This window comes from Arthrobacter sp. C2 (assembly GCA_024207135.1).
GTDB lineage: Bacteria > Actinomycetota > Actinomycetes > Actinomycetales > Micrococcaceae > Paeniglutamicibacter.
This window is the reverse complement of sequence record CP042428.1, coordinates 4331289-4446631: the sequence shown is the minus strand read 5'-3', so window position 1 is coordinate 4446631 and position 115343 is coordinate 4331289. Positions and strand designations below refer to the sequence as shown.

General features: G+C 65.2%; 99 protein-coding genes, 5 pseudogenes and 1 riboswitch (1 of these 105 only partly in view). Of the genes and pseudogenes, 39 read left to right on the top strand and 65 right to left on the bottom strand.

Going from position 1 to position 115343, the window contains the following annotated elements:
• Window positions 1–88: 88 nt before the first annotated feature.
• Window positions 89–469: pseudogene (locus tag FPY90_RS20300) on the top strand (APC family permease); the annotation flags it as partial.
• Window positions 470–579: 110 nt separating this feature from the next.
• On the opposite strand, the gene FPY90_RS20295 reads toward FPY90_RS20300, so the two are convergent.
• Entirely contained in the window at window positions 580–1617 is a 1038-nt protein-coding gene (locus tag FPY90_RS20295) for a M23 family metallopeptidase (protein WP_498683019.1), read from the bottom strand.
• Window positions 1618–1620: 3 nt separating this feature from the next.
• A riboswitch (cyclic di-AMP (ydaO/yuaA leader) is annotated at window positions 1621–1794 on the bottom strand.
• A gap of 434 nt (window positions 1795–2228) precedes the next feature.
• Here FPY90_RS20295 and FPY90_RS20290 point away from each other — a divergent pair.
• The 3 genes and pseudogenes from FPY90_RS20290 to FPY90_RS20280 all read left to right on the top strand — a co-directional run bounded on the left by FPY90_RS20290 (window position 2229) and on the right by FPY90_RS20280 (window position 4509).
• Window positions 2229–2375, top strand: a complete 147-nt coding sequence (locus FPY90_RS20290; protein WP_175475500.1) for a hypothetical protein — start codon at window positions 2229–2231, stop codon at window positions 2373–2375.
• A 395-nt stretch (window positions 2376–2770) separates the two neighbouring features.
• Window positions 2771–3677 (top strand): annotated as a pseudogene (locus FPY90_RS20285) (IS982 family transposase).
• Between the two features lie 52 nt (window positions 3678–3729).
• Window positions 3730–4509, top strand: coding sequence for a type 1 glutamine amidotransferase domain-containing protein (locus tag FPY90_RS20280; RefSeq protein ID WP_498683017.1), 780 nt, complete (start codon window positions 3730–3732; stop codon window positions 4507–4509).
• A 292-nt stretch (window positions 4510–4801) separates the two neighbouring features.
• On the opposite strand, the gene FPY90_RS20275 is transcribed toward FPY90_RS20280, so the two are convergent.
• Genes FPY90_RS20275 through FPY90_RS20260 form a run of 4 tightly spaced genes read right to left on the bottom strand, consistent with a single transcriptional unit; the run spans window position 4802 to window position 11344 of the window.
• Window positions 4802–6214: an NAD(P)/FAD-dependent oxidoreductase gene (locus tag FPY90_RS20275; RefSeq protein WP_071215705.1), complete on the bottom strand. Its 1413-nt coding sequence runs from the start codon at window positions 6212–6214 to the stop codon at window positions 4802–4804.
• Window positions 6211–7887, bottom strand: coding sequence for a hydantoinase B/oxoprolinase family protein (locus FPY90_RS20270; protein ID WP_071215704.1), 1677 nt, complete (start codon window positions 7885–7887; stop codon window positions 6211–6213). Before FPY90_RS20270 ends, FPY90_RS20275 begins: the two co-directional genes overlap by 4 nt.
• A 2-nt stretch (window positions 7888–7889) precedes the next feature.
• Window positions 7890–9941, bottom strand: a complete 2052-nt coding sequence (locus tag FPY90_RS20265; RefSeq protein WP_071215703.1) for a hydantoinase/oxoprolinase family protein — start codon at window positions 9939–9941, stop codon at window positions 7890–7892.
• 56 nt (window positions 9942–9997) lie between these two features.
• Complete coding sequence (locus FPY90_RS20260; protein ID WP_498683014.1) at window positions 9998–11344, bottom strand: APC family permease; 1347 nt, start codon at window positions 11342–11344, stop codon at window positions 9998–10000.
• Between the two features lie 137 nt (window positions 11345–11481).
• Between FPY90_RS20260 and FPY90_RS20255 the strand changes: the two genes are divergently transcribed.
• Window positions 11482–13245: an ABC transporter substrate-binding protein gene (locus tag FPY90_RS20255; RefSeq protein WP_071215701.1), complete on the top strand. Its 1764-nt coding sequence runs from the start codon at window positions 11482–11484 to the stop codon at window positions 13243–13245.
• Here the strand turns inward: FPY90_RS20255 and FPY90_RS20250 are convergent.
• Both FPY90_RS20250 and FPY90_RS20245 read right to left on the bottom strand, forming a co-directional pair.
• Complete coding sequence (locus tag FPY90_RS20250) at window positions 13242–13982, bottom strand: SDR family NAD(P)-dependent oxidoreductase (RefSeq protein WP_071215700.1); 741 nt, start codon at window positions 13980–13982, stop codon at window positions 13242–13244. The two genes, FPY90_RS20255 and FPY90_RS20250, sit on opposite strands and share 4 nt — an antisense overlap.
• A gap of 135 nt (window positions 13983–14117) precedes the next feature.
• Window positions 14118–14897, bottom strand: a complete 780-nt coding sequence (locus FPY90_RS20245) for an SDR family NAD(P)-dependent oxidoreductase (protein WP_071215699.1) — start codon at window positions 14895–14897, stop codon at window positions 14118–14120.
• A gap of 323 nt (window positions 14898–15220) precedes the next feature.
• On the opposite strand from FPY90_RS20245, the gene FPY90_RS20240 reads away from it, so the two are divergent.
• From FPY90_RS20240 to FPY90_RS20220, 5 genes are all read left to right on the top strand, one after another.
• Entirely contained in the window at window positions 15221–16213 is a 993-nt protein-coding gene (locus FPY90_RS20240) for a sugar ABC transporter substrate-binding protein (RefSeq protein ID WP_498683011.1), read from the top strand.
• A gap of 60 nt (window positions 16214–16273) precedes the next feature.
• The gene (locus tag FPY90_RS20235) at window positions 16274–17728 is read left to right on the top strand and encodes a sugar ABC transporter ATP-binding protein (protein WP_498683009.1); all 1455 of its coding nucleotides are present in this window, start codon (window positions 16274–16276) and stop codon (window positions 17726–17728) included.
• The gene (locus tag FPY90_RS20230) at window positions 17725–18801 is read left to right on the top strand and encodes an ABC transporter permease (RefSeq protein ID WP_498683007.1); all 1077 of its coding nucleotides are present in this window, start codon (window positions 17725–17727) and stop codon (window positions 18799–18801) included. Before FPY90_RS20235 ends, FPY90_RS20230 begins: the two co-directional genes overlap by 4 nt.
• 70 nt (window positions 18802–18871) lie before the next feature.
• Window positions 18872–19981: a class II histone deacetylase gene (locus tag FPY90_RS20225; protein WP_071215695.1), complete on the top strand. Its 1110-nt coding sequence runs from the start codon at window positions 18872–18874 to the stop codon at window positions 19979–19981.
• Between the two features lie 77 nt (window positions 19982–20058).
• Window positions 20059–21717: an ABC transporter substrate-binding protein gene (locus tag FPY90_RS20220; RefSeq protein ID WP_498683003.1), complete on the top strand. Its 1659-nt coding sequence runs from the start codon at window positions 20059–20061 to the stop codon at window positions 21715–21717.
• A 283-nt stretch (window positions 21718–22000) separates the two neighbouring features.
• On the opposite strand, the gene FPY90_RS20215 is transcribed toward FPY90_RS20220, so the two are convergent.
• Window positions 22001–23158: a C45 family autoproteolytic acyltransferase/hydrolase gene (locus FPY90_RS20215; RefSeq protein ID WP_071215693.1), complete on the bottom strand. Its 1158-nt coding sequence runs from the start codon at window positions 23156–23158 to the stop codon at window positions 22001–22003.
• Complete coding sequence (locus tag FPY90_RS20210) at window positions 23155–24078, bottom strand: polysaccharide deacetylase family protein (RefSeq protein WP_498683002.1); 924 nt, start codon at window positions 24076–24078, stop codon at window positions 23155–23157. The genes FPY90_RS20215 and FPY90_RS20210 overlap by 4 nt, the downstream gene beginning before the upstream one ends.
• A 387-nt stretch (window positions 24079–24465) precedes the next feature.
• Here FPY90_RS20210 and FPY90_RS20205 point away from each other — a divergent pair.
• Window positions 24466–24850, top strand: a pseudogene (locus FPY90_RS20205) (type 1 glutamine amidotransferase family protein); the annotation flags it as partial.
• Between the two features lie 135 nt (window positions 24851–24985).
• Here the strand turns inward: FPY90_RS20205 and FPY90_RS20200 are convergent.
• The gene (locus FPY90_RS20200; RefSeq protein WP_071215691.1) at window positions 24986–26224 is read right to left on the bottom strand and encodes a serine hydrolase domain-containing protein; all 1239 of its coding nucleotides are present in this window, start codon (window positions 26222–26224) and stop codon (window positions 24986–24988) included.
• A gap of 437 nt (window positions 26225–26661) precedes the next feature.
• Here FPY90_RS20200 and FPY90_RS20195 point away from each other — a divergent pair, with 437 nt between their 5' ends.
• Window positions 26662–27966 carry a cation:proton antiporter gene (locus FPY90_RS20195; RefSeq protein ID WP_498683001.1) on the top strand — a complete coding sequence of 435 codons (1305 nt, stop codon included), beginning with the start codon at window positions 26662–26664 and terminating at the stop codon, window positions 27964–27966.
• Here the strand turns inward: FPY90_RS20195 and FPY90_RS20190 are convergent.
• The 3 genes from FPY90_RS20190 to FPY90_RS20180 all read right to left on the bottom strand — a co-directional run bounded on the left by FPY90_RS20190 (window position 27963) and on the right by FPY90_RS20180 (window position 30731).
• Window positions 27963–29054 (bottom strand): glucose 1-dehydrogenase, encoded by a 1092-nt coding sequence (locus FPY90_RS20190; RefSeq protein ID WP_071215690.1) that lies wholly within the window; start codon window positions 29052–29054, stop codon window positions 27963–27965. The genes FPY90_RS20195 and FPY90_RS20190 overlap by 4 nt on opposite strands.
• 108 nt (window positions 29055–29162) lie before the next feature.
• Window positions 29163–30404, bottom strand: a complete 1242-nt coding sequence (locus FPY90_RS20185) for an NAD(P)/FAD-dependent oxidoreductase (protein ID WP_498682999.1) — start codon at window positions 30402–30404, stop codon at window positions 29163–29165.
• 141 nt (window positions 30405–30545) lie between these two features.
• Window positions 30546–30731, bottom strand: a complete 186-nt coding sequence (locus FPY90_RS20180) for a CsbD family protein (protein ID WP_071215688.1) — start codon at window positions 30729–30731, stop codon at window positions 30546–30548.
• Between the two features lie 343 nt (window positions 30732–31074).
• Here FPY90_RS20180 and FPY90_RS20175 point away from each other — a divergent pair, with 343 nt between their 5' ends.
• Complete coding sequence (locus tag FPY90_RS20175) at window positions 31075–31737, top strand: cyclodeaminase/cyclohydrolase family protein (RefSeq protein ID WP_071215687.1); 663 nt, start codon at window positions 31075–31077, stop codon at window positions 31735–31737.
• Between the two features lie 74 nt (window positions 31738–31811).
• Here FPY90_RS20175 and FPY90_RS20170 read toward each other — a convergent pair whose 3' ends face one another.
• On the bottom strand, window positions 31812–32009 hold the full coding sequence (locus FPY90_RS20170; RefSeq protein ID WP_498682997.1) for a hypothetical protein: 198 nt from the start codon (window positions 32007–32009) through the stop codon (window positions 31812–31814).
• A 311-nt stretch (window positions 32010–32320) separates the two neighbouring features.
• On the opposite strand from FPY90_RS20170, the gene FPY90_RS20165 reads away from it, so the two are divergent.
• From FPY90_RS20165 to FPY90_RS20145, 5 genes are all read left to right on the top strand, one after another.
• Window positions 32321–32596 carry a hypothetical protein gene (locus FPY90_RS20165; protein ID WP_498682995.1) on the top strand — a complete coding sequence of 92 codons (276 nt, stop codon included), beginning with the start codon at window positions 32321–32323 and terminating at the stop codon, window positions 32594–32596.
• Between the two features lie 420 nt (window positions 32597–33016).
• Window positions 33017–33724 (top strand): HpcH/HpaI aldolase family protein, encoded by a 708-nt coding sequence (locus FPY90_RS20160; RefSeq protein WP_083411358.1) that lies wholly within the window; start codon window positions 33017–33019, stop codon window positions 33722–33724.
• Between the two features lie 293 nt (window positions 33725–34017).
• Window positions 34018–34725, top strand: coding sequence for an MSMEG_4193 family putative phosphomutase (locus FPY90_RS20155; RefSeq protein WP_071215684.1), 708 nt, complete (start codon window positions 34018–34020; stop codon window positions 34723–34725).
• A 9-nt stretch (window positions 34726–34734) separates the two neighbouring features.
• On the top strand, window positions 34735–35295 hold the full coding sequence (locus tag FPY90_RS20150; RefSeq protein WP_071215683.1) for a DUF3090 domain-containing protein: 561 nt from the start codon (window positions 34735–34737) through the stop codon (window positions 35293–35295).
• Entirely contained in the window at window positions 35295–36062 is a 768-nt protein-coding gene (locus FPY90_RS20145) for an SCO1664 family protein (protein WP_071215682.1), read from the top strand. Before FPY90_RS20150 ends, FPY90_RS20145 begins: the two co-directional genes overlap by 1 nt.
• Before the next feature lie 204 nt (window positions 36063–36266).
• Here FPY90_RS20145 and FPY90_RS20140 read toward each other — a convergent pair whose 3' ends face one another.
• Together FPY90_RS20140 and FPY90_RS20135 are read right to left on the bottom strand one after the other, a co-directional pair.
• Window positions 36267–37289 carry a DUF808 domain-containing protein gene (locus tag FPY90_RS20140; RefSeq protein ID WP_071215681.1) on the bottom strand — a complete coding sequence of 341 codons (1023 nt, stop codon included), beginning with the start codon at window positions 37287–37289 and terminating at the stop codon, window positions 36267–36269.
• A 127-nt stretch (window positions 37290–37416) separates the two neighbouring features.
• Window positions 37417–37617 (bottom strand): annotated as a pseudogene (locus FPY90_RS20135) (protein adenylyltransferase SelO family protein); the annotation flags it as partial.
• A gap of 121 nt (window positions 37618–37738) precedes the next feature.
• Between FPY90_RS20135 and FPY90_RS20130 the strand changes: the two are divergent.
• Window positions 37739–38848 (top strand): annotated as a pseudogene (locus tag FPY90_RS20130) (IS1380 family transposase); the annotation flags it as partial.
• Between the two features lie 537 nt (window positions 38849–39385).
• Complete coding sequence (locus FPY90_RS20125) at window positions 39386–40498, top strand: ImmA/IrrE family metallo-endopeptidase (RefSeq protein WP_498682993.1); 1113 nt, start codon at window positions 39386–39388, stop codon at window positions 40496–40498.
• Between the two features lie 456 nt (window positions 40499–40954).
• On the opposite strand, the gene FPY90_RS20120 is transcribed toward FPY90_RS20125, so the two are convergent.
• A complete protein-coding gene (locus FPY90_RS20120) occupies window positions 40955–42217 on the bottom strand; it encodes an alpha/beta fold hydrolase (protein WP_498682991.1) in 1263 nt (420 codons plus the stop codon).
• Window positions 42218–42547: 330 nt separating this feature from the next.
• Between FPY90_RS20120 and FPY90_RS20115 the strand changes: the two genes are divergently transcribed.
• Window positions 42548–43537: a GlxA family transcriptional regulator gene (locus tag FPY90_RS20115; protein WP_498682990.1), complete on the top strand. Its 990-nt coding sequence runs from the start codon at window positions 42548–42550 to the stop codon at window positions 43535–43537.
• A gap of 52 nt (window positions 43538–43589) precedes the next feature.
• Here FPY90_RS20115 and FPY90_RS20110 read toward each other — a convergent pair whose 3' ends face one another.
• Window positions 43590–44339: a YceI family protein gene (locus tag FPY90_RS20110; RefSeq protein WP_071215676.1), complete on the bottom strand. Its 750-nt coding sequence runs from the start codon at window positions 44337–44339 to the stop codon at window positions 43590–43592.
• Between the two features lie 823 nt (window positions 44340–45162).
• Window positions 45163–45432: a 30S ribosomal protein S15 gene (gene rpsO, locus FPY90_RS20105; protein ID WP_071215675.1), complete on the bottom strand. Its 270-nt coding sequence runs from the start codon at window positions 45430–45432 to the stop codon at window positions 45163–45165.
• A 350-nt stretch (window positions 45433–45782) separates the two neighbouring features.
• On the opposite strand from rpsO, the gene FPY90_RS20100 reads away from it, so the two are divergent.
• Complete coding sequence (locus FPY90_RS20100; RefSeq protein ID WP_083411356.1) at window positions 45783–46943, top strand: tellurite resistance/C4-dicarboxylate transporter family protein; 1161 nt, start codon at window positions 45783–45785, stop codon at window positions 46941–46943.
• 49 nt (window positions 46944–46992) lie between these two features.
• Here FPY90_RS20100 and narI read toward each other — a convergent pair whose 3' ends face one another.
• From narI to FPY90_RS20065, 7 genes are all read right to left on the bottom strand, one after another.
• On the bottom strand, window positions 46993–47739 hold the full coding sequence (narI, locus tag FPY90_RS20095) for a respiratory nitrate reductase subunit gamma (RefSeq protein ID WP_071215674.1): 747 nt from the start codon (window positions 47737–47739) through the stop codon (window positions 46993–46995).
• Window positions 47739–48395 carry a nitrate reductase molybdenum cofactor assembly chaperone gene (gene narJ, locus FPY90_RS20090; RefSeq protein ID WP_498682986.1) on the bottom strand — a complete coding sequence of 219 codons (657 nt, stop codon included), beginning with the start codon at window positions 48393–48395 and terminating at the stop codon, window positions 47739–47741. Before narJ ends, narI begins: the two co-directional genes overlap by 1 nt.
• Complete coding sequence (gene narH / locus FPY90_RS20085; RefSeq protein WP_498682984.1) at window positions 48392–50023, bottom strand: nitrate reductase subunit beta; 1632 nt, start codon at window positions 50021–50023, stop codon at window positions 48392–48394. Before narH ends, narJ begins: the two co-directional genes overlap by 4 nt.
• A complete protein-coding gene (locus FPY90_RS20080) occupies window positions 50023–53727 on the bottom strand; it encodes a nitrate reductase subunit alpha (RefSeq protein ID WP_498682982.1) in 3705 nt (1234 codons plus the stop codon). Before FPY90_RS20080 ends, narH begins: the two co-directional genes overlap by 1 nt.
• A gap of 431 nt (window positions 53728–54158) precedes the next feature.
• Entirely contained in the window at window positions 54159–54368 is a 210-nt protein-coding gene (locus FPY90_RS20075; protein ID WP_071215670.1) for a hypothetical protein, read from the bottom strand.
• A 97-nt stretch (window positions 54369–54465) separates the two neighbouring features.
• The gene (locus FPY90_RS20070; RefSeq protein ID WP_083411355.1) at window positions 54466–55281 is read right to left on the bottom strand and encodes a class I SAM-dependent methyltransferase; all 816 of its coding nucleotides are present in this window, start codon (window positions 55279–55281) and stop codon (window positions 54466–54468) included.
• Complete coding sequence (locus tag FPY90_RS20065; RefSeq protein ID WP_071215669.1) at window positions 55274–56221, bottom strand: bifunctional riboflavin kinase/FAD synthetase; 948 nt, start codon at window positions 56219–56221, stop codon at window positions 55274–55276. Before FPY90_RS20065 ends, FPY90_RS20070 begins: the two co-directional genes overlap by 8 nt.
• Before the next feature lie 177 nt (window positions 56222–56398).
• Between FPY90_RS20065 and FPY90_RS20060 the strand changes: the two genes are divergently transcribed.
• Entirely contained in the window at window positions 56399–57010 is a 612-nt protein-coding gene (locus FPY90_RS20060; protein ID WP_498682979.1) for a DUF937 domain-containing protein, read from the top strand.
• Window positions 57011–57119: 109 nt separating this feature from the next.
• Here the strand turns inward: FPY90_RS20060 and FPY90_RS20055 are convergent, their stop codons facing one another.
• From FPY90_RS20055 to truB, 3 genes are read right to left on the bottom strand one after another with little or no spacing between them, the layout of a single operon-like run.
• On the bottom strand, window positions 57120–57623 hold the full coding sequence (locus FPY90_RS20055; protein WP_071215667.1) for a hypothetical protein: 504 nt from the start codon (window positions 57621–57623) through the stop codon (window positions 57120–57122).
• Window positions 57620–57994: a hypothetical protein gene (locus FPY90_RS20050; protein WP_071215666.1), complete on the bottom strand. Its 375-nt coding sequence runs from the start codon at window positions 57992–57994 to the stop codon at window positions 57620–57622. The genes FPY90_RS20055 and FPY90_RS20050 overlap by 4 nt, the downstream gene beginning before the upstream one ends.
• A 53-nt stretch (window positions 57995–58047) precedes the next feature.
• Complete coding sequence (truB, locus tag FPY90_RS20045) at window positions 58048–58926, bottom strand: tRNA pseudouridine(55) synthase TruB (protein WP_071215767.1); 879 nt, start codon at window positions 58924–58926, stop codon at window positions 58048–58050.
• Between the two features lie 234 nt (window positions 58927–59160).
• Here truB and FPY90_RS20040 point away from each other — a divergent pair, with 234 nt between their 5' ends.
• Together FPY90_RS20040 and FPY90_RS20035 are read left to right on the top strand one after the other, a co-directional pair.
• Window positions 59161–60612 carry an MFS transporter gene (locus tag FPY90_RS20040; protein WP_071215665.1) on the top strand — a complete coding sequence of 484 codons (1452 nt, stop codon included), beginning with the start codon at window positions 59161–59163 and terminating at the stop codon, window positions 60610–60612.
• A 424-nt stretch (window positions 60613–61036) separates the two neighbouring features.
• Window positions 61037–62134, top strand: a complete 1098-nt coding sequence (locus FPY90_RS20035) for a ScyD/ScyE family protein (protein WP_071215664.1) — start codon at window positions 61037–61039, stop codon at window positions 62132–62134.
• Between the two features lie 118 nt (window positions 62135–62252).
• On the opposite strand, the gene rbfA is transcribed toward FPY90_RS20035, so the two are convergent.
• The 5 genes from rbfA to rimP all read right to left on the bottom strand — a co-directional run bounded on the left by rbfA (window position 62253) and on the right by rimP (window position 67969).
• The gene (gene rbfA / locus FPY90_RS20030) at window positions 62253–62690 is read right to left on the bottom strand and encodes a 30S ribosome-binding factor RbfA (RefSeq protein ID WP_071215663.1); all 438 of its coding nucleotides are present in this window, start codon (window positions 62688–62690) and stop codon (window positions 62253–62255) included.
• 114 nt (window positions 62691–62804) lie between these two features.
• Window positions 62805–65687 carry a translation initiation factor IF-2 gene (infB, locus tag FPY90_RS20025; protein WP_498682976.1) on the bottom strand — a complete coding sequence of 961 codons (2883 nt, stop codon included), beginning with the start codon at window positions 65685–65687 and terminating at the stop codon, window positions 62805–62807.
• Between the two features lie 165 nt (window positions 65688–65852).
• Window positions 65853–66131: a YlxR family protein gene (locus FPY90_RS20020; RefSeq protein ID WP_498685637.1), complete on the bottom strand. Its 279-nt coding sequence runs from the start codon at window positions 66129–66131 to the stop codon at window positions 65853–65855.
• 283 nt (window positions 66132–66414) lie between these two features.
• A complete protein-coding gene (nusA, locus tag FPY90_RS20015) occupies window positions 66415–67389 on the bottom strand; it encodes a transcription termination factor NusA (RefSeq protein WP_071215661.1) in 975 nt (324 codons plus the stop codon).
• Window position 67390: 1 nt separating this feature from the next.
• Entirely contained in the window at window positions 67391–67969 is a 579-nt protein-coding gene (gene rimP / locus FPY90_RS20010) for a ribosome maturation factor RimP (protein WP_071215660.1), read from the bottom strand.
• Between the two features lie 119 nt (window positions 67970–68088).
• Between rimP and FPY90_RS20005 the strand changes: the two genes are divergently transcribed.
• Window positions 68089–69333, top strand: a complete 1245-nt coding sequence (locus FPY90_RS20005) for a hypothetical protein (protein ID WP_498682975.1) — start codon at window positions 68089–68091, stop codon at window positions 69331–69333.
• Window positions 69334–69567: 234 nt separating this feature from the next.
• The gene (locus tag FPY90_RS20000) at window positions 69568–69666 is read left to right on the top strand and encodes an Ltp family lipoprotein (RefSeq protein ID WP_286135454.1); all 99 of its coding nucleotides are present in this window, start codon (window positions 69568–69570) and stop codon (window positions 69664–69666) included.
• 259 nt (window positions 69667–69925) lie between these two features.
• Here FPY90_RS20000 and FPY90_RS19995 read toward each other — a convergent pair whose 3' ends face one another.
• The 9 genes from FPY90_RS19995 to FPY90_RS19955 form a co-directional block, all read right to left on the bottom strand.
• Complete coding sequence (locus tag FPY90_RS19995; protein ID WP_139194904.1) at window positions 69926–70399, bottom strand: hypothetical protein; 474 nt, start codon at window positions 70397–70399, stop codon at window positions 69926–69928.
• 68 nt (window positions 70400–70467) lie between these two features.
• On the bottom strand, window positions 70468–71283 hold the full coding sequence (locus FPY90_RS19990) for a sulfite exporter TauE/SafE family protein (RefSeq protein WP_071215656.1): 816 nt from the start codon (window positions 71281–71283) through the stop codon (window positions 70468–70470).
• Window positions 71284–71285: 2 nt separating this feature from the next.
• Window positions 71286–73085 carry a proline--tRNA ligase gene (locus tag FPY90_RS19985; protein ID WP_498682972.1) on the bottom strand — a complete coding sequence of 600 codons (1800 nt, stop codon included), beginning with the start codon at window positions 73083–73085 and terminating at the stop codon, window positions 71286–71288.
• A gap of 294 nt (window positions 73086–73379) precedes the next feature.
• Window positions 73380–74228 (bottom strand): hypothetical protein, encoded by an 849-nt coding sequence (locus FPY90_RS19980; RefSeq protein WP_498682970.1) that lies wholly within the window; start codon window positions 74226–74228, stop codon window positions 73380–73382.
• Between the two features lie 133 nt (window positions 74229–74361).
• On the bottom strand, window positions 74362–75048 hold the full coding sequence (locus tag FPY90_RS19975) for a sensor domain-containing protein (protein WP_498682967.1): 687 nt from the start codon (window positions 75046–75048) through the stop codon (window positions 74362–74364).
• Between the two features lie 166 nt (window positions 75049–75214).
• Window positions 75215–76024: a hypothetical protein gene (locus tag FPY90_RS19970; protein WP_498682966.1), complete on the bottom strand. Its 810-nt coding sequence runs from the start codon at window positions 76022–76024 to the stop codon at window positions 75215–75217.
• Between the two features lie 76 nt (window positions 76025–76100).
• Complete coding sequence (locus FPY90_RS19965; protein WP_353615484.1) at window positions 76101–76850, bottom strand: GNAT family N-acetyltransferase; 750 nt, start codon at window positions 76848–76850, stop codon at window positions 76101–76103.
• Window positions 76851–76962: 112 nt separating this feature from the next.
• Complete coding sequence (gene ispG, locus FPY90_RS19960) at window positions 76963–78108, bottom strand: flavodoxin-dependent (E)-4-hydroxy-3-methylbut-2-enyl-diphosphate synthase (RefSeq protein WP_373457933.1); 1146 nt, start codon at window positions 78106–78108, stop codon at window positions 76963–76965.
• Window positions 78109–78275: 167 nt separating this feature from the next.
• On the bottom strand, window positions 78276–78575 hold the full coding sequence (locus FPY90_RS19955) for a YciI family protein (RefSeq protein ID WP_071215651.1): 300 nt from the start codon (window positions 78573–78575) through the stop codon (window positions 78276–78278).
• 176 nt (window positions 78576–78751) lie between these two features.
• Between FPY90_RS19955 and FPY90_RS19950 the strand changes: the two genes are divergently transcribed.
• The 5 genes from FPY90_RS19950 to FPY90_RS19930 all read left to right on the top strand — a co-directional run bounded on the left by FPY90_RS19950 (window position 78752) and on the right by FPY90_RS19930 (window position 82333).
• Window positions 78752–79225 carry a DUF1801 domain-containing protein gene (locus FPY90_RS19950; protein ID WP_498682965.1) on the top strand — a complete coding sequence of 158 codons (474 nt, stop codon included), beginning with the start codon at window positions 78752–78754 and terminating at the stop codon, window positions 79223–79225.
• Window positions 79226–79234: 9 nt separating this feature from the next.
• Entirely contained in the window at window positions 79235–80029 is a 795-nt protein-coding gene (locus FPY90_RS19945; RefSeq protein ID WP_498682964.1) for a VOC family protein, read from the top strand.
• Window positions 80030–80073: 44 nt separating this feature from the next.
• The gene (locus FPY90_RS19940; protein WP_498682962.1) at window positions 80074–80694 is read left to right on the top strand and encodes a GyrI-like domain-containing protein; all 621 of its coding nucleotides are present in this window, start codon (window positions 80074–80076) and stop codon (window positions 80692–80694) included.
• Window positions 80695–80999: 305 nt separating this feature from the next.
• Window positions 81000–81125, top strand: a complete 126-nt coding sequence (locus FPY90_RS19935; RefSeq protein ID WP_498682961.1) for a hypothetical protein — start codon at window positions 81000–81002, stop codon at window positions 81123–81125.
• 167 nt (window positions 81126–81292) lie between these two features.
• On the top strand, window positions 81293–82333 hold the full coding sequence (locus FPY90_RS19930; RefSeq protein WP_498682960.1) for a PDDEXK nuclease domain-containing protein: 1041 nt from the start codon (window positions 81293–81295) through the stop codon (window positions 82331–82333).
• 354 nt (window positions 82334–82687) lie between these two features.
• Here FPY90_RS19930 and FPY90_RS19925 read toward each other — a convergent pair whose 3' ends face one another.
• The 4 genes from FPY90_RS19925 to dxr all read right to left on the bottom strand — a co-directional run bounded on the left by FPY90_RS19925 (window position 82688) and on the right by dxr (window position 87604).
• Window positions 82688–84085: a pyridoxal phosphate-dependent decarboxylase family protein gene (locus tag FPY90_RS19925; RefSeq protein WP_498685635.1), complete on the bottom strand. Its 1398-nt coding sequence runs from the start codon at window positions 84083–84085 to the stop codon at window positions 82688–82690.
• Window positions 84086–84305: 220 nt separating this feature from the next.
• Complete coding sequence (locus FPY90_RS19920; RefSeq protein ID WP_498682959.1) at window positions 84306–84755, bottom strand: hypothetical protein; 450 nt, start codon at window positions 84753–84755, stop codon at window positions 84306–84308.
• A 297-nt stretch (window positions 84756–85052) separates the two neighbouring features.
• A complete protein-coding gene (locus FPY90_RS19915; RefSeq protein WP_175475498.1) occupies window positions 85053–86432 on the bottom strand; it encodes a M50 family metallopeptidase in 1380 nt (459 codons plus the stop codon).
• The gene (dxr, locus tag FPY90_RS19910; RefSeq protein WP_071215764.1) at window positions 86429–87604 is read right to left on the bottom strand and encodes a 1-deoxy-D-xylulose-5-phosphate reductoisomerase; all 1176 of its coding nucleotides are present in this window, start codon (window positions 87602–87604) and stop codon (window positions 86429–86431) included. The genes FPY90_RS19915 and dxr overlap by 4 nt, the downstream gene beginning before the upstream one ends.
• Window positions 87605–87909: 305 nt before the next feature.
• On the opposite strand from dxr, the gene FPY90_RS19905 reads away from it, so the two are divergent.
• A complete protein-coding gene (locus FPY90_RS19905) occupies window positions 87910–88335 on the top strand; it encodes a hypothetical protein (RefSeq protein WP_139194900.1) in 426 nt (141 codons plus the stop codon).
• A gap of 397 nt (window positions 88336–88732) precedes the next feature.
• On the opposite strand, the gene FPY90_RS19900 is transcribed toward FPY90_RS19905, so the two are convergent.
• From FPY90_RS19900 to FPY90_RS19880, 5 genes are all read right to left on the bottom strand, one after another.
• Entirely contained in the window at window positions 88733–88921 is a 189-nt protein-coding gene (locus tag FPY90_RS19900) for a hypothetical protein (RefSeq protein WP_498682957.1), read from the bottom strand.
• A 76-nt stretch (window positions 88922–88997) separates the two neighbouring features.
• Window positions 88998–89408 carry a universal stress protein gene (locus FPY90_RS19895; RefSeq protein WP_498682956.1) on the bottom strand — a complete coding sequence of 137 codons (411 nt, stop codon included), beginning with the start codon at window positions 89406–89408 and terminating at the stop codon, window positions 88998–89000.
• Window positions 89405–90952 carry a tripartite tricarboxylate transporter permease gene (locus FPY90_RS19890; RefSeq protein WP_498682955.1) on the bottom strand — a complete coding sequence of 516 codons (1548 nt, stop codon included), beginning with the start codon at window positions 90950–90952 and terminating at the stop codon, window positions 89405–89407. Before FPY90_RS19890 ends, FPY90_RS19895 begins: the two co-directional genes overlap by 4 nt.
• Window positions 90945–91451, bottom strand: coding sequence for a tripartite tricarboxylate transporter TctB family protein (locus FPY90_RS19885; protein WP_071215643.1), 507 nt, complete (start codon window positions 91449–91451; stop codon window positions 90945–90947). Before FPY90_RS19885 ends, FPY90_RS19890 begins: the two co-directional genes overlap by 8 nt.
• A 2-nt stretch (window positions 91452–91453) precedes the next feature.
• Window positions 91454–92458, bottom strand: coding sequence for a Bug family tripartite tricarboxylate transporter substrate binding protein (locus tag FPY90_RS19880; RefSeq protein WP_498682953.1), 1005 nt, complete (start codon window positions 92456–92458; stop codon window positions 91454–91456).
• Between the two features lie 186 nt (window positions 92459–92644).
• Here FPY90_RS19880 and FPY90_RS19875 point away from each other — a divergent pair, with 186 nt between their 5' ends.
• Both FPY90_RS19875 and FPY90_RS19870 read left to right on the top strand, forming a co-directional pair.
• Window positions 92645–94258 (top strand): ATP-binding protein, encoded by a 1614-nt coding sequence (locus FPY90_RS19875; protein WP_498682951.1) that lies wholly within the window; start codon window positions 92645–92647, stop codon window positions 94256–94258.
• Window positions 94255–95016, top strand: a complete 762-nt coding sequence (locus FPY90_RS19870; protein WP_498682949.1) for a response regulator — start codon at window positions 94255–94257, stop codon at window positions 95014–95016. Before FPY90_RS19875 ends, FPY90_RS19870 begins: the two co-directional genes overlap by 4 nt.
• Before the next feature lie 32 nt (window positions 95017–95048).
• Here FPY90_RS19870 and FPY90_RS19865 read toward each other — a convergent pair whose 3' ends face one another.
• Together FPY90_RS19865 and FPY90_RS19860 are read right to left on the bottom strand one after the other, a co-directional pair.
• The gene (locus tag FPY90_RS19865) at window positions 95049–95597 is read right to left on the bottom strand and encodes a MaoC family dehydratase (RefSeq protein ID WP_498682947.1); all 549 of its coding nucleotides are present in this window, start codon (window positions 95595–95597) and stop codon (window positions 95049–95051) included.
• Between the two features lie 122 nt (window positions 95598–95719).
• Window positions 95720–96883, bottom strand: a complete 1164-nt coding sequence (locus FPY90_RS19860; protein ID WP_071215640.1) for an acyl-CoA dehydrogenase family protein — start codon at window positions 96881–96883, stop codon at window positions 95720–95722.
• 280 nt (window positions 96884–97163) lie between these two features.
• Between FPY90_RS19860 and FPY90_RS19855 the strand changes: the two genes are divergently transcribed.
• Together FPY90_RS19855 and FPY90_RS19850 are read left to right on the top strand one after the other, a co-directional pair.
• Window positions 97164–97778, top strand: coding sequence for a TetR/AcrR family transcriptional regulator (locus FPY90_RS19855; protein WP_498682945.1), 615 nt, complete (start codon window positions 97164–97166; stop codon window positions 97776–97778).
• Window positions 97779–97815: 37 nt separating this feature from the next.
• On the top strand, window positions 97816–98280 hold the full coding sequence (locus tag FPY90_RS19850; protein WP_071215760.1) for a GNAT family N-acetyltransferase: 465 nt from the start codon (window positions 97816–97818) through the stop codon (window positions 98278–98280).
• Window positions 98281–98375: 95 nt separating this feature from the next.
• Here the strand turns inward: FPY90_RS19850 and FPY90_RS19845 are convergent, their stop codons facing one another.
• From FPY90_RS19845 to pdhA, 11 genes are all read right to left on the bottom strand, one after another.
• Window positions 98376–100079, bottom strand: coding sequence for an ABC transporter ATP-binding protein (locus tag FPY90_RS19845; RefSeq protein WP_498682944.1), 1704 nt, complete (start codon window positions 100077–100079; stop codon window positions 98376–98378).
• On the bottom strand, window positions 100076–101119 hold the full coding sequence (locus tag FPY90_RS19840; protein WP_139194913.1) for an ABC transporter permease: 1044 nt from the start codon (window positions 101117–101119) through the stop codon (window positions 100076–100078). Before FPY90_RS19840 ends, FPY90_RS19845 begins: the two co-directional genes overlap by 4 nt.
• Before the next feature lie 41 nt (window positions 101120–101160).
• Entirely contained in the window at window positions 101161–102678 is a 1518-nt protein-coding gene (locus FPY90_RS19835; protein WP_498682942.1) for an ABC transporter permease, read from the bottom strand.
• A gap of 117 nt (window positions 102679–102795) precedes the next feature.
• Window positions 102796–104604 carry an ABC transporter family substrate-binding protein gene (locus FPY90_RS19830; RefSeq protein WP_071215635.1) on the bottom strand — a complete coding sequence of 603 codons (1809 nt, stop codon included), beginning with the start codon at window positions 104602–104604 and terminating at the stop codon, window positions 102796–102798.
• Between the two features lie 449 nt (window positions 104605–105053).
• Window positions 105054–106754, bottom strand: a complete 1701-nt coding sequence (locus FPY90_RS19825; protein ID WP_071215634.1) for a dipeptide ABC transporter ATP-binding protein — start codon at window positions 106752–106754, stop codon at window positions 105054–105056.
• A 4-nt stretch (window positions 106755–106758) separates the two neighbouring features.
• Complete coding sequence (locus tag FPY90_RS19820; RefSeq protein ID WP_498685630.1) at window positions 106759–107745, bottom strand: ABC transporter permease; 987 nt, start codon at window positions 107743–107745, stop codon at window positions 106759–106761.
• A gap of 19 nt (window positions 107746–107764) precedes the next feature.
• On the bottom strand, window positions 107765–108691 hold the full coding sequence (locus FPY90_RS19815; protein WP_071215633.1) for an ABC transporter permease: 927 nt from the start codon (window positions 108689–108691) through the stop codon (window positions 107765–107767).
• 169 nt (window positions 108692–108860) lie between these two features.
• Entirely contained in the window at window positions 108861–110501 is a 1641-nt protein-coding gene (locus FPY90_RS19810; RefSeq protein WP_071215632.1) for a peptide ABC transporter substrate-binding protein, read from the bottom strand.
• A 234-nt stretch (window positions 110502–110735) separates the two neighbouring features.
• Window positions 110736–112160, bottom strand: a complete 1425-nt coding sequence (locus FPY90_RS19805; protein WP_498682940.1) for a dihydrolipoamide acetyltransferase family protein — start codon at window positions 112158–112160, stop codon at window positions 110736–110738.
• Window positions 112157–113164: an alpha-ketoacid dehydrogenase subunit beta gene (locus FPY90_RS19800; RefSeq protein WP_498682938.1), complete on the bottom strand. Its 1008-nt coding sequence runs from the start codon at window positions 113162–113164 to the stop codon at window positions 112157–112159. The genes FPY90_RS19805 and FPY90_RS19800 overlap by 4 nt, the downstream gene beginning before the upstream one ends.
• Window positions 113161–114291, bottom strand: coding sequence for a pyruvate dehydrogenase (acetyl-transferring) E1 component subunit alpha (pdhA, locus tag FPY90_RS19795; RefSeq protein WP_498682937.1), 1131 nt, complete (start codon window positions 114289–114291; stop codon window positions 113161–113163). The genes FPY90_RS19800 and pdhA overlap by 4 nt, the downstream gene beginning before the upstream one ends.
• A gap of 184 nt (window positions 114292–114475) precedes the next feature.
• Between pdhA and FPY90_RS19790 the strand changes: the two genes are divergently transcribed.
• Entirely contained in the window at window positions 114476–115003 is a 528-nt protein-coding gene (locus tag FPY90_RS19790) for an Lrp/AsnC family transcriptional regulator (RefSeq protein WP_071215629.1), read from the top strand.
• Between the two features lie 282 nt (window positions 115004–115285).
• On the top strand, window positions 115286–115343 hold the 5' portion of the coding sequence (locus FPY90_RS19785; RefSeq protein WP_498682936.1) for a GNAT family N-acetyltransferase. 938 nt of this gene lie beyond the right edge of the window; only the first 58 of its 996 coding nucleotides appear in the window; it begins with the start codon at window positions 115286–115288; the stop codon falls past the right edge of the window.

The following is a 115343-nucleotide window of genomic DNA, read 5'->3' as shown; positions in this document are numbered from 1 at the left end:
CGCATCGTCTTGCGAACTAGGTGCTGACTGCGGCAACATACCGTCGAATTCACGAAAGTGGCCCGCTTATCTGAACAAGATGAATCGGTTCTGCAAGAACGACAACCACGGAACCCCGCAGCGTCTGACTTGGATTACCGGCATCCCTTCCGCGTTGCTGGCGGGAGTCTTCCCGATCAAGGCCGTCGCGGACCTGACCAACATCAGTATTCTTGCCGCCTTCGTGGTGGTCTGCCTTTCGGTGATCATCTTCCGCTACAAGAAGCCCGACACCCCGCGCACCTTCCGGCTGCCCTTCATGCCGGTGGTCCCGGCATTCGGCATGCTGGCCTCAGGGTTCCTGATGCTGGAGCTGCACTGGGAAACCTGGCTGAGGTTCGTCATCTGGCTGCTGGTCGACCTGGCCATCTACTTCATCTGCGGACGCAAGCACTCGCTCATGAACCCGGACAGCCCCCGGCACGACGAGTGCGTGGTGCTGCCACACTCGGAAACCTATGAGTCAACCGATGCAGGGACCGCGGCATACCAAGGTCGGGCAAATGCCGCGTTCCGGTCACGGAACGGCGACAATTGCCGTTAGAGCCAGCCCTCGGGGTTGACCCACTCGCCGTTGACGATGACCTCGAGGTGCAAGTGCGGCCCGGTGGAATTGCCCGTGCTGCCCGCAAGGGAGACGGTCTCGCCGCGCTGGACCTTCTGGCCCACGGACACCTTCAATGCCGAGTTGTGGTTGTAGCTGGTCTCCAACCCGTTGCCGTGGTCGATCTTCACACGGAAACCGGAGTGGCCGGCCCACTCGGCCTGGACGACGGTCCCGGCTGCGGCGGCCTTGATCGGGGTTCCCGTGGGCACCGCGTAATCCAGGCCATTGTGGTTCATGTAGCCGGGACCCGTCGGGTTCTTGCGGAAACCGAAGCGGGAGGTCAGGCGGATGCTGTCCACCGGCTGGGAGAGCTTGGTGACTTTTCCGGTGTCGGCGGTGGTGGCGGGCGTCGGTTTGGCTTTCGTGGCGACCTTGCCGGCGGCAGCGGTGGTGACGGGTGCCGGCTTGACGACCTTGACGTACTTGCTGGTCACCGAGGCGCGTTCGACCGTGAGCTTGTCGTGGGCCGGGGCCTTGACATCTGCGACAGACGTTTGGGAGACGCGCTGGGGAGCAGCTACGACTTCTTCGCCTTCCTGCGCGGGGGCGGCAGCGAAGGCCAGGCCGGTCACGGCGGCTACCGCGGCGAGCTTGTGCGCAAATCCAAGTCGAGGGCGCCGGGTCCGGGGTGCGGACTTCAGGACGTGGTCCAGCTTGTCGCCTTCGGCGGGCGTCGCCAGCGAGACCGGCCGTGCAACAGGCGCGGCAGGAATTTCGGTGGCGGCGATGGATGCCGCGTCCGGGGAGGCGGAGTAGCGCGGGCTGGCCACAAAGCGGCGGCCACCGTAGTTCCGGGTTTCAGGATTCTCGAGGGAGTCCGGGACCGCGCTTGATGCGCGTCGGCCGGGGCGCCGGGAAGTGCTTTCGCCATTCATCGCGGTGTCCACGATCTGCTCCAGGGAACCGTCGGCAGGCGAAGCATCAACAGGGCTGGACGCGCGGCGGCGCCCGGAATTTTGCTGCTGGGTCAAATGATTACCTCTCATGTGTCGCCTGCGAAGTTAGCTGTCGGATTCGAGTCATGAGATCAACTCGGCCGAGCCCGCCAGGCGGACTCAGCTTCACCCCGAGATCCATGGTCCAAGACCAGGAACGGTTGAATGGGTCCTCCGCCCCTACCGGGAATTCTTGTTCCGCGATCCGCCGGTAGGGTTGTGCGATCCGGATCGGGACTGGGTTGCGCGAGTGCAACCAGATGTAAAACCCTACGAGGTTCAAGTAAAAGTTACAATTCCGTTATCAATCCATGCGCCTGACAAACACGTGGGTGCCGCCGGCGGTCGGAAGCCCCAATGCGTCCTCGATCCCCGCACCCGCACCAGGAGGTCCCACCGGCCCTCTTTGGGGTGACTAGGACCCCGGGCAGAAGCCAACATCGTCGAGCTGCACCGGCGGCTCCAGTTCCAACTGGATGATTTGGGCCCGGCGCTCTCCCGGGACGCCAGCGTAAACGTGATCAAGGAGACTGTCAGCCCGGGTCTGCACCGGTGCGGCTGCTCCCGTCCGCGTTGGCCAACCGGCTAGAATCGCCACCCGTGGTTCGCCACGTTCCCAACGCCTGTGGGTGAGGCACCGGCTTCATATGTCAAAGATCCGCAACACCTTCCAGGACTCGGGATCCCTTCTCAACGGAATCACCATGGCAAGCGGGCATCCCCCGTTGCTGGACACGAACATCACCGGCCGGCCCATCGGTTTGGGATCCAAGGCACGCTCGTACCTCATTTAGAAGGACCCTGACGCGTGCGTCAACGCGTCAGGGTCCTTCTGTGGGCGCTGGGAAACCTGAAGTGTCACGAAACAGCAAAGTGCGGCCATTTCCTTCATGAAGGTTGGTCGCTATTCCGCATGACAGGGCTTCTCTTGGGGGCGGCTCTGTCGGGGCCCGTCCCCAAGCCGATGGCCCAACGCGACATCCTGGAGCTAGGAACCCGACCATTGAACGCCGTTGGTGCTCACCGTTCGCAACTGCGAAATTCAGGATGGTAGACCGCACATGGGGGTAGGCAGGTCTCGGGTGCTCGCCTAGATGAATAAGTCCTAATCGGTCCCAAGGACAAAAAGACCCCAGTTCATATGAACTGGGGTCTTTTAATCGCTGGCGGAGAGTGTTAAGCCTCGTATGTGAACCCAAAACTCAACACCCTCCTGACCACACTCTACGTCCTACTGACCGATCGTGTCCTGCCGGATTTGGGATACGACCGCTCGAGCAAACCCGGCCGCAAGGCCGCGCTTAGCGACGCCGAGCTGCTGTGCCTGGTCGTGGCCCAACACCTCTTGCACGGGCATTCCTCCGAATCGCGATGGGTCCGCTATGCGCGCACCCACCTGAGCGGGCTATTCCCCGGGATCCCGCAGCAATCGGGATACAACAAGCGCGTGCGCGCCGCCGGAACACTGATCAGTGCGGTGATCACCGCCCTGGCCCGGGGACACCGAATCCTGGCACGAGATCCTCCGCCTGCTCGATTCGACCCCGGTCCCGTGCGGCACCAGCCGCGAAACCGTCAAGCGCTCCGACCTGGCCGAGCACGCCGGCTACGGATACTGCGCCTCGCACTCGCGCTACTTCTGGGGCTTCCGCCTGTACCTGATCAGCACCCCGGAAGGCATGCCGGTGATCTGGGGACTGGCCAACCCGAAACTCGGGGAACGCGAGGTCACCGAGGCCCTGCTGCGCCACGACCACCACCTGGTCCGCGACGGGCAGGTCATCCTCGCCGACAAGGGCTTCGCCGGCAGGGACTTCGAGCGGTTCATCGCCGAGGACCTCGGTGCCAACCTGGTGCGGCCGGACCGCAAGGACGAAAAACCCCGCTTCGGGAAGTTCGGGGGCATCCGCCAGTGGATCGAGTCCGTCTTCGACAGCCTCAAGGGCCAGCTCGGGCTCGAGCACCACGGCGCCCGGACCCTCGGCGGACTTTACGCCCGCGTCGCCTCAAAGCTTCTGGCCCTCGCGGCCGGGATCTGGCACAACTGGAAGACCAACGCACCCCGAAAGCGCTCCCTGACCGCCTACGACCACTGACTTCATTAGGACTTAATCATCTAGGGTGGGAAGTGGACGAAAGGAGCACTACATGAAGAAAATCCTCATGGTTCTGACCAGCGTTTCCGAGATCGCCGATACGGGAGAGAAGACCGGCTACAACGTGGCCGAGGCCGCACACCCCTGGAAGGTCTTCAAGGATTCCGGGCATTTCGTCGACTTCGCCTCCATCCAGGGAGGCCAGCCCCCGCGCGACACAGTGGATCCTGAAGATCCCATCCAGGTCGCCTTCACCGAAGACGAAACCACGCGCGCCGGCCTCTACAACACCGCCCGCGTCGCCGTGGTTGACCCCGAACAATACGACGCCGTGTACCTCGTGGGAGGCCACGGCGCCATGTGGGACTTCCCCGAAAGCGAAGGCCTGCAGAACCTGGTGGCCAGCGTCTACGACAAGGGCGGCGTGGTCGGCGCGGTCTGCCACGGACCTGCAGGCCTGGTGAACGTGGAACTGGACAACGGGTTCCGACTCGTCGAGGGCCGGAGGGTTGCTGCCTTCACCAACGAGGAGGAAGTTGCCGTGGGTAAGGAGAAGGTCGTCCCGTTCCTCCTGGCGGACCGGCTCGAGGAGCAGGGCGCCACCCACGTGCCGGCGGAGAACTTCACGGAGAACGTCGTGGTGGACGAACGACTGGTGACCGGCCAGAACCCCGCGTCCGCGGCCCGCGTGGCCAAGGAAATGGAGAAGCTACTGGCCGAGGTCATCCACCAGGAGAAGGTCGAGGAACACGACGAGGCCGCGGCACTTCGCGCCGAGAAGGACGCCGAAAAGGCTGCCAAGAAGGCGGCCGAGGCGCACACCGAGCACTGATGCCGCTGGAGCACTGAGACTTGCGACCGCCCCAAGAGGGGCGGCCGCGGGTCGTCGTTTCGAACATCACCGAGCGTCGCCGCTCCGAGTGCGTTAGCCGTCGATACCGCGCCTACGCCCCAAGCCCATGATTCCCAATCAAAGTTCCGTCATTGGACCGCCCATTGGTCGTCCAGCATCACGGGCGGGGCTTCGCTGTCCTGCGGCACGAACCGATCCAGCGCACGGACTTCCTGACCCGCGCAGGCAGCAGCTCCCGGGGAAGCCTCCGGCCGATGGGAAATCCGGGAGGTCAGGAATCGAATCCCAGCCCCAACGCGTCCATGGCCTTGAGCCAGAGCCCACGCCGACCCTCGTTCCGGTCCGAACGGGCAAGCTCGTACCGGGTAAGGTTGATCCCCGCCGCGCACACCGGTTCGGGCGGAAACGGGACCGCCCGACGCCTCACCATGTCAAGCCTGGTCCGCTCCGTATCCAGGCCATCAAGCAGGTCCAACATGGTGTCGGCGGCAAAACGGCTCGCCCCCATGCCAAGCCCCGTATGCCCCAGGACATAGGCGACGCGCTTCCCGAAAGCGGTTCCGTACTCCGCGCTGAACCGGGTCGAGGTATCGATGACTCCGCCCCAGGCATGGCTGAAAGACACCTCGAGCTGCGGGAAGGTCTCGAAGAACTGCTCCGCGAGTTTCCGGAAAGTCCCGGGGCGGTTCTCCAACTCGGTGGAGATGCGCCGGCCGTAGTGGTAGATCGCGTCGTAGCCGCCCCAGAGGATCCTCCCGTCCTCGGTCACCCGCGAATAGTGGAACTGGTTCGCGGAGTCGGTCAACCCCTCACGCGAGCGCCAGCCGATCGACTCGAATTGCCCGTCGGTCAGCGGCTCGGTGGCCAGGGCGTAGTCGTAGACCGGCACCGTGGTCATCCTGTTGCGGAGCAGCAGCGCGGGGAACGCGCTGGTGGCCAGCACGACCTTGCCTGCCACGATGTTCCCGGCCGGGGTGCGCACGCGCATCCCCGCTCCGTCGGCCTCTAGTTTCTGCGCCGGCGTGTGTTCGAAGAACACCACCCCCTGCCGGGCCAGCGCGTCGCGCATCTCCATCGCCAACTTGTACGGCTCCACCAGGCAGGTACCCACCGGATCCAATACACCGCCGATGAACGTCGGCGAATCGATGCGGGCCCGGGTTTGTTCCGCATCGAGCAATTCCAGCGGCCGACCATATTCCTTGGCCTTGGACACCGACGCAGCGAGTTCCTCCAGTTGGTGCGGTGCCGTGGCAACCTGGAGCTTGCCCGCCGCGCGGAAGCCCCCGTCGATGCAGGCGGTCCGGAGGTCGTCGGCGAACCCCTGCAGGTTCTCCAAACCCAGGCGTTCGAGATGGCTGGCTTCCTTGGGCCATCGTGCCAGGGCGTTGGCCAGGCCGTGGGTCACGCTGTAGGACACGAACCCTCCGTTGCGTCCGGAGGCCGCGCGGCCGATTTCCTGTGCATCCACGACGGTGATCGACCAGTCCGGGTGGCGTGCCCGGGCACGCATAGCCGCCCAGAGCCCCCCGAAGCCGGCCCCGACGATGAGCAGGTCGCATTCGTGGCTGCCGACGAGGACGTCGGCGGGTTTGCGTTCGAATCCGTCGAACCACACCGCGGAGTTCACGGCGCCGGCCAGCGCGTCCTCGACCGCGCTGCCGGTCATGTTCGTGCCGGTCATGGGAAGACCACCAATCCATTGCGCTCGTCCGACTCGCGCGCCGACTCGCTGCGCTCCGCTGCCGGCCCGAAGCCGCCGCCGCCTGCGGTCTCGACGCGCACGATGGTGCCGGGCTGCAGCGTGGTGGAGGTCTTGGTTTTCACCATGGTTTCGGTGCCGTCCGGGGAGATGAGCGTGATTTTGGTCGGCTGGCCGGAGCTTCCCCCGGAGGCGCCCTCCGGGGCAAATCCCGCCTTGGTTTGTTCCGCGTAAAAGGTGGCCCGCTGCGGGTGCTCAAGGATCTCGTATTCCCGGCGCAGCCCCAGGCCGCCGTTGAACCTGCCGGTTCCCTGGGAGCCGGGAACGAATTCGTTGCGCAGGATCCGGATGCGGTAGTTCGTTTCCACGACCTCGGCCGGCATCACGCCCACGTTGGACATGTAGGTGTCCACCCCATCGAGTCCGTCGCCCTCGCCGGTGGCGCCGGTGCCGCCGCCCACCACGTCGGCCATGACGGCCGGACGTCCGGTGACCGGGGAGGTGCTGCCCACGTTCATGCAGAAGAAGCTGACGGTGCTGCTGCCCACGGCGGCCTCGGGCCACATGTCGGTCAGCGCACGGATCAACGTGTCGGCAAAGCGCTGGCAGGTATTGTGGCGGATCGACACGGCCGCCGGGGCCATCGGGTTGAGCACCGAGCCCAGCGGGGCGTTGATTTCCACGGCGCGCAGCAGTCCGTCGTTGGACCCCAGGTCGGGGGCGACCACGGCCCGCACCGCATAGACGATGCCGGCGCGGGCGCTGGCCCAGGGCACGTTCATGGCGCCACGGACCTGGGCGCTGGAGCCGGAGAGGTCGAGGTGAAGGGTGTCGCCGACCTTGCTGACCTTGGCATGGATACGGGTGGGCGGGCCGTCGAGGCCGTCGTCGTCGAGGAAGCCCTCGGCCTCGCCCTCGCCGTCGGGCAGATCCAGCAGGGCGTTGCGGACCGCGAGCTCGACCACGTCGAGGTTTCGGCGCATCACGGAGCCGACCACGTCCAGGCCGTACTGCCCGGCAAGTTCGTTCAGTCGCTGGTATCCCAGCACACAGGCGGCGCGCTGGGCGCGCAGGTCGCTGACGGTGCTCAGCGGGTCGCGGATGTTGTCGGTGATGATCGAGATGACGTCGGGGTTCTCGACCCCTGCGATGGACAAGCGGACCGGCGGCAGGATCAGGCCCTCGGCGAAGATGTCTTCCAGTTCGGGGCCCTCGCTGCCCGGGTTCACGCCGCCGACGTCGATGTGGTGGGCGGCTGTGCCGCTCCATCCCGAAAGGATCCCCTCAACGTAGATCGGGGTCACCACGTTGACGTCCGGAAGGTGCATGGCGCCGAGGAACGGGTGGTTGCAGATGAAGGCGTCGCCGTCGCTGATGTGTCCGTCCCAGCGCTCGATGATGGCCTTGACCACCAGGGACATGGCGCCAAGCTGTGCGGGGATGTAATCGGCCTGGGCGACCAGGTCGCCGTCGGCGGTGAACAGGGCACAGGAGAAGTCGTCCATGTCGCGGATGATCGGGCTGTAGCTGGAGCGCTTGAGGACGACGCCCATTTCCTCGGCGATGGAGGTCAGCGCGGAGGAAAGCACCTCGAAGGTCACGGTGTCCACCTCCGGTTCGAGGGCGGTGGCGGTGTGCTCGGTCAGTGTGGTCATGGCTAGTTGTCCTCCGTGATGATGATGTCTCCGTTGGCCGTGACGCGGCCAGTCTGCCCGCCCAGCAGGACGGTGGTCGCGTCCATCTGCTGGACGATGGCTGGTCCGGCCAGCGTGTTGCCCGGCTGGAGTTTGGTGCGGTCGTAGATGGCGGTGGTGGTTTCACCGGTGCCGGGCAGGTGGACGGTGCGACGGCCGACGATGGCGGCATCCGCGGGTCCCGTGGTGCCGGCGGCTCGGGCCGGCTGCGCCACGCGGTCGAAGCCTCCGGTGACGGCCAGGCGCACCGTGACGATTTCCACAGTTTCGCGCTCCGAGCTGTGCCCGTAGAGCTCGCGGTGCAGCGGGTGGAACCGCTCGGCGATCAGCTCCAGGTCCTCCACCGAAGCGCCGTCAAGCGGCACGCTGAGCTCGTAGCCCTGTCCCAGGTAGCGGCAGTCGACGGTGACCGAGGTCCGCACGCTGCCGGCGGCCGCGCCGTCCTCGATGACCTGCCGGACCAGCTCGTCCCGGCGTTCGACAAGCCACCGGGAAACGGGCGGGAGGGCGTCCGCACCGAAGGGGCGCAGCACGGTCTGCGAGTCGTCGATACGCAGGCCCGCTGCCAACAGGCCGTCGGCGGAATAGAGCCCCGGCTGGTGGGGAACCACGACGCTGGACAGCCCCAGGTGGCGCAGCAGCAGGCCGGCGTGCAGCGGTCCTGCCCCGCCGAAGGGGAAGAGCGAGAATTCGCGCGGATCCAGGCCGCGCTCGACGCTGACCTTGCGGACGGCCCGAACCATGTGGGCCATGGCGATCGCCAGGATGGCCTCCGCGGCCTCGATGACACCCATGCCCAGCTGCTCGCCGATCTCCCGCACGGCCTTTTCGGCCGCGGCGTAGTCGAGTCGCAGGTCCCCGGCCAGCGCGCCGGACCCCAGCGTTCCCAGCACCACGTGCGCGTCGGTCAGCGTTGCCTCGGTGCCGCCGCGGCCGTAGCTTGCCGGCCCCGGGACGGCCTTGGCCGACTGCGGACCCACGCGCAGGCGCTTGGTGCGGTCCACCCAGGCGATCGATCCACCGCCGGCGCCGATGGTGTGGATGTCCACCGTCGGGGCGATCAGCGTGTGGTCCTGGACTACCTGCATGCTCGTGTACGGGGCCAGCGAACCCCGCACCAGGCACACATCGACGCTTGTTCCGCCCATGTCGAGACTGATGACGTTGGGCAACCCGTGCTCGGCGGCGCCGCGCAACAGACCGGAGACTCCCCCGGCGGGTCCGGACAGGATCAGGCGGTGCGCCTGGCCGGCGGCGCGCCCGGCCGGGACGCAGCCGCCGTTGGACTGCATGACCTGGAACGGTGCCAGGACCCCGCCGGCGGCCAGTGATCCGGCGGCCCGCTCGAGGTAGGCCCCGACCACGGGACGAAGAGCCGCATTGATGACCGTGGTGGCGGTGCGCGGGTATTCGCGGAACTCGCGGGCCACCTGGCTCGAGATGGTGATAGGGGTGTCCGGGAAGCGCTTTTCGAGGGCCGCCAGCAGCATGTCCTCGTGGACCGGGTTTAGGTAGCTAAAGAGGAGGCTGACGGCGATGGCTTCGGGTTCCAGGGCCGCGATCTTCTCCAGCACGGCGTCGATGTCCTCCTGCTGCAGGGCGGTCACCACCGAGCCATTGCTTGCGATGCGTTCGTTGACTTCGAAGCGCGCGTGCCGTTCGACCAGTTCGTTGGGGCGTTCCGGTTTCAGGCTGTAGACCTGCGGGCGGCTGCCCTGGCGGTACGCCATGACATCCCGAAAACCGCGAGTGGTGATCAGTGCGATGCGTGCCAGGTTTCCGGTCAGTGTGGCGTTGGTGGCCACGGTGGTGCCGTGGCAGACCAGTTTGACCTCGTTCAGGTCCATGCCCTGGGCGGCGAGTTCGGCAACGGCGTTGGTCAGTCCGCGGGACGGGTCATCCGGGGTTGAGGCCGTCTTGGTGACCAGCGTTCGGCCGTCGTTGGCATGGGCAATGGCGTCCGTGAATGTTCCGCCGGCGTCGATGCTGACGATCCATTGGGCGAGCGAAGTCATGGTGTTCCTTTGGTTGTGCGTGGAGCGGGGTGCGGCTGATGGGGGTTGCATGGCGGCTAGTCGTCGGCGACGGGGAGTTCGGGCGGCGCCTTGCGGAATCCGCGGGTGAGCACCGCCAGATACACCATTCCGATCGCCAGCCAGGTGAACCCGACAACGAAGGCGCTCATGGAGAGGCTGGACCACAGCCAGAGGCAAAGGATGACGCCGATGGCCGGGGCCGCAAGGTACCGGACCGCGTCCAGCCCCGAGCGGCGCTTCTGGTCGATGTAGTAGTGCTTGATGACGGCGATGTTCACGAGCGTGAAGGCGGAGAGCGCTCCAAAGCTGATCAGCGAGGAGGCCAGGGTGAGGTCGATGACCAGGGCGAGCAGGCCGATGGCGCCGACGGCCAGGGTCGAGTAGACAGGGGTCCGGAACTTCGGGTGCAAGTGCCCGAAGACCCGGCGCGGCAGGACGCCGTCGCGGCCCATCGAGTAGAGGATGCGAGAGACGGTGGTCTGGGAGGCCAGCACCGCCCCGAAGCATCCGGCGATGTAGGCGGCGGTGAAGAACGCTTCGAGGAATGCGCCGCCTGCGGCATGGGTGACGTCCAGCGCCGCGGAGTCAACGCTGGTGTAGGCGCTCCAATCGGGGAACGCGAGGTTGGCGATCACCGAGATGATGACGAACAGCACGCCGCCGAGCAGGGTGACCAGGATGATTGCCTTGGGAATGACTTTCTTGGGGTCGATGGTCTCTTCGGCCAGCGAGGACACCGCGTCAAATCCGAGGAACGAGAGGCAGAGAATGGCGGAGCCCGCGAAGATGGCGGTGGTTCCCGGGCCCTGGCCGATCATCATGTCCACGATGGAGGGCATTGGGTTGTTCGTGGCGGCACGGATGCCCATCGCCGCAAACACCAAGAGGAAAACGGTCTGGAAGACGAGCAGGACGCTGCTGGCCTTGGACACCATCTTGATGCCGGCGACATTCAGGGCCGTCACGATGACCAGCGACAGCACGATCCACACTGGCTGCGGGACAGCGGGGAAGCTGGCCTGCATGTAGATGCCGATCACCAGGTACGTGATCATCGGCATGAGCAGGTAGTCCAGCAACAGGGCCCAGCCGCCAAGGAATCCGACGTTCCCGCCCAGGGTCTTTCGGGTGTACGTGTAAGCGGATCCCGCCATCGGGAAGGCCTTGACCATGCGTGCGTAGCTGGCGGCGGTGAACAGCATGGCAACCAGGGTCACCAGGTACGAGGTGACGATGTGCCCCTCGGTGATTTGGTTGACGATGCCGTAGGTCGTGAAGACCGTCAGCGGCAGCATGTAGGCCAGGCCGAACAGGACGGTGGCGGGCAGCCCGAGCACCCGCTTGAGGCGGGGGCTCTTCGTCGTTTGAGAGACAGTGCTCATTTCCACTCCAAGGTGCGACTTGTGATGTGACTCATATGGCTCATCCAGTGTGGGGGCAGCCGCGGGAATCTGTCATGCGTATTTATGCGTATGAAGATTTTCAATCTGTTAGTGTTCTCGCTGTGACTGGAATCCGATTGCCGCGTGCTTCCCATGCCGAGTTCACCACCGATCACCGCGGCCGCACCACGCTGCTTCGCGGGCTGGAACCTCCGGCACTGCTGGCGTTGTATGCGAGGGGGTTCCTGCTCACCAACCGCTCGGAGATCCAGTTTGTCTATCGCGCCGAGGGACTCCTGCTCGCGATCCGCATGGAGCGCCAACGCACGCGCGGCGAGCAACACGACCATGCCCTGGTCAACGCAAACCCCCTGATGTTGCCCCGGGGAGTCACCCCGCGGGAAATCGATGTGCTGACGCTCGTTGCGCTCGGGCTACCGAATGCGGAAATCGCCGGCCGGCTGGGTACCAGCCCGCGGACTGTGACTACGCAGATCGAGCGGCTGCTGCACAAGCTTGAACAGCGCGGCCGCGGCGGGCTGGCGGCGATCGCGGTAGACGCCAGTCTGCTGGCGCTCCCGGTACCCGGCGGTGTCGAGGGGGTGGCGCCGATCGCGGCGGTCGGGCTGGAGCAATTCGCCGCCGCCCTTCGTTCTGGCAGGGGCGCCTCCGCCGACCCGGAAACCACGCTGGCCAGCCGGCATCCCATCGTCATCGGCACGCTGGCCGCACTTTCGGGCATCGCGGCCGACGACGGGGAGGAGATGGTGCGCGGTGCGGCTCTGGCCATCGAGGAAATCAACGCCAACGGGGGCGTGGCCGGCCGCCGCCTGGAACACTTCGTCGCGGGTGCCGACCTCTTCGACCCATCAACCGTCGAGGCGGCCATGGCCCAGCTGGTGGGGGCGCAGGTCGATGCGATCACCACGAACTACATCAGCGCGGAAAACCCTTTCCTGTTGGAGACGGCGGCCGACTACGGCCGCCCCTTCCTGCATCTGGACACATTCCAACAGCACGTGGATCTGGTCGAGGCGCGCCCGGACCGCTTTTGGATGGTTTACCAAACCTGCCCTTCGGAAAAATACTACGCCCTTGCCTTCCTGCGCTTCCTGGGAGAACTCGAGGCGTCGCGCCGCTACGAGCCGGCCAACCGGCGGATCGCAATCGTGGAAACGGACTCAGCCAGCACCCGGATCGCCGGGGAGGGGTTCGATCAAGAACTCGCCGCTATCGGCTGGGGCGTCTTGGCCAGGTATGCGGCGCCGGTCCGGAGCACCGACTGGATAAAGATCGCACGCAGGATTTGCGAGGCGGCCCCGGACGTCGTCCTGGTGGCCCACTACGTCCCGGATGAAATCGCCACCTTGCACCGGCTGCTGGTCGAGGGCGGGTTCCGCGGGCTGGTTCACTACGTCTACGGGGCTTCGATCCCGCGCTTCCGGGACGTGCTCGGGCCGCTGGCCGACGGCGCGATCTGGAGTTCGGTGACCAGCCGCATGGATTCGGACTCGGCGACTCGGTTCCACCGCAACTACGTGATGCGCTACCGGGCGGAGCCCGGCCCGTCCCAGGCGAGCTCGGCGTACGACCAGATCCAGCTGCTGGCCTGGAGCTGGGCACGCAACGGCAGCACGGTCCCGCGCGGGACCTGCAAGGTGCTGCGCGAGGACGTGTACCACGGGCTCAACGGGATCTACTACTTCGGCGGGGGCGGGCAATCGCCGCTGAGCTACCCGGACGGAACCTCGGACCCGACCATCGGCCAGGTCCTGGTCACCTCGCAGATCCAGGGCGGAAAATCGGTGGTGCTCAGCCCGCCGCTCTTCGGATCGATGGCCAGGCTCCAGCTGCCCGGCCACCAGGACCAGGAGCCACAGCCCCGCTTAGATGCCGACTAGACGATGCACTGGCCACCATCCACGGGGATGACCGCGCCGTTGACGTAGCTGGACCCCGGGCCGACCAGGAACAGGCACACCCGTGCGACCTCCTCGGCAGTACCGAGCCGGCGCAGCGGGTGAGTTGCCAGAAGGTCCCCGTAGGCCCGTTCGTTGTCGACGATGGTGGTCATGGGGGTGTCGATGACGCCGGGGGCCACGACGTTGGTGCGGACCCCGCGCGGGCCCCACTCCGCGGCAAGCTGCCGGCCCATCGACACGACGGCCCCCTTGCTGGCGGCATAGGCGGCGCCGGGTTCGGCCTCGTCTCCCAGGGCGAAGGCGATCGAACTCAACAGCACCATGCTGCCCGCGCCGCGCTCGAGCATAGACCGGCCCAGGATCCCGGCGGTCAGGAAGGTCCCGGTCGTGTTGATGTTTTGCACCCGCGCAAACAGGTCGAGGTCCAGGTCCTCGGTGGCGCTTGTTTGGTAGACGCCTGCGCAGTGGACCACCGCATCCGGGCCCTGCCCCCACGTCTCCTCAATCAGGGCCAGCGCCGACTGCAGCGACTCGCGGGAGGTCACGTCGCACTTGGCGAAGATGGTGTTTTCATGCCGCAGCAGGGCCTCGTCCGCGGGCGCGGCTAGGTCCAGCATGGCGACCCGGTAATTGGCGGCCGTGGCCAGCCGGGCAGTGGCTGCGCCGATCCCCGAGGTGGCACCGGTGACGGCCAGCACCGGGAAATACTCAGCCACGGAGGGCCCCGGTTGAGCGCGCTGTTGCCCTCGTGTATGGCCGCCGTGCTGCGGCGGGCCTCGGAAATGCCGTGTTGTACATTGTGCTGCTTTCTTTCCTGGGATTGAAACTAAAGTCGGCGTTGGCCACTCGGCCTAGCCGAACGCCGCGGCGCCGTTGACCGGGATATCCTGCCCGCTGACGTAGCCAGCGGGTTCGCTGAGCAACCATGCCACGGTGGCCGCCACGTCCTCCCCCGTCCCGTGCCGACGCATCGGTATGGCGGAGCTGATGCGCTCCAGCTCTTCCGCGACGCCCACGCCCCGGAGGGCCGCCTGGAGCGCGGCTTCCTCGCGGTGCATGCCGGTGAGCATGTAGCCCGGGGAAACCGTGTTGACGGTGGTCCCGTACGGTCCCTCCTCCACGGCGAGGCTACGGGTGAGGGCGGCGAGTGCGCCTTTGGACATCGAGTAGGCCACTCCGTGCGATTGGGGGTGGTTCGCGAACAGCGATCCCACGTTGACGATGCGGCCGCGCCCGCCGCGGCGCAGGATGGGCAGGGCGGCACGGCACAGCCGTGCCGGTGAGAGCAGGTTGACCGCAAGCACCTGTTCAAGGTCTGCGTCGGTGGTGTGCTCCAGAAGGGTTCCGGGGCCGCCGACGCCGGCATTGTTGACCAGCGCGTCCAGACCGCCAAGGAGCTCGATGGCACCGCCAACCAACATACGGTCGGCGTCGGACTCCGTGAGATCCAGCTGCATCGTGCGGATCCTGCCGCCGCGTTCGCCCCCGAGCTCGGAGACCGCGGCGGACGCGTCGCATGCCAAGACCAGATGCCCTTGGTCCGCGAGCTTCAGGGCGATGTCCCTGCCGAGGCCGCGCGCCGCGCCGGTCACCAAGGTCCGCATCGGGGCCCGCTGGAAGGACCCGGTCATGCCCGGACCCGGTCCGGTGTGGCATTCCTGCCGCGGTCGATCATGCTGTGGCTGCCTTGGCGCCCGGCCCCATGGCTCATTGGCTTTTACCTCCCGATATTCGCGTGTTCCCATCCTTGAACTCCCTGCGGCAAGTTGCATGCGTCGAATGACGTACGGGAAGGGAAGCCATATTTCCAAACGGGTTCGAAATCCGGGCTTAATCGTTCATACGTCAGATGACGCATGTGCTGTATGTTCTGCTCTGGTGAGATGGCTTCTCAGAAGACACGGACACCAGCCGGGGAAGCCGCCGGGTATCCGTCGCAGCCATTGGAGGAACAATGAAATCTCGTAGGTTTGCACGACTCGCGTCGCTCGGTGCCGTGGCGGCACTCGTCCTTGCCGGATGCGCCTCCGGCGCCCCGGCCGAAGGGGATTCGTCCGGCGCTCCCGACAAGGGCGCGGTTGCGATGAGTTTCGCAGGGTTGGACATCCAGATCTGGGTCGATGAACTCGAATACATGAAGCCAATCGTGTCAGCGGCGGGCTACGAACTGGTCAGTGACGATCCACAGTGGAACATCCAGAACCAGGTTTCCAGCTGGCAGTCATGGATCCAGCGCGGCGACATCAAGGCCATCATGGGCTACCCCGTGCAATCGGACTCCATGGTTCCCGTCACCGCCGAGGCGACGGCCGCGAACATTCCCGTCGTCGGGTATGCCACCCAATGGGACGGCATCAAGGCCGCATTGGTCATCGACAACTACAACGACGGCCTGACCCTTGGCGAGGAGGCAGGCAAGTGGATCGTGAAGAAGTACGGTGCCGCCGAAGTCCCCGTCGGCCTTTTCAGCTACTACGAGACCGACCTGGGCATTGACCGTTCCAACGGCATCAAGGACGGCCTGAAGAAGGCGGGGGCGAAGGTCAAGATCTCGGACATGCCGTCACTGACCATCGAGGACGGACTGGAAAACACCAAGAACCAGCTGTCGGCGGATCCCAACACCAAGGTCTGGCTTTCAACCGGCTCCGATCAACTGATCGGTTCCTACCGGGCTCTCTTGGCCCACGGCGTGGACCCCAAGGACCCCGACTACCTACTTGGTGCCCTAGATGCCACGGACGAATCCCTGGATCTGATCCAGGAAAAGGACAGCATCTGGCGCCTCGGGTTCATCCTGCCGGCCAAGGAACTCGCCGAGAAGAACGCGCAGCTGCTCATCGACGCGGCCGAGGGAACTCTGAAGGGCAACATCGAGATTTCTTCCACCCGGGTAACCCCGGAAAACGCCGCCTCTTTCCACAGCGACCGCAAGAGCGGAAGCTGACCCAGGATGCATGCCACACAGTCCCGGCCGGAGTCGGGTGAAGACGATTTGCGACTGCAGTTGGACAACCTTTCCGTGGAATTCGGCGCCACCCGGGCGCTGGACGGGGTCTCGCTCTCGGTGGCGGCCGGTGAAATCGTCGGCCTGCTGGGCCACAACGGTGCCGGCAAGTCCACGTTGTTCAACGTACTCTCCGGGGTCTATGCCGCATCGAGCGGGGAGTTCATCGTCGACGGTGCGCCTGCACCCGGGAAGTTGACGCCGCAGGAAGCCTCGAAGCTGGGCATCACGGTGATCCACCAGGAGCCAGCATTGGCCCCGAACCTAAGCATCCTGGACAACATGTTCCTGGGACAGGGTCTTCGGCGCAGCACCGGACAACGCGAGCGTGCCCGGTGTGCCCTGACCGAGGTCGGATCCGACCTCGACCTGGATCTCATGGTCGATGCACTCTCGTTGGGTGAGCGCCAGCTCGTCGACTTGGCGCGCGGGTTCCTGACCGGCGACATGAAAATGCTGCTGCTCGATGAACCAACCGCCGCATTGGGCCGTGCCGAAACCGAATCATTGCATGCCTTGATCAGGCAGTTGGCCAAGCGCGGGGTGACGGTCATCTACGTCTCCCACCGGCTGCCAGACATCCTGGACGTATGCGAGCGCATTTTGGTGCTCAGGTCCGGGCAGCTGGTGGTAGACGGGGCCACAGATTCGTTCACGGGCCGGACGCTGGCCCAAGCCCTGGCCCCGGGAATGGCCGACGAGGAGTTCGTTCCGGCCCGGGTACAAGTGGGTGCAGGGTGCCTCGATTCAAACGGGATCAGCGTCGCCGCCGGCGAAGTGGTCGGCCTTTTCGGGATGGCGGCGGGCGAACAATTCAGCTTCCTGGCCGGGCTCTTCGGTCTGGACGGCCATGGGCGCTTTAGCTGGAATGGCGAGGACGTCGACATCGCCTCGCCGGAAGCCGCGGTGCGCTGGGGTATCCACTTGGTGCCCGCGGACCGTGAAAACGACGGACTGGTATCCGGCGCCTCGGCGTTGGACACGGTGTTCCTCCCGTGGCTCCGGCAACTGCCCGGCCGCGGATGGTGGGTGGGTCCTGCGGTAGGGAAGGGCACCTACGCGGAAGCCCGGAAACAGCTCAATATCCTGGGCCCCGGAGCCGACGCGCCAATTGACGAGTTCAGCGGCGGAAACCGGCAAAAACACCTGCTGTCGCGCTGGATGTTTCCGCGCCAACCGCGTGTCCTGCTGCTGGCCCAGCCGACCCAAGGCGTCGACGTCGGGGCCAAGCAGGACATCGCCACCGCCGTGCGCGGGCTCGCAACCCAAGGTGTGGCGGTGCTGGTCGCTTCCGCGGAATCGGACGAGATCGCCCAGCTCTGCGACCGTTCCTACGTCATGTACGGAGGCTCACGCAGTGAAGTCCCGCGCGGCCCCGAATTCAGCGGAGACCTTGTTTCCACGTTGCTCCAGTTATCAGATGCAGTACGACCCATGGAAGGGGTCTCCCGGTGAAGCTACCCTCAGTCAATCTCAAGAGCTTTCTGGCCAAGAACGGGATCTTCTTTGCACTCGTTCTCCTGATCGTGTTCTTCACGATCCTCAACCCGCGCTTCATGAGCACCAGCAATGCACTGAATGTGGTGCTGCAGGTCGCCGAGCTCGGCATCGTGGCGCTTCCCTTGGCACTGCTGATGATTTCCGGTTCGGTCGACCTGTCGGTCGGGTCCATCGCCTCGGCCGCCGCGGTTAACTCGGCGCTTGTCATGAGCGCCACCGGATCGACGGTCTTGGGCATCGCAGTGGGTCTGGCCTTTGGAATTGCGGCCGGCGCCCTTAACGGTTTCCTCGTCGCCTATCTCGGCTTGAATCCCATCGTGGTGACCTTGGGCTTCCTGAGCGTCTGGGGTGGTTACGCGATGATGGTGACGGGCGGACGCACCGTGACCAGACGGGAATTGCCCGAGACATTCCAAGGCTTCGGCACCGCCACCGTTGGTCCCTTCCCGGTCCGGATGCTGCTGCTGATACTGGTTGTTGCCGCCGTTTGGTACGTGCTGAACAGGCACCGGGTGGGTCGCGAGACATACGCCATCGGAGGCAGCGAACGCGCCGCGCGTCTGATGGGCGTCAACGTGCGCCGCGTCCGGTTCGGGTTGTTCGCGGCCACAGGCCTCGCCTCCGCCCTGGCGGGAATCATGCTGGGCGCCAAGGTCCAGTCGGTGAGCCCCGCCGTGGGCTTGAACCTGGAAATGAATGCCCTGACGGTTGCCCTGCTTGGCGGCGTGGCGTTTGCCGGCGGCGTCGGCCGCGTCGGCGGTGTCTTGGCCGGCCTGCTCTTCTTCGGCGTCATGCGCAACGGCTTGGTCTTCCTGCAGGCCTCCCCGTTCCTCCAGACGATCATCGTGGGCCTGACCTTGGTGGTGGCCGTGGCGCTCGACGAATCGATCCAAAAGATCGTCAAGCAATCCTGGGCAACCCGCGGCAAGGCGGTCCTCGATGCAAGCATCGAGGCAGGTGGTGATCCCGGGGATCCCAGCACGCCCCTGGCCGGGGAGCCCCAACGTCTGGGTGCCGGCAAACACTAGCCGTCTCAAATACCTCGAGGGCCGCATAGCCCCGAAACACAAGAATTCACGCAAAGAAGGGCACGCAATCATGAGCACCGGATGGATCTGGCACGAGGCCTTCAACTGGCACAACACCGGCAATGGATCGGGTTTCTTCCGGCCCGGGGGCTTCATCCAGCCCCACACGGCCTTCGACTCGCCCGACTCCAAGGGACGCTTTGCGGCGTTGGTGCAGGTCAGCGCGTTCGACAAGAAAATGGTCGCGTTGGATGCGGCCCCTGCGACGGACAAGGAGATCCTGGCGGTGCACACCCCCGGGTACCTGCAACGTCTCGAGGACATGAACGAGACCGGCGGAGACGCCGGGGAGAGCGCGGAATTCGGCCCGCAGGGCCTGTCGATCGCGAAGCTATCGGCAGGTGCCGCCGTAGGCGCGGTTCGGGCCGTGCTGCGCGGCGAGGTGGACAACGCCTACGCGTTGGTGCGCCCCGCCGGGCACCATGCGGAAGCCGACCGCGGCCGCGGTTTCTGCCTCTTTGCCAACACCTCGATCGCCGCGCGGGTCGCCCTGGACGAATTCGGGCTCACGCGGGTCGCGATCGTCGACTGGGACGTGCACCACGGAAACGGGACACAGAGTGTGTTTTGGAACGACCCGGCCGTCCTCACGATTTCCCTGCACCAAGACAGGCTCTACCCGACGGACTCCGGAATGCACGGCGAGAACGGCGGTGCGGACGCCGAGGGAACCGCCATCAACATCCCGCTGCCGGCGGGAACGGGAGACGGCGGTTACCTCGATGCCCTGGAGCGCGTCGTGGGTCCGGCTTTGGAACGTTTCCAGCCCGAACTCATCATCGTCGGCAGCGGCTTCGACGCCTCGGCCACGGATCCGCTTGGCCGCATGGTGGTCACCAGTGACGGGTTCAGGGCCATGTCCCGGCGGATGATCGACGCTGCTTCCGAACTTTGTGCCGGTCGCATAGCGTTCATCCACGAGGGAGGCTACTCGGCGCACTATGTCCCGTTCTGTGGCATGGCGGTCCTTGAGGAATTGACGGGCTTGGAATCGGGGGTCGAAGACCCCTACATGGCATTCTTTGCCGACTATCCGCAGCTTCAGTTGGAACCTTGGCAGAAGGAAGCCGTCGACATGGCCGGTGAGCTCGTGAAAAACGTGCCAGACCACCGCCGATGACCCAAATACTCGAGTTCCTCACCGACCACCGTGGACGGATCGAATCCGTCCACGGTGGTCCGCCGCCGCCAGACCTGGTGGCTTACGCCCGCGGGTTCCTCCTCCTGAACCGCCACCGTGTTCAGTTCCTGTACCGTGCCGCCGAACCGTGGCTGTCGGTTGTGGTTGAACGGACCCGCCGGCGCGGTGAGCAGTACGAACGGGCGCTGATCCGCGCCGTTCCGGCCGAACTGCCACAGGGCATCACCCGGCGCGAAATCGAAGTCCTGACGTTGTTGTCGCTCGGGCTGTCCAACCCGGAGATCGGGGACCGGCTCGGAACCAGCCGTCGGACCGTGTCCACCCAGGTGGAACGGCTGCTGCACAAGCTCGGCCAGGTGAGCAGGGCAGGGCTGGCCTCGCTCGTCGTGGACAGCCACCTGCTTGCGTTGCCGGTGCCGGGAGGCATCGACGGGGTGGCGCACATCTCCGTCGTGAGCGTCGAACGATTCGCCGGCATGGTCGATGACGTGACCCAGCGAATACCTTCAGGTTCAAAGACGGTCGACGGTCCGCGACCGATCTTGATCGGAACGCTCGCGTCCCTGACCGGCCAGGCCAACGACGAGGGCGAGGAGCTGGTTCGAGGAGCGGCGCTGGCCGTCGAGGAGATCAATGCCAACGGAGGAGTGGCAGGCCGTTCCCTTGAACACCTTGTTGCCGACGCGGACCTGTATGACCCCGACGCTGTCCGGGCCGCCATGCAGCGGCTCATCGATGCCGGAGTCGATGCCATTACCACGCACTACTCGAGCGCCGAAAATCCCTTCCTGCTGGAGATGGCCGCCAACTACGGCAGGCCTTTTCTCCACGTTGACACTTTCGAGCGCCACGTGGACCTGGTCCGGAGCAATCCCCGACGTTACGGAATGGTGTTCCAGACATGCCCGTCGGAAAAGTACTACGCGATGGCGTTTGTGCGGTTCCTGCGCGATCTCGGGACATTGCGGAACTATCACCCCAAGGAACGCCGGATGGCGCTGGTAGAGATGGATACGCCGAGTGCACACATCGGTGGAAACGGCTTCGAGCCCGCTGTCGCTTCAGTGGGCTGGAGCATTGTCAGCCGCGAAAGCGCACCCTTCCGGCAGTCGGATTGGGAAGAAGTGGCCCGGCGTTTGGTGGAGTCCCGCGCCGAGGTCATCCTCGTGGCGCATTTCATCACCGACGAGATCGCGGAATTGCAGCGGCAGCTGCATGCAGCGAATTTCACCGGACTGGTCCACTATGTCTATGCCGCCTCGAGCCCCCGGTTTGTGGAGCAGCTGGGGGACCTTGCCAACGGTGTGGTGTGGAGCTCGGTGACCAACCGAACCGATTCCGCCATCGCACGCACGTTCCAGCGCAACTACGCGGTCCGCTACGGGGTCGAACCCGGGCCCGCGCAATCCAGCTCGGCCTACGACCAAGTCCAGCTATTGGCCACCGCGTGGCGCCAAAATGGAGGGACCGATAGTGCTGGAGTGAGCGCGGCCCTGCGCGAGATCCTCTATCGCGGGCTCAACGGAACCTACTATCTGGGAGAGGACGGCCAGTCGCCACTCAGCTACCCAGACGGGACCATCGACCCTACGATCGGGATGCCGCTTTTGACCTGCCAAATCCAACCGGATGGACCGGTGGTGCTCAGCCCAGCGCCGTTTGGTTCCATGAGCCGGTTGCAGTTTCCGGGAATGCACGGTGCCGTTGACCGCTAGCCTGAAGCTGCATGGCCGGTTCCCCAGGATCCCCACTCCGTGGTGGAGTTCCTGGAGAGTGAGGGTTCGGAGAACACTGTCGTTTTCTGCGGCCTGCGAAGTTATCGCGGCACCGAAGACGGGAAACGAGGCTCACAGCGTGCACGCACCCAGTCAAAAGGGACCACCACTGCCTCAATGTTCAGCACCTTGGCCGGTCTAGACACCCCCGACGGAGACTAAACCTGAAGGATCTGCGACTCCCGCGGGCGTGAGTGGAAACGCGATACGGGAAGGCGAACGATTATGCCTTCACAAGGTTTGGCTGTAAAAACTCGGCATAATCGACAGCATTTCTAGGCGCCAGGCAGGGGTTGCCTTCTGCCAGATGCAGCACCCGGTTTTCCAGATCCATGACGACAGACATGACCGTCGACCACTGCGCCGCAGGATCCGATCGGCCATCGGGATGGCAGCAAATCGAACCCGGGGCGTCCGTGTGATCGCGCAGGGCCTGGTCCAGGGCAGCGACGGTGACAGCCTGTGCCTTGATGCCGACCAACTCGCGCAACCGGGACAGGCGCACATAGGAATCCGACATGGCCACGGGAGCCAGGTCGAAACCGCCCTGCACTGAATACAAAAAGTGGTTGGTGTGGAAGGTCTTGCCATGTTTGGCAATCTGGATGTTGATGTTACGTGCGTCCCCCGGCCCCGTCTCAATATTCAGAATTGCCCCGTCCGCGGCTCCCAGCACGTAGTTTCCGGAGGAAGCCCTAGGATGGGAGGCCAGCAATTCCACCGCATCAAAGACTCGTTCGCAATCTGCAAGCGCCCGCAGCAACACGTGGAACGGGACACCCGGTGTTGATCCGTCAGTGCTCGTCACAAGCGTGTTTACTGCCAGGCCGATGCCGTGCTCGTTCATCACCGTCTTGGCCAGCAACCCGGCTTCCACGATGGTGACGTAGTTCGGTCCATCCTCGCGTTCAACCTCCAGAAGGATAACCGAATCGAACCCATGCACAAGCCAATCCCAGTTCTGGCCCATCAGAGTGTGGCCCAGTGCCGTGTGCGTCGGGGCGATCGCAAAGGAGGAGCACTCCCCGACGCCGCGCAACGAGGCGGCCCGACCCGTCGCCATCTGGTGCGAGGAGACCAATGCTCGCCAGAGGATCTCGGTGCGGCAATTCATCGCCAGTATGTCTTCGAACGGCAGGTTCGCGCCCATGGCGATTCCGCGCATTTCTTCCCAGATATCCGGAAAGAAACGCTGGATGGATTCAGCGTACCCCTGGGCATGGATGACGGCTTCTGCCCAGGGCACGCCCTTGCTGGCGAAGGAGCGCTCGTAGCCGTTGCGGGCATGGTGCACCTGCGGGCGGGCCAGGGAACCGTATTGCTCGCCGCGCTCAAACGGGCCGCCACTGACCCGGATACGCGGGTAGCCTGCAGTTTTCATGCCTGGCCGCTCCGTCCTGCCAGAGCGACCTCCGCGATGCCCAAATGTGGTTCGTCCACCGGTGCCTGGAGCAAATGGGCGGGCAACGAAGTCGGGGCCTCGGCCGCGGACAGTGTCCCGGTCGGAGAGTCTTCATCCAGCAGCTCGGCGGTCTGCCGTACCGTGCCAATCCACGCGCCGGCCCCCTTTAGTCCCACGATGATCTTTTCGAGCATGGCCAGGCGCGAGGGGCGCCCGGAAATCATCGGGTGGAAAGTCAGCATGACGTGTCCGCCCAGTGCCGCAATGCCCTCAATCTCTGGCTGCCACACCTCGAGTACCTCGCGGGTGGAGCGAATGGTCTTTTCCCAGGTGTCATTGGCGAACCAAAAATGCGGGGCATCGTCCAGTATCCACGACACGGGGACCTCTACGATATCGTGGCTCTCGTAGCGGTAAGGGCGGATGTCGTTGAGCATGTTGGAACTGTATGTGAAGTTCGCTTCCTGAAGCAGATCAAGGGTCTGGTCCGTGAAATCCCATGAGGGGGACCGATATCCCGTCACCTCGGCACCTAAGTCCCGCAACACGGCCAGCCCGTCGTACAATTCCGCGCGCTCTGCCGCGGGACTGAGCTTAGTGGGGTTCGTGTGTGAGTGCCCGTGGTGAGCGACTTCGTGGCCCCTGGCCAAGATCGCCCTAACGGACTCGGGATGGCGCAGGGCATCCTTGCCGCAAATGAAAAAGGTTGCCTTCACGTCGTGCTTAGCCAACAGATCCAGGATCAACGGCACTCCCACACGCGGACCATAGGCTCCCTGCGAAAGCACTCCGGGACGGTTGGCATTCGCGGGGTTCTCTCCGATCCAAACCTCTTCGGCGTCAAAATCAAAGGTAATGCTTGCGCCGAAATCCTTGTCCTGCGGCCACAAAACCATCATGTATCCTCACTCGTGTGGCATCCCGCTGGGAATGGGAATGCCATGGTAGTTGCGTGAAGATACAGTCTGCCGGGCACATTGCCTTGTGTCATGGGTCAAATGACGTATCCCCCGGTTCACGTCGAGATTCCAAAGCGGGTAGCGGCGTGATGATGTGCGTCAAAACCACGACGGTTACTCAAAATGGCCGAGCCAATATATATCCTTCGCTCACATCCCGAATAGTGTGCCAATCATGCGACGTCATGCATGAATTCACAGGCAACAAACAGGGTGGCTGAGAATGCAGACTCGCCATGACATTTTCTCGCAGGGTCGAGGTCCGCCCTCTTCCAACCGGGCTCCGTCACGGCAACTTTCATCGAGTTGAAACCTACCAATACGCCGCCGTGCCAACGGGTGAACGTGGAACTGGACAACGGGTTCCGACTCGTCGAGGGCCGGAGGGTTGCTGCCTTCACCAACGAGGAGGAAGTTGCCGTGGGTAAGGAGAAGGTCGTCCCGTTCCTCCTGGCGGACCGGCTCGAGGAGCAGGGCGCCACCCACGTGCCGGCGGAGAACTTCACGGAGAACGTCGTGGTGGACGAACGACTGGTGGCCGGCCAGAACCCGGCTTCCGCGGCCCGCGTGGCCAAGGAAATGGAGAAGCTCCTGGCTGAGGTCATCCACCAGGAGAAGGCCGAGGAACACGACGAGGCCGACGCGCTGCGCGCCGAGCAAGGACGCCGAAAAGGCCGCCAAGAAGGCTGCCGACGAACACCACGAGCACTAACGACGGCAGCTCGCTGAAACCGGTGGCCGCCCCTGCGAGGGGCGGCCACCGGCCTTCGTTTCGAACATGCCAGTACGTCGCCGGGCTGAGTGCGGCGGCAAGGATTGCCGATGCTTCCAGCCGCGTCAGGTTTTGTCAGCCGGCTGCGGCGGGTTCCACCGCCGCCGGTGATGCACTGTTGGCCTCCACCAAGAGGGCCGCGGCGATGGCGTCGAAGGCGCGCAGTGTGGGGAAGAGCCTGGCGGGGTCCTGCGGCATCGGCCAGCTGGACATTTTCACCGCCACGACTTCGGCGGGACGGTTGATGTAGACCATCTGCCCGTGGATGCCCAGGCACAGCACAACATCGTCGCCGGGGTACGGGAACCACATCTGGTTCCGGTACATCCCGCCGGGCATCAGGTTGTCCACGGGGCTGTCGGCAAAGGCATCGCGGGAGTCCGGTGCCCCGGCCAGCGTCCGGGCGATCCATTCGGTGGAGAGCACCCGTTCGCCGTTCGGCGAGAGACCCTCGTTCAGGAAGAGGGACCCGAAACGGGCCATGTCGCGCATCGTGGCGTTGATCCCGCCATCAAATATCCCTGTGCCGAACTGGTCGATGCCCATGGTGGCATCCGATTCGGCGCCCAGCTTGCCCCATACCAACTCGGTCATCAACGTGGCCATGGGCTTCTCGGACGCAGCCTCGCAGATCCAGCCGAGCATGTCGGTCTCGCAGGAGCGGTACTCGAATACCCCGCCGTGGGCGGTCTTGCGCACCAAGGTACGCAGGAACGGGTACACGCCCGTGGGCCCGGGAGCACTTAGGGAAGACCATCCGATGGCCTGCTCCATCATCCGCACCCCCGAGCTCGGGTCCAGATAGTTCTCGGAGAAATCTATGCCCGAGCGCATGTCGAGCAACTGGCGCACCGTGGCCCCGGCATAGCCCGTCTCGGCGAGCTCCGGCAGGTAATCGGTCAATTGCGCGCCGTCATCGAGCACCCCGGCATCGCACAGGGCCCCCGCCACCGTGCCGACCAACGACTTGCTCATGGACATCAGCAGGTGCGGGGTGCCGGCCGTCATCTCCCCGAAGTACTGTTCGGTCAGCACCGTGCCGCGATGCATGAACATCCACCCGTCGGTTTCGGTCGTGCCCATGACCGAACCCACGCTCACCGGCGTTTCCCCGGCGACGACCGGGGCCAACATCACCGAATCCAGGTCACGGTGGGCGGCCGGAAGCTGCGCCGCCGGCCCTTCACCCCGTGATATCACCGCGGTGGGCAGGAAGTCGGCCATGTGTTGGAAGGACCAGCGCAGGTTCTCGGGAAGCTTCCAGCTGGTCATGTCCACTCCTGCGGGAATGTGGTCCAGGTGTGTGTCGTCCATGAGGGTTCCTTGTCCGTTGCTGCGCCATTGAATATAGGGACATTACCACCCGGTAACCATCCCGTCCCGATTCATGCCCGTGGCGTTCACTGCGCGCCTCTTGCCGAGATCGGACCGGCCTCCTCCCCGGGCACCCATGCCCTCCGGCACACCAAGGGGCGGGGCTCCCGGGGCGCACGTCCTGATCGGTGTTCCATCCGCAGGGACTTCCTCGATCCCTGCCCATGTCGCTGCCCGCTTCGTGGGGCGGAAACACGGCTCCAGACGGATACTCCCTGTCCAGGTGATCCTTCGCGTACCGGGTCCAGTGTCGCCCCTGAGCGTGACACGGTGTTCCCCTCGGAAAATCCCGGGCGGCCCTACCGTTTGCGGCTGGGATTGAATGATACTTGTTCCAGTAACTGCCCCGAGGATGTGGCCAAGGCGAAGGGCCCGTGGTGTTTGAAGCTCCCAGCATTGTCTTTGCCGCCGCAGGCGTGGCCGTGTTCGCCGCGGCGGTGCTGCCGCGACTGTTGCGCAACGTCCCGGTGTCCATGCCGCTGGTCTTCCTGGGCGCGGGGATGGCCGCCTTCACCCTGCTGGTGGACCTGCCGGACCCCGATCCGGTCAGGTACGCGGACTTCACCACCCATCTGGCCGAGGTCTGCGTCATCGTCTCGCTGATGGGCGCGGGCCTGGCCATCGATCGTCCGCCGGGGTGGAAGCGGTGGGCCACGACCTGGCGGATGCTCGGTGTGGTGATGCCGCTGTCCATGGTGGGTCTGGCCCTTTTGGGGCTGTGGGGCCTGGGACTCGGGCTGGCCGCCGCCGTCTTGGTTGCCGCTGTTATTGCCCCCACCGATCCGGTCCTGGCGTCCGAGGTGCAGGTCGGGGAACCGGCGGACGACGAGGCCGGCGCCGAGCGGGAAGACGAGGTTCGTTTCGGGCTCACCTCCGAGGCAGGGCTGAATGACGGGCTGGCATTCCCCTTCGTGTATCTGGCCATTTCCCTCAGCGTCCTCGGTGCGTCGCCGGCGCAATGGTTTCCGCAGTGGTTTGCCGTGGACGTGCTGTGGCGGATCGGGATCGGGGTGATGCTGGGCTTCGGGACCGGGAAACTGCTGGCGCGGATCTTCTTCTCGGCCAAGCATGGAAGCATCCGGCTGGCCGAGCATTCCGAAGGGTTCGTGGCGCTGGCTGCCGTCTTCCTGGCCTACGGGGTGACCGGGATGGTTGAAGGCTACGGTTTCATTGCCGTCTTCATCTGTGCGGTCACCATCCGGGCCGTGGAGCACACCCACGGTTACCACCGGGTGTTGCACAACTACGTCGATCAGCTGGAACGGCTGCTGACGGTCATCGTCCTGGTGCTGCTCGGGGGCGCCATCGCGCGCGGGCTGCTGCACGGAATCGGTTGGAGGGAAGTGCTGGTGGCATTGGCCTTCCTCTTGGTGGTCCGGCCGGCGGCGGGCCTCATCGGCCTTGCCGGGGGCGGGACCGGTCCCCGGGACCGCATCGCGCTGTCATTTTTCGGGGTGCGCGGCATCGGCTCCCTGTACTACCTCGGATATGCGCTGGCCGAAGGGGACTTCGGTGGCCAGGCCGAGGAGCTGTGGGCCTTCATCGGGCTGGTCGTGGCGCTTTCCATTCTCGTGCACGGGGTTTCCGCCGGCCCGGCCATGAACCGGCTGGACCGGCTTCGCAACCGCCGCTTGCGCCAGCGCTTCGGGGACGAGGGCCAGGCTCCCACCCCAACCGTTTAGCGGTCCTGCCGCCCCGCGGCCCGGTCCTTGCCCGCGGCCCGTCCCGACCCGATCTCCAGCACGACCTTGACGTCGTCCGGGTGGCGCTTGAAGGCATCGGCAAAGTTTTCCAGCTGCACCCGGCGGGAAAACAGCCGGCCCCGCCAGGCGGGGTCGGCAGCGGCCAGCGCGCAAGCCGCGGCATCTAAGTGCCGGCGGTTGGCATTGACGCTTCCGAACGTGACCCCGTTGCCCAGCACTGCCTGCCGGTTCAGGGCACCGACCTCCACTTCCGTTTCCTTCCCGGTGCCCGACACCCCGGTCAGGCAGGTAATGGCATCGGGCGCCCGGCGGCCCAGGACGTCGAGTACCACGTCGGTGATCCCCGTGCATTCGACCAGGATCTCGGCACTGATCCCGGACTCGGGCAGGGTTCCGCTATGGTAGGTCGCACCCAAGCCACGAACCAATCCCGGTTTCGGTCCATCGGAAACGATGTCAAAGACATGGACCTCCAACCCCCGGCGGACCCCGAGCAATGCCGCGAGCAGGCCGACCGGGCCGGCTCCGGTGACCACCGCTACGTGGGGGTCGAAGAAAGCGCGCGCTCCGATGCGCATGATCTGTTCCCAGGCCTTGGCCACGATGGTGGTGAGTTCCAGCAGCACGCCGACAACCGCCAGCCCCGGCCCCAGCTTCACCATGTCCTTTGGCTCGCCCCGCCAGCGTCCCCGGGCAAAGCCGTCCAGTTGCTTGATCCCATGCTCGGTGTACTTGCCGTTGAGGCACATATCCCATTCACCGGCGGCACAAGCCGGGCAAGGGTGTGGGTCCGGCCGTCGCACGATGCCCACCACCAGGTCTCCGGGAGCCACGCCGGATCCCGGAGGCGCTTCCAGGACCCTGCCCAGGTTCTCGTGTCCCAGCACCAGCTGTTTGTGGCCCGGAGGCGGCTGGCCATAGTTGCCCGCGGTGATTTCCGCATCGGTCCCGCACAGCCCCACGGCCAGTGCTTCCACCAGCACGGAGCCTTGGTCCGGGCCCGGCTCCGGGATCTTGCGCAGCGCCAATGAATCCTTCACGCCCGGGATGAGAGTCAGGGCCTGCATGAGCACTCCTGAAGCAGACTTTTCTTCCTTGGCCAGCGTCGCGCGCAGCGGCGGGCAAGGCAATGGTGGTGCTTGCACCGGTCCGATGCCGCTCCCCCGGCGCTGCCGCTAGTCCGGCTTGGCCACGAACACCTGCGTCGGGCTGTGCGTCAGGTAGCCGGCGGCCCAGGACGACAATGCCCGGATCCTTTGGCGCACGCCCGGGAGCAGCGCCAGGTGCACAACCAGCCATGAGGCGAAGGCCGGCGGCCCCTGCACCTGGATGCGCTTGCGCCCGAGCTCGGCCACCGCCGCGCCGCGGCCCACCATCGCCATGTATCCCTTGTCGCTGTACCTGAACGGCTGGCGGGTGCCGCCGGTGAGGTCGGCATGGATGTTGAGAGCCGCCCACTTGCCCGATTGCTGGGCGACGGATCCGAGCTGGGGCAGCTTGGCTCCGGTGTCATCGGTGATGTTGGCCGAGTCCCCCAGCACGTAGATCCCCTCGACGCCCGGTGCCCGCAACTCGGGGGTGACGTCGATGCGCCCGCCCTTGCCCTGCGCCAGGCCCGACTCGGCAATGATCTTCCCGGCCTGCAGGCCACCGGCCCACACCGTGATCCGCGCGGGGATGTCGGTTCCGTCGGACAGCGCCACCCCGTCGGGACGGACCTCGCCCACGCTCTGGCCCATGTGCAGCTGCACCCCGAGCTTCCCAAGCCGGGCCCGGGCGTAGGCCTGGGATTTCGGGGAAAAGGCGTTGAGCACGTTGGGCACCATGTCCACGAGATGGACCCGGCACCGGTCGGCAAGGGCCGGCGAGAAATATTTCGGCACGATGTACTTGATGTTCTCGGCCAGCGCTCCTGCGGTCTCCACCCCCGTCGGCCCTCCACCGACGATGACGACGTCCGTGGCGCCGGAACCTTCCCGCTCGGCAGTTTCCAGCGTCCGGGTGAGAGCGGTGCTCAGGCGTACGGCATCGTCGAGCGAGTACAGCGGGTAGGCGTGCTCCTGGGCTCCGGGGGTGTTGAAGAAGTTCGGGACGGCGCCGGCGGCAATGACAAGGATCCGTCCCTGGTACCGGGTGCCGTCCGCGGTGGTGACGGTGTGGGCGGCAGCGTCGATCGACGTGGCTTCGGCGGTGAGCACCCGCACGTCCCTGATGCGGCGGAATACCGAACGCAGCGGCCGGGCCACTGCCGAGACCCCTATTTGCGATGCCGCCACCTGGTAGAGCAGCGGCTGAAACTGGTGGTAGTTGTTCGCGTCGACGAGGAGCACTGAAATCCGCTTGCGGCCCAGCTCCCGGGCCGCGGCCATGCCGGCAAATCCGCCGCCAACCACGATGACCTGGTAAATGTCGTCCATACGAGCACCATACCCTCGGACACGTCCGCGTAACAGGTACATTCCGGCCCAGCCCGGGAACGTAAATGCTCCCCGTCCAGAGGTTCCCGATGAGCGCGGAACCCGGAACGGGGAGCATTTTCGCCAGTGGCCGCAGCGGCCCTAGTGGCCGGTTACATCCTTGGCAGCATCCTTGAGGTGTTCCCCGGCCTGCTTGGCCTTGGCTGCTGCTTGGTCCTTGGCGCCTTCCGCCTGCAGCTTTTCGTTGTCGGTGGCGTCTCCGACGCCTTCCTTGACCTTGCCGGCGGCTTCCTGCGCTTTGTTGCCAATCTTGTCGTCGAGACCCATCGGGGTCCTCCTTCGGTAGACGAAACGGGAACAATCCCGGCAGCTGGCCCGCATGCGGGCCAGCGCTGGGAACATCCAAACTATTTGATCGAAAGCCCGGTGGCAACAGTTTTGCATGCGTGCCGCCGGTCGCCTCGCCCGTGCCATCGTCCGCCGGGGCGCCGGGCCGTCCCGGCGGACGATTGCACGGGCTTCCACGCGATGAATCCGGGGCAAACAGACGGACGCGATGCCTTCGGGGCGCCCGGAATGATGGAGGGCCTGCCGATGGCCGGCAACCACGTGGCTGTCCGGTTCAACTTCCCCTGCACAAAGTCGACCGCTTTGCGGCACACTGGGTGCCATGGATGAAACGGACTCGGTGACCACCCAGAACTCGACGGTTGAGGACTGGACCCGCGCGCTGGCGCAATCGACGGGTTCACCGGGCGGCGGGGCCGGGACGGGGCTGATGCTGGCAGTCGCCGCGTCCCTGGCGTCGATGGTTGCCGGCTACACGGAACCCGAGGAAGACCTGCGGGCGGAACTCTCCCGCGTGCGGGAGCGTGCCCAGGCACTCCGCGAGGAGGCCCTGCGGCTGGCCGACCAAGACGCATCCGCTTCCTTGGCCTTCGGTGCCGCGTTCCGGTTGGAACCGGGAGCCGAGCGTGATGAGGCCGTGACCCGAGCTTCCGTGGATGCCGCGAAGTCGTCGGCAGTGTTGGGCCAGCGGGCCATCGAGGCCATCGACGCATTGGCATGGCTCGCGGTTCACGGCAATCGGGCACTCATCGCCGATGTCGTGGTCGCGTTCGGCTCCCTCAGGGCGACGGTCGCTGGGGCGCGCACCAACGTCAGTTTCGACCTCGCCGCGCTCACCTCCCATGGCAGCACCATGGAAGAGATCCGCGAGCAACACCCGGATCTCTGGGCCACGGTCACGGACCTCAATGCCGCCCTGGAGCGCATAGACAGCCTCACGGCTGAGATCGACCATCGAGCCGCTCCCACCGACGCTGCCCCATAGGGCAGGGAGAAAAACGCGAGCGCCCCACGTGGGCGCGTGTGAAAATGGTTGGTGGTTCGGCCCTGGCATCGCCATCAGGCATACCGACCGCGGGCACGGTCGTAGTTCGCCTGCATGGCGGGCCCACCCCGCGTGGGCACCGCTGCGAGTTCCAAGCGCACCATCGGGGTCGGGCCGATGCCGGTTGGCTCACCGAAGAACAACGGGGTCTTCCACAGCAGGCCCCGGGCTGCACCCACCGGGTTCCGGAGCGGCAATAGGCGGGTACCCATGCCAACAAACGATCCCGTCTTTCCCGACACCTACACCCCATTCCTCTCCGATGTGAAGGACCATGTCCGCGGCCCGGGTACGGGCCCCACTGGTCCTGAACAGCGCCCTCATTGACTTGTACTGGAATACCGGACCCGGATCCTGAACGAACAGAAACGCGATGGCCTGCAAAGCACGGTCATCTCCCGGCTGGCGGCGGAGCTGCGCCGGGAATTCCTCGAAATGACCGGCCTGTCGCGCACCGAACCTGCATTGCCTGCGCACGTTCGCAGCCGCGTGGACCGCCCGGCGGCCAAATTCCCCACAGGCTGTGGGACATTTGCCGGGGCGCCACATCCAGGTCCTGCTGGACAAGAACCTCCCGCTGGATTCCCGGGAATGGCACGCCGGAGCAGCCGCGGAACACCGGTGGTCCAGCAACGTGCCAATGAACAAGTCGCTGGAACGAGCCGGAGCCGCACCGCCCAACTTCGCTCGGCATCTGGCGGCACCGGAATCGAAGCTGGTGCAACAAATGGTCAGGCTGCGCGGAACCCGTCTGCCGGCGGCAAGGCGCGTTGAACCGCTCTTGTCCTTTGTCATCTAAGTTGAAGCATTCTCAACTAAATTGACGCATTAGGCCGTCAGATGGCATTTCAGTTGACGCATCCTGCCTATTTTTGTCGCTACAGGTGAAGCATTGCGCTGATTCTTGTCACCACAGTTGACGCATCTTTGTTACTGGTGATGCATTCTCGCCCCATTGTCATTTACGGGACGCCAGAAATCTTGCGGTCACAAAGACACTGGTCAACGATTGGTTTGTCCGTTTGAGGACCGGCTTAAGGGACGGGGCCCTGCGATACGTCTTTGAATTTCAACCCAATGCAGGATCCTTGAAGATGCCCGACATGAATGCCGAAAGGATGAAGCGCGCAACCCCTGCTGAATCGTCTTGCCCACGGAAAAGATGTAAATTTTCCATGGACTGTCCGCTGTTCGATGGGCAGTATTCTAGGAGGACAACTTGGCAAGGTATTCAGGCCGTGGACTGTGGCATTTTCTTGACTCACCGGCAATTCTGGCAACAACCTCAAAGATGGGTTTCGGTTGGCACGGGTTGGACATGCAGCATGGCCTGTGGAGTGAACCCCAAATAATTTCCGCTCTTGCTGCCGCGCCAAGTGGCAACATCGCCGTGCGGCTTCGAAGCGGAAGCTACGCAGATATCGGGTTTGCTCTCGATGCAGGTGCCACCCACATCATGGTCCCCATGATCAATACGGCCGAAGAAGCCCAAGAGGTAGCCCACGCGGCAAGGTACGCTCCACAGGGCGGGAGAAGCTGGGGACCGATGAGTGCGCTGTTCGGGGCGCCCGTGATTAACCCCCAAGAAGCGAACTCTCGAATTCACCTGTCGGCGATGATTGAATCCGCCGAAGGACTGGAAAACCTGGACGCAATCGTTGGTACCTCGGGCATCGACTCCATATTCGTGGGCCCAGTCGACTTGGCAATGAGCCTTGGAACGGACGTGGATTCGTTGCTCGCCGCCAAGGACTCCCCCCTTGGATACATAGCAAAAGCGTGCCATGACCACCATATTGAAGTAGGCGCTTTCGCCGGCTCGTCAGTCAGGGCCAGCGCCTTCGAAGCACTCGGCTACGACTGGGTGGCCACCGATACGGATATGGGGCTCCTGAAGGCCGGTGCCGCACAAGCCCTGGATGGCTGATTCTGCCGTTGAGGGGCGGGATTCCGGTTCCGCTGACCCGCTCAGCGTTCGTCATGACGGGACAGTCGGATTCCAAAGATCGCAATTTGCGGTTTGAGCGCGAGGGCAGGCAAGATTTTAAGATTTGATTCAATTGAAGTGACCAAAGTGGCCAAAATCGTGTCATTACAGTTGAATCAAAACCCTAGATTTCGGGCTTTTCGTTGTTCAACTTAGATGACAACGGACCGCTCTCGACTGGTTCTCATGTCCCGGATGGACAAGGCCGTCGAGCGGATGGCTATGCTGGATGGATGGCGACAGTTATTCTCGTGCGGCACGGCCGCACCAATGCCAATGCCGCTGGGCTGCTGGCCGGTAGGGCAGCGGGCATCAGTCTGGACCAAATCGGGATCGACCAGGCAGCTCGGGCCGGAGACCGGCTCGCGGCCGTGCCCCTGGTCGCGGTGGTGTCCAGCCCCCTGGAGCGTTGCCGGGAGACCGCCCGGTTCCTCCTCGAACGCCAGGCCGGCATCCCGTACGCGCCGATCGAACCGGATCTCATCGAGTGCGATTACGGCCAGTGGCAGGGCCGCACGCTCGAAGATCTCGCGACCGAGAAGCTATGGTCCGTGGTGCAGTCGCAACCCTCGGCCGTCACCTTTCCCGGCGGTGAATCATTGGCCGCAATGCAGGCCCGGTCGGTGGCAGCGATTCGACGCCACGATGCAGCCTTCGAAGCGGAGCACGGGCCAGGGGCAGTATGGGCTGCGGTGACCCACGGGGACCTCATCAAGGCCATCCTCGCCGACGCACTTGGCATGCACCTCGACCTGTTCCAGCGCATCAATGTGGGCCCCGCCTCCGTGTCCATCGTGCGCTATGGCGCCACCCGGCCGACCGTCCACGCGACCAACACCGACGCCGGGGATCTTTCGTGGCTGGCGAACAGCACCCCACTCGGCGACGCACCGGTGGGCGGCGGGGCAGGGCAGGAGGCGCCACGAACCTCCGGAGCCTAAGATGGTTACATGCCTACACGTGTTCACGAATTCATCTGGCCTGATCGGGTCATTGTCGGCACCATGGGCCTGCCGGGGTCGCGCACGTTCTACCTGCAGGTGCGGGCGGGGCGGCAGATCGTCAGTATCGCCTTTGAGAAGCAGCAGGCGGCCCTGCTTGCCGAGAAGGTCGATGAAATCCTCGACCAGCTGATGGCCCTCGAGGGCAACCCCTTCAGCGTTCCCGGGAGCACTCCCATTGAACTGGTCGACAACGACCAGCTCGAGGCCGTCCAGGAACAGTTTCGCACCGGGGCCATGGGCCTGGGTTGGGACCCCACGACGGCCCAGGTCGTCATCAAGGCCTACCCGATCACCGATGTCGATGACAACGATGACGAAGACGTCGAATCGCCCGAGGGAATTGACCCCGACGCGGACGAAATGCTGCTGGTGAGCATGCCGGTGGGCTCCGCCCGGGCATTCGCCAAGCGCACCCGCGAGATCGTGGCTGCCGGGCGTCCGATGTGCCTGCTCTGCGGCTACCCCATGGACGCCGACGGACACACCTGCACACTTCCCGAGAACTGATGCCGGCACCCGACCTGACAACCGCCGAGCTGACGCTCACCGGCCGCATCACCACGGCTTCAAATGCCACCTTCCTGGGCAGCATCGGCGACGCGGTGGTCGTCTACAAGCCAATGGCAGGTGAACAGCCGCTGTGGGATTTTCCCCACGGCGCCCTGGCCCACCGGGAGCTGGCAGCCTACCTGGTCTCGCAGGCCCTGGGCTGGAACGTCGTGCCGCACACCTGGCTGCGCGACGGCCCGCTGGGTGAAGGAATGGTGCAGCTCTGGCAGGAGCAAGATCCCGCCCAGAATGCCGTGGACCTGGTGGTTGCGGACGACGTGCCGAACAGTGGCTGGAAACATGTCCTTGAGGGCCGGGACGAGGAGGGGCGGAGGGTCGCCCTCGTCCATGAAGACTCGCAGGCGCTCAGGCGCATGGCCGTCTTCGACGTGGTCATCAACAATGCCGACCGCAAAGGCAACCACGTTCTTGCCATGGGGGACGGACACCGATACGGCGTGGACCATGGGCTCACTTTTCACAGTGACCACAAGCTGCGGACGGTGCTGTGGGGTTGGAGTGGAGCCTCCCTGAGCGCCGGGGAACTCGACGGAGTGGACCGTATCATCCAAGGACTGGACGGCCAGCTTGGACGCGACCTGGCGCCCTTGCTCACCGCCGAGGAAATCTCCGCGCTCGGCGCACGTTGCACGCGGTTGAGCTTGGCCCGGCGGTTTCCGGCTCCGAGCGGTGGGATGCCGGCGGTGCCCTGGCCGCTGTTCTAGGGAAAGAACAGTTGCCGACGGGACCAAGCACCTGTCGTCCTACGGACGCCGCAGGTGGGAAGCATCTAGATCCCTACAGGCAGGGAAATCCGCCATCGAAGGCCACACCGACAGGCAGCGCAACTCCCCCGATGTGATCCCCTGCGGCGCAGGACACAGGAATGCGTCCCCTGTGCGGCCTGCAGACCATCCTTGGCACCCCGGTCACGGGGCGGGATCGACGTTGGCCTTCCCGGGCCGGTACCCGGCGATTTCCGCCCTGAGGTCGCCTTCCTCGTGTCCGCCCTTCGCCTTGCCGAACGGCAGCGCCTTGAGCAGCGGGTGCACAATGGCCATGACGACGCTGCCCCAGATGATTCCGAGGATGGCCGAGCACAGGGTGTTCACGAGCCAGGCCAGGAAGCCGCCCACCGCGGGGATCGAAGCGAAAGGCTTCTCCAGGACATGGACCAGGTCGTAGGGTGCATGCCACCCGAGGTCGTAGGCACCCTGCAGCATGATGTGGCCACCCACCCACAACATGGCGATCGTCCCGACAAAGGTGATTGCGGCCAGCACGGCGGGCATGCCCTTGACAAGCGCCTCGCCGAAGCGCTTTGCGCCCGCGGAGTCCTTGGTGGCCAGGTGCAGGCCGATGTCGTCCATCTTCACAATCAGCCCCACGGCCCCGTACACGAGCACCGTGATGGCGAGCGCCACGACGATAAGGATGATGGCCCGCGAGAGCAGTGACTCGGTGGCCACCTCGTTCATGGAGATCACCATGATCTCGCAGGAGAGGATGAAGTCGGTCGTGATGGCGCCCTTGATGACCTTGGCCTCCGCCAACGGGCCGCGGTCGACCGCCGGGGACTTTTCCGCCTCATGGTGTCCGCGGAGCTTGTGCCACACCTTTTCGGCGCCCTCGTAGCAGAGGTAGGTGCCACCGGCCATGAGGATGAACGGAATGATCCCCGGGAGGAATGCGCTGACCAGCAACAGCGCCGGCAGGATGACCAGCAGCTTGTTGCGCAGTGAACCCCAAAAGATCTTCTTGATCATGGGCAGTTCACGGGAGGGGTCGGCACCGGAAACGTACTGCGGGGTGACGGCGGCATCGTCGATGACCACCCCGGCGGCCTTGGCTCCCGCCTTCGCGGCTCCGGCGGCGACGTCGTCCACCGAGGCGGCCGCGATGCGGGCCAGGGCCGCGACATCGTCCAGCAGGGCGACGAGGCCGCCGCTCACAGAGCGCCCCGGTGCTGCTCGAGGGCGGACGACTGGTCGTGGAAGGCTCGGTCAAGGCGCATATTTGGCATGTTCCGAGTATATGCGGGCGAGTCGGGCAGCGACGGGGGAAACGGGTGCGGCACTGCAGGGAGCGCATGGTGGGAATGCCCAGGGCGTGCATCGCCTCGCTGACCAGGTATTGACGGAGCATCGGACCGACCGTGGCAAATCCGTCGCCGCCGCGGGCAAACGGCGTTCGCCCCGAGCCCTTGAGCTGGATGTCCCGAAGACGGCCCTCGGCATCGGCAATCTCGCCGAGCAGGAGCGCCCGGCCGTCACCCCGCCTAGCCCGGCCTTTTCATGAAGCGGGGCGTCATTAAGTGCCTATAACGTCGAAAAGGTGAGCTGATCTGGGAAAATAGAGGTACCACACCTTTTTATCCACCAGAACAGGGCTCACCTTTTCGATGCTTAACGATACCCGTGTTTTCCCGTCCCTCCCGGCAGCCCCGACCGGCCAGTCGCTGGTTTCCCACGCCGGCCTGAACGTGCTCACCTCCTTCCTGGACGCGACCGGCTTCGGCGCCCTGTGCGAAGAGCAACTGGCCGGGTTCGTTCCCGAGACGGCCACCCACCGCCCGGGACGGGTCCTCGGCTCCCTGGCGGTGATGCTCCCCGACGGCGGCGAACACGTCTCGGACCTCGACACCCTGCGCGACAGCCCGGACCTGTTCGGCCCCGTCGCCTCCAACGCGACGGTCTCCCGCTTCGTGGAACGAGCCACCGAGGAGCCCGAGGCCTTCACCTTGGGCTTCGCCGCGGTCGCCAAGGCCCTGCGCTCCAGGATCTGGGAGGCCGCCGGCCCACGGAACCCCGCCACCCTGGCCACCAGGCTGGACCCGCTGATCATCGACCTTGACGCCACCCTCGTGGACGCGCATTCCGAGAAGGAATTGGCCACCGGCCATTACAAGCGCGGTTTCGGGCATTCCCCGTTCGTTGCCAGCCTCGACTACGGCAGGGGAAACGGCACCGGAGAGGTCCTGGCCGCGGAACTGCGGGCCGGCAACCAGGGTGCCAACAGCGCCAAGGACCACATCCGTGTGCTCGACAAGGCCCTGGCCCAGCTGCCCGACTCGATGCGCGACGAGCACGGGAAACTGCATGCCGACAGGATCCTGGTGCGCACCGACAGCGCCGGGGCGTCTCGCGAGTTCCTGAACCACCTGCACTCCCTGGGACTGCAGTTCTCCACCTCCTACACCCTGCCGGTTCCCAACGAGCGCTTCGTCCACTGGATCAATGACAAGGACCTCTGGGAGCGGGTCATTGAGCAGGACGGGTACGAACGCCGCGACGCGTGGGTCATCGATGCAACGAAGGTCATCAAGCTGCATGGCTACCCGGCAGGAACCCGTCTGTATCTCCGGGCCGAACCCTTGCATCCCGGGGCCCAGGCCTCCATCTTCGACGTCGACGGGCACCGGGTGACCGCGTTCCTGACCAACGCCCCGCGCTGGAACGTCGCGTTCCTTGATGCCCGGCACCGCGCCCGGGGACGGTGCGAAAACCGCATCTGTGAGACGTGGCCAAGGTTCGCCTTCTGTCTGGTGCTCGACCTGACCAACCATTACTTCAACGTCCGCAAGCACTCGCTGACGAATCCGGATGAAGTTATGGAAGGGCAAAATTGCCAATGGGGTACCGGTGTCCAAGCATCCCATGTCAGCCTCATCACGCTTCAGCGAGGCCTCAGGGTATAGTGTGAACCAGAAAATTGTGCCATGCTATTACCTGATAGGTAACGAGGGATTATCTTGAAGTTGCTCTATCAGACGCCCGAAGTAGCGAAACTATGCACAAATAATCGAGAAGCAACCAAAGTGCTTGGCGATGTCTGCGTCAAATATCTCAGCGACGAATAAAGCAGGTCGAGTCCGCCATAGCCATCGATGACCTCTTTCAGGGACCCGGAAACTGGCATCCCCTCAAAGGAGACCGTAAGGGCGAGTTCGCAGCCAGCCTCCAGGGAGGTTGGCGGTTAATAGTGACCTTTGACAGCAGCAGCCCGAACGGACTGATTGCTCGGCTTGAAAGTATCGAGGATTACCACGATGGATAACAACGAGGAGGGCAAGGTGACTGACTATGTATCGGCCGATTCCGACTATGCCGTCCCAACCGGTGAATTCATCGAGGAATGGCTCGAAGAAAACAATATGTCGCAGGCCGAGCTGGCACGCCGACTAAATGTATCGCCAAAGCATGTAAGTAAGTTGATAGCTGGCGCGCGCCTCACTGAGACTGTCGCCATGAAATTGGAGCTTGTCACTGGCGTTCCGGCAAGGATCTGGCTCAGTTACGAAGCAACGTATCGCGCTGATATCGCGCGTCTTGGTCTTGAAGCCGAACTCGCGGCCGAGAAGGACGTAGCAGCACTATTTCCGGTCAAGGAACTCCGACAGATGGGCATCATCACGGAGACTATGCGTCGGCCAGGGATTCTACTCATGCAGCTCATGGGATTCTTCGCAGTTGGTTCTTTAGAAGGCTTAAAGTCGCGAGCCCAGCCACTAGCCGCATTTCGCCAAGACGCTGCACACCCTGTGGACCCCGCTGCCGTGCAGGTATGGCTTAGGCTCATTGAGCTCGAGCTCGCCAGCCTAGACGAGTTGGAGAGCCGTTACAACAGAGAAGCATTCCTCGAGTTGCTACCTGAAATTCGCGCACTGTCACTTAAATCTCCCGAAGAGTACGGTTCACTCATTCCGCAGATGCTGGGGGACGTTGGGATCCGTCTCATCTACAAGAGCGAAGTCAAAGGCATCCGCGCTTATGGGGCGACCCAGTGGATTGGCGGCCATCCAGTCATCACCCTGACCACGCGAGGAGCTGATGACGGGAAATTTTGGTTTACGCTGTTCCACGAGTTCGGCCATGTCTTACATCATCCTCACAACGAACTTTTCATTCAGAATCAGGACGGCGACGGCGGATCGATATTGGAGGCCGAAGCCGATGGCTTTGCTTCCGATTATTTGATCAAGCCGGGAATGGCCAAACGCCTCGGCAGTCTTCGTTCGCTTCAAGAAGTTAGAGAGTTTGCCGCTGCCATAGGTGTTTGCCCGGGCATCATTGTGGGTCGGATGCATCATGACGGAATATGGCCCTACCAAAATGGGCGCGGCCTCTATAAGCGCCTGGCAATCAACGACGGTGACGAATAGACGAGCATTCCGGCCAACCATCGTGCTGAGGGCCGTTCCAGACAGGAGGCCGTTCGTTCTTGCCCACACGGCCAAGGCGATGGAGAAGTTCCCGGCCGGAGTCATGCACCAGGAGAAGGCACTCGAGCTTGACGAGGTCGAGGCCCTGCGCGCCGAGAACGTTGCGGAAAAGGCCGCCGACACACACCGAACACTGACTCCAACAGCTCACCGATTCTGGCGGCCGCCCCATCGTTGGGGTGGCCGCCAGTTGCTGTCTCCCGCCAGATCGGGCATTCCGATGTCAACGGTACCGCCGGCGGTCCGTCAGTTTTCGTTGTCGTGCTTGGTGCGGAGCCATGTGTCGATATGTCTATCGTCACGGTTAAAAGCCGAGAGCTACCACGGATTGCCGGTTTGGGAGAAATCCCGGGACCACGCCCGCGACCCTTCGGCGAGCCGCTGGGCTCCTTCGTCCTACGGGATCAAGCGGCTTGCGGTCCGCACTGCGGAGACGACGTCGAGGATCCCGCGGGCGGTCGTGGCCGCGTCCTCCCGGTCCGAGAGCAGCGACGTATGGGTGGCCCCGTCGATGACACGGTGCCGGCTGTTGGTCGACAGCGAGGCAAGGGCTTCCTGCGAAGCGGCCCAAGTGGTCGCACTGCCTGTGCCTGCCGTCAGCACGACCAGCGGCTTGTCGGCGAAGTCCGTCAGGGCTGCGGCCTGCTGCGCCGAGGATCCCGCGCGGATGTATTCGTCGATCGTGCTTCGTGCCTGGCTCGCGGTTGCCCCGTCGGACAATCGGCCGAGGCCGAGTCTGGAAGCGCCCGCCACCAGCGCGGAGAGACGGTTCATGGTGGTCTCGGAGCCGGGGCGGGTAGCCTGCACCGATTCCTGTTTCGAGGCCGGTGCGGTCGAGTCCACCAGCACCAGTCCCGCCGTTTCGTGCGGGTAGCGGGCCGCGAAAGTCAGTGCATACAGGCCGCCGAACGAATGCCCGGCCAGCACGTACGGTCCCGGAACGTTCCCCCGCTGCAGCAGGGTGTGGAGGTCGGTCGCGACCTGCGCACCATCCTGCGGGGTGGCCGCCGGTTCGCTCCATCCCTTCCCGGCCCGGTCGTAGACGCACACCCGCGTCGCAGCGGCTACATGCGGTGCGACCAATGCGAGATCCGATGACATGAGGCCGGCGCCCGGTTCAAGCACGACGGTTGGACTGCCCGAGCCGGTGCAGTTCAAGTACAAGCGGTGTCCGCCCACGTCGACCAACTGTCCCTGGACCGGCGAAGCCCCTGCATCAACCACTGCGCGCACCGTTTCATAGCCACTGCCCAACGAGGCCAGGGCCAGCAGTGCGATCACCGGGTAGAGCATCATACGCCCGATTCGGCTGCGTAGCTGCCGACGGGCTTGGAGGAAAATCCACACCGCCGCGGACAGCACGGCCGGTGGCCATGCCCAGGCAAGCGCTTCGCGCATCGGGGATCCGAACACCAGCAAAAGCAGACCGCCCAGGCCCATGATCGAAGCCGGGACCACCGCCCACTTCTGCGGCTGGTCCGTGAATTTTAACGAAAGCACAGCCAACATCGCCCAGCCCAGGGCAAGCCCCGACAGCACTGCGCCGACCATGCTGCTTTCGGTGGCCGGAATGATCGAGGCGGTGGCCAGCAGCACGGCGGCGAGGACGCCTGCGATCAAGGATCCGGCCACGATCCAAGCGATAGGTCCCCTGCGCATTGGGCCAGTACGCGGAAGACGGTCTTCGTCCTCGGATCGGCGGCTCTCGGGGATGGCAGTCGGCTGGTGTCCGCCTACCGGTTGTTCGGGGGAAAAGGGAGTGCTGCTGCGGCCGTTGCCCCCTCGTGTCGAGTTCCGGGCGGCCAAGGGCAGGCGTGGTTTTGCAGGCGGTAAATCCGACTGTGCGGAAGTGGCTGAAGTTCCTAGGTTGATCATGATTCAAGTCTCCCCAGCCTGGGCAGCTGGCGGGAGCGGCAAAAATGACCAGTATGAAAAGGATCCTGCAGCTATCAAGGCTCCCGTCTCGACGGCCCGGCGTACAGTGGCCATATGCACCGTGTCGTTGCACTGGCCCTGCCGGATGTCGTCGCTTTTGACCTGGCCATCCCGGCGCAGGTATTCGGCCACGAGGATGAGCGCCAGCTGTACTCGTTCGCGGTGTGCGCCCCAGAACCCGGATTGGTCAAGACCACGACGGGCTACGCCATCCACGCGGCCGAAGGTCTCGAAGCCCTTCTGTCAGCCGACACCATCGTGGTGCCAGGATTCAGCCCGCTCACCGACCCGCCTCCCGAGGTCTCCAGCGCCCTTCGCGGCGCCGCGGCGAAGGGAACCCGATTGGTATCCGTCTGCACGGGGGCGTTTGCGCTGGCGGCCGCCGGGCTGCTGGACGGAAAGCGCGCCACCACTCATTGGAGGAACGCGGAACACCTGCAAACCCTCCATCCGGAAGTTTGCGTCGACGCCGGCGTGCTGTACATCGACGAGGGCGGTGTCAGCACCAGCGCCGGCGTCGCGGCCGGAATCGACCTGTGCCTGCACCTGGTCAGGACGGACCACGGCACCGAGGCAGCCAACCGCATCGCCCGGCGGATGGTCGTTGCACCCCATCGCGAGGGAGGGCAGGCACAGTTCATCGAACGCCCGGTCGCCCCGCCCTTGACCCATTTCGCCGAAACGTGCGGCTGGGCCCTTCACCACCTGGCCGAGCCGTTGAGCGTTCACGACATGGCAACCCACGCAGGCTGGGGGTCGAGCAGTTTTGCGCGAAAATTCCTGGCAGTGGCCGGCATGACACCCATGCGCTGGCTGACAAGCCAGCGGCTTACGGAGGCATGCCGCCTGCTCGAAACAACCAACCTGACCGTGGGGGCAATTGCCGCCCGGACCGGCTTGGGAACCTCGGCCAACTTCAGGCTGCATTTCACCCGTGAATTCAACACCACGCCTTCCAGTTACCGCCGCGTATTCGCGGATCGGAAACGGCCAGGGATGACGTCTCAATCGCCGGAAAGGGAAATCCTGGCGAAGCCTCGATGACCATCCTTGCCAAGGCCATCGTGGCCGGTTCCCTCCCGGCACGATGCGATTCCTAGCCCTGGGTGACTTCCAGCGAGAACTCGATGAATCCGGAATCCTCCACGGCAACAAAGCCCAAGTTCGGCGCTTCGACGCCGAATTCCGCCCAGGTCGTGGGTATCTGGCCAACCAGTTTCGCAGCTCCGTCGCTGAAAGCACTCTGTACGTTGGCCTCGACGGACACGGTCTGGCCGTTGAGCGTCAAATCACCGGTGATGGGGATTGTCCGGGTCTCCCCCTCGAGCGTTGCGGACACGTCGACGGGCTCGGTCAGCGTGAATCTCGCCTCGGGGAATCGCGACGTATCGATCGCCGAGGTGCGGAAGTACTGATCGCGCCGGCCTGAGTCCGTGGTGATGGTTTCCACCTTGAGGACGAGATCCGCGGCCGTGAGCCGATCGTCTTCGACGGTCAATGAGCCGCCGACGTCTTCGGTGCGTCCCGTGACGGTCACGTCTGCACCGTTGAGTACCTCGTTGAGCCTGTACCCGGCGAAGGATCCGGAACCTACGGTCCAAGTCCCGTCACGGTCGGCAGATGTTGATGCCGCGCTCGCGTCCCCCGCACCATTGGACGCCGCGCTGCTTGGCATCGCAGACAAAGTCGGAACGGCATCGGCCTGGGCGGAGACGTTGGCGGCGTAGATGCGGCTGCCAATGAATACACCAGCGATGATCACCGCGACCGCAATGGCGATGATCCACCTCGGTCTTTTCTTCCGGGCGTTGTTCTTGGGATGGGGCGATGCGGGCTGGTCGGCCATGGAGTCTCCTGATCGATCGCGTCATCTTCCGGCGAACTTTGGTTGATCATTGAATTGTTTCATCATCTGGGGCGCTGCAAAGCGAATAGTGCGGTAATCCCGCAAAGTTCACCAAAGACGCACAGGCCACAAAAAGGGAAGCTTGGTATCTGGAGGGATGATCGGTGGAAAGCTCAGGAAAGTCCCGCATGGCGTGCCATTCCGCTTGGCGAGAGTACTCGTTCACTCGCGACCTCAGCGGCGTATACCGGTTCACTCTAACTGCGATGGGACAGTCCAATGACGGCAGCGATCTGTACGTTGTTCTGGCTGATGCAAAGGCTCTGTGCGGTCCCCCGGCCTTGGCAAATTAACGAACACACAGAGGAATTCATACCCGTTACCCGACCCGGGCGATCTCACCGGGCATATTCCAGCAGCCAATTGGTGACTCTCCGTCTACACTTCCCACTATGAACATTTCTTATTGAATGCAAAGACATATGTAATCAGCTCAATTACATGTCGACGGATGGCACGCGCCTTCCCTAACGGCTCCGCCCGGTTTGACCGCATGGCCAGCAGCCCCTTCTTCGATGCGCAACGATGGTGCGCTTGTAAGCCGTTCCAAACGAATCCATGGTGCTCAGCTACTCGGATTCCGGCAATGATATGTTCCAGCGGACAGCTCGCAAGGTATCTGTGCTCACAGGATCGACTCCACGCTATGGTTTCGAGGAACAGACAAGCCCGCGCAAATACCGTCCTCTGCGAAAGCATAAAAAAATTCCCCGGCGCCCTGTGACGGGAACCGGGGAATCTCAATCAAACCTAGTGCTAAAAATTAGCGACGCAGGCCGAGGCGCTCGATCAGCGAACGGTAGCGCTCGATGTCGGTGCCCTTGAGGTACGCAAGCATGCGACGACGACGACCAACCAGGGCCATCAGGCCGCGGCGGGTGTGGTGGTCATGCTTGTGCATCTTCAGGTGCTCCGTCAGATCCAGGATGCGACGTGACATCACGGCAATCTGGACCTCCGGCGAACCGGTATCGCCTTCGCTGGTGGCGTAGGCCTTCATGATTTCCTGCTTGACAGCGGCGTCTAATGCCACAATAACTCCTAGAGTTGTACCGCGTTTCAAAACACCGTCACCGGCAGGTGCACTCGCAACCGCGGACTGCAGCGGGCACCGCAGAAAAGTCTACCAAGAACTTGGCCCCTGGCGGCACGCCTCGAGACGCAAGGCACATGCACTGCGGCCCGCAGGTACCGGTTCACGCCAAGAAAATGCTTGCGCTGATACGGTCGTTTCCTGTCGAGTTGCCCGGCTTCTCTGGCCACTGGCCTCTTGGATGCCTAGGGTGAAGGCATGGAATCAAGGCCACGAGGTACACAAGCCGGTGACCGGGTTGCAGCCGAGCCCAAGAGCTGGAACATGGTTCCTGAGCGGAAAAATGCCGCATGCCTGCCCTCCATTGGCCCGGGCCGCTAGCCATGCTGGCCTCCGACGAGTTCAGCGAAGGACAGCTCAATCCCGCCAATGCACCTCTCCCCGGTGTTGAAAACCCATCGGGCGGCCTGATCGCCAACCTGCCGCCGGCCTCCTTTTCCTTCGTGATGGCCACCGGAATAGTCTCGACAGGCTTGGACCTCTACGGCGCGCCCGTGCCGGCATTGGTACTTTTCATCATTGCGGTGCTCGCCGGGATCGTGCTCGCCGCGGCGACCTTGTTGCGATTGATCGGCACGTTCGGCAGGGTGGTGCGCGATGTCCGAAGCCCCGGCCGCGCCTTCGGATTCTTCACCATCGTGGCCGCCGCCAACGTGCTTGGCGCGCGATTTGAGATGTACGGCTGGATCACCACGGCCTTGGCCATGGCCGTGGTGGGTGCCGTCGTGTGGGTGGTGCTCAACTACACGCTGCCAACGGAGTTGCTGGTCGCGGAGCGCAAGAACCCCATCATCGCGGAAATCAACGGCAGCTGGTTCCTGTGGGTGGTGGGAACCCAATCCGTTGCCGTGGCCGCAGCCATGGTGGCCCGCTTGGGCGGATCGGAGCTGCTGGCCGCTGCCGCCGTGGGGCTGTGGGGAGTCGGCGTGATGCTCTACCTGATTGTGGCCACCCTTGTCACGATACGTCTGCTCACCCACCCCGTGGACCCGGCATCCCTGAGCCCCACCTACTGGATCTACATGGGTGCCACCGCCATCTCGGTGCTGGCCGGTTCCCGGATCCTGCTGCTGCCCGCGCAGATGCCCATCCTGGAAACCGCGGGACCGGCCGTTGCCGGAATCAGCTTCATCCTGTGGGCCCTGGGCCTGTGGTGGATCCCGTTGCTGCTGCTCTTCGGGATCTGGCGGCACGTGCTGCGGCACCGGCCGTTGCGCTATGAAATCAGCCTGTGGAGCATCGTCTTCCCGCTGGGCATGTATGCCAGCGCCAGCATGCTCTTTGGCACCGTCGAGGGGCTCGACTTCATGGTGGGCCTGGGCCGGATCATCATTTGGGTGGCGCTGCTCGCCTGGCTGGCGTCCTCCCTCGCCATGGCCCATGCGGCATTCTCCTGGCTGCGCCGCCGCCGGGGCCTCCGTGGCACGCGGCCGGGCCCCGCAGTGTCCTGACCTCACCGGCCCGGTTCCGTGGCACGGCAAGTCCCCTTCCTCGCGCTGCTTACTTGGGGCGGCGCGGGATCGTATCGACCTTGTCCCACCCGCGCCGGTGCGCCCGCGAGCCCTCGTGCGCGTCGCGGCTGCGATACACGATATAGGGGCGGAAGAGATAACCCACCGGTGCGGTGAACACGTGCACCAGGCGGGTGAAGGGCCACAGCGCGAACAGCGCAATGGCGGCAACCGCGTGGAACTGGAAGCTCAGCGGTGCACCGACCATCAATTCCGGCTGCGGGTTGAAGTAGAAGATGCTGCGGAACCAGACCGACACCCCTTCCCGGTAGTTGTACTCCCCCGCCACCCCGGAGACGGTGTTGACCAGTCCGCCCAGGATCACGATTCCGAGCACGAGGTACATGACCTTGTCCATCACGGTGGTTGCCCCCATCACCGCCTTGGTGAAGCGGCGCCGGTAGAGCAGTCCAAGGAATCCCACAATCGTGAAGACCCCGGCAACGGCGCCCACCGAGACGGCCATGAAGTGGTATGCCCCGTCCGAAATGCCCATTGCATCCGTCCAGCTCTTGGGGATGCCCAGGCCCATGACGTGGCCAAGGAATACTGCCAGGATGCCGAAGTGGAACATCGGGTTGGCCCAGCGCAGGATGCTGCTCTCGTACATCTGGCTCGAGCGCGAGGTCCACCCGAACTTGTCATAGCGGTATCGCCAGATGTGCCCCAGGACAAAGACCGTCAGGCAGATGTAGGGGAAAATCAGCCACAGGAACACTTGCCATCCGTTATCCATCACACGCCTCCTTGAATCGGTGCCAAATCCGGCATTCCATAGGTGTCCAGTCCGACCTGTTCGTCCGCGGGCCCCTCGGCAATGAGCCGTGCCACGATCTCGTGGTCCGTGCCCTTGAGCCCCGGGAGGGTGGAACAGACCGATTCGACCGCCCCAGACCATGGCGAGTCGGTCTCGCGCAGGTGAAGGCGTAGCAGTTCCAAGCCGGCCCGGTTGTCCAGGATGATCTTCAGGCCCGCCTTGGCATCGGTGAGCGCGCCGAATTCCAGGACCACGCACAGGTGGTCCGGCAGCTGCTCCGGGGCCAGTTCCAGGCCGGCCCGGGCGTAGACCTGCTTGATGCGCAGCAGCGCCAACCCCCGCTTCCTGGTCTCGCCGTTGGAGAAGTAGGTCAGGAACAGGCATCCGCGCCGACGGGTGTCGAAGGTGTCGACGTATTGGCTCTGGGTGTCCGCCACCCCTGGCCGGCGCAGGTATCGGATCGTCTCGAGCAGGCCCGCCCCGATCTTGGCCGGCAGGGAAGCGGCGACCTCGTCGAGCAGGTCCAGGCGCAAGAGCAGCAGCTCGTCGGGATAATCCAGCAGGATGGAGGCGCACTGCCAGGCCGCGGTGATTTCCTCCGAGGTGTACTTCAGGGCCGGCACCTTGGGCGTCACGGGGTGGCTCCCGGGGCAGGCGGCGTGCCGGGGAACAGCCCGGTGGGCGTGCCCTGGCCGTTCCAGTTCAGCAGGTTGATGCGCACACCTTCGGGTCGGCCCGGGACATCCGGTCCCCCGCCGCCCGGGTCGGAACCAAAGGAATCATCCATGCCACCCATGCCGCCCATGCCCGGACCTCCCTCGACATCCAGCGAGCACTCCGTGGCGATGTTCTCCAGCTTGTGGGCGTCCTCGTAGTGGGCCGCCGGGATCACGTAGCGTTCCTCGTACTTGGCGATGGCCAGCAACCGATACATGTCCCGGACCTGCTGCCCGGTCATCCCCACCGATTCGGCGATGGACTCGTCGGGTTCCCATCCCATGTTGATGTCGCGCATGTAGGAACGCATGGCCGCAAGCTTGTGCAGGACCCGGTCCACCGGCACCGTGTCCCCCGCGGTGAAGAGCCCGGCCAGGTACTCGATCGGGATCCGCAGCTTGTCGATGGCCGCAAACAGGTTGTCCTTGCGCTCCGGGTCTTCCCCGGTCTCTCCGACCGCATCCACGACCGGGGACAGCGGGGGGATGTACCAGACCATCGGCATCGTTCGGTACTCGGGGTGCAGCGGCAGGGCAACCTTGAATTCGTTGATCAAGGCCCAGATCGGCGAGCGCTGGGCCGCTTCCACCCAATCGTCCGGAATTCCGGCCAGTTTCGCTTCACGAATGACCTCGGGATCCCGGGGATCCAGGAACACGTCGCGCTGGGCCTCGTAGAGACCGTGTTCATCCGTGGTGGATGCCGCCTCCAGCACCTTGTCGGCGTCGTAGAGCATCAGCCCGAGGTAGCGCAGGCGCCCCACGCAGGTCTCCGAGCAGATGGTGGGCTGGCCGATCTCGATGCGCGGGTAGCAGAAGGTGCATTTCTCGACCTTGCCGGTCTTGTGGTTGAAATACATCTTCTTGTACGGGCAGCCGCCCACGCACTGGCGCCAGCCGCGGCAGCGGTCCTGGTCCACCAGCACGATCCCGTCTTCCTCGCGCTTGTAGATGGCCCCGGTGGGGCAGGAGGCAACGCAGGAGGGGTTCAGGCAGTGCTCGCAGATGCGCGGCAGGTAGAACATGAAGGTCTGTTCGTATTCGAACTTGATCTTGTCTCCGACCTGCTTCAGGATCGGGTCGTTGTGCGTGTTCTGCGTCGACCCGGCCAGGTCGTCGTCCCAGTTCGAGGACCAGGTGATCTTGGTGTCCTGCCCTGTCAGCAGCGACTTGGGCCGCGCCACCGGCATGTGCTTCTGCGCCGGGGCGGTGGTCAGGTTGTCGTAGTCGTAGGTCCACGGCTCGTAGTAGTCCTTGATGCCCGGCATGTTGGGGGCCGCGAAGATGGTCATGAGGTTCTTCAGCCGTCCCCCGGCCTTGAGCTTGAGCCGGCCGCGCTTGGTCAGCGTCCAACCGCCCTTCCACTTCTCCTGGTCCTCGTAGGTGCGCGGGTATCCCTGGCCGGGACGGGTTTCGACGTTGTTGAACCAAACGTGCTCGGCTCCGGACCTGTTGGTCCAGACCTGCTTGCAGGTGACCGAACAGGTGTGGCACCCGATGCACTTGTCCAGGTTCATCACCATGGCCATCTGCGACATGACACGCATCAGTACTCCACCTTCTGGTTGCGGCGGCGGATCACGGTGACCTCGTCGCGTTGGTTTCCCGTGGGCCCCATGTAGTTGAAGGCGTAGGTTTGTTGGGCGTAGCCGCCGATCATGTGCGTGGGCTTGATCATCAGCCGGGTCAGCGAGTTGTGGTTGCCGCCGCGCTGGCCGCTGGTCTCCGACAGCGGCATGTCGATCAGCCGGTCCTGGGAGTGGTACATGTAGACGGTTCCCTCGGGCATCCGGTGCGAGACGATGGCCCGGGCGGTGACGGTGCCGTTGCGGTTGACCGCCTCGATCCATTCGTTGTCCTGCACCCCGATCTTTTCCGCGTCGATCGGGCTCATCCAGATCCCCGGCCCGCCCCGGAACAGCGAGAGCATCAGCAGGTTGTCCTGGTACTCGGAGTGGATGGACCATTTGTTGTGCGGGGTCAGGTAGCGCACGGTGACGCCCGCCGACGACGTGGAGCCGATCTCCGGTTCGTCGAACAGTGCGGTCATGTCCAAGGGAGGGCGGAAGGTGGGCAGCGACTCGCCCAGCTCGGTCATCCAGTCGTGGTCCAGATAGAAGTGCATCCGCCCGGTGAGGGTGTGCCAGGGCTTGAGCCGCTCGACGTTGATGGTGAACGGGGAGTACCGCCGTCCCCCGGATTCGGAGCCCGACCATTCCGGCGAGGTGATCACCGGCACCGGTCCGCGTTGGGTGTCGGCAAAGGTGATGCGCTTGCCCTCGTGTTCCGAGGCCAGGTCGTGCAGTCTGGTGCCGGTGCGCTTCTCCAGCGTCTTGAAGCCCTCGGTCGCCAGGCGCCCGTTGGTGGTGCCCGAGAGCATCAGGATCATCTCGCAGGCCTGGAAGTCCTTGAGGATGTCCGGGCGCCCGTGGGCCACGCCTCCGCGCACGACCCCGTTCTTCTTCTTCAACTCCTCGATCTCCGGTCCCAGCTCAAAGGTGATGCCCTTCGTGGTGGCGCCCAGGGTGTCCAGCAGGGGCCCGATCGATCGCATCTTCTCGCCGATTGCGGTGTAGTCCCGCTCGACCTCGATGATCTTGGGCATGGTGACGCCCGGCACGGGCTCGCATTCGCCATATTTCCAGTCCCGCACCTTCCCGTGAGGAGCCGCCATCGCGTCGGGGGTGTCGTGGGTCAGCGGTGCGGCGACCACGTCGGTCTGCGTGCCCAGGTGGCGTTCGGCCAGCTTGCTGAAGACCCGGGAAATCTCCTGCCAGGCATCCCAGTCCGTGCGCGCGAGCCAGGGCGGGGAGATCGCGGGGTTGAAGGAGTTCACGAACGGGTGCATGTCCGTGGTGGACAGGTCGTACTTCTCGTACCAGGTCGCCGCAGGCAACACGATGTCCGAGTGCAGGGTCGAACTGGTCATCCGGAAATCCAGCGTGGTCAGCAGGTCGAGCTTGCCGATCGGTGCCTTCTCACGCCACTTCACGTCCTTGGGCCGGAAACGCTCGGCTGTTTCCTTCGCCGTGATCGTGTGCGAGGCCCCCAGCAGGTGGTTGAGGAAGTACTCGTTGCCCTTGGCCGAGGAACCGATCAGGTTCGAGCGCCACAGCGAAAGCACCCGGGGAAAATTCTCCGGGGCGTCGGGGTCCTCCGCGGCGAAGGCCAGGCGCCCGGCCTTGAGCTCCTCGACCACGTAGTCCGCAGAGGTTTGCCCCTTTTCCCGCGCCTGGGCGCCGATGACCAACGGGTTGCGGTCAAAAGTGGGATAGGAAGGCATCCAGCCCAGACGTGCGGACTGGGCTATGACGTCGGCGGTCGTCTTGCCGGCCAGCTGGCCCTTGCCGGTCCGGGCGGTGAGCGCGTCCGCGCCGAACTGGTCGTAGCGGAATTGATCGGTGTGCAGGTACCAATAAGCGGTCTGCACCATGTTCCGTGCCGGCCGCATCCAGTCCAAGGCGTTGGCCAGCTGCGTGTATCCGGTCAGCGGACGGACCTTTTCCTGGCCCACGTAGTGGGCCCAGCCCCCGCCGTTGACCCCCTGGCATCCGGTGACAGTGGTCATGGTCAGGAAGGTGCGGTAAATGGTGTCGGAGTGGAACCAGTGGTTGGTTCCGGCACCCATCAGGATCATGGACCTGCCCTTGGAATCCTCCGCGTTCTGCGCGAACTCGCGGCCGATCCGCTCGGCCGCGGCTGCCGGGACCCCGGTGATCTTTTCCTGCCAGGCCGGGGTGTACGGGGAGTCGGCGTCGTCGTAGCCTGTGGGCCACTGCCCCGGAAGCCCGGGGCGTCCCACCCCGTATTGGGCCAGCAGCAAGTCAAAGACGGTGGTCACCAGCCGGCCGGCGACCCGGCGCGCCGGGACCCCGCGGCGGATGACTCCGATGTTGCCCTGGCCGGCGTCGAAGCGCGGCATGTCCACGCTCACGTTTTCATCGGCCTTGTCGATCAACGTGAGTCTCGGGTCGATGTCCCCCAGGTCCAGGTTCCACTTGCCCACGCCCGTTTCGCCGTAGCGGTGGCCCAAGGTGCCCGGGGGCACCACCAGGGAGTCGGTCGCCGCATCCACGAGCACCGCCTTGAAGGCCGCGTTTTCCTCTTCATGGGCGATTTCCGTGGTCAGGTCCTCGGCGGTGAGGAACTTTCCGGCCGTGAAGGTGCGCGCCCCGTCCGCGTCTTGCGCCTCGTCCAGGATGACCAGGAACGGCAGGTCGGTGTATTTCTTCACGTACCCGGTGAAGTAGGGGGTTTGCCGCTCGACATGGAATTCCTTGAGGATCACATGCCCCATGGCCATCGCCAGGGCGCCGTCGGTGCCAGGCTCGGCGGCCAGCCATTCATCGGCAAACTTGGTGCTGTCGGCAAAGTCGGGAGACACCACGACGACTTTTTGCCCCCGGTAGCGCGCCTCGGTCATCCAGTGCGCGTCGGGGGTCCGGGTCACCGGGACATTGGAGCCCCACATCATGAGGTATCCGGCATCCCACCAGTCCCCCGATTCGGGGACATCGGTCTGGTCGCCGAAAACCTGCGGGGAGGCGATCGGCATGTCGGCGTACCAGTCGTAGAAGCTCAGCATCGAGCCGCCGATCAGGTTCACGAACCGGGCCCCGGAAGCGTGGGAGACCATCGACATGGCCGGGATCGGCGAGAAACCGGCCACCCGGTCCGGACCCCACTTGCGGATGGTGTGCACGTGCGCGGCGGCGACGATCTCGACCGCCTCGTCCCAGCTGGCGCGCACCAGCCCGCCCTTGCCGCGGGCCCGCTTGTACCGCTGCGCGCGCTCCGGGTCCTCGGTGACATCCGCCCAGGCCAGCACCGGATCCTTCAGGCGCGATTTGGCTTCCCGGTACATCTCCAGCAACACCCCGCGGATGTACGGATAGCGCGTGCGGGTCGGCGAGTAGGTGTACCAGGAGAAGGAAGCTCCGCGCGGACAGCCGCGCGGTTCGTATTCCGGCTTGTCGGGCCCGGTGGTGGGGTAATCGACGGCCTGGGTTTCCCAGGTGATGATGCCGTCCTTGACGTACACGTTCCACGAGCAGGAGCCGGTGCAGTTCACCCCGTGGGTCGAACGGACCACCTTGTCGTGGCTCCAGCGGTCGCGGTAGAACGCGTCCCCGCTGCGCCCGCCGACCTTGAGCAGGGTGCGTCCGTCGGGGGACACCGCCTCCTTGCTGGTAAAAAACCTTCGGGTCTTGATCAAGGCGTCTGTCAGGCCGGAGTTCATGCTGGTGCCCATGGTGGTCCTTCTCCCCCGGTGCAAGAACGCCGGAATCGATCGGTGCCTATGCCCGAACCCAACCGGCAATTACCGGTGTGACCGGGCCCAGAACCTCGAATTCCCCTCACGGTAACACGGAAGGATTGAGACCACCATCACACCCGGCTTCTGCCCCGCGCATCCGCCTGCGGTTCCGGCCGGGAAACGCTCCGGCGGCACCCGGGAAATCTGCGCAGGCGGTACAGCCCGGGTCTCCGGGGCTTCATGGCGCAGTGGACCCCACTCGCGCCGAGGTCTGGGCTGCGCACCCTCGCCCATGACGCATGCAGGTCGATACCACCAAGATCTCGGCTCACCGAGCGACACTGCCCCGGCTCGCGGCTGAACCGGATTCAAGGAAGCGGGAGCGCCCTGGCACCGCCGCCCTCGAAGAACGATCGTGCATCGCTCTATTTGTTGCCTGCCGGCCGGGGCCTGCGCCGTGCAGAAATCCTCAGGGAGACCACGATCGCGGTGAACACGACGAAGAGTCCTCCCGCCCACCCGGTGAGCTGTTCCTGGTAGGGCTGGTGCTGGCCAAACAATGCGGGAATCGACAGGATCAGAACTACTCCTGCCAGGGCCATTGCCCCAAGGGCGACCAAGAATGTCTTACTCATTTCAGCTCCTGACAAGCAGCTTGCAACGGCGATTATCGGAATACCACCGATCGTAGCGTAGGCGGCGAGGCACGTGCCCAAGCCAACCCCCAGGAATCTAGCTGCGCAGCCTAGCCCGCCATGCGTGGGTCAGGTACGGCAGCCCGAACGGTTCCCCCTGGGTGTGGCCCAGGTGGTCGTAGAGGTACCAGGACAGGTTGTGCTCGACCCGCGCGCGGGTCGCCGCCCCGGCACGCAGGTAATAGCTTCGGGACTTGGCCAGCTCGATGACCTGCTCGGCGCTCAGTGACTGCTCCCAGATCCAGGAACCGGACTCGGGAGCATGGAACTCCGGACCCACCGGCGGGACGAAGTCCGGCCGGTGCACATCCCCGGCATGCATGATCCGGGCCAGCCGGTGCACCCAGGGCACCGAGACATCGAGCTGGTTCCACACCAGCGACAATTTCCCGCCGGGCTTCAGCACGCGGGCGGCCTCGGTGCTGGCAACGTTCGGGTCCACCCAGTGCCAGGCCTGGGCGTAGGTGATGACATCCGCGCTGGATTCCTCCAGCCCGGTCTCTTCCCCGGTCCCTTCCTGGGCCATGACCTCGGGCAGGCGCTCGCGCAGCACCGCGAGCATGTCGGCCGAGGGCTCGACCGCCGTGACGTTCAGCCCGCGGGCCAAGAGCTGTGCGGTGAAAATCCCGGTTCCGGCGCCCACGTCCACGACGTCGCGGGTGGCTACGGGGACCATGAAGGCCAGTGCGGCGTCGGGGTAGTTGGGACGCACGGCGTCATAGTGGGCGCCGCCGACCTTGAACGCCGTGGCCAGTTCGCGGCGGCGCTTGGCGTCCATGGTGAAGGCGCGGGCGGGCAAACCGGGAACCGGCCGAGGGGCCTGCTCACCGGTTTCCGGGGTTGAATCAGGCATCTAGCAAGACGGTCCGGGTACGCGCAACGTCCTCGCGCATCTGTTCGATGAGCGCCTCGATGCCGCGGTAGGCCACCATCGGGCGCAGGTGCTCGACGAACTCCACGATGATCTGCTGGCCGTAGAGGTCGAAGTCCTCCACGCCCTCGGCGGGCCGGTCAATCACGTGGGCCTCGACCTGGCGGCTGACGCCCTCGAAGGTCGGGTTGGAGCCCACGGAAATGGCGGCGGGCCAGCGCACCTGTGCCTCGTCCACCAGCCAGCCGGCGTACACGCCGTCGGCCGGGATGATGCCGGAGGCGGCGGGGTCGAGGTTGGCGGTGGGGAAGCCGAGCTCGCGGCCGCGTGCTGCCCCGTGCACGACCTCGCCGCGCATGCGGTGCGGGCGGCCCAGGATCTGGGCGGCGGTGGCCACCTCGCCGCGGTTCAGCGCCTCGCGCACCCAGGTCGAGGACCAGCGGCGGTGCTCCCCCACGTCCTCGATGCCAATGACGTCAAAACCGTATTGCTTGCCCAGGGCGACCATCACGTTGAAGTCCCCGGAGTTCTCGCGGCCGAAGCGCACGTCGTGGCCCACGACCACGGTGCAGGCGTTCAGCGCGCCCACGATGACCTTGGCAACGAATTCCTCGGCACTGGCCCGCGCGAAGTCCAAGGTGTAGCGGATCATCAGCAACCCGTCGAGGCCCTCCTCGGCGAGCGTCTCGATGCGGTCCTCGATCCCCATGATCAGTTCGGGGGCGTCGTCGGGGCGGTGGACCTGTGCCGGGTGCGGGTCGAAGGAAATGGCCACGGCCCTGGCGTGGCGCTCCTTGGCCGTGGCAACCACGGCGGCGAGCACCTCCCGGTGGCCGCGGTGGACCCCGTCGAAGTTGCCAATGGTCACTACCGACGGGCCGATGCCGGGGGGTACGGCTTCGAGGCCTTTCCAATAGTGCACGTTGCTCCTTCGCTGGTGATCCGGGCGGCCGATTCGAGCACGGCCATAACCATTATGGACGACAAATACTCCAAGTGCCGATTCTTGTCCGTCGTGCGACCCATTGAGGTGGCGCGCGCCATAGGATGGGGCCCAGGGTCGCGAATCCGCCGGTCCCCCAATCGCAAGGAGCTCTCGATGGCCGACCTGAACGAACTGCTCAACATGATCCCGCTGGACCAGCTCGGGGCGAAGCTGGGGGTCGATGCCGACACGGCACGCGCCACCGCCGCCACGGCCCTTCCCTCGCTGCTGGCGGGCCTGCAAAACAACGCGGCCTCCCCCGACGGCGCCGATGCCCTGTCCGCGGCCATCGCGCAGCACGACGCGACGTTCCTGGACGGCGGGGTCGACATCGACGCGGTGGACACCGCCGACGGGCAAAAGATCGTGCAGCACGCCCTGGGAAAGAACCAGTCGGCCCTTGCCTCCCAGCTCAGCGGCGCCGCAGGCGGCGGGGTGGACCTTGGCGCGCTGGTGCAAAAGGCGCTGCCGATCCTGGCCCCGCTGGTCATGGCGTTCCTGGCCAAGAAGCTGTCGTCCTCGCAGGGCGGGCTGGGCGGCATGCTCGGCGGGCTGCTGGGCGGCCAGGAAGCCGGCAACGGCCAGGCTCCCGGCGGGCTGGACCTCGGCGGCATCCTGGGCGGGCTCTTTGGCGGCGGGAACAGCGCCGGCCAGCAGCAGCCGGGGCAGGGTGCCGGCGGCCCGGATCTGGGCGGCATCCTCGGCGGGCTCTTCGGCAAGAAGTAACGCCACTTCCCGCAAGACCAAGCGAGCCGGGTTTCCCTGGCCTTTTCGTCACTGGCGAAAGGCGGGGAACCCGGCTCGTGGTGCATCTGTGCTTCTGCGCGTTGGGGAGCTACTCCCCCACAGTTTCCTCCCGGGCCTGCGGCATCTTGTGTCTGGCCAACCACCACAGGCCGATCAGCGGCAGCACCAGCGGCACGTAGCCGTAGCCCGAACCGAAGTGCGACCACACCGCCGGGTGGGCAAAGAGCGCGGGCAGCGCGAAGCTGAGCGTGCCCACCACCAGCACGCCAACCAGCTCGAAGAGCACTGCGTACCAGGAGAGCCTCCAGCTGCCGGGCTTCTTCGAGGCCAGCGCGAGGGTCGCCACGATGTACACGGCACCGGCCAGCGCGCTGAGCAGGTAGGCCAGCGGAGCCGCGCCGAAGTCCAGCAGGATCTGGTAGACGGCACGGACCGTGGCCGAAAGTGCCAGCACCCCGTACACGGCGATGATGATCCGGCCCAGGCCCGAGCTGCGCCCGCCGTTTGAGCGCACCGGCTTGTTGTTGTCCTTGCGGTTAGCCGCATCCACGATGCGCGAACGCTTCACCTGGTTTTTTCCGTGCTCGCTCATGCCGGCAACGCCCCGTCCCAAATCTGTTCCATCCTGTACAACATGACAAAGACTATGGCCCCGGAGACCGCCAGCACGGTGTTCGACCACCGCGACTTGTCGGTCACCGCCCACACGAAGGCCAGCACCGGGATCAGCAGCGCGGTGAGCAGGTAGCCCCAGAACTCCCAGGGCTCCCCGCTGATCGCCTGTCCCCCGGCCTGCCTGATTGCCGCGGCGATCCCGTAGACCACCAGGAACACCTCCAGCAGCGCGACCGCGACCAACGCGAAGTCGTCCGGATAGGTGCGGATGATGGTGGCCAGCACGCCCAGCAGCACGGCCACGGCGCACAGGATGGCACCGGCAATGAAGAATCCGTCAACGATCACGGCGGAAGTTACCCCTTAAAAGTCATTCGTTCACACACGGGCACGCAGCCAGGCTAGGAAGCGGTGGCGAACACGAGTTCGGGCTTGGCTTCCTTGCCCTTGTTCTTCAGCAAGGCCACCAGGGTCCCGTCGGGGGCGAAGGCCGCCGTCATTTCCTCGGTCTCGTTCGCGCTGATCCGCCGGCCGAAGGAAAGCTCGGAGCGTTCGTGCTCACTCAAGTCCCGGCGGGTGAACAGCGCGTCGGCTGCCAGTTCCAGCGGCAGGTACTCGAAGTCCTTGGCCAGCTGTTCCAGCGTGCGGGCACGGTCCAGCGTGTAGGGCCCGACCTCGGTGCGGCGCAGCGCGGTCAGGTGCCCGCCCACGGCCAGGTCCTCGCCCAGGTCGCGGGCCAGGGCCCGGATGTAGGTGCCCGAGGAGCACTCGACGGTCACGTCGATGTCCTGGACCTTGCCGCCTCGTTCGCGGCGGATGTCGTGCACCTCGAAGCGGTGGATGGTCACCGGGCGGGAGGCCAGCTTCACGTCTTCGCCGGCACGCACGCGGGCGTAGGCACGCTCCCCGTTGACCTTGATGGCGCTGACGGATGAGGGCACCTGCTCGATCGGGCCGGTGAGCTTGGCGATGGAGGCGCGGATCTGCTCCTCGGTGAGCGCGGCGGCGATCCGGGTCTGCACGATCTCGCCCTCGGCGTCGTCGGTGATCGTCGATTCGCCCAGGCGGATGGTGGCCGTGTAGGTCTTGTTGGCGCCCACGATGTAGGTCAGCAGGCGCGTGGCCTTGTTGATGCCCAGCACCAGCACGCCGGTGGCCATCGGATCCAAGGTGCCCGCGTGCCCGACCTTGCGGGTCCCCGCCAGCCGGCGCGTGCGCCCGACCACGTCGTGGCTCGTCCAACCCTGCGGTTTGTCGACGATGACCAGGCCTGAGCCGATGACTTGGGTGGGGTTCTCCGGGGCAGTTTTCACGCCCTCCAGTATAGGCCGGTTCGCTGGGGGCTTTTTCCCCCGGTTCTTCCGCGGGCCTCGGGTTTCCGGCCTTCAGGGAACGGCGGCCCGTTGTTGCGTGCCCGGCCCCATCCGGCGATCGGCCGACAAGCCATTGACTTGCCTGGGGCCCGGCTCCTACGGTCGGGGCAAGGGATGCCAAGGCCAAAGGGGACGAACATCATGAGTCGGCATGAAAGAATCGTGCTCTTGGTGGCCATCCTCTCGTCTTTCGTTGCTTTCCTGGACGGCTCGATCGTCAACGTGGCGCTGCCGGCCATTGCCCGGGAACTGGGCGGCGGCATCACCACCCAGCAGTGGGTGCTTGACGGCTACCTGCTCACGCTCGGGTCCCTGATCATGGTCGCCGGAAGCCTTTCGGACATCTTCGGGCGGGTGCGGATCCTGCGCATCGGGCTCATCCTTTTCGGCATCGCCTCGCTCTTGTGCGCCGCGGCACCGACCGGGGCCGTGCTGGTCGCCGCCCGCCTGCTGCAGGGCGCCGCGGCGGCGTTGCTGGTCCCCAGTTCCCTGGCCCTGATCACCTCCACCTTCGAGAAAGGCCCCCGGGCGGGCGCCATCGGCACCTGGACCGGGTGGACCGGCACGGCGTTCGTTGCCGGTCCGCTGCTCGGCGGTCTGCTGGTGGACACCGTCTCCTGGCGGCTGGTCTTTGCCATCAACGTCATTCCCATCGCCACCACGCTGGTGCTGTTGGCCCGGTTGCACGACCCGGCGCGAATCGAAGCCCGGACGCCGATCGATTTTCCCGGTGCCGTGCTGGTGGCCTTCGGGCTCGCCGGGACGGTCTTTGCCCTGATCTTCCAGGCCGGGCCCGGCTGGGCACACCCCATGGTCTACCTGCCATTCACGCTGGGATTGTTGTGCCTGGCCGCCTTCATCTGGCGCGAGTCGCGGGCCAAGGATCCGATGATGCCGCTGCACCTGTTCCGCGAACGGAACTTCGGCATCGGGAACCTGGCCACCGCGGCCTTCTATGCCGGCATCTCGCTGGGGACATTCATCATCCCGGTCTTCCTGCAGGAAGCCGCGGGCTTCACCGCCTTTGCCGCCGGGTTGGCAACGATCCCGCTGACGCTCATGTCCCTGGCGCTTTCGGCGCTCTTCGGGACGCTGGCGGGCAAATACGGACCAAGGCTGTTCATGTCGGTGGGACCGGTGCTGGCAGGAACGGGCTTCGCGCTGATGCTCTTCGCCGAGGACCCGTTGGACTACTGGTGGCAGATCCTGCCGGGCGTCGTGGTGTTCGGCCTGGGCCTGGCGGTCACCGTTGCGCCGCTGACCGCCGCGATCCTCGGCGCCATCGATCCGGCGCAGAGCGGCATCGCTTCGGCCATCAACAACGCGGTGTCCCGGGTGGCCGGGCTGCTCGCGATTGCCGTGGTGGGGTTGGTCACCGGGCCGGTGCTGGACACCGCCGCCTTCCACAGGGTGGTGCTGGTGACCGCGGTGCTCATGGTGGTTTCCGGCGTCGTCTCGGCACTGGGCATCAGCAACAAGCTGCACGTCGGTGCACCGCCCATCCCGCCCGAGGCCACCGCCGCGTGCCACGACCGCATCGTGTCCCACGGGCTGGACGGGGACGGGCAAGAGCGCGGGCTCCAGCCCACCTGAGGGAGCCGTTAGGTCCGTGCCCGGCCCCGACTCGACGCAGGGCCCGGCCCCAAGGCTTCCCTGGGATATCAAATGCCGGCGCCATCCCTGCTCATGTCAATAACGAGTGGGACACGTTTTCCATTGACTTCCCCGCATTCGCGCCATAACCTTCTGACTATCTGGCCACGGCCGGGTCACTCGTATCGGGCAGGGCGCAACTGGGGGCGCCGACACCCTCGTCACCGTTTTCACGGCATCCACTCGTTAATTCCTTCATCGGCGTCACTCGCCTGCCATTGATGATTCCTTGCACCACCAATTTCCGGCAGCGTCCATCGGGCCGCTGCCTTGGGCCATGTCGCGTGATGAGACGAGCCAGTTCAACAGTTCACGTGCCGCTTGCTTGCGGCGCATCCAGTTCTCTTGACTAGGACACTCCACCATGAAGTTTCGCGTTTTTGCGGCAGTAGCCGCAGCCTCGGCCATGACGGTGACGCTTTCCGTCGCCCCGGCCCAGTCAGCCACCGCTCCGCCGTCCCCGGACATCACCAACGTCAAGCAGCTTGCAACGGGTCTTGGGGGGCCGTTGAAGGTTGCCTTCGGGCCACATGGCAATGTCTTGGTTGCCGAGGCAATGGCGGGATTGGTCTCCTCCATTTCACCTTCGGGCAAAAAGACCGTGCTGGTCTCGGCGCCGGGACATGAAATCGCCGGTGTTTCCTACGGCAACAACACCACGTACTACTTCCAGAACGCGGGTTCCGAAGGCGGGGAGCCGCCCGCTCCGGGGCTCACCCCGGCGGTGCTGAAGACCATCGACCACAAGGGCAAGGTCCGCACCGTGACCGACATGGCAGAGTACGAAAGGACGCACAACTCCGACGGCAATACCGTCTACGGGGTCCGCGACGCCTCGGCCGGCTGCCTGGCCCAGGCACCGTACCTGCAGTCCATGGGCGAGGAGTTCTCCCACCCGTACTCCAGCGTGCCGACCCGCAACGGCCTGTACGTCGGTGATGCCGGGGCGAACGCCATCCTGCATGTGAACAACCAGGGCAAGGTCTCGCTGGTGAAGGCGCTTCCCGCCGAGGGAATCACGATCACCGCGGCGGTCCAGGCGATGGCCGCCGAGATGGGCATGACGGTTCCCGATTGCATGCTCGGGCACACCTACTGGGCCCAGCCTGTTCCCACCGACATCACCGTCAAGGGCAACTGGCTGTACTACACGGTCCTGCCGGGGGTACCGGGTGAATCCCTCTCCGTGGGCAAGGTCTACAAGATGAACCTGCAGACCAAGAAGACCCAGGTCGTTGCCACCGGGCTCAACGCCCCCACCGGGGTCGCACTGGACCACATGGGCAACATCTACGTGGCCGAGCTCTTCGGCGGCGGCGTCGCCAAGATCGTCAACGGCCACGCCACCACGGTCCTTCCCGCGGGCCTGGCAGCCGACATCGCGATCCAAAACAAAAAGATGATCGTCAGCACCATGGTCCTGACACCCTCCGGATCGGTGGTGACCGCCACGATCAAGTAGCGCCATGTCCGCGGCCTTGCACGCCGAACGCAGAAACCCCGCAACCGGATCCTGGTTTCCAGGCTCCCGTTGCGGGGTTTCGTGCTGCCCGGGGAACCGGGCGGAAGGGGCAAAACGCCTAGGCGTCGTCCTCTTCTTCTTCGTCGCGCTTGTACGGGTCGGCGTCGCCGGCGAAGGTCTTGCCTGCCGCCAGCGCGGCAACCTCGGCGTCCTTGGCCTTGGCAACCCGAAGCAGCGCCTCGAGGTTCGAGGCGTTGACCGGGATCTCGTCAGCGACGAATTCCAGGGTCGGGGTCAGGCGCACGGTGACGTTCTTGCCGACCTCCTTGCGCAGGACGCCCTTGGACTTCGCCAGGGCAGCTGCTGCATCGGCCTTGGCTTCGTCGTCGCCAAAGACCGTGTAGTAGATGGTGGCGTGCTGCAGGTCGTTGGTCACCCGTGCGTCGGTGACCGTGATGGCCTCCACGCGTGGATCCTTCACGGCCTTGCCCAGTGCCTGGGCTACAACCACCTTGATGCGTTGGGCCAGTTTTGCGGCGCGAGCTGAGTCAGCCACGTTCACTCCTTTTCTCGGCACCCGCGGATGCCGGTTAATGCGCTTCGACGGCGGGGAGCCGCAACCTTGTGCGGTTGCGGCGCCCCACCGTCGACTAGCAGCGCTTGGTATTGATTAAGCGCGCGGCTTTTCGCGCATCTCGTAGGTCTCGATCGTGTCGCCGTCCTTGACGTCGTTGAACGAGCCCAGGCCGATACCACATTCGAAGCCCTCGCGGACCTCGGTGGCGTCGTCCTTGAACCGCTTGAGCGAGTCCACGGTCAGGCCCTCGCCGATGACCTTGCCATCGCGCAGGACGCGTGCCTTGGTGTTTCGGCGGATGGTGCCCGAGCGAACGATCGAGCCGGCAATGTTGCCGAACTTCGATGAACGGAAGACCTCGCGGACCTCCGCGGTGCCCAGCTGGGCTTCCTCGTACTCCGGCTTGAGCATGCCCTTGAGAGCCAGCTCGATGTCATCGATTGCACCGTAGATGACCGAGTAGAAGCGCATGTCGACGCCTTCCTTGTCGGCCATTTCGGCAACGCGCTCCGCGGGCTTGACGTTGAAGCCAATGATGATCGCGTTGTCAACGGTTGCAAGGTTGACGTCGTTCTGGGTGATTGCGCCAACGCCGCGGTGGATGACGCGCAGCTGCACGCCTTCGCCCACGTCGATCTTGAGCAGCGAATCTTCCAGGGCTTCCACGGCACCGGAAACGTCACCCTTGAGGATGAGGTTGAGGGTGTCGATCTTGCCGTCGGCAACGGCCTGGTCGAAGTCTTCCAGGGTGATGCGCTTGCGACGCTTGGCCAGGGCCGCATTGCGGTCCGCGGCTTCGCGCTTCTCGGCGATCTGGCGAGCGGTGCGCTCGTCGTCGGTCACCAGGAAGGTGTCGCCTGCACGCGGCACCGAGGACAGGCCAAGGACCTGGACCGGGCGCGAGGGCAGTGCAACGTCGAGGTTGTCGCCGTTCTCGTCGAACATGGCACGCACACGGCCGTGTGCGGTACCGGCAACGATGGTGTCGCCGACGGCCAGGGTACCGGACTGGACCAGCACGGTTGCCACGGCGCCGCGACCCTTGTCGAGGTTCGCTTCGATCGCGATGCCGCGGGCGTCCTTGTCCGGGTTGGCACGCATGTCCAACGCGGCGTCGGCCGTCAGCAGCACTGCATCGAGCAGCTCGTCGATGCCGAGCTTCTGCAGGGCGGAGACGTGGATGAACATGGTGTCGCCACCGTATTCCTCCGGAACCAGGCCGTATTCGGCCAGCTGGCCCTTGACCTTGTCAGGGTTCGCGGCTTCCTTGTCGACCTTGTTCACTGCCACGACGATCGGAACACCGGCGGCCTTGGCGTGGTTGAGTGCCTCAACGGTCTGCGGCATGACGCCGTCGTCCGCTGCAACAACCAACACGGCGATGTCGGTGACCTTGGCACCACGTGCACGCATGGCGGTGAACGCCTCGTGGCCCGGGGTGTCAATGAAGGTGATCGCACGATCGATCTCTTCGTGGATGTGGTGGATCTGGTACGCACCGATGTGCTGGGTGATGCCGCCGGCTTCGCCCTCGATGACGTTGGACTTGCGGATGGCATCCAGCAGGCGGGTCTTACCGTGGTCAACGTGACCCATGATGGTGACCACCGGCGGACGTGCCTCAAGCATGTCCTCGGTTTCGGCGTCAAGCTCGGCGTCGAAGTCGATCGAGAACGAGGCGAGCAGTTCGCGCTCTTCGTCCTCGGGGGACACGACGGTGACGACGTAGCCGAGCTCGGCACCCAAGACGTCGAAGGTTGCCTCGTCCAGGGACTGGGTGGCGGTGGCCATTTCTCCCAGGTGGAAGAGCACGGTGACAAGAGCTGCCGGGTTGGCGTTGATCTTGTCGGCGAAGTCGGTGATCGACGAGCCACGACGGAGGCGAACCTCGGTCGAGCCGTTGCCGCGGGGCACACTGACGCCGCCCAGCGACGGAGCGCTCATCTGCTCAAGTTCCTGGCGCTTTGCGCGCTTGGACTTGCGCTGCTTGCCGCGGCCTGCGCCGCCCTTGCCGAAGGCACCCTGGGTTCCACCGCGACCGCGGTTGGGACCGCCGCCGCCCTTGTAACCGCCGCCGCCACCGGCTGCTCCCGGAGCTCCGCCGGCGCCTGGTGCGCCACCCGGACGTGCCGGGCCACCGCGGCCCGGACCACCCGGACGTGCACCGGCCGGAGCCGGACGTTCGGTGCGGTTGGGCATCATGCCGGGAGTAGCGCGAGCGCCTCCCGGGGTGCGCGGACCTGCGCCTGCGGGGCGCGGTCCACCGGCACCGGCCGGACGGGGGCCGCCTGCACCGGCTGCCGGGCGGGGACCGCCGGCGCCTGCTGCGGGACGGGGACCACCGGCACCGGCCGGGGGACGCGGGCCACCCGGGCGGGGACCGCCGGGACGGGATCCACCGGCACCGGGGCCGCCGGAGCGCATGCCCTGTTGGGATGCGAACGGGTTGTTGCCCGGACGCGGGCCGCCTGGCTTGGCACCCGGACGCGGGGCCGAAGCCGGGCGGTCCGAACGCTCGGTGCGCTCGGGGCGCGCGTTCTCACCGGTGGGGCGCATGCCCTGCTGGGAAGAGAACGGGTTGTTGCCCGGACGCGGTGCGCCGGGCTTGGCACCCGGACGCGGGGCGGCCGACGGTGCTGCTGCTTCGGCGGCCGGGGCCGGTGCTGCCGGGGCGGCTGGCGCCTCGGATGCGGCCGGGGCTGCTGCTGCCGGAGCCGGGGCCGGGACGGTGCCGGCCGGCTTCGGTGCGGCTGCGCCCGGGGTCACCGGGGCGGCCGGAGCCTTGGCTGCCGGGGCTGCCTTGGGTGCTGCCGGGGCAGCGTTCGGGAACGCGGTGCGCAGCTTGCGCACGACCGGTGCCTCGATGGTTGAGGATGCGGAACGGACGAACTCGCCCATTTCCTGCAGTTTGGCAACTGCATCCTTTGAAGTGATTCCGAGCTCTTTGGCGAGCTCGTGTACGCGGACCTTAGCCACTTTTCTCCTGTCTGAAGGTCCGCACCACTTCTTCTTACAAAGTTTTTGGTACGAACCAACGTTTGCTGTCTAGCCCAGCATCCAAAACGGATGCCACAGGCGCTGCGACGCATAACCGATTCATCATCGTTAGGCGCTCATCGCTTGGAACTCATCGGGTTTCCATCAGATTTCTGACCCGCTTTCAGGTTGGACGTTTGTGAAGGCCGGTTTCCCAGGTTGGGTCCGTTCCTTGGCCCGCCGTTCCGCCACAAGCGAGGAGACATCCACGTTGGTCCGAAAGGACCGTGCGAATGCCCCGCGTTGTACGGCACGTTGGGCACATTCCGGGTTGGGGTGCAGCCAAGCACCCCGCCCGGCGAGACGACGGGTCGGATCGGGCACCGGGACGGACTTGCCGTCCTTCGCCCTCAAGACCCAGCGCGTCAGCTGGTTCTGGTCCACCACGGTGCGGCAACCGATGCACGTGCGCTGCGGCTGTTGCTGCAATGACACGTTGGTTCTTCTCCTGCATTCGATTTACCACTATGCATAGTGGACCACAGACAAGTCTAGCGCGTTTCGGGAATCCATGGAGCGTGCCGTGGGACACGTGGATCGAGTTTCCGTGCCGATGGGCCGCGGGCGGCGCCCGGCAGGCAAAAGACCGCCGGCCCCGGCCGGTTGGCTCCCCGTCGTGGGGGTGCCTACCGGCCTGTGGGCGCGACGGCCTGATGGCTTGAAGCGGCTACTCTGCTGCGACGGCGTCCGAGATGATGTCGATGCGCCAGCCGGTGAGCTTGGCCGCCAGGCGGGCGTTCTGCCCTTCCTTGCCGATGGCCAGGGAGAGCTGGTAATCGGGAACCACGACGCGGGCCGAGCGGGTCGACTCGTCGGTGATGGTCACCGAGACGACCTTGGACGGGGACAGCGCCGAGGCGATGAACTTCGCCGGATCGTCGTTGTAGTCGACGATGTCGATCTTCTCGTCGTTCAGCTCGGTCATCACGGCGCGCACGCGCGAACCCATTTCACCGATGCAGGCGCCCTTGGCGTTCAGGCCCGGGACGTTGCCCTGCACGGCGATCTTGGTGCGGTGGCCGGCTTCGCGGGCCAGCGCCATGATTTCCACGGCGCCGTCGGCGATCTCCGGGACCTCGAGCTCGAAGAGCCGGCGGACCAGGTTCGGGTGCGAACGCGACAGGGTGACGGCCGGGCCCTTGGGGCCGCGGTTGACGTCGACCACGTAGCAGCGGATGCGGTTGCCGTGGGTGTACTTCTCCCCCGGCACCTGCTCGGGCGGCGGCAGCAGTGCCTCGACGACGCCCAGGTTGACCTGGACCATGATCGGGTTGTTGCCCTGCTGGATCTGCCCGGAGACGATCTCGCCGATCTTGTTCTTGAACTCGCCCACGACGTTGTCGTCCTCGGCGTCGCGCAGGCGCTGCAGGATGATCTGGCGTGCGGTGGAAGCGGCAATGCGGCCGAAGCCGGTGGGGGTGTCGTCGAACTCGCCCACGACAGTGCCGTCTTCCTCGGTCTCGGTGGCGAAGATCGTCACGTGGCCGTTGCGGCGGTCGACCTCGGCACGTGCCTGCGGCATCGCACCCGGGGACTTCTGGTAGGCAATGAGCAGGGCCTGCTCAATGGTGGGGATCAGCACGTCGATCGGGATTTCGCGCTCTTTTTCAAGCATGCGCAGCGCGCTCATATCAATGTCCAACTCAGGCCTCCGCGTTTTCGTCGTCTTCTGGATCAAGCTCTAGTTCTTGCAGTGCCGCGGCCTCGGCCCGGGTGAACTCCACCTCGACGTTGCCGCGGCGGATCAGGGAGAAGCCGATGCTGCGGGCCTCGCCCTGCTTGGGCTTCATGCCCTTCTTGACCTCGATCTCCGGGACGATGGTGATGCCGTCCTCGTCCACGGCGGTCAGCCTGCCCAGCAGGTTGTCCTCGCCGATGACGTTGACCTTCACCATGCGCCCGACGTTGCGGCTCCAGTGGCGCGGCAAGGTCAGCGGACGCGAGGTTCCGGGGGAAGATACTTCAAGTTCGTACGGATCCGCGGTGTCGTGCGGGTCCTTGTCCAATGCCTCGGAGATCGAGCGGGAAACCTCGGCCACCGCGTCGAGTTCGATGCCGTCGGTGCCGTCGATCAAATCGACCACCACGTGCACGATGCGCTGGTCCCCGGCGCGGCGCACCTGGACTTCTTCGAGCACCAACTGGTGGGAGGCAACGGTGGGCTCCAGTAGTTCGGTGAGGCGGGCCGCCTCGAGCTGGATGTCTGCCGGCTTGCCGGTCATGAAAGTCCTCCCACATTATTCGATGTTGTGAACACTAGGGTAGCGACTTTTGGGGCCATCCGTCTGCCCGATTCCCGCTTGCCGCCCCTCGACCCGGGTCCATGGGATGATCGGTGGTGATGGATCAGCACCCAATGGACCCCAGGCACCCCGTTTCCCCCGCACCCCGCAGGCCCCGCACCAGGCTCCGCGTGCTGGCCGCGGCGGCGGTTGTTGCCGTGGCCGCGGGCACCTTCGGCACCGGGGTCTACCTGAACCGGGATTCCCCTACATGGCAACGGATTCTCGGCACCGAACCGGTCATCGAGGTGCCCCCGAAAGCCACCGACGAACTGCCCGTGCTGCTCGAATCCGTTGGCAACATGCTCGAGCACCCGGCCACCTCCACCGGCGCCAAAACCACCGCCGCGCTGCAGGCTGCCAGGTCCATGCTGGCGGAGCATGTCGAATTACTCACACCCGGTGCCTTGGCGGCCGCTGCCGCCTCGGCGAACGGACCAGCGGGCACCGGGGCCGAGGCCGCAACCGCCCCGCCCTCCGCGGTCCCCCCGTTGACGCCTGCCGAGTTTTCCGGGCGATTGGCCGGTGCCGGCAACGGCCTGCTGCACGAGGCGCTCACCGCCCCCGAGCAAGAGGCGCGCAGGCTCTCCGGTGCCGGATTCGAGCTGGTGCTGCAGGCCCGCACCGTGCTCTCCGCCGCCGGTGCCCCGCAGGCGGCCATCGATGCGCTGCCCACCCCAGCCACGGAACTGGCTGCACAGGCAGCTGAAACCACCTCGGCTGCCGCCTCCGCTTCTGCATCCCCCTCGACCGCGCCAGCCGCGGCGCCCACCGTGGACAAGGCCGCCGCGGCGAAGATGCCCGAGTTCACGTTCTCCGCCTGCCCGGCCACTGCACCGGACGCCAGCAAGGGCACCGGACAAACGGATTCGGGGCAGCTGCTGGGCGAGGTCATCGATGCGGCCTACCGGATGGGATACGCCTACGACGTGGCCGGCGCACGGACCAGCGCCGGGCTGCGCACAGCGGCCTGGAACAGGTCCAAGGTGCTGGTGGAATTCGCCGAGGCCCTCGAGAAGCAGCTTGATGCGGCCCACGACTGCGAACCGCTCCGGCAGCCCGCCTACCAACTGCCGGCCGATGCCATTTCCAACCTCATGGATGCGGCCCGCAGCGGCGAGGCGCAATTGGCGTTGCTGTTGCGCGACGCCGCCGCCAGCCAGGCCGGGGAACCCCGGACCTACCTCTTCAACGCTGCCTGGGCCCAGGGCCTGCAGGCCCGGCAGGTCACCGGCCAGGTCCCGGACTTCACCGCCGTGGCTGAAGCGCCCAAGCCTGCGGACGTAGGCGCCTCTGCCGGTTAGCCGCCGGGTCGGAAGCCGAAGCCAAGGCAGAGGCGGAAGCTGGAACCGTGAGTCAGCAAAAACGCCCTTCGGTCCGCCGAGAACTACCTCGGATTCACCGCGTTTTCACGCTCCGGACTGATCGAACAGCTCGAGTTTGAGGACTATTCGAAAAACGATGCCACGTGGGCAGTGGGTCGCGTGATAGTGGATTGGCATGATCAAGCTGCCAAGTCCGCGAAAAACTACTTGGAAATGACGACTTTCTCGCGCAAGGGCTTGATCGACCAGCTGGTTTTTGAGGGCTACACCCGGAAACAGGCAGAGTACGGAGTGGGCAAGACCGGTCTGTAGCGATCCTCGGCCGGTCGGTTGGCATATCAATCAATGACCTTGGTAACGAGGGCCCCGCTCTTCACAGGACGTTCACCCGTTCGTAGCACCGGTCATGCCGCCAACGGTGTGACCGGTGCTACGAGCAGCTTCAGGACCGGGACTCCACGCGATACGCGTGCTGGTCGGGCGAACTTTCCAGGTCCGGCTAGGCAGCCGGGAACAACTCGTCGTAACCGAGCGTGAGGATCAGCGCCCACACAGACGGACGCAGCATTGGCTAGCGGAGGTCTCGACCGGTCGCACGCTGCCGAATGCCAGCCACGATAAGCACTAAGGCCAGTGGAACCAAGGCCCACAGCCACGTCTCGGGCATGAACACATCTGGATCCTCAACCTCGGCCAGGGCATTCGCGGCCATGTTGACCAGCGCCCAGATCGGTGCCAAAAATGCCCACCCCAGGATCGCACCCATGACGGAAGCGCGGGTTGAACAACTCCAGTGCAGGCGCGCGAACAAGGGTGCGGACGCGAACGCAACCACGAAAAAGGGAATTGAAATGCAAACGACCCACATGGCGTGCAGCACGAATCCGGCCAACAGCATGCCTGCAGAAATCAGCAGGGTGAGCCATATTCCCAGTCCGAGGGTAACCATGTAGCTGTCGTCGCGAATGCGCGGGCTCCGGTCCCCCATCGGGTACACGGCGTTCTCGCTTGCCAAGGTCATCTGCTGCTCCTGGTCTTGAGTCATGGACCAATCTAGCCGTGCAAGCCCAGCCTACCGAGCGCGCCGGATATCCGGTACTTCCTCGGGGCCGGTCAGGCAGCGGGGAACAGCACGTCGTAGCCGAGCTTGAGGATCAGCGCTCCCACCACGGACAGGAACACTATCCGGATGAACTTGCTGCCCTTGGTCACGGCCATCCGTGCGCCCAGGTAGCCGCCGGCCATGTTGGCCACGCCCAGGACGAGCCCGAGCCCCCAGAGCAGGTGCCCGGTGGGCAGGAAGAACGCCAATGCGCCCAGGTTGGTGGCCATGTTCACGATCTTCGCCTTGGCGCTGGCGGCCAGGAAGTTGTAGCCCATGAACGCGACCATCGCGATGACCAGGAACGATCCGGTGCCCGGTCCGATCAGCCCGTCGTAGCCGCCGATGACCAGCCCGATCACCCCGGCCACCGCGTAGTGCCGGCCCCCGGTGTAGCGCAGGTCCGTCAGTTCCCCGGCGGTTGGCTTGAACACCGTGAACAGCCCCACCGCGACCAGCGCGGCAATGATCACCGGCTTGATCACTTCCGGGGGCAGCAGCGTGGCCAGGATCGCCCCGCCGAAGGACCCGGCAAGCGCCACCACGGCCATCGGGATCGCGGTGCGCAAATCCGGGGCGGCGCGGCGGTAGTAGGTGATGGCGCTGGTGGTGGTGCCGAAGATGGAACCCATCTTGTTGGTGGCCAGCGCCTGCACCGGGGAGATGCCCGGCACCAGCAGCAGGGCGGGAAGCTGCAGCAGTCCCCCGCCGCCGACCACCGCATCGATCCAGCCGGCGGCAAAGCCGGCGAGCACGATCAGCGCAATGGTTCCGGCCGTGAGTCCTTCAAGGCCGGAACCATCAAGCAGCGCCGCCGCGTCGAACATGTCTAACCCTTGACGAGCGCGATGAGCTCGGACACCACGGTGTCCACTGCCACGTCGGTGCGCTCTCCCGTGGCGCGGTCCTTGACCTCGACCACTCCGTCGGCCAGGCCGCGGCCGATGACCACGATGGTCGGCACGCCGATGAGCTCGGCATCGGAGAACTTCACGCCGGCCGAAACCTTCGGGCGGTCGTCGTAGATGACCTCGACGCCGGCGGCGTGCAGCTCGTCGGCGATCTTCTGCGCGGCCTCGAAAAGCTCGACCTGCTTGCCGGTGACCACCAGGTGCACGTCGGCCGGGGCGACGTTGCGCGGCCAGACCAGGCCGTTCTCGTCGTGGTTGGATTCGGCCAGGGCGGCCACCGCGCGGGTGACGCCCACGCCGTAGGAGCCCATGGTGACGATCTTGAGCTTGCCGTTCTGGTCAAGCACTTTCAAGTCCAGCGCCTCGGCGTACTTGCGCCCGAGCTGGAAGATGTGGCCCATCTCGATGCCGCGGGCGGTTTCCAGCGGGCCGGAGCCGTCCGGAGCCGGGTCCCCTGCGTGGACCTCGACGCACTCGATGGTGCCGTCCCAGGCAAAGTCGCGCCCGGCGACCAGGCCGAAGACGTGCTTGCCCGACTCGTTGGCGCCGGTGACCCAGCTGGTGCCGGAGACCACGCGCGGGTCGACCAGGAACAGGATCTTGGAGGATCCCTCCAGGCCCAGCACGGCGTTGTCCAGGCCCAGAGCCGGGCCGATGTAGCCCTTGACCAGAGTCGGGTGCTTCTTCAGGTCGTCCTCGGTCGCTGCCTCGAGCTCGACCTCGCCACCGGTTTCCAGGTGGGAGGAGATGTTCGCCTCGACGCGCTTGAGGTCCACGTTGCGGTCCCCGGGCAGGCCGATGGCCACCAGCTGGCGTTCGCCGGTGGGCAGCTTGGCAGCCAGCACCACGTTCTTCAGGGTGTCGGCAGCGGTCCAGGCGCCGTCGGCGCGCGGGGCGACCTCGTTGGCGCAGGCCACCAGGGTCTCGATGGTCGGGGTGTCCGGGGTGTCCTTGACGTCGAATGCCGGGGCATCGGTGAAGTCGATGTCCTCGGGCACGATCGTGGTCACCGCCTCGACGTTCGCCGCGTAGCCGCCGGCCGAGCGCACGAAGGTGTCCTCGCCGACCGGGGTCGGGTGCAGGAATTCCTCGGACTTGGACCCGCCCATGGCACCGGCGGTCGCGAAGACCGGCAGGATCTCCAGGCCCAGGCGCGCGAAGATCTTCAGGTAGGCGGCGCGGTGGGCCTGGTAGGCCTCTTCGAGGCCCTCGTCGTCGATGTTGAAGGAGTAGGAGTCCTTCATGATGAATTCGCGGCCGCGCAGCAGGCCCGCGCGGGGACGTGCCTCGTCGCGGTACTTGTTCTGGATCTGGTACAGGTAGGCCGGCAGGTCCTTGTAGGAGTTGTACAGGTCCTTGACCAGGAGGGTGAACATTTCCTCGTGGGTGGGGGCCAACAGGTAGTCGGCGCCCTTGCGGTCCTGCAGGCGGAACAGGCCCTCGCCGTACTCGGTCCAGCGGCCGGTGGTCTCGTAGGGTTCGCGCGGCAGCAGGGCCGGGAAGTGGACTTCCTGGGCGCCGATGGCGTTCATTTCCTCGCGGATGATGGCTTCCACCTTGCCCAGCACGCGCAGGCCCAGCGGCAGCCAGGTGTAGATCCCGGGTGCGGCACGGCGGATGTATCCGGCGCGGACCAGCAGCTTGTGGCTGGCGACCTCGGCATCGACCGGGTCTTCGCGCAGCGTGCGCAGGAACAGTGTGGAGAGCTTGAGGACCACGCTAACTTTCCATTTCCGCGGCCTGTTTCCAGACCACAACATAGTGGTGGGAGTGCAAATCTTTGGCGCCCTTGCAGGCCGTGGCGGTCGACGCCGGGTCGGCCACGCTTCGGCAAGGCGGGCCATGGCTAACGCGCACGGCAAGCCGCGGTCGAAGCATGGCGCCACAAGGCACTTGTCCCATCTTACGTGGCCCACCGGGTGCGGCTTGGCATCGAAGTCCGCGCGGCCCGGTGCCTGCGTCCACTTCCCCGGCGGCGCCCGCCCGCCGCTGGCGCGTTCTGCGGGCGGTGCCTATTTGCCTTCCATGTGCAGCAGCGCAAGGTCGATGTATTTCTCGGCCTCCTTGACCGCCTTGCCAAGGTCCGTGGGGTTGGAGATGTTGACCGAGACGTTGCTGTGCCCCTTGTACCCGGTGACGGTGAGGGTCTGCATGTTTTGGCCCATCAGTTCCACGTTGGCCACGGTGGCCAGGGTGGTGGTCGCCGAGGTGTCGGCCTTGGCTGGCTCCACGACCGCGGAGACTTCCTGGCCCTGTACGGAGAGGGTGAATTCGCTGCACTTGGTGCTGCCCTGCTCGGCCTGGGCCAGCGCCTGCTCGATGAGATCGGCCGAATCGTAGGAACCGAGGTTCACGCTGGTGGACAGGTCGTCGGTGTCGGCGGGAAAAACGACGGCAGCCATGGTGACCCGGTCCATCATCCCGCTCGCGCCGGCCACGGCGAATGAACCGCATTCGGCCGGCTCGACCTTCATGCCCGCGAGGATTTCCTCGATCGTCGGCATGCTGGCCCGCAGTTCCGCGTCCTGAAGGATCTTGGTTCCGTCCTGGCCACCCGCCGTGCTGATGGCCTTGGCCACCTTGCCCAGTTCCTTGGCCGTGAGCTGCCGGCCGGCGGTGGCCTTCGATTCCCGGGAACCCTGGGTGGTTTCGGCGCTGGCGCTGCTGCTTGGTGCAGTGGGTGCGGCGAATGCCTGGTCCGTGGCTCCCGGTTCATTGGATGGTGCAGGTGAGCTCGGCAGCGCTTCGGCGCCGGCGGTTTGGCTCGGCTGCGCGGCCTCCTCGGGAGCCGCACCTCCTCCGCACCCGGTGACGGCAAGCGTTGCGGCGATGGGCAAGGCCCACCATGTTGTTTTTTTCATGTTCTCCCCCGAGACGTGTGTGAAACACGGTGCCGGCCACCTGGTGTGCAGCCATGGGCAACACAATACCCATTAAAACCAGTCAAAAGAGGAATTCTTCGGGAAAGGTTTCCCCGCAGGTTGGGCCCGGTGCCTAGGAGGTCTTTTCTTGCACGAGCTTGAGCACGGTGTCGGCGAGTTCCTGGGCCTGGGCGATGTCCTGCCGGCTGTCGGTTCCGCCCATGACGGCCACCGTGACGACGTTTTGCCCCTCCAGCGCATTGACCGACACCGTGGAGATCGTGATGTCCCCGGCGCTGGTGCTGGTCTGGATGGCGGAGGTCTTCGACGCGGCGGTCTTGGCTGCCAGCGGCTTCACGCCCATCGTGGTTTCCTGGCCCTGCAGCGAGAAGGAGAAGTTGGCGCAGTCCCTGAGGATCTCCTCGGCCTGGGCCATGTTGGCCGCCGCATCGGCCGGTTCGGCGTAGGAGGCCAGGCCCACCTGAACCCCCTGGAGCTGTGTGGCCCCGGGCAGCGACACCGAAACCACATTCATCTTTTCCAGTTCCTCGGCAATGTCCCCGGCGACGAATTCCGTGCAGGATTCCGGGGTGACCTTCATGGCCTTGCGGGCCTTTTCGGCCAGCGGAACCTGGGCCTTGAGCGATTCCTTGTCGACAATGACCGCCTTCTCGTTGTCCCCGGCGACCTCGTTGGCAATTTCGGAGAGCGCCTGGGCATCCAGCTGCCCGGCCGCCGCGGCGGTGGAGCCGGCTTCGGCGCAGCCGGTCAGCAGCAGGGCGGCGGCGAGCGGGAACAACATCAGGGCGTGTTTTTTCACGAAGAATCCTCATCGGGTGCGGGGCAGTGCGGGTGGCAACGGGATGCGGATGCTCCGTCGGCCGAATTCCAAGCCTAGGAAAAGGAGGTGGCGGTTGGGGAACCCGCACCGGGGCCCGGGCGCGCCGCCAGGGGCGGTTGCTGCGTGGCAACCGCGGCTCAGTCCCCTACGAGGCCGCAGCCGCCGCGGGCCCGATGCCGCGCAGGATCCCCAGCATCGATTCGACGTCGGCCAGCGCCAGGGCGGTGGTTTCCTCCGCGGTCCCCTTCACGGTCCTGGTGGCGGTCAGCATCGTGTGCCCGTCGATGGCCCGCACCGAGACCCGCCGGGTCTTGGCCTTCCTGTTGACGCTTTCGAGCATGGTTGCCGAGGTGTACGGGGCCGAGCTGGTGACTTCCAGGCGCGACAGCGTGGAGGTGATCTTCTGGCCGTCCGCCGAGACGGTGTACTTGCCGCAGGACTCGTCCAGGTGCTGCTGCGCGGCCACGTCGGCCACCAGGGCGTCGCGGTCCCGGTAGGAGGCCACCGTCAGGTCCCCGCCGGCCTCGGGCGGAAGCACAGCGGCCGCCATCGCGGCCTGGTCCAGCTGCTCCTTGAGGCTGCCGATGCCGTAGAGCCCGCACTTGGCCGGGACCACGGTGATGCCCTCGAGCCATTTCTCGGCCGCCGGCAAGTGGCCGCGCAGGGCGTCTTGGTCATTGACCTTCGTGCCTGCGGTGGCATCGGCCCACTGCTGCACGGCGCCCTTGAGCGCAGCGGCATCCAGGTACGCCAGTTCCGTGGTGCCGCTTGGCGCCCCGGTGGTAGAGCCCGGGGCGCTTCCGGGGCCGGGGACCGTCACCGGAGCCTGGAGCGTCGGGGTGGCCGGTGCCGGGGCGCTGGTGCAGCCGGCCACCGCCAGCAGCAGGCCGGCGGCGGCCAGGGCGGTGATGGCCCTGGGGCGGGATTCGTTGGTCCGTGGTGGTGGGGACGTCACGTCTGGCTTTCCGGTCGGCTGCCCGCGGTGCGGTGCGCTGTGTCGGTGGTCGGTCGATACCGGGGGTGCCGGCGGGTCAGAAGAGGATGGTGGCGAATTCGCCGACCTCTTCGAAGCCGACCTTGCGGTACGTCGCAATGGCCGGTGCGTTGTAGTCGTTGACATAGAGGCTGGTGGTCGGCGCCAGGCGCAGTGCGTAGTCGGCAACGGCCGCCATGTAGCCGGCCGCCATGGACTTGCCTCGGTGCTCCGGGCTCATCCAGACGCCCTGGATCTGCGTGGCCCGCGTGGTGACGGTGCCCAGCTCGGCCTTGAAGCGGATCGCCCCGCCCTCGTCGAGGTCGATGAGCGAATGCCCGGAATGGATCAGTGAGCGGACCCGGGAGCGGTAGAACGACCCGCCGTTGGCCAGCGGGGAGTACCCGAGTTCCTCCTCGAACATCTTGGCGCAGGCGGGCAGGACCAGCTCGTACTCCCCCGCATGGCTGGCGCGCAGCGTCCGGTTCGGTTCGATCGCCGGGGCGCCCGTCAGGGTCATCAGCGGCTGGCTGGGCCGGACGCTGAAGGCCTGCTGAGGGCCCTCGGCGAGCACCTTCCACATCCCCATGACCGCTTCGGCCGGGCCGAAGCATGAGGCGAAGGTGCGGTTCAGCGACCTGACGGCCAGCCCGAATTCCTCGGCGTCGTCGGCGGTGATGTTGATCGGGACGATGTTGGCCCCGATCCAGCAGGCCGAGACCAGCAGGGCCCCCTCGAAGCGGCCGATGACCAGCGAGCCGCCCAGGCCGGGGCGGGCCGAGCCGGTGACGGCCAGTTGAGCATCCATGAAGATGTTGGCGACCGGGTCGGCCGAAACGAGGGCACGGAGAGAGGCGGTGTCCGCGTCGTCGAGGACGCGGATACCTGGTGCCAGAAGCTCTCCTGCCCCCGGGTTACGTCTAGCCGACGGTAACCACGGGGCCACTTTGGACAGGATTTTCTCCATCCGCGTTCCCCATTTCCTCGGCGATGCGCATCGCCTCTTCAATCAGTGTCTCAACAATCTGGTCTTCGGGCACGGTCTTGATGACCTGGCCCTTCACAAAGATCTGGCCCTTGCCGTTGCCGGAGGCCACACCGAGGTCGGCCTCGCGGGCCTCGCCGGGCCCGTTGACGACGCAGCCCATGACGGCAACGCGCAGCGGAACCTCGAGTCCCTCGAGCCCGGCGGTGACCTGGTCGGCCAGCGTGTAGACATCCACCTGGGCGCGGCCGCAGGAGGGGCAGGAGACGATTTCGAGCTTGCGCGGGCGCAGGTTCAGCGACTGCAGGATCTGCGCACCGACCTTGACTTCCTCGACCGGAGGGGCCGAGAGCGAGACGCGGATGGTGTCGCCGATGCCCTTGGACAGCAGGGCGCCGAAGGCGGTGGCCGACTTGATGGTGCCCTGGAAGGCCGGTCCGGCCTCGGTGACGCCCAGGTGCAGCGGCCAGTCGCCTCGTTCGGCCAGCAGCTCGTAGGCGCGGACCATGATGACCGGGTCGTTGTGCTTGACGGAGATCTTGAAGTCGTGGAAGTCGTGTTCCTCGAAGAGCGAGGCTTCCCAGACGGCGGACTCGACCAGCGCCTCGGGGGTTGCCTTGCCGTACTTCTCCATCAGGCGCGGATCCAGCGAGCCGGCGTTGACGCCGATGCGGATGGAGGTGCCGGCGGCCTTGGCGGCGGCGGCGATCTCCTTGACCTGGTCGTCGAACTTGCGGATGTTGCCCGGGTTCACGCGGACGGCGGCGCAGCCGGCGTCGATCGCTGCGAACACGTACTTCGGCTGGAAGTGGATGTCGGCGATCACCGGGATCTGCGACTTCTTCGCGATGATCGGCAACGCCAGGGCGTCGTCGGCCGAGGGGCAGGCAACACGCACGATGTCACAGCCGGTGGCGGTGAGTTCGGCGATCTGCTGCAGCGTGGCGTTGATGTCGGTGGTGGGAGTCGTGGTCATCGACTGGATGGAAATGGGGCTGTCCGAGCCTACGCCGACGGAGCCCACCTTGATTTGGCGGGTCTTGCGTCGCGGGGCAAGGATCGGTGGCGGTGCCGATGGCATGCCGAGGCTGACCGGGATCGAGGTCAAGATTTCCTCCGTGATGTTGAGTGTGGAAGGTTTTTCCATTATCCCCCTGCGCGCCCGCTTGCGGGGCCCAAATCTCGCAGGGCGAAGCCCCCGGCTCCGGCACGGCGCCAATCGGCCGTGATCACGCGGGGTTTGGAGGATCAGGCGTGGTGAGCGAGCTCACCGGTCACGGGGCTCCATTCGGTGATCCGCAGCACCGCAATGGCGCCATGGACCGCGAAGGGGTCGCCGGCCAGGGTCTCGGCCAGGGCGGCCTGGGTCGGGGAGGAAATCAACAACAGGGCGCCGGAACCATCGACGTAGGGGCCGGAGGCGACCAGGGCGAGGCCGTCTCCGTTGGCGCCGAGGCCGGACAGGAATTCACGGTGCTGGGGGCGATGCTCATCGCGCGTGGCTTCGGAACCGACGGCGTACACGTATTCAACTGCGAAAACACTCATGGGGTCCAGCCTAAACCGTGGGGCCGCCAAACGCGTCCTTCCGGGTCCCGGGGCCCGCCCCTGGCGGGCAGAACGGGTGGGATCCGAACCGGTCAGGATTCGAGAAGCCACCGGGACACATCCTCCGTAGGATGGGTTGCAGGAACATCCAGGCAACCCCACGGAGGAACTAGACCATGCCCGACCCAGATTCGAGCGCCGCCGACGGAAGCTTCTCCGCCCAGGAACGCGAGGCCATGAAGTCCCGCGCCAAGGAACTGAAGACCGAGGCCAAGCGGGCCAGTGCCGCCCAGAAGGCCGCAGCGGATGCCGCCGACGTGTCGGCCAAGATCGCCGCGATGCCCGAGGGCGACAGGCAGATGTCCGAGCGCCTCCACTCGCTCGTCGCCGAGGTGGCCCCGGACCTGGCCCCGAAGCTCTACTACGGCCAGCCGGGGTATGCCAGGGACGGGAAGGTCGTGTGCTTCTTCCGCAGCGGGCAGATGGACAAGCATCGCTACTCCACCTTCGGATTCAGTCCCCATGCCGAGCTGGATGCCAGCGACGGGCTGTGGCCGACCTCCTACGCACTGCACAACGCCACCGAGAAGGCCTGGGACCAGCTGGCCGAACTCATCGCTCGCGCGGCAACCGGCCCCTCCGATTCCTAAGGAATATCCATGTCCTTCTCCCTGAATTCCCTCTCCGTTTCCTGCCTCGACGTGCCCGCGGCCGCCGACTTCTACCGAAACGTTTTCTCCGCTCCGACCACGGCTGACGGCGAATCCATCGCCATTGACCTGCACGGGACCGGGCGCCTCGAGCTCATTCCGGCCCAACCCGCCGAACCGTCCGCCGCCTCCGGCATTCCCGGTGCCGCCTACCAGCGTTCCGTGCTGACCTACATCCTTCCCGGGCCCAGCGATGTCCGGGCCGTGATGGATGCCGCCGCCACCCACGGCGCCGACATCTTCAAGCCCGCCAGGAAGGCACTGTTCGGCTCCTTCTCCGGCTCATTCATGGCACCGGACGGGACCGTCTGGAAACTTGCAGCCGCAGGAAAGGACACCGCCTCCCCGGAAGGTGTCGCGCGGCCCACCGAGACCACGGTGATCCTCGGCGTCAGGGAGCCCAAGGCCTCGAAGGCCTTCTACACCGCGCTGGGGATGAGCGTGGACAGGGACTATGGCAACAAGTACATCGACTTCGTGCCCGCCAACGGCGCCTCCCGGCTCTGCCTGATGCAGGAGCCCGTTCTCGCCAAGGACGTGGGCGCCGGAGACCCGCACGTCGGCACCTCATCGGTAACGCTCACGCACCATGCCGACTCGCAAGCCGAAGCGGAGCGGATCGTTTCGGCCGCAGTGGCCGGCGGAGGCACGCAGGCCGGACAGGGGAACGCCCTGGACCAGGGATCGGCCACGATCACCGACCCCGATGGCCACCGCTGGCTCATCTCGGCCCCGCGTCCCTGAGCCAAGGATAGGTCCAGGCCCGTCTCCCGAACACTAGGATCCATTTGGCAGCGAAAATCGACTTCAAGAAGACGCTTGACGGCTACCGGGCGAAACACGGTGAATTCCGGATTGTGGACATTCCCGAGATGCAGTACCTGATGGTTGACGGGCACGGCGACCCGAACTCCTCCCCGGCCTTTGCCCAGGCGCTCGAAGCCCTGTACCCGGTGGCGTACAAGCTGAAGTTCGCCAGCAAGCTGGAGCTCGACCGCGACTACGTCGTCCCGCCCCTGGAGGGCCTGTGGTGGGCCGGGGACATGGACTCGTTCACGGTGTCCCGCGACAAGTCGCGGTGGGACTGGACGATGATGCTGATGGTGCCCGAATGGATCGAGCTGGGCATGGTCGAGGCCGCCTGCGGGAAGGTGGGCGCGAAGAATCCGCCGGCGCGCCTGGGCGATGTCCGCCTTGGGTCCCTGGCCGAGGGCCGCTGCGTGCAGATCCTGCACGTGGGCTCCTTCGACGACGAGGGGCCGGTCCTGGAACGGATGCACCACGAGTTCATCCCCCGCCACGGGCTCCGGCTAGAGGGCAAGCACCACGAGATCTACCTCGGTGATTTCCGCAGGACCGCCCCGGAGAAGCTGCGCGCCATCCTGCGCCAGCCCGTCGCCGCGGCGTAGCCGGGAATCGGCACTCGCCCGCTGAGTCCCCCAGCCGATTTATGCGGTGACCTCCCCTGACCCGAGGGCATCGGCCGATGAGGCCGGGTGCCGCCGAGTCCGGCAGCGCAGTGCCAGCGGCACGAATCCCGCGACCGTCAGCATCGCCATGGCGATAGTAGTGGCAAACGAACTTCCCAGCACCACCAACACTCGGTTTCCGCCGGGTTGCCCGAGGTCCTGCGGCCGCTGACCGCCAGCGAGCTGGAAGTCTTTTCCTCGCTGCCGCTGGGGTTGTCGAACGCGGAGATCGGTGCCAGCTGTACATGGGCGAGACCACCGTGAAGACCCACGTCACCAAGATCCCGGGCAAGCTCGGGCTGCGCGACAGGATCCAGGCGGTGGCGCTGGCCTACGAGTGCGGGTACCGCTCCCCCGGTGGCGGATCATGAGACCTGGCAGAAAAACGCCTGCAGATAAAATTCGTGGAGCCAGGAACGCCTTGCCAAGAAATGCTATCGATTGTCGGGGCCGCGGATCCCGCCTTCGCTTTGACGACTGTCCACAGTCCGTCATCATGCGCCAGCCGACGTAGGCGGTTCGGTCATAGCCTGATCCCATGGCTACCAACGATCCGCTGGTCCCTTACGGCTACGCGCAATTTCTTGATGAACTGAAGGAACAAGTCCGTTCCTCTCGGGCGCGAGTCCGACGGGTCGTGAATACTTCCCTCATTGATCTCTATTGGAAGATCGGCCGCCGCATCCTGGACGAGCAGGAACGTCAGGGGTGGGGCAGCGCAGTCATCTCTCGATTGGCCGATGACCTGCGCCGGGAGTTCCCCGAGATGACCGGACTATCCCGTAGTAACTTGCACTACATGCGTGGGTTCGCTGCTGCTTGGACGGAGGAAGCTCAAATTGTCCAACAGGCTGTTGGACAATTGCCGTGGGGGCATATCACTGTCTTGCTGGACAAGCTCGAGTCCGAAGAATCGCGGAGGTTCTACGCATCTGCAGCGGTTCAGCACGGGTGGTCTCGCAATGTCTTGGCGAACATGATCATGAACAAGACATTGGAAAGGACCGGAACGGCGCCTTCAAATTTCATAGGGTCGCTCCCCCCAGGTGACTCGGAACTGGCCCAGCAAGTGGCAAAAGATCCCTATGCCTTTGAATTCTTGGGGCTCAGCGGAGAAATTGCTGAGCGAGACTTGGAGCAATCGCTCATGGACCGAATCACCGAAACGCTTAGGGAACTTGGACCAGGATTTTCCTTCGTGGGCCGGCAGGTCCACTTTGATGTGGATGGTGACGACTTCTATATCGATCTGCTTTTCTTCCACGTCGAGCAATTGCGCTATTTCGTCATCGAGTTGAAGACCGGAAAATTTCAGCCGGAGCATGCTGGAAAGCTGAACTTTTATGTTGCACTCGTTGACGACAAACTCCGCCGAACGGCCCACGCGCCCACGGTGAGCATCTTGGTCTGCGGCAGCCGCAACGAACGCACGGTCAGGTATGCCTTGTCCAGGTCCAGTACACCGATGGCAATATCCACGTACACGTACGAGACATTGCCACCCGACGAGCGACAGTCGCTGCCTGGAGCCAGCAAACTTGCCGAAGCCCTGGATTGGCCCAAGCCGGAAGAGAAGTAACCGTATTCTCATCCATTGCTGGCTCACTTTGAACTGTCCGGAGCCGAGCTGGGACTGCTGTTACTTTCGTGGGGCGTAACTGCCGAGGAGCTTCGACGAGCTCAAGGTGACTGGTTCCTGTGAAGCCCTCAAGCCGGAAGTGGGCCTCAAGGCTGTCGCCGCGATGGCACGTGATCGGGGCAGGCCTTTATTTGAAGAGGGCTATTCACAAGCCTGCCAAATTCGCACCGGCCACGGACGACCCACTGTCTATCCGCAATCCACCGGGAACCCACAGTCTCAGCACCGTCCACCCCACAGCGTGGCGCCCCTGCACCTATGCGTTCGCCTGGGTGAAGGGCAGGGTTCATGGCGTCATCCGGCGTCCTCGGCAGCGATCGCCTGCGCGACGGCGGCTAGGGACACCGTCACGTCATCGTCGTCCGTGGCCCAGTTGCTCACCGAGATGCGCAGGACGTCCTTGCCAGCCCAGCGAGAGCCGGACATCCAGGTCGTGCCGTCGGCGATGATTCGCGCCGTGATTTTCCGGGTCCGCTCGTCGGAGCCGAAGCTCACGCACACCTGGGTGAAGACAACTTCGTTGAGCACGTCAACGCCGGGCATGCGCTCCAGTGCCTGGGCAAATGCCTGCGCGTGGGCAACCAGCTCGTCGACGAGTGCCGCGACACCGGAGCGTCCGAGTGAGCGCAACGCTGCCCACACGGGCACGCCACGAGCACGCCGGGAAAACTCAGGGACCTTTTCGAACGGGTCGCCGGGGCCACGGTCGTCGTTCACCAAGTAGCTGGTGTGCACGCCGAAAACCGAGCGGACCACTTCGGGCCTTGACACGATGGCCACCCCGCAGTCGTAGGGGACATTGAGCGTCTTGTGTGCATCAGTTGCCCACGAGTCGCAGTTCTCGAGCCCGGCGAGCCGATGGCGGTGCGTCGGGCTTGCGGCAGCCCACAGCCCGAAAGCGCCGTCAACATGCACCCAGGCCCCGTGCCCATGGGCAATCTCGGCAGCCTCGGCCATGGGGTCGCACGCCCCGGAATGCAGGTTTCCAGCCTGAAGGCAGACGATCGCTGGCCCGCTGGCAGCCTCCAGCGCCTTGGCAAGCGCGCCAGGGATCAGGCGTCCCTGCGCGTCGGCCGCGACCTCGGCAGGCTTGCCGAGTCCGAGGTATTTGAGCGCGAGGTCAACGGAGGCATGGCGTTCTCCGCCGACAAGGACCCTCACCTTGGGTGCTCCCGCCAGACCGTCGGTGTCGAGGTCCCAGCCAGCTTCATTGAGCACATGTGCCCTGGCCGCGGCAAGCCCGACGAAATTTGCTCCTGTTGCACCGGTGGTGAATCCGACATCGGCCCCGGCCGGCAGCCCCAACAGCTCTAGCAGCCAGATTCCGGCGGCCTCTTCGGCTGCAGCGGTGGCCGGAGTGGCAAAGCGCATGGCCGCGTTTTGGTCCCAGGCACTGACCAACCAGTCCGCAGCCAGTGCAGCAGGGAGAGTGCCACCAATGACCCAGCCAAAGAACCGGCCCGAGGGCATCGCCATCAACCCTGGCTCCGCGAGGCGTGCGAGTTCGTCGACGACGGAGCCCGCGTCCATTGGTTGCTCCTGCAGGGGTGCCGAGAACTTGGCGAACAGCTCGTCGGCGTTCATCCGGGGACCGACGGCACGTGCTGGGAGGGACTCGAGCCAGCCACTTGCGTGCGCATGTGCGCGGTCAAGGGCGGCGCGATACTCCCCGGCCTGTCCGTGGGTTTTCATGACCTCGATGCCTCCAAACTGCAGCACGGTTGGAGCTGCCGGAAAGGGTGTCTGCCGGTGGGACATTACGATACGCCGCCAACAACATCGCGGACAGGGTGCCAAGGCCCTTGCGACCACGATGGCTACGCCGATCCACCATCCGCCGCCTGGGCAATACCGCCCAGGCCGAGGCTCAGGGCACTGCCGGCCAACGGTGGGCAAGGAAGCTTCCCAGCACTTAGGCAGGATCCGACGCGTCGATCCGTTGGGCCAGGTTGTTCAGGCCGGCGAGGATCATTCTTCCGTAACCGTCGTTGTTCAGAGCGTCGGCGTGCGACAGGCCCTGGTCCAGATGCTCCCGGGCAAGTGCGGTCCGGCCTTGGCGGTGATACCCGTCGGCGAGATTCAGCTGCAGCGATGGCTGCAGTCCCCGTGCAGAGGCAATGCCGAGCGGGGCAAGAGCGTCATCCGCCAGGAAGCCGAGTTCATCAAGTGCCGTCCGGTCCCAGGCGACTTCCTTCTCCAGTTCCGTCTGGGTGTCGGCCAGGTAGTGGGCCAGGATGCATCGATGGGCATGGTCAGCTGGAACTGTGGCGTGCCAGCAGTCCAGCAGGAGTTCTTGCCCGCGTTCCCTGTCTCCACCGAGTGCAATTGAGATGGCAGCGGTGATTGTTGTCCAGTCGCTCATGCTCGGTCCTTCGCGCTTGAATCATCTTGTTGAATCCAACGCTACCTACCGGTCCCTCAGCGGACGCTCGTCCAAGTACAAAGGGCTCTTCCAGCGACGTCATCGGTGGACCGGACCGGTCAGTCCTAAGATGTGCGGATCCCCATCGAAAAGTCACAGGGAGTCGGTTCCACATCGGTTTGGACGCGGCCCGGTGGCCTCCCTTCCCGGTCCTGGGGCAAGACGGGGAAACAAGAGTGGCCCCTTGCCCGTCCCCGGCGAGGTGGGCAAGGGGCCACGTCGAATCGCTGGACCAGGTCAGCCGAAAATGGACACAGGCTTCACGATGTCGGCGTAGATCAGCACCGCGCCCATGACCATCATGCCGACTGCGACCACGTAGGTCAGCGGCAGCATCTTGGCGATATCCACCGGCCCCGGGTCCGGGCGCTTGAAGAGCTTGGCGAAGAACCGGCGGACCGATTCGAAGAGCGCGCCGATCACGTGCCCGCCATCCAGTGGCAGCAGCGGGATCAGGTTGAAGACGAACAATGCGATGTTCAGCCCGCCGATCAACGAGAACAACGAGGCGACCTTGTCCGCCACCCCGATCTGGTCCATCGCGCTGATCTCCCCGGCGATGCGTCCCACGCCCACCACGGAGATCGGGCCGTTGGGGTCGCGCGGTGCATCGGAGAAGGCGGCCTTGCCGACCGCGGCGACACGCGCCGGCAAATCGAGCACCACGGCGGTGACGCCCTTGAGCTGGGTGCCCACCGCGGGCAGCACCGCGGAGATTGGCTGGGAAATGTTTTCCACCTTCGACCCCATGCCGATGAAGCCGACCTCGACGGTCTCGCGCTTGCCCGAGGCGTCGGTGACGATCTGGCCCTGGTCGTTGATCAGCGGACGCTCGGTCTTGTAGGGGGTGATGGACGTGGAGTGTTCCACTCCGTCGCGCGCGTAGGTCAGCGGGACAGGTTCCCCCGCATGGCCGCGGATGGCCTGGGTCAGCTGCACCCAGTCGGTGTTGCCCACCGGCTTGCCGGCGAAGGAGGTGATCTTGTCCCCCGGGCGCAGGCCCGCGGCGTAGGCCGGGCCGGGTGCGTCGGAGGGCAGGCAGCCGTTGTTGACCGAGGCGTCCCGGGTGGTTTCCTGCCCCAGGGGCACCACGCACTGGTAGACCTCGTCGACGGTGCTGGTCTGGGTGGGCATGCCGAAGCCGACCGTGACGATGCCGACCATCGCGATGCCGATCAGCAGGTTCATCACCGGGCCGCCGAGCATGATGATGATGCGCTTGTAGACCGGGAGCTTGTAGAACAGCCGGTTCTCGTCGCCGGGCTGCAGCTGCTCGGCCGCCGCATGCCTGGCCTCGTCGGCCATTTGCTGGAACATGCCGGTGGAGGACTTGCGCAGGATCGGGGCGTCGGTGGCCCCCACGACCCCCTTGTTCCTGGCCGGCGGGTACATCCCGATCATGGAGATGTAACCGCCCAGCGGGATGGCCTTGAACCCGTATTCGGTGTCCCCGCGCTTGACGGAGAACAGCGTCTTGCCGAAACCGATCATGTACTGGGGCACGCGCACGCCAAAGCGCTTGGCCGGGATCAGGTGCCCGACCTCGTGCAGGCCGATGGACACGCCGACGGCGACGACCATGACCAGCACGCCGAGGATGAAAAGAAGGATGCTCACAGTGATTCCAAACGTTTGGCGGCGGCTTTTCGTGCCCAGGTCTCGGCGGCCAGCACCGTCTGGAGGGTCGGCTCCCCGGCTTCGGGGGTGTAGTCCTGCAGGATCGCCTCGATGGTCTCGACGATGTCGGTGAAGCGGATGGCCCCGGCGTGGAAGGCCTCCACGGCCTCCTCGTTCACCGCGTTGTAGACGGCCATGTGCGTGGGCGAGGCCGCGGCGGCGGCCTTGGCCAGCCTGATCGCGCCGAAGGCCTCCTCATCGAGCGGTTCGAAGGTCCAGGACGCGGCGGTGGACCAGTCGCAGGGGGTGGCCGAGCCCGGCACCCGGTGCGGCCAGCCGATGCCCAGGGCGATGGGCAGGGCCATGTCCGGCGGGGAGGCCTGGGCGATGGTGGAGCCGTCGATGAACTCGACCATGGAGTGCACGATGGACTGAGGGTGCACCACGGCTTCGATGCGATCCAGCGGCACGTCGAAGAGCAGGTGCGCCTCGATGACTTCCAGGGCCTTGTTGACCATGGTCGCGGAGTTGGTGGTGATCACCTTGCCCATGTCCCAGGTGGGGTGGGCCAGTGCCTGGGCCGGGGTCACCGAGCGCAGCGCCTCGGCGGACCAGCCGCGGAAGGGGCCTCCGGAGGCGGTGACGATGAGCTTGTGGACCTCCTCCGGGGTGCCGGAGCGCAGCGCCTGGGCCAGCGCGGAGTGCTCGGAGTCCACCGGGACCAGCTGCCCGGGGGCGGCCGCGGCCTTGACCAGCTGCCCGCCGACGATCAGCGATTCCTTGTTGGCCAGGGCCAGCAGGTGCCCGGCCTTCAGCGCGGCCAGCGTGGGGGCCAGCCCGATGGACCCGGTGATGCCGTTGAGCACCACGTCGGCGTCCGGGAAACGGGCGATCTCGGTGGCCGCGTGCTCGCCGGCGAAAAGCTGCGGGGCGTATCCGTGCACGCCCGCGGCGGCGGCCGCCCCGGCGATGGCCGCCGACAGCGCGTCGATGTCGGGATGTGCGCAGCCCACCGCCGGGGCGCCGGTGGCCACGGCCTGGGCGGCCAGCAGCGTGAGGTTGTGCCCGCCCGAAAGCGCGGCGACGGCGAAGCGGTCGGGGGCCGAGGCGATGACCTCAAGGCCCTGGGTGCCGATGGACCCGGTGGAGCCGATCAGCGTGATGCGCCGGATGGTTCCGGGTCTCGGGGCGGTGAATGCCGTGGCCTGGGTATGGGAGGAAAACTGCGCGATGTTCACCTGACCCATTATGTCCGCTGTTGCTGTGGCTTCCCAATGGGCTGGCGCCACCGGGACTGGTTGAAGGAGGACATCCGGAAAATCCTGAATGCCGGCACCGTGGCCCGTATTCCAGTGAAACGGTCATTTCGGCCATCTCCCTAGTCAGGGGAAAGTCCATTGCTTAAGATGTGACCTGTACCACACCAATGGAATACCTGGAGTTGATCACACACCACCAAGGCAAGGAGCGCGATCGAATGCGTACAGCATCCAAGAGGATTTCGGCACTCGTAGCGGCAGTGCTGATCGTCTTTATGACGGCCATACCTGCGTCACCGGCGACAGCCAAGACAGTCTATGACCTATATTTCAATGGCGTGACAGGAAAACTCGAAGGTTCCTATACGTACTTGGACTGCCGAGGCTGCCCAGATGACGGAACGATTCGGGTTTCGAATGTCAAGAACGGTTACCACGTCAGGGTACGTTTCTACGCCTACGCAAACGGCACGTGGAACCGATACCTCGACAGGTACATCGCTGATGGCTACCAAGCCAAATGGAGGCCCGGTTACCCCCCGGCGGGGGCGAGAGTTCGCCTCCAAATCTGCACGACCAACTCAAGCTACCAAGTCGTCGGCTACTGCACCGATGTGTACACGTACAACAATTCGTACAAATAGAACTGATAGTTCTTTATACATCACTGAAGGGCTCTGTATTCTCTTTATATAACGGGCCCTTCAGTTATTCTTTAATTCGCGTCCCGGATATCCACATTCCTTGGAGCAAGTAAAGGACGGCTCCGCTAGGTTCCGATGCACTGCGCAATTCATTTGAAACAGCTCCTCACCGAGGCTCGACAATTTGTCTCCCAACCCAGAATCGATACGATGCCGCGAGGGTTGGCCACTGGCGCTATCCAAACTAAAAACCGCCAAGGGGATCTCGAATCGGAGCCGAATATTCCTCGTAGAGGGCGGCCGCGGCCCAGGCTCACTCCATTCAATGAAGTTCGCGATTTCCGCGCCGATTAGAAATCGAAGCACCTCAGAAACCTTATGCAGCCAGTTGGAGACGTCATTGTTCCAGAAATCCACAACCAAAGATCTGCTCCAAAGGATCCCGTCTCGAGCCAGCTTGAGCATGGATAAAGTCGCAGTTGCCTGCAGCACGGGAACCGACGCCATTGGTGTCCCGCCGTGTCGGCAAAAAACGCTCGGCGGCGATCATCTTTTGTGCTGAATGGGCTGCAGTGCCGGAAATCAACAGCGCCCGCCTCCTGCTCGCAGCTGGATGGCCGGGGTAGGGGACGGGCGCTGTCGATTCATGGGCGCCGGGCGGACTACGCCTTGACCGCCAGCACGTTGCATTCGGCCTGCAGCAAGATGCGCTGGGCGTCGGAGCCCATCAGCATCTTGCCCACCGGCGAGCGCCGGCGCACCCCGATGACGATGAGTTCGGCATCCGCCTTCTCTGCGGCTTCAAGCACGTCGTCGCTGGCCAGCTGGTCCGAGGTGAACTGGCGGATTTCGTGTTCCACCCCGCCGGCCTCCAGGTAGGTGCGCAAGCGCTCCATGTCAGGCCCGAAGGCGTAGTGCACATCCACCGTGCGATCGGCACGGGTGGAGTTGATGACCAGCAGCTTCGCATCGCGTCGGGCGCATTCGTCCACGGCCGCGGCCAGGGCTGCATCTCCCAGGGCGCCGGGCACGTATCCGAGCACGATCACCGGGCGGGTGGTTGCTTCGCTCATTTGCTGGGCTCCTCGATCTGTTCCAGGGGGGCGGATTCCATCTTTTTCTGTGCCCGCTTGATGAAGAACGAAGCCACGAACATCAATATCAGTGCTCCGTAGACCACCCAGGTGAACGGGGTGGAGACCAGGGCCGAGACATCGTTTTGCGAGATCTGCAGGCCGCGGCGCAATTGCACCTCGAACATGGGGCCCAGGATCATGGCCACCACCATGGGTGCCACGGGGTAGCCGTATTGCCGCATGAAGAAGCCCAGGATGCCGATGACCAGCAGGATCACCACGTCCAGCGTGGCGAAGTTCAACGAGTAGGCGCCCAGGGCACCGAAGACCAGGATCCCGGAGTACAGGTAGGGTCGCGGGATCTGCAGGATCTTCACCCAGAGCCCCACCAGCGGCAGGTTCAGGATCAGCAGCATCAGGTTGCCGATGTACAGGCTGGCGATCAACGCCCAGACCAGCGCACCGTTGGTTTCCATCAGCAGCGGGCCGGGCTGGATCTGGTAGCGCTGGAAGGCCGTGAGCATCATGGCCGCTGTCGCGGTCGTAGGGATGCCCAGGGTCAGCAGCGGGACCAGCACGCCGGCGGCTGCCGCGTTGTTGGCGGCCTCCGGGCCGGCAACGCCCTCGATGGCGCCGTGGCCGAACTGCTTCTTGTTCTTGCCCTTGGCCAGCTTGCGTTCGGTGGCGTAGGACAGAAACGTGGAGACGTCCGCGCCGCCGGCCGGGACGGTGCCGATCGGGAAGCCGATGAAGGTTCCGCGCAGCCAGGGCTTCCAGGAGCGCTTCCAGTCGTCCTTGCTCATCCACTTGGCACTGTTGCCCGAGGAAGAGCCCATGGACATGACCTCAACCGGGCCCTTGCGCATGCGGGCCGCTACGTAGAGGGCCTCGCCCACGGCGAAGAGTCCCACGGCCACCAGCACCACGTCGATGCCGTCGGTCAGTCCGGGGAAGCCGAGGGTGTAGCGCTGCTGCGCGGTGGTGTCATCCACGCCGATCAGGCCAATGAACAGGCCCAGCACCAGCGAGGCCATGCCCCGCAGGATGGAGCCGCCCAGCAGGGCGCCGATGGTCAGGAACGCGACCACCATCAGGGCCACGAAGTCCACCGGTCCCAGGTTGATCGCGAAGTCCACGATGACCGGAGCCAGGAAGGTCAGCAGCACCGTGGCGATGGTGCCGGCGATGAAGGAGCCGATGGCCGCGGTCGCCAGGGCCGCGGCCCCGCGCCCGGCCTTGGCCATCTTGTTTCCCTCCAGCGCCGTGACGATGGAGGCCGATTCCCCGGGGGTGTTCAGCAGGATCGAGGTGGTCGAGCCGCCGTACATGCCCCCGTAGTAGATGCCGGCAAACACGATCATGGCCGCGGTGGGTTCCAGCGAGTATGTGATGGGCATCAGCAGTGCCACGGTCATGGCCGGGCCGATGCCCGGCAGCACGCCGACGGCGGTGCCGATGAACACCCCGAAGAGCGCGTAAAGCAGGTAGATGGGTTGCGCCGCGGTGGCGAAGCCCTCCATGAGCATATTGAAGTTATCCATTGAGGAACTCAACGCCTTCCAGCAGCGGTCCGCGCGGCAGGGATACGCCCAGGAGCCCGCCGAAGAGGTACTGCAGCACCAGGGCCAGGATGACCGAGATCATGATTGAGCGCCACAGGGGTTTGGCACCCAGGGACCAGGAAGCCCCGGTGAACAGCACCGCGGCGGCAACCGGCCAGCCGGCGGGCTCGATGAGCACGATGTGGATGACGACAAAGAGGGCGATCTTGCCGATGGTGATCCAGTCGGTGCTGGCCTCTGCGTCAATGTCTTCGCCGTCCTCGGCAGCACCGAGCTGGCCCCGGAGCGCCTGGAAGACCAGGCCCGCCCCGATGACCAGCATCAGTGTGCTCACGATGTAGGGGAAGGCCCGAGGGCCCATGCCGAACTCCAGGTCCGGAACCTCGATGGTTCCGGCGAAGATCACTCCCGCTACACCCAGTACTACGAAGACCAACGCAAAGAGAACTTCTCCGAGGTTCTTCTGCGCGGTCTGCATGGTTACTTGACCAGACCGATCTCGGTCAGCGTGGTCTTGACCTTGGTGATGTCCTCGTCGAGGAAGGTCTTGAACTCATCCCCGGCCAGGAACGCGTTGTCCCAGTTGTTGTCCTTGAGCGTCTTGGCCCAGGCCTCGGACTCGTTGAGCTTGGTGACCATGTCGGTGAGCTTGGCGGCCTGGGCTTCGTCGATGGAGCCCGGGGCGACCACGCCGCGCCAGTTGGTCAGCACCACGTCGATGCCCTGGTCCTTCAACGGCTTGACGCCCGGCAGTGCCGGTGCCTCGGCGGGACCGGAGACCGCCAGGGCACGGACCTTGCCGGCCTTGACCTGCTCGGCGTATTCGCCCACGCCCGAGATGCCGGCCTGGACCTTGTTGCCCAGCAGTGCGGCAAGGGATTCGCCACCACCGGAGTAGCCGATGTAGTTCAGCGAGTCGGGGGCGATGCCCTTGGCCTTGAGGATCTGGCCGATCAGGATGTGGTCGGCGCCGCCGGCCGAGCCGCCGGTGATGGCAACGCCCTTGCCCTTGGCCTTGATGTCCGCGATCAGGTCATCGGTGCTCTGGTAGGGGCTGGAGGCCGGGACGACGAGCACCAGCGGCTCTTCGGTGAGGCGGGCGATCGGGGTGGTGTCTTCGATGCGCGAGGCGGACTTGTTGGTCTCCACCGAACCGACCATCACGTAGCCCATGACCATCAGGGTGTTGGCGTCCTTTTCGGTGGCCAGCTTGGCCAGGCCGTTGGTGCCGCCGGCGCCGCCGATGTTCTGCACGCTGGCGGAGCCGACCTGCTTGTTGGCGGTGAGGTCCGCCTGCATGGAGCGACCGGTCTGGTCCCAGCCGCCGCCCGGGTTGGCCGGGACGATGATGTTCAGCTTCTTGATTTCGTCTGCGGCCCCGGCGTCGGTGCCCCCGCCTCCGCCGCAGGCGGTGAGGGTCAGTGCGGTGGCGGCGGCCGCGGCCAGCAGGGCGGTGCGGCGGGTCAACGAGCGATTGATCTTCACGAGTGGAACTTCCTTGTCCGGATGTGCGAATGAGTGGGCACCGCGGCATGTGCTGTCGATCACCAGGGTGCGTGATCGACACTACAAAGCCCCCCGGTTCCCGTGAAGCATGTGGTGGTAGTGGTGGTATTGGTCTTTATGGTCACGGGCCCGCCCTGACGCGGGGAATCGTGCAAAAATGGTTGGATGTTCCGCACCCCCTCGCTTCGAACACACCTGTTGCTGCTTCAGGTCGGCATCGTGTTCCTGGTGATTTCGGTGACCGGCGTGGTGGCGGCGTACCTGCAGGCCGATTCCATCCGCGATGCCCACCAGGCCCGGATGGTGGGCGTGGCCGAATCCGTGGCCCGGCTGCCCTCGGTCATCGAGGCCTTCGCCGAGGAAAACCCCGCCGCGACCATCGATCCCATTGCCGAGCTGATCCGGCAGGCCTCGGACGTGACCTACGTGGTGGTGACGGATGCCGAGGGGATCCGCTATTCCCACCCCAACCCCGAGCGCATCGGAGAAAAGGTCTCCACCGACCCCTCGGTGCCGCTGTCCGGGGAGACCTTCGTGGGCACCGAGCAGGGCACCCTGGGCACCTCCTGGCGGGTCAAGGTTCCGGTGTGGAGCAATGGGGACGTCATCGGCACCGCCTCGGTGGGAGTGCTGGAAAGCGAACTGACCGCGGACCTGCTCGAGCGACTGCCCATCCTGGTGGGATGGCTCATCGCCGCCGCGGTCGTGGGAAGCATCGGGGCATTCAGCATTTCGCGCTTGGTCTGGAGGCGGATCCACCGGCAGGAACCGGAACAGATCGCCGAGCTGCTGCAATCCCGCGAGGCCCTGCTGCATGGCGTCGGCGAGGGCCTGCTGGCCACCGACCGCCTCGGGAACATCACACTTGCCAACGACGAGGCCAAGCGCTTGTTGGGCATCCGCGAGGACGTCCTGGGCCTGCCCGCGGCTGAGGCGCTGGAACAGCCGATCGCCCAATTGCTGCTGGAACGGCCCGCGGACGAGCGCCTGGTCCTGGCCGGCGAGCGCATCCTGCTGGCAAAGGTCTCCGGCGCCACCGTGGGCGGGTCCAGCGTCGGGGCCATGCTGGTGCTGCGCGACCGCACCGAGCTCCATGCCGTGCTGCGCGACCTCAGCGGCGCGCGGGACATGACCCAGGCCCTGCGGGCCCAGGCCCACGAATTCTCCAACCGCCTGCACGTGATTTCCGGCCTGCTGGAGCTTGGACAGGCCCAGGCCGCCTCGGCGTTCATCGGATCCATCGATACCTCCGGCTCTCCCACGGGAGCCTCGGCCCTTGCTTCGGTCACCGACCCCGAGCTGGGCGCGCTGCTGCTGGCCAAGGGCGCCATCTGCCGGGAGAAGGGCATCGAGCTGGTCATCGACAGCGACTCGGTGCTCGCGCCCTCCGAACCCTCACTGGGCCGGGACCTGATCACGATCCTGGGCAACCTCATCGACAACGCCATCGAAGCGGTGGTCTATCAGGGGCGCATCGAGCTGCTGGTCTGCGAGGAGACGGACTCCAGCGTACTGATCGAGATCCACGACGACGGGCCCGGCATCGATCCGGCGATGCGCGAATCCCTGTGGGAGCTTGGCACCAGCACCAAGGCGGGCAACAACCATGACGGGGCCCGCGGCATTGGGCTAGCCTTGGTCCACCGGGTGGTGACCCGCCGCCGCGGCACCATTGCGGTGGCCTCATCGGACCTGGGCGGAGCCGCCTTCACGATTCTGCTCCCTCCCCCGGCCACCACACCCGTGAACCACGCGAAGCAAAAAGCAGGAAGAGCATGAACCCGATCCGCACAGTCATCATCGACGACGACCCCTCCGTGGCCGGGGTGCACCACGGCTTCCTGATGGCCCACGGCGCCTTCGAGGTCGTGGGCATCGCACACACCGGCACCCAGGGGATGGAACTTGTCTCCTCGCTGCGCCCGGAACTGCTGCTGCTGGACATCCACCTGCCGGACATCGGCGGGCTGGAAGTACTCTCCGCGTTGCGCACCCGGCTTGAGGGTCGCCTGCTTGACGTCTTTGCCATCACCGCTGCCCGGGAACTTTCCACGGTGCGCGGGGCCCTTGCCGGCGGGGTCATCGAATACCTCGTCAAGCCCTTTGGCTCGGCGGAATTCAAGGCCCGGCTGGACCACTATGTAGCCCATCGGGCCGCCGTCCTGGGCCACCATTCCACCGAGGAAGGCCTGGACCAGCACAGCATCGACCTGCTGCGCTCCGGCCTGCCCCAGTCCACGGACCAGGGACCGCCCACGGCTCCGGAGGCCGGACGCACCGGGGCGGCGGTGCCCACGCGCGTGGCCGAACCGCCCAAGGGGCTCTCGCGGGCGACCCTTGAGGCTGTCATGGGACAGCTGCGGGATTCGAACCGGGACTACTCGGCCTCCGAGCTCGCCGCGGAGCTTGGCCTGGCGCGAGTCAGCGCCAGGCGTTACCTCGAGTTCCTGGTAGCCGACGGGCTGGCCCGCTGCACGCCCCGCTACGGGAACGCCGGCAGGCCGGAAAACCGATATACCCTGAACCCGGTTTCCTGACCCGGTTACGGGGGTGCCGCGGATAGTCCTCGCTAGAGCCAGTCGTCCGCGCCGAAGGACCCGTTGCGGAGCTTCTCGTGGGCCTCGCGGGTGAACATCAGGCACACCCGCGTCGCCTCGGCCACGGTGATGCCGTCCTGGTTCCTGCCCACGTGGGCGAACGTCGCCACCCCGAGCCCGGGCCGGGAGTTCGACGGGCGCAGGTCAACGATGTGCGTCTGGGTGTAGAGGGTGTCCCCCGGGAACAGCGGATGCGGGAAGCGCACGTCGGTCAGCCCGAGCTGGCCCATCAGGGTGCCCTGGGTCAGCTGGGCCACCGACTGGCCGACCATGGTGGCCAGGGTGAACATCGAATTCATGACGCGGCGGCCGAAGGGCTGGGTGGCCGCGTAGGCGGCGTCCAGGTGCAGCGCCTGGGTGTTCATGCTCATGGTGGTGAACAGGACATTGTCCGCCTCCGTCATGGTGCGCCCGGGCGAGTGCACGTAGACCGCGTCGGCCTCCAGTTCCTCGAAGTACAGGCCACGCTGGTGGATTTCGTGTACATCGCCCTGCTCGGCCATGGCCATCACGCATCCCATCGGTTCATTGGGGTTCGCTTCGGCCTGCACCGCGCCGCTGCGCCGGCCGGCCGGGGCAACCCCTGGAGGACTCTTGTTCTCGTATCCTACAAACTTTTCACCCCGTGCGCCCCGGACCCGCCTCAGAGTCCCAGGGACCGGGCGATCAGCAGCAGCTGGACCTCGGTGGTGCCCTCGCCGATTTCCAGGATCTTCGAGTCCCGGTAGTGCCTGGCCACCAGGGACTCGTTCATGAACCCGTAGCCGCCGAAGATCTGCGTGGCATCCCGGGCGTTGTCCATGGCCGCTTCCCCGGCCACCAGCTTGGCGATCGCGGCCTCGGTCTTGAAGTCCTGGCCCGCGAGCATCTTGGCAGCCGCCGCATAGTAGGTGAGACGGGAGGTGTGCACCCGGGCGGCCATGCGGGCGATCTTGAAGGAGATGCCCTGGTTCGATCCGATGGGCTTCCCGAAGGAAGTCCGGGTCTTGGCATAGGCGGTGGCCTCGTCCAGGCAGCCCTGGGCGGCCCCGGTGCCCAGCGCCGCGATGGCGATGCGCCCCTCGTCGAGGATGGACAGGAAGTTCGCGTAGCCGCGCCCGCGTTCCCCCAGCAGGTTCTCCTCGGGGACCTGCGCGTCATCGAACCGCAGGGGGTGGGTGTCCGAGGCGCGCCAGCCGACCTTGTCATAGGCCTTCTCCACGGTGTAGCCGGGGGTGTCGCGCGGCACCAGGATGGTGGAGATTTCCTTGGCGGTGGTTCCGTCGGGCTTCTGCCGGGTCCCGGTGACGGCGGTGACGGTGACCAGGGTGGAGATGTCGGTGCCGGAGTTGGTGATGAATTCCTTGGATCCGTTGATGGTCCAGGTGCCGTCCGCCAGGGCCGCTGTGGTCGCGGTGCCGCCGGCATCGGAGCCGGCACCGGATTCGGTCAGGCCGAACCCGGCCAGCTCGGTCCCGGAGCAGAGGGCCGGGAGCCAGCGTTCCTTCTGCGCCTCGGTCCCGAAGCGGTGGATCGGCATGGCACCGAGGCTCACCCCGGCCTCCAGGGTGATGGCGACCGACTGGTCCACGCGCGCCAGTTCCTCGATGGCCAGGGACAGGGCGAAGTAGTCTCCGCCCATCCCGCCGTATTCCTCGGAAAAGGGCAGGCCGAACAGGCCCATCTGGCCCATCTGCGCCATGACTTCGTAGGGGAAGGAATGGGCGGCGTCGTGCTTGGCCGAGACCGGGGCGACGACCTCGGTGGCGAACTCGCGCACGGTCTTGGCCAGTTCCTTGTAGTCCTCGTTGAGTTCCAGGTTGATCATTTTCCCCGGTGCCCCTTTCGCTGGTAGGCATGGATGCGGGATTGCCGGTAGTTCGCCCGAAGCCCCGTGGTGCGGGCACCGGCCGGCCGGTCCTGCGGGCCCGTTCGGCCCGCGGTTAGCGGGCCGCTTGGGCTTTGTCCGGCGACCACGTATTGTTAGTGATCATTAACTGAGTTCGAGGCTAGTGGCGTACGGCACACTTGTCCAGTGCCTCAGGAGCACCATCATCCGCCCGGCTTTCGCCGGCTTGCGGGACCTTGGCAGGAAGGAGCGCAGGGGCATGAAGGCACAAGGCAAGGACCTGGCTGCGACCGACCGCGATCGCGCCAAAGCGCAACGCCGGGAAGACCTTTTGGCCGAGGCCACCCGGCTCTTTGCCATCCACGGCTATGCCGGGGTGTCGCTCGAGGACCTCGGGGCGGCCTGCGGAATCAGCGGCCCGGCGGTCTACCGGCACTTCTCCGGCAAGCCGGCGGTCCTCATCGCCCTGCTGGTGGGCGTCAGCGAGGACATGCTCGAGGGGGGCCGGAAGGTCACTGCGGCCGGAGGCAGCGCCGAGGAAATCCTGAGGCGGCTGATCGCCTTCCATACCGATTTTGCCCTGGCCCGACCCGACATCATCCAGGTCCAGGACCGCCACCTGGTGACACTGCCGGCCGCGGAACTGCAACTGGTGCGCAAGCTCCAGCGCGCCTACATCGCCCTGTGGACCGAACAACTGCACCAGGTCCACCCCGAGGAAACCAACGCCGTCATCCGCTTCCGCGCCCACGCGGCCTTCGGTTTGTTGAACTCCACCGCGCATTCGGCGCACTCCCCGCGCACCTCCAAGGCGGGCTTGCGCAAACTGCTGAACCAGATGGCGGCGTCCGCCCTGTTCACCCGGGTAGGCTAGGACATAGACGACCATCACAACTAGAGAGGCAGTGACCGTGCATCTACGGCCTTTGCAGCCCGAAGACCTGGATCAGTTCTTCGAACACCAGCAGGACCCCGAAGCCAACCTCATGGCCGCCTTCACCGCCCGGAACCCGGCCGACCGCGGGGTTTTCGACCACCACTGGGGATTGATCACCAGCGACCCCAAGGTCATCGTGCGCACCATCGAGCACAACGGCGAGGTTGCCGGCTCCATCCTGGTGTTCGAGAACGAAGCGATCCCGGAGATCAGCTTCTGGACGGCAAGCCGCTTCTGGGGCCAGGGCATCACCACCTCCGCCGTGGACGCGTTCCTGGCCGAGTACACGACCCGGCCGTTGCGCGCACGCGTCCCGCAGGACAACATCGGCTCCATCAAGGTCCTGGAACGACGTGGTTTCAAGGTCATTGACGAGGCAGCCGACTTCTCCAACGCCCGTGCCGCGGTCGTGAAGGAATTCATCATGGAGCTTGCCTAGGCTCCCGACGTTCCATTCCAAGTCCCGCCTCGCGGGCAAGGCAAAGGCCGGGAAACCAAGTTGCTTCGTTTCCCGGCCTTTGTCGTGTGCGGACCTCAGCTGTCCGGGTTTTCCAGCTCCGTCAACAGGCGGCGTGCCTCGCGGCGCACCGCTTGTTCCCGGGGCTCGGGCACCGGGGCGGCGGCCAGCAGCCGGCGGGTGTAGTCGTGCTGCGGGGCGTGCAGCACGTCGGAGACCCGTCCCTGCTCGACCGACTTGCCGTCCTTCATGACCACCACGTTGTGCGCCAGCAGGTCCACCACGGCCAGGTCGTGGCTGACAAACAGGCAGGCGAACTCGTAGCGGGCCTGCAGTTCCTGGATCATTTCCAGCACCGCGGCCTGCACCGAGACATCCAGCGCACTGGTCGGCTCGTCGGCGATCAGCAATTCCGGGTCAAGCGTCAGCGCACGGGCGATGCAGATGCGCTGGCGCTGGCCGCCGGAGAGCTCGTGCGGGTAGCGGTTGATCACGGAGCGGGGCAGGTGCACCGCGTCGAGCAGTTCCTCGGCACGCCTGATGCGCTCGGCACGGTTGCCGACCTTGTGCACCACCATCGGCTCGGTGATGCAGTCGCCGATCGGGAAGCGCGGATTCAGCGACGCGGCCGGGTCCTGGAAGATCACCCCGATCTTGGCACGGATCGCCCGGGCGGCCTTGGGCCGCAGCGAGGCCAGGTTGGTGCCCTGGACCGCCAGCACCCCGGAGGCCACCGGCAGCAGCCCCAGCACGGCCTTGGCCACGGTGGACTTGCCGGAACCCGACTCCCCCACGATGCCCAGGATCTGGCCGCGGGCCAGTTCGAAGGACACGTCGTCCACGGCACGGAACTTGGATCCGCGCATGTCGTATTCGAGCACCAGGTTCTTCGCCTCGAGGACCAGCTTGCGCTCCGGGTCCAGCACCTCGGCAGGTTCCGGTTCCCAGGTCCCGGTGACATCCACGGCCTCGAGCCGCGGGACCGAGGCCAGCAGCTTCTGCGTGTACGGGTGAACCGGGTGGTTGAGCACCTGGTCCACTGTGCCGGTTTCCACCAGCGAACCGCGGAACATCACCGCGACGCGGTCGGCCAGGTCGGCCACCACGCCCATGTTGTGGGTGATCAGCAGGATGCCGGTGTTCAGCTTGTCCTTCAGCTCGCGCAGCAGGTCCAAGATCTCTGCCTGCACCGTCACATCCAGCGCGGTGGTCGGCTCGTCGGCGATGATGACCTTCGGGTCGCAGGAGATCGCCATGGCGATCACGATGCGCTGGCGCTGGCCGCCGGAGAACTGGTGCGGGTACTGCTTGACGCGCTTGCGCGGGTCGGGGATCCCGACCATCTCCAGCAGCTCCACCGCGCGGTTGGTCGCGTCCTTGCCGTAGGCCAATCCGTGCAGCTCGAGTGACTCGGTGAGCTGGCGCTCGATGGTCAGCACCGGGTTCAGCGCGGTCATGGGCTCCTGGAAGACCATGGCGATGTCCGTGGCGCGCATCTTGCGCATCTTGTTCTCGGGCAGGCCCACCACGTCGATGCCGCCCACCATTGCCCTGCCGGTGATGTAGGCGTTGGGCGGCAGCAGGCCGATGGCGGCGGTGGAGGTCACGGATTTCCCGGAACCCGACTCGCCCACCAGGGCCACGACCTCCCCGGGGTACACCTCGAGGGACAGGCCCTTGACCGCGTGCACATCGGAGAATTCGGTCTCGAAGGAAACGGAAAGGTTCTGGAAGCTCAGGGCCGTTGCGGTGTCGCCGGCATGGGCCGTGGGGATGCTCATTCGGATACCTCTTCCTTCTTGGTGCGGCGCCGGGTCTTCTTGGTCTGGCGCGGGTCAAAGGCGTCGCGCAGCCCGTCGCCCAGGAAGTTCACGCTCAACGCGATGGTCACGATCAACATGCCCGGCCACCAGAACAGCCAGGGCCGGTTGGTGAACGCGTTTTGGTATTGGCTGATGAGCAGGCCCAGCGAGGACTCGGGGGCCTTGACCCCGAAGCCCAGGAAGCTCAGCGAGGTTTCAAGCAGGATCGCCCCGGCGATCGCGAAGGTCGCGTTGACCACGATCACCCCGATGGTGTTGGGCAGCAGGTGCTTGAAGATCACCCGGGAGGTCTTCGATCCCATGGCCTGGGCGGCGGCGACGTATTCGCGCTCGCGCAGGGACAGGATCTCGCCGCGCACCAGGCGCGCCAGTCCGGTCCAGGTCAGCATGCCCAGCACCAGGGCCAGGGCGAAGATGGAGCCGCCCAGCTTGGAGCCGGCCAGCTGGCCCAGCACGGCGGCCAACACCAGCAGCGGGATGACGATGAACAGGTCGGTCAGCCGCATCAGGACCTCGTCGACCCAGCCGCGGAAGTATCCGGCGACGGCGCCGATGATCGCACCGATGCAGGTTGACAGTGCGCCGACGGTCACCGCGATAATGATGGATTTCTGCGTTCCACGCATCACCAGGGCGAAGTAGTCCTTGCCGGTGTTGTCCTGCCCGAAGGGGTGCTCCCCGATGGCGAACCCGGGCCCGCCGAGCCAGGAGGGCCACAGGCTCAGCGTGGGTGCCCCGCCGTTGATCACGCTGGAGGACTTCAGGTAGCTCTGTCCCCACCAACCCGGAATGCCGGCAAATCCGATGGAGGTGAATGCCGTGAGCGTGATGACCACCAGCACCACGGTGGAGATCATGGCTGCCTTGTGGTTCAGGAAACGCCGGCGGACCAATTGGCCTTGGCTCTTGGACTGGCTGGACTTGCGGGCCAGTTCCGCGTCTTCGACCTCAACCAGCGAGACAAGTTCTTGCTCGCCGGGTTCGATATCAGATTTCATGCTCGATGGACCTCGTAGTTCCTCGTTGTCCTTGATCCCGCTCATACCCGGATCCTCGGGTCGAGCAAGGCGTAGAAGATGTCGGCCAGCATGTTGAACAGGACCGCCGCGGTTCCGGTGACCAGGAAGAACGCCATGACCGGCGCGGGGTCCACGGCATGCAGCCCGGTGGTGAACATTTGGCCCATGCCCTTCCAGCCGAACACCGTCTCGGTGATCACCGCGCCGCCGATCAAACCCGCGAAGTCGAAGGCCGCGATGGTGGCGATGGGGATCAGCGCGTTGCGGAAGGCGTGGCGGAAGATCACGGTGCGTTCGGAAAGGCCCTTGGAGCGGGCGGTGCGGATGTAGTCCTGCTGCCCGACCTCCAGCATCGAGGCACGGGTGTAGCGCGAGTACGATGCGAGGGAAATGATTGCCAGCAGGAGCGTGGGCAGCAAGAGCTGCGCGCCGCGATCCAGGAAGGACTCCCAGAAGTCCCCGGTGAAGTTCGGGGTCTGGGAACCGATGGTGCCGATGGGCCGGGGCTTCAGGGCCAGGAACCCGGGCCAGGCGCGGAAGATGTGGTCAATGACCGTCAGCCCGGCGAAGGCCAGCCCGGTCACGGCGCTGACGGCCATCGCGGTCTTGCGCAGGCGCCCGCCCATGAAGTGGCCGATGGCACCGGGGACCGCCACGGAGAGGATGCCCCCGACGATCAACACCCAGGTGTTGGGTTCCGTCAGCAGCGTGAAGGTCGCGTAGTACATGACCAGGCCCAGGCCCACGGTGATGAGGGCCGGGTAGAGGACCAACTTGTTGCGGATCCCCACCGACATCGCGGTTCCGCTCAGCGCCACGGCCAGGGACAGGACCACGATGGCGGCCGGGCCCAGCTGCGGGTAGCGGAAGAAGTTCAGCCACAGCAGGTACGGGATCACGACGGCGACGAAGGCCGCAGAGACGGCGAAGGTGGCCAGCCGCCGGCGCATGCTCCCGGCGAGGAACACCTGCATCAGGAAGCCGAAGAGCAGGGCGATCAAGACGATTTGGACCGTGGAGAACGAGGGGTCCTTCATCCAGTCGTTGTAGCCGATGGCCATGTATTCCTTGAGCATCACCGCCGCCCAGAAGACCGGAAGCGAGAAGAACAGGAAGGTCAGGAAGGTGACCCCGTAGTCAAGGCCGGAGTATTGGCGGATGGCGGACAGGACGCCGATGGCGATGCCGGCGATGGCAGCCAGCACGGTGGCCAGCACGACTAGGCGCAACGTGGACGACGCCGCGGCACCCAGCAGCCCGGTGACCTCGATGCCCTGGATGTTGGTTCCCAGGTCGCATTTGAGGGCGAAGCAGCCGCCCACGCCCACGAGCCAGGTCCAGTAGCGCTGGAACCAGGGCATGTCCAGGTTCATGTAGTCGCTGCGTTGCTGCATCAGGTAGTCGCGGTTGTCGGCGATCGATTCGCGGAGGTCCGACAACGGGTCCCCGGAGTTGATCACCAGCACGTACAGGAGGAAGGATGCGGCAAACAGGATGCCGATGGAGGCTCCCAGCCTCTTGAGGATAAATTTCAGCACTGCGCGGTTCTTGCCTTTCCGTCTTGAGTGCCCTCGAAAGGGTCGCTAACAAGGGCGTGTGGGGTCCGGCTGGTATGCCGGACCCCACACTAAGACGCTGATATTGCCGGTGGGCAATTACTCAGCGCGTACCCACTGTTCGGCGTTCCAGACGATCTGCGACTGGGTAGCGGTGTGGCGCACGTTCTTGATGTCGGCCGAGGAGGCGGACAGACCCGGGTGTGCGAACACCGGGATGCCGAAGAGGTCATCCCACAGCAGCTTCTCGATGTTCTTGGTCTCGGTCAGGTGCACGGCCGGGTCCATCGAGGTTGCCAGGCGCTCCCACGCGGCGTCGACGTCCTTGTTGGAGTACTGGCCGTAGTTCTGCGGCTTGCCCGAGGCGTAGATGTTCTGGCCCGAGGTGATCTGGCCGGAACCTGCCCAGGCGAACAGTGCCACGTCGTAGTCGCCGCGTTCCTGGGTGCCGCCGGGTGCGAAGAACTTCGGGTCGCCGGCGTCGACAACTTCGAAGCCCGCGTCCTTGCAGGAGGACTGGATCATGGCGACTTCGTCGGTGCGGCGCGGGTTGGGAGCCGAGTAGCCAATGCGCACCTTGGTGCCCACGGCGTTCTGCTCCTCGAGGATCTTCTTGGCACCTTCGATGTCGACCTTGTCGTAGCGACCGTCATAGGACTCACCCACGACCTCGTCATAGGTGTCCTGGAACGGGAAGACCTCGCGTGCGTTGAGCACCTTGGCCTCCGGGTTCAGCGGCACGATCAGGTTGTCAACGATTTCCTGGCGCGGAACGCACATCGCGAATGCCTGGCGCAGTTCCAGGGAATCCTTGAAGACGGCCTTGTCGCGGAAGTTGAAGTCCAGGTGCTCCCAAGTCATGGTGTCACCCTGCTGGATGTTCACCTCGTCGCCGAGAGCCTTGAGCTGTGCCAAGGTGTCAACCGTCGGCTGCGGGTTGATGACGTCGAGGTCCTTGTTCTGCAGGGCCTGGACCATCGCCCCGTCATCGATGAAGCGGAAGGTCAGCGTCTTGGTGGCGGGCGGAGTGCCGTAGTAGTTCTCGTTGGCCTCCAGGGTCACCGACTGCCCGGCCGCCCAGCTCTTGAGCTTGTACGGTCCCGAGGACGGGATCAGCTCGGCGTCCGGAAGGGTTCCGGGCTTCGTGGTCCAGCCGGTGTTCCAGAACTCGGCGGCCTTGGTGAGCGCCTTGGCATCGCCGGCGCGAGCCGCGTCCACGAACTCCGCCGTGGACATCCCGCCCTGCTTGGCGACGATATGCGCGGGGGTATCGATCCAGGTCTGGATCTGCCAGTCCGGGTCGGGATTCTTGAAGGTGACCGTGAATTCCTTCGAATCAGCTGCGCCCTCGGGGCCCTTGGGGACGGTGTCGCCCAGGTCGGCGGAGACCGAGTCGAAGAGCTGCTTGCCCTTGGCGTTCTTCAAGTTGGCGTTCTGGAAGGACCAGGCCAGGACGGCGTCGGCCGTGGTGATCTGGGTTCCGTCGGACCACTTGGCATCCGGGTTGATCGTGTACTTGATGGTCAGCGGATCGTCGCTGACCTTCTCGTAGGTGACCATGTCGTCGTTCGCGTAGATCTTGCCGTCGGTGCCGAAGTAGGAGAAACCTGAGAGCACGCGCTCTGTGATGGCCGAGTTGTAGGTGGAGTAGGTCTGTGGGGTGTAAGAGTTGTAACCGATGAATTCGGGGGCACCGACCGTGACCTTGATTTCATCGTCCTTGGTCGTGATGTCGCCAAGATCGGCGCGACCCGAGTTCGCCGGTTCGACGGTGTTGGTCCCGCTGCTGGATGCCGACGTTGTTGCCGATTCGCTGGGGGCGTTTCCGCCACCCGGCGCACACGCAGTCAGTGCCAGTGCGAGCGCAGCACCAACTGCAACAGCCTTGGAAATACGCTGAACACGCATTTCTCCTCCTAATTAGCTTGAGCTTCATGTAACCGAGCTTTCGCTCGAATGCGGTCCATGCAGTGTGCGATGCCCCACAATCTAGAACCATAGCCGCGATTCCGCCGGTTGGATATAAAAACACCGCTTCATATTTGGCGTGCCATTCGGGCCGTGGCCTGGTGACCAGCGACACTCCAAGGGCGCCCGCAAACGTGATGGACGCTACAGCCGCGAAAACTCAAGGATCTGCTTCACATTGAACTTCACCAATTACTACTCGTAAGTAGGCGCATCCGGCGAGGCCCCATTTATAACAGTTTGGAAACATCGCCCAACATGACGTTCGACCCGGCACTGATTGCCTTCCAATAAGTCATTCATGATAAGCAAGTGGAGGGGCAAGCCTTTTGGCTTGCCCCTCCACTTTTTCATATCAATTCCCAATTCCCATTGGGAACGAATCTCTCCTAAAGCATCAACGTGGCTCCGGGAATCGCCCGAAGTAGGTTCTTGGTGTACTCGCTCTGGGGGTTGTTGAAGACCTCATCGGTGGTGGAATGCTCAACGATCCGTCCATGTTCCATCACGCAAACGTCGTCTGCAATCTGGCGCACCACCGCAAGGTCGTGCGTGATGAACAGGTACGTCAGGTTCAGCTCTTCCTGCAACTTGTTGAGCAGGTTCAGGATCTGTGCCTGCACCAACACATCCAGGGCCGAAACCGCTTCGTCGCAAATGATCACCTCGGGCTTGAGCGCCAACGCCCGGGCAATGGCAATGCGCTGGCGCTGCCCGCCGGAGAGCTCGTTGGGGAACCGGTGCATCGTCGAAGACGGCATCGAGACGTGCTCGAGCAACTCCTTGACCCGGCTCTGCCGGGACTTGGCATCCCCGATGCCGTGGATCCGCAGCGGCTCTTCGATGGTCCTGAAGATGCTGTACATCGGGTCCAAGGACCCGTAGGGGTCTTGGAAAATCGGCTGCACGCGGCGGCGGAACTTGAACAGCTGGTTCTCGGTGCGGTCGGTCATCACCTGTCCGTCGAAGGTGATCGACCCGCTGGTCGGCTTGAGCAGGTTCAAGACCATCTGTGCGACGGTGGATTTGCCCGACCCGGACTCCCCCACGATGGCCGTGGTGGTGCCGCGCTTGACCGAGAAGGACACGTTGTCCACCGCGGTGAAGTCGTCGCTTCTGCCCAGTCCCCGGCGGATCTTGAAGACCTTGGTCAGGTCCTTGACCTGCAGGATGTCCTCGTCGACGATTTCGTGTTCGACCTTCACCACGGCGTTGATTTCCTCGGCGACCTCGGTCGGCTGGGATTGCAGTCGCTTCGAGGCCAGCGAAGGCGCCGCGGCGACCAGTCGCTGGGTGTAGGGGTGAACCGGGTTGCGCAGGATTTCCAGTGCCGGACCCGATTCAACCACCTGCCCCTTGTACATCACCACGATCTTCTCGGCGCGCTCGGCGGCAAGGCCCAGGTCGTGGGTGATCAACACGACCGCGGTGCCCAGCTCGGAAGTCATGGTGTCCAGGTGGTCCAGGATCTGCTGCTGCACCGTCACGTCCAGTGCGCTGGTCGGTTCGTCGGCAATGAGCAGGCGCGGCCGGCAGGCCAGGCCAATGGCGATGAGCGCACGCTGGCGCATGCCGCCGGAGAACTCGTGCGGGTACTGCCCGGCACGGGTCGCGGCATCCGGAAGTCCCGCTTCGGCCAGGACCTGGGCGACGCGTTCCTTGGAGTTGTTGCCGGCCAGGCCGTTGGCCTTCAAGGTCTCCTTGACCTGGAACCCGATCTTCCACACCGGGTTGAGGTTCGACATGGGATCCTGTGGAACCATGCCGATGGAGCTGCCGCGCAGGGCTACGATCCGTTCCTCGGTGGGATGGGTGATGTCTTCGCCGTCAAAGATGATCTGCCCGCCGGTGACCTTGCCATTGCCCGGCAGCAGCCCGATGGCGGCAAGCGCCGTGGTGGACTTTCCGGAACCCGACTCCCCCACGATCGCCACGGTTTCCCCGGGCATCACGGTCAGACGTCCGTTGCGCACGGCGTGGACCGGCCCCTCGGGGGTCGAGAAGGTGATGGCCAGGTCCCTGATTTCAAGCAGTGGACGGTCTTCGTCGGATGGCCGATTCACGGATGGTCCCTTCAATAGTTTGCTCATGGTGCTATCCCTTGCGTGATTTCGGGTCGAGCGCATCGCGGACCGCATCGCCGAGCATGATGAAGCTCAACACCGTGACGGACAGCGCCAGTGCCGGCCACATCAGGATCGCCGGATTGTTGCGCAGCGAGATCTGTGCGTTGGCGATGTCGTTGCCCCAGCTCATGATGCTGGGTGGAAGGCCCAGGCCCAGGAACGAGAGTGTCGCCTCGGCGACGATGTAGATGCCCAGCGAAATCGTGGCAATCACGATGATGGGAGCCAGCGAGTTGGGCACCACGTGCTTGACAAGCGTCTTGAACTTGGACAGGCCCAGCGAGCGCGAGGCCATGACGTAGTCGGCGCTCTTGGCCTCGATGACCGCTCCCCGGGTGATGCGGGCCATTTGCGGCCAGCCAAAGATCGCCAGGGTGATGATGACCGTCCAGATACTCTTGTTTTCCCGGAATGCGGGCAGCTGCATGATGATGATGGCGCCGAGGATCAACGGCAGGGCGAAGAAGATGTCGGTGATGCGGGCCAGGACGGCATCGAGCCAGCCGCCGTAGTAGCCCGCCAGCGCACCGAAGGTGCCGCCAACGATGAGCACGGCGATCGTGGTGAACAGCCCGACCAGAACCGAGGCCTTTGCACCGTAGATGACGCGCGCGTAGATGTCGCAGCCTTGGAAGGTGTAGCCCAACGGGTGGCCCGCTGACGGGCCCTGGCGTGCAAAGTCCAGTTTGCAAAAGGTGGGGTCTGCCTTGGCAAAGAGACCCGGGAAGACCGCCACAAGGATCACCAAGATGATGAGCAGTGCGGAAATGATGAACAGCGGCTGGATCCGCAGGGAACGCCAGGCCTGCGCCCACATGCTCAGTGGCTCGGCGGTCTCGTCGACCTTGTCCACGGACTGCAGCGGGGTTTCAGCCAGCGGAGCCACGTAGTGCTCGATGTGGCGGCTGGAGATTTTTCCGGCGCGCACCTTCGGTGCGGGTGCGACCGGTTCAATGATTTCGGGAGTTGGGTTCTCAGACAAGGCGGATCCTTGGGTCGAGCCACGCGTAGAGCAAATCAACGACGAGGTTGGCGATAACAAATACAAGCACAAGCACGCTGACGACTGCCACCACGGTGGCGCTCTCGCCCTTGAGGATGGCCTGGTACAACAGGTTGCCGATGCCGGGGACATTGAAGATGCCTTCGGTGACGATCGCGCCGCCCATCAAGGATCCCAGGTCGGCACCCAGGAAGGTGACCACGGGGATCAATGAGTTGCGCAGGATGTGGACCACGACCACGCGGCGCCGGCTCAGTCCCTTGGCGGTTGCCGTGCGTACGTAGTCGGCACTCTTGTTCTCGATGATCGAGGTGCGGGTCAACCGGATCACGTACGCCAGGGACACAAGCCCCAGCACCACGGCCGGCAATATCAAATCCCCCCAGGGGGCGCCTGAACTGACGGTGGGCTTGGCCCAAGAAAGTTTCACGCCCACGACAAACTGGAGCACGAAGCCCAGCACGAAGGTGGGAACGGCGATGACCAGCAGCGAGGCGACCAGGACGGTCGAATCGAAGAGCTTGCCCTTCTTCAGGCCGGCGAAGACGCCGAAGATGACGCCGAAGACGGCTTCGATTGCGAGCGCCATCACGGCAAGGCGTGCAGTCACCGGCATGGCCCGGGCGATGACGTCCGAGACCTGCTGGCCTGAGAAGGTCTGGCCGAGGTCGAAGGAGACCAGGTTCTTCAGGTACAGGAAGTACTGCACCCAGAAGGGTTGGTCAAGGTTGTACTGGGCACGCAGGGCATCTGCAACGGCCGGGCTCATCGGCTTGCCGCCGGACAGCGCCGCGATGGGGTCGCCCGGTGTGGCAAAGACGAGGAAATAGACGAGCAACGTGGCCCCGAAGAACACCGGGATCAGCTGCAGGATCCGTTTGAGGGTGAACGTGATCATGGAGCTGCCACCGTGGGTGTTGTGGTTGTGATCGAGTCGATCAAGGAACTACTCCTTGTAAGGAAGTTTTTGTGGGAGATGGGGAACGTTGGATTGCCGTTCCACGCAAGTAAGGGGGACCCGGGTCGGGCCCCCCTTTCTCACGTGTCAGTTCAAGCGGTGGTGTGGGCTACTTGCCGGTGATGGCGTTGTAGATCGGAACACCGTTCCAACCGAACTTCACGTCGGTGACATTGTTGCTCCAGCCGCCCTGGACGGCCTGGTACCACAGGGGCACGACCGGCAGGTCCTTGAGGAGGATCTGCTGGGACTCGTTGAAGATCTTGTTGCCTTCCTCGACGGAGGTAGCGGCAAGACCGTCTGCCAGCTTCTGGTCGAACGCGGGGTTCGAGTAGTCGCCGTCGTTGGAGCCGGCGCCGGTTCCGTAGAGCGGGCCAAGGAAGTTGTACAGCGACGGGTAGTCGGCCTGCCAGCCGGCACGCGAGGCGCCGGTGAGCTTCTTCTCGCCGACCAGTGTACGCATTTCCTTGAACGTCGGAATCGGGTTCAACTCGGCCTTGATTCCCAGGGTATTGGAAATCTGGTTGGCCATGGCCGTGATGTATTCCTTGTTGCCTGCGCCATCGATGTTCGAGGTGATGGTGAAGACCTTGTCTGCCGGCCACGGATCGATCTTGTCGGCCTGGGCCCATAGTTCCTTGGCCTTGTCGGCGTTGAAGGTCAGCACCTCGTTGCCGGGAAGGGCATCCGAGTAGCCGTCGATCACCGGGGAGGTGAAGTCCTTGGCAACCTGCTTGGCACCGAAGAAGATGTTGTCAATGATCTGCTGGCGGTCGATCGACATGGAGATCGCCTGGCGGCGCAGCTGGCCTGCCTCGCCCTTGAACTCCGGCAGGTAGCTCGGGATCGTCATGGTGGCGTTGCCCGCATAGGCCTGGTTGACCCAGCGGTCGCCCAGATCGGTCTTGTAGTTCTGCAGTGCGCTTGGCGGGATCTGGTCCAGCACGTCGAGATTGTCGGCCTGCAGGTCGGTGTATGCGGCGTCAAAGGAGTTGTAGATCTTGAACGTCACGCCACCGTTGGCCGGGGTGCGCGGGCCGGAGTAGTCAGCGTTCGGGACCAAGTTCAGTTCCACGTTGTGCTTCCAGCCGCCCTCGGCCAGCTTGTACGGGCCGTTGCCAGCGGGGTTCTCGCCGAAGGCCTTCGGATCCTTGAACGCGGCTTCCGGCAGCGGGTAGAAGGCGGTGTAGCCAAGGCGCAACGGGAAGTCGGACTCCGGGCGGCTGAGTTCGACGGTGAAGGTGGTGTCGTCGACGACCTTCAGGCCTTCCATCTTGTCCAGGGTGGACTTCTCCGCGCTGACCTTGTCGTAGCCCTTGATGGACTCGAAGAAGTACGAGTTCAGCTGTGCGTTCTTCGCCGCTGCACCGAAGTTCCAGGCATCCACGAAGGACTTGGCATTGACGGGCTCGCCGTTGGTGAACTTCTGGCCGGCCTTGATCTTGATGGTGTAGTTCTGGGCGTCGGTGGTCTCGATCGACTCGGCCAGCTCGTTGACCGGCTTGCCGGTGGCGTCGTAGCTGACCAAACCGGTGAAGATCAGGTCCATCACGCGTCCGCCACCAACCTCGTTGGTGTTTGCCGGCAGCAGTCCGTTCTGCGGTTCGGTCGAGTTCGCGGTGATGACCTTCGACGCGTCTCCACCGGAGCTTGCGCTGGGGTTTTCTCCGCCGCCGCCGCCACAGGCAGTTAGGGTCAGGGCCAGAGCTGCGGAAAGCACAAGTGCCTTCGAGGTGCGGTTGTAACGCATTCTTTCTCCTCAACGAGTTTGTTGGCCGGCGGGGAAGGGGTTTTGCAACCTCGCCGGACCATGGTGAGTCTCATCACTCATAGGTGAGACTACTCATAAATCTCTGAAACAACTAATGAACGACTGGCCAGATGCAGAATCTTTATGAACCTGCAACTTATGACCAGACAACATTCAACATCGTTCATTGTCAACAAGCACCTGCGGACGGGGGAGACTCCCGGTCCGCATCACTTAAACCAAACCCATGACCAGGGCCGGATCCTCAAGGATCGCTCCGACTTCCGAGAGGAACCTGGCGCCCTGTTCGCCGTCAACCAACCGATGGTCAAAGGACAGTGAAAGCACCATGACTTGCCGCAGCGCGATCTCGTCAAGGTGTTCCCATGGCATCTTCCGCACCTGGCCCACGGCAAGGATTCCGGCTTGGCCCGGCGACAGGATCGGGGTTCCGCCATCGATGCCAAAGACACCCACGTTGCTGATGCTGAAGGTCCCGCCGCCCAGCTGGGCCGGGGTGATCGTTCCCTCGCGGGCAGCTCGGGTCAACTCCCCGGAGGCAGCGGCAAGCTGGGCCAGATCAAGGTCCTGGGCGTTGTGGATGACCGGGACCATCAACCCGCGCCCGGTGGCCGCGGCGATGCCGAGGTTCACGTGCCCGAACTCGACGATTTCGCCGTGTTCCTCGTCCCAACGGGAGTTCAGCGTGCGGTGCTTGGCCAGGGCGAGGGTGACCACCTTGGCCACCAGGGTGGTCACGGTGATCTTCACGTCGGCAAAACGCCTCGAGGCACGCAGCCGCTCGAGCAGCGCCATGGTCTCCGTGACGTCCACGCTCAGGAACTCGGTGACGTGCGGGGCGGTGAAGGCGCTGGCGACCATGGCCGCGGCAGTGGCCTTGCGCACGCCCCTGATCGGGGTGCGCGTCTCCCCCGCGGCAGCTGCCTGCGGGACCGGCCCCTGCGGCAATGCCTCCGGGATCGCCGTTGCCTCGAGTGCTTGCACCACGTCCTGGCGGGTGATCAGGCCGTTGGTGCCGGTGCCGCGCAGCGAACGCAGGTCGATGTTGTGGTCCCTGGCGAGCTTGCGCACCGGCGGGGTGGCCCGCAGGTAGCCAATGCCTTGCGGGGCCGGGTCGTGCGGCTCGACCAGGCGCAGGCCCGGGCCGGAATCAGCGGAAACCGGGGCTCCCGCCTGTGAATCCCGGCCGGCCGGCACCGGATCGGGTGCCGCCGCGGCCACGGGCGCCGGGGCACCCACGCGTGCCCGGCGGGCCGGACGTCCTCCGGGTTCTGCTGCGGCCCCGTAACCGACCAGGGTCGGCTGGCGCTGGGCCGCGCCCCCCGATGGTTCCCGGGCCGTGCCCCCCGCAGGTTCCTTGGGGTCACGGGCGGCGGTAGCGGAGTGGTCCGGCACGTCAAAGGAAATCAGCGGGCTGCCGACATTCACCACGGCGCCCACCGGCTCGTAGAGCTTTTTCACCACGCCCGAAAACGGGGAAGGAAGTTCCACGATGGCCTTGGCCGTCTCCACCTCGGCAATCACCTGGTTCAGCGCAACGGTGTCGCCCTCGGCCACGTGCCAGGACAGGATCTCGGATTCGGTCAGGCCCTCGCCGAGGTCCGGCAGGTTGAATAGTTTCTCCATGGTGTTGCTCATCCGTCCTCTCCCAGCAGCGGCGCGGTGCGCCTCATGGCACGGTCGACCCCGTCAAGGATCCGGTCAAGATCGGGCAGGTGGTGGTTCTCCAGCTTCGCCGGCGGGTAGGGGATGTCGAATCCCGTGACCCGCACCGGAGCGTGGTCCAGGTGGTCGAAGCAGCGCTCGGTGAGGCTTGCGGCAAGCTCGGCCCCGATGCCGGCGAATTTCCCGGCCTCGTGGGTGATGACCACCCGCCCGGTCTTGCGCACCGAGGTGCTCAGCGTGGCGAAGTCCACCGGTTCGATGCTGCGCAGGTCGATGACCTCGATGTCGATGCCCTCGTCCGCCGCGGCATCGGCCGCATCCAGAGCGGTCTTCACCAGCGGTCCGTAGGCGATCAGGGTCAGGTCGGCACCCTCGCGCGCCACCTTGGCCCGGTACAGGGACCCGGGCTCCGGAACCAGATCCGTGTCCACCTCCCCGCGCACGTGGTAGCGCCGCTTGGGTTCCAGGAAGATCACCGGGTCGTCGTCCGCGATGGCCTGCTGCAACATCGTGTAGGCGTCCTGCGGGTTCGACGGGGAGACCACGCGCAAGCCGGCGGTGTGGGCGAAGTAGGCCTCGGGCGATTCGGAGTGGTGCTCCGGGGAGCCGATGCCCCCGCCGAAGGGGATGCGGATGGTCACCGGGAGCTTGACGTTGCCGCGGGAGCGGAAGTGCATCTTGGCCAGCTGCGAGACGATCTGGTCGAAGGCCGGGTAGACGAATCCGTCGAACTGGATCTCCACCACCGGGCGGTACCCGCGGAAGGCCAGCCCGATGGCGGCGCCCACGATGCCGGACTCGGCCAGCGGGGTGTCGATGACCCGGTGCTCCCCGAAGTCCTTTTGCAATTCGTCGGTGATGCGGAAGACGCCGCCGAGCTTGCCGATGTCCTCGCCCATGAGCACGACCTTCGCATCGTGTTCCATGGAGTCGCGCAGCGAGGTGTTCAGGGCCTGGGAGAAGGTGAGGGTTTTCATTTGGAGGCCTGCACATTCTCGGAAAAGCCGGCAAGGTAGTTGGCGTAGTTCTCGCGTTGCTCCTCAAGCCAGGGATGCGGATGGCTGTATACGTGGTCGAAGAGGTCCTCGACCCCGGGGTCGGGCATCGTGGTGATGGCCTCGCGCAGCCCGGCGGCCATGTCGTCGGTGGCCTGCTTGGCCCGTTCCTTCAGTGCGGCCAGGTCGGCGCCCAGGGTGTCCAGGTGCGCGGCAACCCGGTCCAGCGGGTCCTTCGCGGCCCATTCCTCGAGCTCCAGGGCGTCGCGGTAGCGCGTGGGGTCGTCCGCCGTGGTGTGTGCACCCATCCGGTAGGTGACGGCCTCGATGAATGCCGGGCCGCTGCCGGTGCGCACGTGGGCCAGGGCCGCACGGGTGGCGGCCAGCACGGCGACGACGTCGTTGCCGTCCACCCGCCAGGTGGCCAGGCCGAAGCCCTTGGCCCGGTCGGCGATGTAGCCGGCGGTTTGCCGTGTGGCCGGTTCGGAGATGGCCCAGTGGTTGTTCTGGCAGAAGAACAGCACCGGTGCTTGGTAGCTGGCGGCGAAGACCATGGCCTCGCTGACATCCCCCTGGCTGGTGGCCCCGTCCCCGAAGTAGGTGATGGCCGCTGCGGACGAGCCGTCGAATTTCAGTCCCATGGCGTAGCCGGCCGCATGCAGGGTCTGTGCCCCGATGACGATCTGTTGGTTGGCCATGTTGACCTCGTAGGGGTTCCAGCCGCTGGGGGCCGCCCCGCGCCACATGCGCAGCAAATCGTGCGGGTCGATGCCCCGGCAATAGGCCACGCCGTGTTCGCGGTAGGAGGGGAAGATGAAGTCGTCGTGTTCCAGCGCCCGGCCGGAGCCGATCTGTGCGGCTTCCTGCCCGAGCAGCGGTGCCCAAAGCCCCAGTTCGCCCTGGCGCTGCAGGGCTGTGCCCTCCGTGTCGAGGCGGCGGATGCAGGCCATGTCGATGTAGAGGTTTTCCAGGGCCGGGATATCGATCTCCTCCACCCAATGGTCAAGCTCGGGGCAGGGGTGGCGGGTGCCGTCGGGTGCCAGGATCTGGAGGTAGTCCTCGGCGCCTTCGGGGGTCGAAGAGTCAAACGTGATGGACACGGTCAGCATCCTTTGCGTCGATTGCGGATTCAGGTCCGGCATTCCGGTGGGACGTGCCGTGCCTGCGGGTGCGGCCTCATCGCCCCACCTACATGTGATGCTACTCACTCAATGCAGTGCGCACAATCCTTGGCTGAGAAACTGCGCAACTTGCACTATCGGTCGAGGTTCGACGGTGCTAATCTTGCGCATTATGCAACAACTTGACGCGACAGACCTGCGGATCCTCTCCGCACTGTGCCAACGCCCCAAGGCCAGCGCCGTGGCGCTGGCCACCGACCTGGGGCTGAGCCGCAACACGGTGCAGGCGCGCCTGGTCCGCCTGGAATCCAGCGGTGCGCTGCTGCCCTTCGAACAACGCGTGAACCCGGCGGCCCTGGGCTTCGGGCTGGTCAGCTTCGTGCACATCCACCTCCAGCAGCGGCTGCTGGGCCAGATCGTCGAGCAGCTCAAGGCAATCCCGGAGATCATCGAGGCGCACGGGGTGACCGGCTCCGCGGACATCCTCGCCCGCGTGGTCGCCGGCGGCGCCGAGGAACTCTTCCGGGTCAACGGGCAGATCCTGGCCATCGAGGGGGTCGAGCGTGCGGACACCTCGCTGTCGATGGCCGAACTCATACCGCACCGCACCACTTCGCTGATGGACCTGCGCCTGGCCAGCGGCCCGGGCAACGGTTCCAGGGCCCGGTCCACGGCCTCCGACCCGGAGACCGCCGGCTGAACCGGGGCGGCTCCAGGGGATTTCGGTCGTCCCGGACCCGGTGCCTGGCGCTTGCCGGCAATCGCCAATGGCGGCCGTGCAGGCCAGGACGCTCTTGCCCGCCGGCATTCACGAGGCCGCCCCCTGGCGATGCCGCGTTCGGCGGTTCCGCCACCGGTTCCGGGAGGGCAACGAGCTTGCGCTTCCCCCATGCGGACGGGGGGCGTTCCCGATTCCACCCCGGGGCCATGGGTCGCACGGAGCCAGGAGGAGGCATGGACGACCGGGCGCCCTCGTGGCAAGATGTTCGACACCACGGCCGGGACCCCCAGAGGAGCCTCCATCCTGCATTTCAGTACGG

Bases quoted from the DNA above. Each gene is read 5' to 3' on its own strand.
- FPY90_RS20290 (WP_175475500.1), top strand. From the start codon at position 2,229: ATGTCAAAGATCCGCAACACCTTCCAGGACTCGGGATCCCTTCTCAAC.
- FPY90_RS20280 (WP_498683017.1), top strand. From the start codon at position 3,730: ATGAAGAAAATCCTCATGGTTCTGACCAGCGTTTCCGAGATCGCCGAT.
- FPY90_RS20275 (WP_071215705.1), bottom strand. From the start codon at position 6,214: ATGACCGGCACGAACATGACCGGCAGCGCGGTCGAGGACGCGCTGGCC.
- FPY90_RS20270 (WP_071215704.1), bottom strand. From the start codon at position 7,887: ATGACCACACTGACCGAGCACACCGCCACCGCCCTCGAACCGGAGGTG.
- FPY90_RS20265 (WP_071215703.1), bottom strand. From the start codon at position 9,941: ATGACTTCGCTCGCCCAATGGATCGTCAGCATCGACGCCGGCGGAACA.
- FPY90_RS20260 (WP_498683014.1), bottom strand. From the start codon at position 11,344: ATGAGCACTGTCTCTCAAACGACGAAGAGCCCCCGCCTCAAGCGGGTG.
- FPY90_RS20245 (WP_071215699.1), bottom strand. From the start codon at position 14,897: ATGACCGGGTCCTTCCAGCGGGCCCCGATGCGGACCTTGGTGACCGGC.
- FPY90_RS20240 (WP_498683011.1), top strand. From the start codon at position 15,221: ATGAAATCTCGTAGGTTTGCACGACTCGCGTCGCTCGGTGCCGTGGCG.
- FPY90_RS20225 (WP_071215695.1), top strand. From the start codon at position 18,872: ATGAGCACCGGATGGATCTGGCACGAGGCCTTCAACTGGCACAACACC.
- FPY90_RS20215 (WP_071215693.1), bottom strand. From the start codon at position 23,158: ATGAAAACTGCAGGCTACCCGCGTATCCGGGTCAGTGGCGGCCCGTTT.
- FPY90_RS20210 (WP_498683002.1), bottom strand. From the start codon at position 24,078: ATGATGGTTTTGTGGCCGCAGGACAAGGATTTCGGCGCAAGCATTACC.
- FPY90_RS20200 (WP_071215691.1), bottom strand. From the start codon at position 26,224: ATGGACGACACACACCTGGACCACATTCCCGCAGGAGTGGACATGACC.
- FPY90_RS20190 (WP_071215690.1), bottom strand. From the start codon at position 29,054: ATGCAGGCCCTGACTCTCATCCCGGGCGTGAAGGATTCATTGGCGCTG.
- FPY90_RS20185 (WP_498682999.1), bottom strand. From the start codon at position 30,404: ATGGACGACATTTACCAGGTCATCGTGGTTGGCGGCGGATTTGCCGGC.
- FPY90_RS20180 (WP_071215688.1), bottom strand. From the start codon at position 30,731: ATGGGTCTCGACGACAAGATTGGCAACAAAGCGCAGGAAGCCGCCGGC.
- FPY90_RS20175 (WP_071215687.1), top strand. From the start codon at position 31,075: ATGGATGAAACGGACTCGGTGACCACCCAGAACTCGACGGTTGAGGAC.
- FPY90_RS20170 (WP_498682997.1), bottom strand. From the start codon at position 32,009: ATGGGTACCCGCCTATTGCCGCTCCGGAACCCGGTGGGTGCAGCCCGG.
- FPY90_RS20155 (WP_071215684.1), top strand. From the start codon at position 34,018: ATGGCGACAGTTATTCTCGTGCGGCACGGCCGCACCAATGCCAATGCC.
- FPY90_RS20150 (WP_071215683.1), top strand. From the start codon at position 34,735: ATGCCTACACGTGTTCACGAATTCATCTGGCCTGATCGGGTCATTGTC.
- FPY90_RS20145 (WP_071215682.1), top strand. From the start codon at position 35,295: ATGCCGGCACCCGACCTGACAACCGCCGAGCTGACGCTCACCGGCCGC.
- FPY90_RS20125 (WP_498682993.1), top strand. From the start codon at position 39,386: ATGGATAACAACGAGGAGGGCAAGGTGACTGACTATGTATCGGCCGAT.
- FPY90_RS20120 (WP_498682991.1), bottom strand. From the start codon at position 42,217: ATGCGCAGGGGACCTATCGCTTGGATCGTGGCCGGATCCTTGATCGCA.
- FPY90_RS20115 (WP_498682990.1), top strand. From the start codon at position 42,548: ATGCACCGTGTCGTTGCACTGGCCCTGCCGGATGTCGTCGCTTTTGAC.
- FPY90_RS20110 (WP_071215676.1), bottom strand. From the start codon at position 44,339: ATGGCCGACCAGCCCGCATCGCCCCATCCCAAGAACAACGCCCGGAAG.
- FPY90_RS20100 (WP_083411356.1), top strand. From the start codon at position 45,783: ATGCCTGCCCTCCATTGGCCCGGGCCGCTAGCCATGCTGGCCTCCGAC.
- narI (WP_071215674.1), bottom strand. From the start codon at position 47,739: ATGGATAACGGATGGCAAGTGTTCCTGTGGCTGATTTTCCCCTACATC.
- narH (WP_498682984.1), bottom strand. From the start codon at position 50,023: ATGCGTGTCATGTCGCAGATGGCCATGGTGATGAACCTGGACAAGTGC.
- FPY90_RS20080 (WP_498682982.1), bottom strand. From the start codon at position 53,727: ATGGGCACCAGCATGAACTCCGGCCTGACAGACGCCTTGATCAAGACC.
- FPY90_RS20075 (WP_071215670.1), bottom strand. From the start codon at position 54,368: ATGAGTAAGACATTCTTGGTCGCCCTTGGGGCAATGGCCCTGGCAGGA.
- FPY90_RS20070 (WP_083411355.1), bottom strand. From the start codon at position 55,281: ATGCCTGATTCAACCCCGGAAACCGGTGAGCAGGCCCCTCGGCCGGTT.
- FPY90_RS20060 (WP_498682979.1), top strand. From the start codon at position 56,399: ATGGCCGACCTGAACGAACTGCTCAACATGATCCCGCTGGACCAGCTC.
- FPY90_RS20055 (WP_071215667.1), bottom strand. From the start codon at position 57,623: ATGAGCGAGCACGGAAAAAACCAGGTGAAGCGTTCGCGCATCGTGGAT.
- FPY90_RS20040 (WP_071215665.1), top strand. From the start codon at position 59,161: ATGAGTCGGCATGAAAGAATCGTGCTCTTGGTGGCCATCCTCTCGTCT.
- FPY90_RS20035 (WP_071215664.1), top strand. From the start codon at position 61,037: ATGAAGTTTCGCGTTTTTGCGGCAGTAGCCGCAGCCTCGGCCATGACG.
- rimP (WP_071215660.1), bottom strand. From the start codon at position 67,969: ATGACCGGCAAGCCGGCAGACATCCAGCTCGAGGCGGCCCGCCTCACC.
- FPY90_RS20005 (WP_498682975.1), top strand. From the start codon at position 68,089: ATGGATCAGCACCCAATGGACCCCAGGCACCCCGTTTCCCCCGCACCC.
- FPY90_RS20000 (WP_286135454.1), top strand. From the start codon at position 69,568: ATGACGACTTTCTCGCGCAAGGGCTTGATCGACCAGCTGGTTTTTGAG.
- FPY90_RS19995 (WP_139194904.1), bottom strand. From the start codon at position 70,399: ATGACTCAAGACCAGGAGCAGCAGATGACCTTGGCAAGCGAGAACGCC.
- FPY90_RS19990 (WP_071215656.1), bottom strand. From the start codon at position 71,283: ATGTTCGACGCGGCGGCGCTGCTTGATGGTTCCGGCCTTGAAGGACTC.
- FPY90_RS19980 (WP_498682970.1), bottom strand. From the start codon at position 74,228: ATGAAAAAAACAACATGGTGGGCCTTGCCCATCGCCGCAACGCTTGCC.
- FPY90_RS19965 (WP_353615484.1), bottom strand. From the start codon at position 76,850: ATGGATGCTCAACTGGCCGTCACCGGCTCGGCCCGCCCCGGCCTGGGC.
- ispG (WP_373457933.1), bottom strand. From the start codon at position 78,108: ATGCCATCGGCACCGCCACCGATCCTTGCCCCGCGACGCAAGACCCGC.
- FPY90_RS19955 (WP_071215651.1), bottom strand. From the start codon at position 78,575: ATGAGTGTTTTCGCAGTTGAATACGTGTACGCCGTCGGTTCCGAAGCC.
- FPY90_RS19950 (WP_498682965.1), top strand. From the start codon at position 78,752: ATGCCCGACCCAGATTCGAGCGCCGCCGACGGAAGCTTCTCCGCCCAG.
- FPY90_RS19945 (WP_498682964.1), top strand. From the start codon at position 79,235: ATGTCCTTCTCCCTGAATTCCCTCTCCGTTTCCTGCCTCGACGTGCCC.
- FPY90_RS19935 (WP_498682961.1), top strand. From the start codon at position 81,000: ATGGGCGAGACCACCGTGAAGACCCACGTCACCAAGATCCCGGGCAAG.
- FPY90_RS19930 (WP_498682960.1), top strand. From the start codon at position 81,293: ATGGCTACCAACGATCCGCTGGTCCCTTACGGCTACGCGCAATTTCTT.
- FPY90_RS19925 (WP_498685635.1), bottom strand. From the start codon at position 84,085: ATGAAAACCCACGGACAGGCCGGGGAGTATCGCGCCGCCCTTGACCGC.
- FPY90_RS19920 (WP_498682959.1), bottom strand. From the start codon at position 84,755: ATGAGCGACTGGACAACAATCACCGCTGCCATCTCAATTGCACTCGGT.
- FPY90_RS19905 (WP_139194900.1), top strand. From the start codon at position 87,910: ATGCGTACAGCATCCAAGAGGATTTCGGCACTCGTAGCGGCAGTGCTG.
- FPY90_RS19895 (WP_498682956.1), bottom strand. From the start codon at position 89,408: ATGAGCGAAGCAACCACCCGCCCGGTGATCGTGCTCGGATACGTGCCC.
- FPY90_RS19890 (WP_498682955.1), bottom strand. From the start codon at position 90,952: ATGGATAACTTCAATATGCTCATGGAGGGCTTCGCCACCGCGGCGCAA.
- FPY90_RS19885 (WP_071215643.1), bottom strand. From the start codon at position 91,451: ATGCAGACCGCGCAGAAGAACCTCGGAGAAGTTCTCTTTGCGTTGGTC.
- FPY90_RS19875 (WP_498682951.1), top strand. From the start codon at position 92,645: ATGTTCCGCACCCCCTCGCTTCGAACACACCTGTTGCTGCTTCAGGTC.
- FPY90_RS19870 (WP_498682949.1), top strand. From the start codon at position 94,255: ATGAACCCGATCCGCACAGTCATCATCGACGACGACCCCTCCGTGGCC.
- FPY90_RS19865 (WP_498682947.1), bottom strand. From the start codon at position 95,597: ATGGGATGCGTGATGGCCATGGCCGAGCAGGGCGATGTACACGAAATC.
- FPY90_RS19860 (WP_071215640.1), bottom strand. From the start codon at position 96,883: ATGATCAACCTGGAACTCAACGAGGACTACAAGGAACTGGCCAAGACC.
- FPY90_RS19855 (WP_498682945.1), top strand. From the start codon at position 97,164: ATGAAGGCACAAGGCAAGGACCTGGCTGCGACCGACCGCGATCGCGCC.
- FPY90_RS19845 (WP_498682944.1), bottom strand. From the start codon at position 100,079: ATGAGCATCCCCACGGCCCATGCCGGCGACACCGCAACGGCCCTGAGC.
- FPY90_RS19840 (WP_139194913.1), bottom strand. From the start codon at position 101,119: ATGAAATCTGATATCGAACCCGGCGAGCAAGAACTTGTCTCGCTGGTT.
- FPY90_RS19830 (WP_071215635.1), bottom strand. From the start codon at position 104,604: ATGCGTGTTCAGCGTATTTCCAAGGCTGTTGCAGTTGGTGCTGCGCTC.
- FPY90_RS19825 (WP_071215634.1), bottom strand. From the start codon at position 106,754: ATGAGCAAACTATTGAAGGGACCATCCGTGAATCGGCCATCCGACGAA.
- FPY90_RS19815 (WP_071215633.1), bottom strand. From the start codon at position 108,691: ATGATCACGTTCACCCTCAAACGGATCCTGCAGCTGATCCCGGTGTTC.
- FPY90_RS19810 (WP_071215632.1), bottom strand. From the start codon at position 110,501: ATGCGTTACAACCGCACCTCGAAGGCACTTGTGCTTTCCGCAGCTCTG.
- FPY90_RS19805 (WP_498682940.1), bottom strand. From the start codon at position 112,160: ATGAGCAACACCATGGAGAAACTATTCAACCTGCCGGACCTCGGCGAG.
- FPY90_RS19800 (WP_498682938.1), bottom strand. From the start codon at position 113,164: ATGAAAACCCTCACCTTCTCCCAGGCCCTGAACACCTCGCTGCGCGAC.
- pdhA (WP_498682937.1), bottom strand. From the start codon at position 114,291: ATGCTGACCGTGTCCATCACGTTTGACTCTTCGACCCCCGAAGGCGCC.
- FPY90_RS19790 (WP_071215629.1), top strand. From the start codon at position 114,476: ATGCAACAACTTGACGCGACAGACCTGCGGATCCTCTCCGCACTGTGC.